The organism is Gluconobacter sp. P5B12, assembly GCF_018812035.1.
Lineage (GTDB): Bacteria > Pseudomonadota > Alphaproteobacteria > Acetobacterales > Acetobacteraceae > Gluconobacter.
The window spans coordinates 463872-579214 of the sequence record NZ_JACRVV010000001.1 but is presented as its reverse complement, the minus strand read 5'-3'; the positions used below and the strand labels follow the sequence as shown (position 1 = coordinate 579214).

Here is a 115343-nt window from a genome sequence, read left to right as displayed (position 1 = left end):
CGGCAGTTCGTGGCGGATGTGGTTCTCGTAAGCCAGTTCGCCCGAAATACGGACTGTGTGGCTGAGAATCACGTTCTCGTAACGCTCGTAAGCGTCCGGGTCCTTGATGAGGCTCATGAACGGCGCAAGGCCTGTGCCTGTGGACAGGAAGTACAGGTTACGACCCGGCTTCAGGTTATCAAGAAGCAGCGTCCCCACCGGCTTACGACCGATCAGAACCGTATCGCCCACCTTCACATGACGCAGACGGGACGTCAGCGGCCCCTCCGGCACGGCGATGGAGAGGAACTCCATGTGGTCTTCATAATTGGCAGACGCGATGGAATAAGCACGCAGAAGCGGCTTGCCCTCGACTTCAATGCCAATCATCGCGAACTGGCCGTTCTCGAACCGTAGGCCCGGATCACGCGTTGTGGTGAAGCTGAAAAGACGGTCCGTCCAGTGATGAACGGTCAGAACCTTTGCAGGATACAGATGAGCGTATTCCTTGCTGGGTTCAGCCAGACGATACTGTTTCGGATGGCCTTCATACGGCGTCAGGCCCGTAATGGGTTCGTCGATCTCAGGAGTCGGGGCGGCAAAACTCGGGGTGGACATATCGGTTTCTGTCTCCGGTGTGGCACGGATAACAGGTCTCGGACCTGATAAGAGCCGGACCTTTTAGCGCAATCATCACGTTTCGGAAAACCCATGCGCGTTGAACCTGCTAGCCGAATGACGCAAAAGTCTTTTCATGACAGACGACTCCGTGAGCGACGCCCCCCTCTCTCCCGCCGAACGTGCCCTGAACCAGGCTGTAGCCGATTTCGGGACACCTCTGGATATTACCCCTCGTGAGCGGCCAGCCCTGCTCCGACAGGTCGCCCGGCGGCTTGAAGGCAATGAGGCGACCCTCCCCCACGACGCCTTGATCGACGCGCTGTGCGTCGTTCGGCGTAAGACATGGGCGTCCCAGCTCATGAATGTCGCCCGCCGTGCCGGTGAAGTCTGGGTCACGAAGGCCGACACACAGGAAGCTGCAGCCCGCACGCATGACCCTCGTGCCGACATTGCAGCCCTGCGCCTCACACTGGACGATGTTCTGGTTTCGCGCTGGCAGGATCTGGGAGACTCGCCACGCAGTGTTCTGGAAGAAGTTCGGGCTGATCTGGCAGATGCCGGATTAATCCTCTCTGGCGGTCAGCTTGAAAAACTGTCCCGCAGCATTGCAGGCGCTTTCGGAAGCGTTGATCTCGGCTTCGAGGATGACCTGCGCCTGGCCGAAGAGCGCCGCGCCCGTGAACAGGCTGATATTCAGGCCCGCGCAGAACGTCGCCGGGAGCGCGAACTCGAACGCCTGAAAGAATGGGAAGCCAATCTTGCCGGGTTTGAAGAAGTCCCGGGCATTCTCCATTGTTCCCGGCGTGAAGCGTTGCGATGGGTGGCGGAAAACCGTCTTCCCATTGCCAAACGCGAAACACGTGACGACGGCATCGAGCTGTTTTTCTTCGATCCAGACGAACTGAAGAAGCTTCGTGCACGCCTTCCCGAGTGGCGCAGCGGCACACCGGATCGTCCGGAGAAGCTGGAACGTGGCACCAAAGTCGGCAATGCCGCCATTGCCCGCGTTGCAGCGCTGGATCGTTTTGCGGCTCATTTCCGCACGGCGCGTTCTCTCAAGCGCCGCATTACGCTCGTTACGGGCCCGACCAATTCGGGGAAGTCCTACACAGCGCTCAATGCTCTCGCCAATGCGGAGAGCGGCCTGGCGCTCGCTCCCCTCCGCCTTTTGGCGCATGAATTCCGGGAAGCTCTGCTGACCCGTGGCGTCCCCGCATCTCTGGCCACGGGCGAGGAGCGCATTGAAATGCCCGGTGCCCGCCACTTGGCAGCAACGGTCGAAATGTGCCCGTTTCACAAGCCGGTGGACGTTGCCATCATTGATGAGGCCCAGATGCTGGCGGACCCGGATCGGGGTGCAGCATGGACAGCCGCAATCATGGGTGTACCGGCTCGGCACGTGTACATTCTTGGCGCTGCGGATTGTATCCCGCTCGTCAAACGGATTGCCGAACTCTGTGACGATCCGGTGGACGAGATCCATCTCGAACGAAAAAGTCCGCTCAAAGCTGGCGGAACGGTTCATCTCAGCGAATTGACGGTCGGCGATGCCGTCATTGCGTTCTCACGGCGTGAAGTTCTGGACATGCGAGCCGAGCTTATGGCCCGTGGACGCCGGGTGGCCGTTGTTTATGGCGCCCTCAGCCCGGAAGTGCGCCGCGCAGAAGCCGCCCGTTTCAACAATGGCGATGCAGACATTCTGATTGCGACAGACGCTATCGGAATGGGATTGAACCTCTCCATCCGCCGCGTTGTCTTTAGCGCCCTGCGCAAGTTTGACGGGCGCCAGACCCGCGATCTGATCTCGCAAGAGGTCAAACAGATCGGTGGTCGTGCTGGCCGCTACGGCAAGCACGAGGAAGGCCTTGTCTGCGTTCTTGCAGAATCTGGAAGCCCGACTTTCGTTCGCCACATGCTGGCTGCTCCTCCAGAACCTGTGACGGAGCTGCGGCCACTGGTCCAGCCAGACTCAGACATCGTGCGTGCCGTTGCTGAAGAAATCGGCAGCGACAGCCTCTATGGTGTTCTGACGCGCATCAAGCACGCTGTTCTGCGGCCGGATGATCCAAACTACCGCTTGGCGGACATGGAACAGTCTCTCGAGATTGCGGCAGCCCTGGAAGGCGTGGAAAACCTCGATCTGACCACACGCTGGACCTACGCCATGTGCCCGATTGATGAGCGGGACAATGGGATTCAGCGACTGGTGAGCTGGGCAGCGGATCACGCTGCTGGTCGCCCGGTTCCGCCCCCGGGAACGGGTCGCCTGCCCCATCCGGAACAGGCAGGCCGTGAGGAGCTGGAACGGGCCGAAAAGCGCCATAAGCGCCTCGTCGCCTGGCGCTGGCTCGCATTGCGCTTCCCGGAAGCCTATCCCGCGCAGCAGAACGCTGAGATCAATACGTCGATCCTGAATGACTGGATTGAGCAGGTTCTTCGCACCCAGAGCCGGATGCGCGAAAGCCAGAAGCAGCAGCGCGGCGGGTTCACGCCGAGAGGCCGCAGTGACAAGCCTTTTGCCGGAAAATCAGGCCATCCTGCCAAGCCGGGCTTCAAGAAAAAAGGGAAGCCTGGCGGCTTCCCTCGGAAACGAAGCTGAAAAACCGCTCCGAGGGGCACGAAACATCCTGCCCTTCGGAGTACCTTAGCCTTCGGCGGCTTCCTCAGCCTGTCGGACGCGCCGTTCTACCCATTTCTGGGCCTGCAATTTGATGAGCGGACTCAGCTGCCGATACAGGTTGAGGAACATGCTTTCATCGGGTGTCAGCGTTTCTTGGATTTCCTTGTACGCCATGCCGGTCAGGAGCACTTCAGCATCCACCCCGAGGGCCTCAGCCAGTGCGCCCAGATGCTTACCGACATGCCCGGAGCGCCCGGTCTCCCAAAAAGCTACAGCCGAGCGCGAAATTCCGACCCGATCTGCAAGCTGTTGCTGATTCAGTCCAACCATTTCCCGAAGAAGACGGATACGGCGTCCAAGCTCCAGCCCCGGGGAGACCCGCTCTGGCCCATTTTCTTCCGTAGGTTGAGTCATTTTTTTCATCCCAAGCATCACCGTACCTTCAAGCACCTGAAACGCACGCTCTTCAGATTGAGAAGGTATCAACAAGCCCGCAGCTATCGGAAAAACTTCATCAATTTGCAAATAATTTTTATCCGCCCCCGAAGTTAAAAATAATCTGACGCGTCGAATTAAAGCGCTAGATACTTAACATCCAAAAAAATAAAAATATTTTTAAAAATGCTGTTATTTTTGACTATCAATAACTGTTGCAGTCAAAACAACCATGGCGTTTCCACTCTGTGAATTCAGAGACAGTTCTCCCCGTTGCCCAATAGACCAGGATCGAACATCCTCCAAATTTTTCACGAAATGACTTTCAACATCCATGCCTGAACCAATACAGGCCATTCGGGTCATAGCCATAGGCGCAAACCGTATTGCATTGCCCTTAATCACGGCATGGCCCATCAGTCTGTTACAGCCCCCAAACCCTGAAACGCGACCATTTTGATCCAGCGTTAATATAGGCTTTCTAACTGCCTGTTCTAATGGCTTGCCATCCAGAACCTGTACACTCCAGCTTCCATAAAGGGATGGCGCTACACTAGAAGAGACGCGCCGGACGAGAATATTCGGCTGATCAGGCCCATGAAAATCTTCAGTGGTGAAAAGCAGCGTATTCCCTACGCGAATTTCTGCACGCAAAGCATATCGGAACCCACTTTTCAGCACGGGATAACGCAACGTGTAAGCAATCGGGCCCGGATGAAGAATATCCTGACGACTCTCCGCCAGAATAATTGCCGGAGCATCTGCGCGGGAAATATCTTCCAGTTGAACTGTTAGTACAGCCCCAGCGGGAAGCGCCATACGCTCCCGATACGTCACCGTCCCGCTCAAGGTTTCCAGAGGATCAGCCTTTGCCACCTGCACAAAGGCGCTTCCTGCCATAAGGGAAAGAGCGAAACGGCGTGTCATCATGTTAGAAACGGTCCTCAGCCAATACGAGTTAATCCACCCATATAGGAACGCAGCACTTCAGGAATGGTTATGCTGCCATCTTCATTCTGATACGTTTCCATGACAGCAATCATGGTCCGGCCCACGGCAAGCCCGGAACCATTCAGCGTATTCACGAAGGCCGGACCGTTCTCGGACCGATACCGCGCCTTCATACGACGCGCCTGAAAGGCCCGGGTGTTGGAGCAGGATGAAATCTCGCGCCAGGCCTGTTGCCCAGGGATCCACGCTTCCAGATCGAACGTCTTGGCCGCACCAAAACCCGTATCGCCAGCACACAGCAGAATACGACGGAACGTGATGCCCAAACGCTCCAAAATAGTCTCCGCAGCCTGCGTCATGCGCTCATGTTCGGCATCGCTGTCTTCGGGCTTCACGATGGAAACGAGTTCGCACTTCGTGAACTGATGCTGACGCAACATCCCGCGCACATCACGGCCCGCAGAGCCTGCTTCGGAACGAAAACACTGGGACAGTGCCGTCAAACGGATCGGCAGCGCATCGGCGGGCAGAATATCGCCCATGACAGAGGCTGTCAGCGGAACTTCTGCTGTAGGGATCAGCCAGCGACCATCTTCCGTACGGAAAGAATCTTCCGCAAACTTCGGCAGCTTATCGGTGCCATACATCGCTGCATCGTTCACCAGAAGCGGAACGCTGGTTTCACTGTAACCAAACTCGGTCGTATGTGTATCCAGCATGAACTGACCCAGTGCGCGCTCCAGACGGGCCAGCGCACCACGCAGAACGACAAAGCGCGTCCCGGACAGCTTGGCCGCCGTCGGGAAGTCCATCAGACCAAGAGCTTCACCCAGCTCGAAATGCTGCTTCGGCTCAAATGTGAATTCGCGCTTCTCACCACGATAATGAACGACGACGTTCTCATCCTCGCTTTTCCCATCCGGCACGGACGGGTCAAGCTGGTTCGGCAGAGAGGCCAGAACATCGTCGATGCTCTTTTCGATGATGGCCGCACGCTCTTCCAGACCCACAATCCGGTCACGCAGTTCGACTGCCTGCGCTTCCAGAGCCGACGTATCGGCGCCAGTGCGCTTGCCCTGCCCAATTTCCTTGGCCAGCGTTTTGCGGGTCGCCTGAGCCTCTTGCAACGCCGCCAGAGCGGCGCGGCGCTCTTCATCTTCCGAGACGATTTTCTGCCCCACAGGTGACAGGCCCCGACGCTCAAGAGCAGCGTCAAATACGGCCGGATCGGCGCGCAGGGCTTTCAGGTCATGCATGGTTCAGGGCTCCGTCAGTCTTCTTCGTCAGTCACGGGCTTCGGCTCAACCAGCCGCGCCACAAGAATGGATACCTCGTACAGCGCCACAAGCGGAATGGCGAGGCTCAGCATGGTAATGGCATCAGGCGGGGCAATCACGGCCGCCACGGCGAAGGATGCCACCACCGCATAACGGCGGAATTTCTTGAGCTGCGCCGTCCCGATCAGCCCCACACGCACCAGCAAGGTCAGGATCACCGGAAGCTCGAAGCAGATCCCAAATGCGAGGATCATCTTCGTCACGAGCGTCAGATATTCAGACACCTTGGCCTGAAGCTCAATGTCCATTCCGCCATTACCCGATGTCTGGAACGACAGGAAGAACTTCCAGGCAAACGGGAACACGACGTAATAGGCCAACGCGGCGCCAACGGTGAACATGACAGGCGTTGCGACGAGGAACGGTGCAAACGCCTTCTTCTCACTGCGATACAGACCCGGCGCGATGAAGATCCACGCCTGAATGGCAATCATCGGAAAAGACAGGCATGTCGCGCCAAACACCGCCACACGGATGTAGGTGAAGAACGCTTCATAAAGCGCCGTATAGATCAGGTGTGGCTGCTCTCCCTTCTCTCGCATGATGTTGCCAAGAGGAGCCGCCAGAAACCGGTAAATATCGCCTGCAAAATGATAGCAGATCGCAAAGGCGATCACGAACGTGGCAATGGACCAGATCAGTCGACGTCGAAGCTCGACAATATGGTCGAGCAGCGGCATCGGGGTGTCCTGGATCGTATCGGAGTCCGTCATGCGTCTTTCTCCGTGCTCGAAATGGCAACGCGCCGGCCATGATGAAGTGCACGGACAGGCGGCAGAATATCGGGCGCCCGCCACCGGGGGCGCTCATGCATCAGGCGCCGTGCTGTTGCGGGTGGAAGAATGGATGGCGCGTCCACAATGTCATCATTGAGCTCTTCTTCCGCCTGATCCTGCACCATCGCGTTGTAGGGGCGGCTCTCACCACCGCCAAAAGAAGATGGAGGCATCGGTGGAGGAGCCGGGACCCGTGGCAGATCGTTGACACTGGAGGACGAAACGGCTGCGCCGCTGGTATCAATGTCCAGGCTACGGCGAATGGAATTATCGCTATCGATCGCCTTCGTGACCCGGTCCCGCAGATTGAAGTTCTTCAGATCCCGAAACTGATCCCGCGCTTCAGACAGGTCCGCTTCCCGTACCATATCGTCAATATGAGACTGGAATTCACCAGCCATCCGGCGCATCGCCTTGATACCGTTCGAGAGTGTCCGAATGGCAACCGGCAGATCTTTCGGCCGAATGAAAACCATTGCCACGACGACAAAAAGGGCAATTTCAGAGAAACTGAAGTCAAACATGCAACAATCCTAGCCCTTCCCGTCAGTCTCGCCTACGGGTGAAGACGCATCCGGTGCTGCTTCAGTGGGAGCCCTGTCCAGCAGGAAGTCTTCACGCTTCGGCAATGACCCGATATCGGGCAGTCCGAAACTCTCCAGAAAGATGGGTGTCGTTCCCCAAAGAACGGGACGCCCGGGCACTTCCTTTCGGCCTTTCGGCGCAATCAGACTATCTTCCAGCAGCGCATCCAGAATAGCCTGCCCCAGGGATACACCACGGATCGCTTCAATTTCTGCCCGTGTGCACGGCTGGTGATACGCAATAATTGCCAGCGTTTCCATCGCCCCCCGGCTGAGCCGACGGGGTTTCTCCACGATCTTGGTCAGCGCAGACGCATATTCAGCGCGCGTCCGAAACTGCCAGCCTCCGGCCACTTCAACAAGCTCGATAGCGTGGGTCGCATAACGCTCCCCAACGGCTACCAGAGCTTCCGCGGCCGCGATTTTCAGACCCTGTGTCCTCAGAAGGTCCGCAATGATGGAAAGGCGCACCGGCTCAGGGCTTGCAAAAACAAGCGCCTCCACCAGCAGGCAGGCGCGCTCCATATCGGACGACATCACGAGACTGCCCGCCATTCAATTTCAGCAAAAGCCTCTGGCTGTCGGAGTTCCACCGCACCACCCTTAGCCATTTCCAGTCCTGCGAGGAGCGTTCCCGCAAGAGCGGCGTTGCGATCATACGGACCAGCTTCCAGCCCTTCCCCCAGATGTTCGGGCAGAAGGGACGTCAGCGTCTGCCAGTCAGCCACGGCATCTGTGCCCAGCATGCGGCGCAGACGGGCTAACGCATCCTGCACGCTCCAGTACCGGCGGGTGCGTGGCGCATAGACACGTTTGCGGTTCGTGCGCCTGCGGGCAGAGAGATAAGCCGTGATCAGCGCTGACAAGTCCACTCGCAGACCCGAACGGTCAATCTCGGTGTGGTCTTCCCCTTCACCGCGACGGAACACATCCATACCAAGCCTGGGTTGTTTCATGAGCCAGGCTGCGGCCGCCCGCATACGTTCCAGTTCGAACAGACGCTCCTGAAGCTGCTCCACCGCTTCTTCGGCATCTTCCCCATTATTTTCTGCAGGAAGAAGCAGTTTGGACTTCAACCAGGCCAGCCACGCTGCCATCACCAACCAGTCTGCTGCCAGTTCAAGCCGCAATGCCCTCGCCTCCACGCGAGCCTGCTCCACAACGGACAGATACTGCTCGACAAGCTGAAGAATCGAGATTTTTGCGAGGTCCACCTTCTGGGACCGGGCGAGGTCAAGGAGCAGATCCAGCGGCCCCTCAAACCCGTCCAGCGTCAGATGCAGAACCTCGCTCAAGCCCGGTCTCTCAGAACTGTGCCGGAGTGCAGGCGATGGACTGTGCATGCAGCTTCACGCAATACGCCCGGGCAGCCTTCAGATCCGCGAAGCCACCAATACGCAGCCGCACAAACGTCTTGTCCCCATGAGCAGTCTTCTCAAAGAGCGGTGAGTGACCTGCGAACAGTCCGGGTGCCTGATGGCGCAGTGTGTCCCACTCCTTGCGCGCTGCGGCTTCGCTGTCGAGCGCGGCAAGCTGAACTTCGCGTGCACCACCAGCCTCAGCCTTCGGAGCAGCAGCCGTTTTCGGCTGAGGAACAGCATTTTCTGGCTCAGCCACAGGGGCTGGGAGGGGCTTCTGCACAGGCTTGGGCGGAACAGCCTTGTGAACAGGCGCATCAGGGGCCTTAGGCTGCGGCTTGAGGGCTGGAACCGGCTTGGGCGCTGGAGCCTCTTCAGGCGTCTCGGCGTCCGCAGGCGCTGAAGCGGCGTCTTTGTTTTCAGGAGCCGCGGGAGGCACAGCCGACGGTTCAGCGGCAGTCTTATCCTTGCCTGTTGCAGCATCTGGAGCAGCAGGAGCCGCACCGTCAGGAGGCGTAGCGTCAGCGGGCGCTGCTGGCTTGTCCGGTTGAGCCGCAGGAGGCGTCCCGGGCTGCACACCATACTGACGAGCCAGCGCCTTCGCGTCCGGCTGCTCCGGTCCCGGAGCCAGATGCGCTTCCCCGTTGCCTGTCAGATCCGTATCGCCACTATCACTCCCCATGATCTGCATTCCTCCCGGATCGGTTGGAACGTCTTTCACAGGGCCTGGCGGTGGGCCAATAATGGGAATTCCGCCGTGATGGCCTCCCGTCAGAGACCATCCCCCGACAGCGAGCAGCAACACGGCGCCGATGCCGATGGCGCCACCGACAAGCTTTCGCGTCGCCGGATCACTGCCAAGAAGGGACGCAAGGCCACCGGCGCGGCTCGCAGTCTCCGGCACTGCCGCCGCACGACGACGCGGTGGGGCGTCATCATCGTAGTCGTTGCTCAGGCGCTCACGCTCCGCACGCGGGGCAGACGACGGGCGGGGAGAAGAAGGTCCCGCGCCGTAATCACCCGGATCCCGGAAATCGCGATTATTCTCGCTGTCAGGGCTCATCGCATTTCCTCCACTGGCACAACGCCAAGAATGGTCAGTGCGCAACGCAGGGTGCCGGCAATCGCAGAAACAAGCGCCAGTTTTGCCAAGCTCGTCTCACGATCGTTCTCATGCAGAAAGCGCAGGGTCGTGTCTTCGCGTCCACGATTCCACAGTGTGTGGAAATCAGACGCCAGATCAATGCAATACGTTGCAATCCGATGCGGTTCACGCGCTGCAGCAGCCGCTTCGACAGAACGTGGGAAAGACGCGATACGATGCAGAACGGCCAGTTCCACGTCTGACAACAGACCGGAAAGATCAACAATTGCCAGCGCTTCAGGCGTCACGGATGCAGCACCAAACATCGCTTCTGCCGAACGCAGAACCGAGCGGCAGCGGGCGTGAGCATACTGAACGTAAAACACCGGATTATCACGCGTCTGTGCGACAACAGCGTCCAGATCGAATTCCATCTGCGCATCGGCCTTACGGGTCAGCATCGTGAAGCGCACGGCATCACGTCCAACTTCATCCAGCAGATCGCGCAGCGTCACGAACGTGCCCGCACGCTTGGACATACGGACGGGCTCGCCGTTCTTCACAACGCGCACGATCTGGCACATCACGACTTCAAAGCCGGTCTTGCCATCCGTCAGCGCCGAAATTGCAGCGCGCATGCGGGAGACGTAACCACCGTGATCCGCACCGAGCACGTCAATCAGAACGTCTGAGTTCTCAGCCTTCTGAGCGTGATATCCGATATCATTGGCGAAATAGGTGTTGGTGCCGTCAGATTTGCGAAGTGCACGATCCTGATCGTCCCCGAAATCGGTAGAACGGAACAAGGTTTGCGGGCGCGGTTCCCAGTCTTCGGGGGTCTTGCCCTTGGGTGGCTCAAGCACGCCCTCGTAAAGCAGGCCCTTGTTTTCCAGCTTGGCAATCGCAGCATCAACCCGTCCACTCGCCAGCGTTTCCGCTTCACTGGCGAAGACTTCATGGGAGATGCCCAACCCTTCCAGATCCTCGCGAATTGCGGCCATCATCTGCACCAGCGTTTCAGCGCGGATGATATCGAACCAGACAGACGGATCAGCCGGGCTGCCATCATCGTTGGCTAGAGCGCGACCATGCTTTTCAGCAATACTCTCTGCAACCGGGATCAGATAGTCACCCTGATACTGCAAACCATTCGGCGTCAGCGGGCTAAACGTGTCTGCATCGATGTCCGTGCCAATAACCTGCAGGTAACGCCAGTAAGTTGCCCATGTCAGTGCAACAACCTGCGTGCCGGCGTCATTGATGTAATATTCGCGCGTGACCTTGTAGCCTGCCGCCTGCATCAGGTTTGCAAGCGCATCCCCCACCACAGCGCCACGACAATGACCCACGTGCATTGGGCCAGTCGGGTTGGCGGAGACATATTCAACATTGACGCGCGTTCCCTGCCCGATCGAGGAACGACCGAAGGCTTCACCGGCCTCCAGAACAGCTTTCGCCACGCCCTGCAAGACATATGGCTTCAGCGTCATGTTCACGAAACCAGGACCGGCGGCTTCAGCATGATCTATGTCTGGCAGGTCGGCGAGCTTCTGTACCAGTTCTGCCGCAATCTCCGCTGGCTTGCGCTTGGCAGGCTTTGCGGCCAGCAAAGCAGCATTGGTCGCCATATGGCCATGGGACGGGTCACGCGGCGGCGTCACTTCAACGCGCTGCACCACCTCTTCCGGCAGGCCGGGGACAACGGACCGCAGCGCCTCGCACACCTGGTCTCTGGCGCGGGCAAAAAGGCAGTCAGTCGTATGGGCAGTGGGTGCAGCGACCATTTCAGCTCGATTCCTGTAACCTGTATCGTCTTGGAGGGGCTTTATCAGCCCAGCACGGAGAGGTCCGTCAACCGTCGATGTTCTTCCATCGCGAAACGATCGGTCATTCCGGCGATATAATTGGCCACCAGACGCCGACGTTCCATATCATCTGCGGCCTTGGCACGATCCTTGAGCGGGTCTGGCAGAAGGCCCGGCTCTTCTGAAAGGATCGTAAAGATTTCAGCCAGCGCGATCTTCGCTTTACGCGCCATGCGATTAACCCGCCAGTGGCGATACATGCGGGCATAAAGAAATTTGCGGATAGCCTTGTTCTTTTCCCGCATCTCGGGACTGAACGCCACAACCGCATGATCGGCATGGCGAATATCATCCGCGGACTGCGGATCACGAGCCTCAAGATTGCGGCGCGTCTGATCCGTCAAATCCGTCGCGAGGGCATTGATTACCACGCGGATTGTCTCATGACGGACACGCTGTGCCTGATCCATCGCTTCGCGACCCGTGCGACGCTCCATCTCACGCGACGCCCGAAGCGCATCACCCACCAGGGGAAGATCTTCAATGTCTTCGAATGTCAGAAGACCGGCTCTTAGCCCGTCATCCAGATCGTGGCCGTGATAGGCAATATCATCCGACATGGCTGCGACCTGTGCTTCGGCTGACGCGTAGCTGCTGAGATCAAGATGATGGCGCGCATCATATTCAGCCAGATACGGCGTTGGGCGCTTTACCGGGCCGTTGTGCTTCGCCAGCCCTTCCAGCGTTTCCCATGTCAGGTTCAGGCCATCGAAAGCGTGATAGCGCGTTTCAAGCGACGTCACGAGGCGAAGGGACTGCGTGTTATGATCGAAGCCACCCCAATCCTGCATGGCAAGGGCCAGAGCATCTTCTCCAGCATGACCAAACGGCGTGTGACCCATGTCATGGGCTAGCGCGAGCGCTTCTGTCAGATCCTCATTCAGGTCGAGGCTTCGGGCAATCGAACGGGCAATCTGAGCAACTTCCAGGGAATGGGTCAGACGAGTGCGAAAGAAGTCACCTTCATGATTGATAAACACCTGCGTCTTGTACTGAAGCGTCCGGAAGCCGGCGGAATGCAGGACGCGATCCCGGTCCCGCTGCCATGGAGAACGGACAGGGCTTTCTGTCTCCGGGTAGAGTCGGCCTCGCGCACCTTCTTCCTGAACCGCATAGATGGCAGGCATCAACACACTCCCCTGATGATCCTTAGGCGCGGAAAGCACTCTAATTGCTGGATCAAACGCGTCATTCTACGACAGGCTCCCTTCAGCGCAACTCTACCCCTTTGCCCCTGACCCCAGTCTGACCATATAATCAGGACCAGAACCGTCCTGCCTTTCAGCAGACCTCCAGAAACCGGGAACGAGCAATGTCCGAAACCCCTTCCTTCACCATGTCTGCCAGTGCGGCGGCACGGATCATGGAAATCATTTCCGCCCAGCCGGAACCCGAGGGGCTGGCTTTGCGCGTCGCTGTTCTGGCAGGAGGCTGCAATGGCTTCCAATACCAGTTCAAGCTGGATCGCACGAAGAACGATGATGACGTTCTGATCCAACGCGATGGCGCGACTGTCTATGTCGATGAAACCAGCCTCGATCTGCTTGAAGGCGCCGAGCTGGAATTCGTGGACAAGCTGATGGGGGCGCACTTCACGGTCACGAACCCCAACGCAGCCTCAGCCTGCGGCTGCGGTACAAGCTTCTCGCTGGCCTGATAGAATGTCCTTCACCTTCGCAAGCTGGAACATCAATTCCATCCGCGCCCGCTCGCATCTCGTTCAGGACTGGCTGGAGCGTCATCCGGAGTGCGACCTTCTCTGCCTTCAGGAAATCAAATGTGAGGACAGCCAGTTCCCGGCGGTTTTCAAGGACGCAGGCTATCACGTCGCCACGACAGGCCAGAAAGCTTATAACGGCGTAGCGTTCATTGGCCGCCGCCCATTTGACGTTACAACGCACACCCTGCCCGGCTTCGATGACCCCACGGCTCGTTATATTGAATGTGAGCTAGATGGTCTGACGATTGGTAACCTCTACCTTCCCAACGGAAACTCCGGTGGAGAAGACGGGTACAGCAAAAAACTCGCGTTCTTTGAGGCGCTGGCAGTTCGAGGAAAAGAATTTCTGGAGAGCGAAAAGTCATTCGCCTTCATCGGAGATTATAACGTCTGCCCCACAGATGAAGATCTCGCGCCCAAGGCTCTATCGCCTACTGATGCGCTGGTGCGACCGGAAACCCGCGCAGCCTTCCACCGCCTGCAATGGCTGGGTCTGACAGACGCTCTACGCGCTGTTCATCCTACTGGTCGTCACTACACATTCTGGGACTATCAGGCCGCCGCATTCCAACGGAACTCCGGCCTGCGCATTGACCACGCCCTGCTCTCCCCGCGCGTCACCGAACAGCTTGTTTCGTTCACGATCGACCGTGACGAGCGTTCGGCTGAAAAAGCTTCAGACCATGTTCCGGTGATTGTGACACTCCGCTAGATAAAAAAAGCCGTACCCTGAGGAGCGGCTTTTCCATTTCAACCCCGCGGCAGATATGGCGGCGGCCTGTGAGCTTGCACTCGGGCCAGATGGCCTGGCATCCACTGATAGCCATTTCCAACCCATTTCCACTGCCCCGGGACCCACTGCATGGTCCGTGCATGCGGCGGAATCCTTTCATTGGGAGGATGTGGCGGTGGGGGCGGCGTCTGGCGATACGGGCCCTGATAGGGAACGAACTGAGCTTGGGCCGTTCCGCTGATAGGTGGCAGAGCCATGGCTCCGACAAAAAGCGCCGACACGGCGAGCAAGCCCGACAGATGTTTCAACATAGCGTCTCACTCCTCTTACAAAAGGCGCTGCGTAGGAGTGCTACATTGCTGCCCTCACAAGGCAGTGATCAGGCGGAGTTGTGGCGGAAAAAAGATTCTCTGCTGCAATATGCAACAGCCGTTTCAATACTTTAGCCATGATGCCAGGCAGCGCCGGTGTAGAAAAACCGTCCCAGCCCGACCGTAAAAATCAGACACCCGTAAAGACTGTGCTCCAGACAGACCAGCTTCAATGACCGGTGCCGCCCGTAATCCCGGGCAAAGATCAGACCACCCAGCGTGGTCATGACAACAGCGATCCAGTTCAGGAAGATCACATGTGCAAACCCGAAGGCCAGAGCACTCGCAAGAACCGTTCGTTCTGTTGATCCGAAGACAACGCTGTAACGCCGAAAAAGAAATGCCCGGTACAGAACTTCCTGAGGCCAGACGGACAACAGAGGATACAACCCCATGATCATCAGCCAGAAAAATGGCTTTTGCCGTGGCAGGCTGAGAAAAGTGTCCGGCCACAGACACCATGCCAGCAACACAACAAGCGGCGCGAGAACCGCAAATCTTACGAGAATACCCCGCACCTCAAATGGAAACTGATGCGGTTCAGGCCGATCTTGCCGCATCCAGACAAATGCCAGCAAAGCAGCGATCCAGATCAGCCCGAACAAAAGCCCGGCTCGCCGCTCCATCAAAATCAGAAGAGGGCCACCTCCGTAAAGGGCCAGAAATTCCGTCCCTAAACGAAGTCGATTTAGGATAGAGGGACCATGAGAAGAGGACATACCGGGATCTTCCAAAAGACTCTGTCACACCTCACGATCTCACAGGATCCCTCCCCATGACAGCACAACCCAAAAACCGAAACCACGATGGCCGATCATGCAGACAGTGACTCTGCCTCCTACCAGTTCGCAGGAGAGGCCTTCTCGGGACGACTTGGCTGACCAATTTCCCGCAAGGGCATTCCCGCTTCGACCCGCTGCTCGATATCTTCCAACGAGCAGTCTTTGGTTTCTGGCACAAACACATAGCCAATCACGAAGAAAACCGCATTGAAGCCTGCCAGCAGCCAGAACACGCCATAGTCGTTAATCGCCCCCATGACAGACAGAAAGACGTTGCTGATCAGCCAGTTCGTGATCCAGTTGGCGAATGTGGAACAGGCGATTGCGAGAGTCCGTCCCTGCAGCGGCTGAATTTCCGTGCACATTGTCCAGGGAATGGGACCTTCCCCAAACGCATATCCAAGAATGAACAGGACAAGCAGACTGACAATAGCGATCTGTCCGAACATCCCGCCAACATGCAGGTAAAGCAGAGTTCCAAACACGCCGAGACTTAGAGAGGCCACGACAGTGCTGACAAGCAGCAAAGGGCGCCGCCCCCAACGGTCAATCAGAACAATAGCGGCAAACGTTGACACCATATTGGCCAGTCCAAGCAGCGTTGTGCACCAGACGGCAGCCGATGTGGAGAAACCCAGATGCTCCAGAATATGCGGTGCGTAGTACATCAGGATATTGATGCCCGCGAGTTGCTGAAAAATCTGTAAACCAATTCCTAGAGCAAAAGTCTTTCGGAACCCCGAAGAAGACTTCAGCAGAGCAAACCCGTTCCCCTCTGTTTTGCGCAGGTTTTCTTCAATGCGGTTGAGTTCTTCCGTCGCCCTTTTCTTGGAACCACGCACCTTCTGCAGAACCGTATGGGCTTCCTGTCGACGCCCACGCATGGCTAGCCAGCGCGGAGAATAGGGAACCTGTAAGGTTGCGAGAATGAAAACGACTGTTGGAACAGCCAGAATTCCGAGCATCCACCGCCAATGGCCGCCATAAGACAGCAGACTGTCTGATAGCAGTGCCAGCAGCATGCCTGCTGTAATGACAAGCTGATACATCGAGATCATCTTGCCGCGTCGGCTTTTTTCCGTGATTTCAGCGATGTAAAGCGGGGCCGAAAAAGAGGCAAAACCAACCCCCAGCCCCAGACAGACACGCCCTGCAATCATGACGGGGATGGAAGACGTCAGCGAACATAGGGCCGTGCCGAGCAGGAAGAGTAATCCTGCATAAAACATCGCTCCGCGGCGCCCTCGATGATGAGACAGCGGAATGGCGAGTAACGAGCCAGCCGCAGCTCCAAGCATCAGGGAAGAGACGATCCATTCCAGCGCGCGTTCGTTGGCCTGAAGGTCTGCCCCCATAAATTTCAGGGCCCCAGCAATGACACCGGTATCTAGCCCGAACATCAAACCGGCCAGGCCGGCTGCACCAGCAAAAAGAAAAGCATTTCGCCGCCCCTGTTGCACCCGACCCTGCACAGTGACGCCATCTCGTTCCGGAAGGGAGCTACTCACCGAAAAACCTTTCTTGATCGCTACAGATAGCTACAGAAACGGTCGTTCCATGGAAAAGTTTTCCATCAATGAAATCATATTCCACCCTTCTTCAGAGATACATTCCTTACACAAATACAGTTCAAAAACTCTACCAAATCAGGTTGGTTTGATACTGATAAAATTCTTGATTAGTGATTTTTATACCGACCCACCGCAATCTTATCTCCAATAAAAAGCCGACACTCCATCAGGAGCATCGGCTTTTCCGTTCCGAAAGCTGGAAGGCTTACTTTGTGACGGCAGGCTTCGGCTTTGGCAGATCCAGTGCCAGATGCAGTTCCTTCAGACGCGCTGGCTCAACCGGGGCCGGTGCTTCCATCATCAGGTCTTCGCCGCTCTGGTTCAGCGGGAAAAGAATGACTTCACGGATATTCGGCTCATCAGCCAGCAGCATCACGATACGGTCCACCCCCGGAGCAGCACCACCATGCGGCGGAGCGCCGTAGCGGAAGGCATTCAGCATGCCGCCAAAGCGCTCTTCCACAACTTCCGGGCCGTAGCCTGCGATCTCGAACGCGCGCAGCATGACTTCCGGCAGATGGTTCCGGATTGCGCCGGACGACAGTTCCACGCCGTTGCAGACGATGTCGTACTGATAGGCGTTGATCGTCAGCGGGTCCTGCGTGTTCAGCGCGTCCAGGCCACCCTGCGGCATGGAGAACGGGTTGTGGGAGAAGTCCACCTTACCCGTCTCTTCGTTGAGCTCGAACATCGGGAAGTCCACAACCCAGCAGAAGCGGAACGCGTTCTTCTCGATCAGGTCCAGCTCCGTTGCCACCTTGGTGCGGACAACGCCGGAGAACTTGGCAACTTCGTCACCCTTGCCCGCAGCAAAGAACACGGCATCGCCAGCCTTCAGGCCACAGATCTCACGGATGCTCTCGACGCGCTCAGCCTCAAGGTTTTTGGCAATCGGGCCCTTACCGCCTTCTGCCTCGAAAATGATGTAGCCCAGACCACCCGCACCGCTCTCACGGGCCCAGGTGTTCAGCTTGTCAAAGAAACCACGCGGACGATCACCCGCACCCGGTGCCGGGATCGCACGGATCTGACCGCCGGAAGCCGCAATCTTGGCGAACAGACCAAAACCGGAATCCCGGAAAGCATCTGTCACGTCCTTGATGATCAACGGGTTACGCAGATCCGGCTTGTCAGAGCCGTAATCGCGCATGGCGTCAGCATACGGAATGCGCGGGAATGCGCCGTCCGTGATCTTCCAGCCTTCCGGCGTGAACTCATTGAACACGCCAGCCAGAACCGGCTCCAGAACCGTAAAGACATCTTCCTGAGTGACGAAGGACATCTCGAAGTCGAGCTGATAAAACTCACCCGGGCTACGGTCGGCGCGTGAGGCTTCATCGCGGAAGCACGGAGCAATCTGGAAGTAGCGGTCGAAACCCGCCACCATCGCAAGCTGCTTGAACTGCTGGGGAGCCTGCGGAAGCGCGTAGAACTTGCCCGGATGCAGACGCGCCGGCACGAGGAAGTCACGAGCTCCTTCAGGGGAAGACGCCGTCAGGATAGGGGTCTGGAACTCGGTGAAGCCCTGCGCGATCATCCGCTGGCGCAGGCTGGTGATGACCCGGCTGCGCAGCAGGATGTTCTGATGCATCTTCTCGCGACGGAGATCGATGTAGCGGTACTTCAGGCGCAGTTCTTCAGGATAGTTTTCCTGACCGGCCACCTGAAATGGCAGAACAGCCGCGTTGGACCGCACTTCGAGTTCTTCTGCAAGAACTTCGATGTCACCCGTCGGCAGGTTCGGGTTCCGCCGGGAACCCTGACGGACCACAACCTTACCGGTGACGGTAATGACGCTCTCAACGCGAAGGCGCTCGGCCTTTTCCAGCAGGTCCGTGCCAGCCGGGATAACAACCTGGGTCACGCCATAATGGTCACGCAGATCGATGAACAGCAGGCCACCATGGTCGCGCTTGCTGTGCACCCAGCCGGACAGGCGGACGGTCTGTCCGGCGTCCTGTTCACGCAGGGCGCTACAGTCATGGGTGCGGTATGGATGCATGTCGGGCCTCTTCAACGTCCTGGCGGATAAGTGGGCGCAGGAAGCCGGGACGGCCCGCTCATGTCAAGCTTCGTGCGCGGTTCAGAGCTTTTCCTGCACAAAACCTTCGAAATCGACGGCGGCTCTGGCCATGTCGTACGCATGACCCGCGCCCGCCAGCGCAACGAGCTTTCCATCCTTAAGATAGGTCGCAAGGAAGCTGAAGCCCTTGATATCCCCTTCAAGGCTGACGTTATCGAAGCTCTCGCCCCAGCCAAGCAACTCAATTTTCTTTCCGAATTGCTGCGTCCAGAACCAGGGCGTTGGCAGATGGGTTGTTTCATGTCCCATTATGGCCAAGGCAGCGATACGCCCCTGCACCTGCGCATGGCGCCAATGCTCGATTCGCCGAGGTTTACCTTCATGCAGGATCGCAGACGCGTCACCTGCCGCATAAACACCGGGAGCAGCCCGCATCAGATGATCTACGACGATTGCTCCGTCATCATCCCGGTCCAGCCCCTGCACAAAGTCCGTTACGGGCGTTACTCCGATGCCAGCCAGAATGAAAGAGGCTGGCAGCTTCATACCGTCCTCCAGTTCCACCCCTTCCGCCTTTTTGTCTCCGTAGATTTTCACAACCTTCGCGTCAGAGACAAACGCCACGCCATTTTCTTCATGCAACTGCCGCAAACGCGTTCCGATCTCCCGACCAAAATGCTTTTCCATCGGCACATCGGTATCGGCGATAATCGTGACCCCTACTCCCCGCTGCCGCAGGCATGAGGCGACTTCCAGCCCAATGAAACCTGCTCCGATGATGGTCACTGCCTGGTCCGGGTCAACAACACGGGCAATGTCTTCCGCATCCTGTTCCCGGTGCAGCGTGAAGACGCGCTTCAAATCTGAGCCAGGGATATCCAGACGCTTTGAACGCGCACCCGTTGCGATCAAAACATGATTGCCAGTTAGGCTCGTTCCGTCTGACAATTCCGCTGTCTTCGAGGCTGGATCAAAGGTCAGAATTGTTGCGTGCTTCACACTGATGCGATGCTGCCCATAAAAAGTCTCGCTCCGCAGCGAGGGGGCATGGGCCTTTTCCGGCTCGCTCAGCAATACAGTCTTGCTCAATGCAGTCCGATCATACGGACGGTGTTTCTCTTCCGTCACCATCGTGATTTTTCCGGCGAACCCTCCCTGACGAAGTGTCACCGCAGCCATCACTCCCGCAGCACCTGCACCAAGGATCAGGACCGTTTCATCTTCCTGATGCGCCGACGGCATATCCCTTTTCGTAGGGTTGGTTCCGACCAGCACCCGCCCATCGACAATTTCCACGGGGTAACGCGGTAACGGCTCAAGAGCGAGCGGCTCTACAAGGCTGCCATCCACTGCATCGAAAACTGCCTTATGCCAAGGACAGACCAACACACTGCCTTTTTCAGTCTTGCAGAACGCGCCCTGCTCCATCGGCGCTTCTTTATGAGGGCACTTGCCACCCAGGGCATGCACCTCCTCGCCGTCCTTCACCAGAACAACCGAAGTGCCCTCCATGGAAAAAGAGGCAATCTGTCCCTCTTCCAGATCCTTGAAGGCCACTAGGTCGCGAAAATCATTGGTGCTCATCGGACAGCCCCTGAAAATAGTGGAAAATCTCGTTACAAAAACCAACGCAGTATAGGCACCCAGGTTGGCAGACAGCAAAAAACCCGCCGGACTAAGCCCGACGGGTTTTTGTGATGCGACGTCTATTTAGGCGTAACATTGTGCGCCTTTAGAACATGTCGTCGAAGCCACCACCGTCTCCGCCACCGCCGAAGTCTCCTCCAGCGCCGCCAAAATCGGAATCCGTGAAGCCGCCGCCAGCATCCGTTCCAGCGCCACCAAAGGGATCGGAACCAGCGTCACCATAGTTGTTGTTGATAATGGTTTCGCCACCACCGCCGAAAGCACCGGCATCACCACCACCGTGATGATCGCTGAACAGACCTTCAAGCGCATTCGCTGCCATCATGCCGCCAGCCACGCCGGCAGCCGTGGTGAGAGCGGAACCCAGAAAGCCTGACCCGCCGCGCTGGAACATGCCCGGCTGATATCCTGGCGGATAACCATACTGCTGCTGCGGCTGGAAGTTTGGCGGAGGCATGGCGCCGCCTTGCGCTCCCCAGCCCGGAGGCGGAGCAGAAGCCTGCTGGCGGTTGTTGTTGCCACCGCCGAACAGACCACCAAATAGCCCGCCACTTCCGGATGGACGGCTTTGCTGAGCCTGCTGGAGCTGCTGCTGCGCCTGCTGAAGCTGAAATTCCAGCTGGCGGATACGGTTCTGTGCCTGAGCAAGCGCTGCTTCCTGCACAACCGCCATCTGCGTCACGCGATAACGGGCTTCCGGATATTTCTGGAAGTTATCAGCAATGAAGCGATCAGCCTCAGGGTCGATCGGCGGAAGAGCTGGCATCTGCTGCTGGCTGAAGCCCCCCCCCTGCTGCGCACCACCAACACGGCCGATAAAGCGGGAAATGACTTCGCGTTCTTCGTTGTTCATCGTCTTTGATCCTTCCAGACGAAGAAGTTACGTTCTCCCCCATCATATGAGGCACCAGCGCTCAATCGACAAGGGATCGACCTGCAGCTCCATCACGCCTGCTACTAAATTAGACGTAACGCACCTGACTGCTTTCAAGGCTCACGACGACCTGCATATCATGCAGTCAAACACAGTGTCTGATCTTTAGTTTCATGCTTGGGCTACCCGGGCCTTTCCAGCCATTCCCGTATCATAGCGATTCGTCCATTTGACGAGGACATCCGCGATGTCACGGCCGCATCCAAGGCGATAGCAAGCCACGTCGAATCATGTGATGGCCGGAGCTTCGCCCTGAACGAAATTGCTGCAGATGTGTATTCGACCTTCTCCCCCCCCTTGCGGCTCAGACAGAAGACATACCCACGTGCTGAAAGTAACAGCCTGGATAAGCACCAGCTCTGGCGGTAAAGCGGCGTTTGATAAGGCTAGCAGCGAATTTTCAACGATCTAACAGTCCAATAACCCCGCTCACTTCCGGTTCTGGACCTCAGGCTGTAAGGTAACGGCCAATTTTGCCAACCGGAGCCTATTGAATTGTCTGCGACCCGGCCGCTCAGCTTTCAGGACCTGATCCTGCGCCTTCATCAATTCTGGTCTGAAAAGGGCTGCGCCATTTTGCAGCCCTATGACACAGAAGTCGGAGCCGGAACGCTCTCCCCTCATACGACCCTGCGCGCCCTGGGCTCGAAGCCATGGGCTGCGGCCTATGTGCAGCCCTGCCGGCGCCCGTCGGACGGTCGTTATGGCCAGAACCCGAACCGCCTCCAGCACTATTACCAGTATCAGGTCCTGCTGAAGCCAACACCGGAAGAGAGTCAAAACCTGCTTCTGGAGAGCTATCGCGCCATCGGGATCGATCCCGAAAAGCACGATATCCGATTCGTAGAAGACGACTGGGAAAATCCGACGATCGGCGCCTGGGGGCTGGGTTGGGAAGTCTGGTGTGACGGCATGGAAGTCACGCAGTTCACGTATTTCCAGCAGGTCGGCGGTATCCCGACCGTCATGCCCTCCACCGAACTGACTTACGGTCTGGAACGGCTGGCCATGTATGTTCAGGGCGTTGAGAACGTTTACGACTTGGATTTCAACGGCAAGGGCCTCAAGTACGGTGACGTCTTCCTGAGGGCCGAGCGTGACTATTCCCGTCACAACTTCGAACTGGCCGACACGCAGATGCTGCTCACGCATTTCAACAATGCGGAAAAAGAGTCCATCCGTTTGGCAGAAGCTGGCGTCGCACAGCCTGCGTTCGATCAGTGCCTGAAGGCTTCCCATTATTTCAATCTTCTGGATGCCCGCGGCGTGATTTCCGTCTCTGAACGCGCATCCTATATCGGACGCGTCCGGACGCTGGCGAAAGCCTCCTGTGAAGCGTGGCTTGCTGGCGAGGAGGAGACGTCCAATGGCTGAACTGTTGCTTGAACTGTTCTGCGAAGAAATCCCGGCAGGCATGCAGCCCAAGGCTGCGAGCGAACTCGGTGCCCTTCTGACCAAGGCTCTTGATGGCCTTAACCCGTCCGATGTTCAGACGTTTTACGGCACCCGCCGCATCGCGACCGTCCTGAACGTCGACGCCGAAATCCCGGCTCGTACCGTCTCCGAGCGTGGCCCCCGTGAAGGCGCGCCGGAAAAGGCTCTTGAAGGCTTTACCCGCAAGCATGGCGTCACAGTTGATGAACTGACGTTGGAAAACGGCTTCTGGGTTCTGAACAAGCAGCTTGATCCCGTGAGCGCGGAAAGCCGCGTGGCTGAAGTCGTGCCAGACCTTCTGTGGAAGTTCCCCTGGGCCAAGTCCATGCGCTGGGGTGCAGGCTCGAACTTCTCATGGGTGCGCCCGCTCCGTCGCATTACCTGCCTTCTTGACGGTAAGGTCGTTCCCTTCTCGCTCGCCCGCGATGGCGACGATGCCCACGGCCTGAAGTCCTCCAACCTGTCCGAAGGCCATCGCTTTCTGGCGCCCGGCGGGTTTGAAGTCCGTTCGGCGGATCATTGGCTGGAAGAGCTGGAAACACGCTCCGTCATCGTTGATGCGGACAAGCGCCGCGACATGATCCGTACCGGTGTTCACCGTCTGGCTGAACAGCAGGGCATCACGGTTGTGGAAGACGAAGGACTGGTCGATGAAGTCGCCGGTCTGGTCGAATATCCGGTTCCGCTTCTGGGCCGCATCGACGACGCATTCATGGACCTGCCCGCCGAAGTCATGCAGGTCTCGATGCGCATCAATCAGCGCTACTTTGCCCTGCGTAATGCAGATGGCAAGGCCGCGCCGTTCTTCGCTTTCGTCGCCAACCTGCCGTTCAAGGACGGCGGCAAGCTGACGATCGCTGGAAACGAGCGCGTTCTGCGTGCCCGTTTCGCCGATGCCCGTCACTTCTGGGATCTGGATCGCAAGACAAAGCTCTCGGACCGCGTGGCAGCCCTCGATGCCGTGACGTTCCATGCCAAACTGGGAACGCTGGGCGAGCGTGCCAAGCGGATTTCCGATCTTGCCGGAACTGTCGCTTCTGCCATGGGGCTAAGCGGAGAGCAGATCGAACAGGCAAAGCGCGCAGGTCTGCTGTCTAAAGCAGATCTGACGACCGGCATGGTCGGCGAATTCCCCGAGCTTCAGGGCGTCATGGGCGGCTATTACGCGGCGCATGATGGCGAAGGCGACGCCGTTTCGAAGGCTGTGGCCGAGCATTACATGCCACGCGGCCAGTCCGACGATACGGCAAAAGCTCCCGTTTCGGTTGCTGTGGCCCTTGCGGATCGTCTGGATCTGCTGGCTGGCTTCTTTGCCATTGGCGAGACACCCACCGGCTCGGGCGATCCGTACGGCCTGCGCCGCGCTGCACTGGGCGTGATCCGTACCATTCGTGACAACGGTCTGCGCTTGGATGTGACGGACCTCTTTGCCAAGGCGGCAAATGGTCGCACCGGCGGGGAACTCGCCAAACTGCCGGACTTCATGGCAGACCGTCTGCGCGTTCAACTTCGCAGCGAAGGCGAACGTCATGACGTTCTGGCCGCCACCCTGGCAGGCGGTTTGGATGGCGATCTTGTGCGTCTTCTGGCCCGCACTTCGGCGCTGTCTGACATGATCCAGACGGAAGACGGCAAAAACCTTCTCGCCGCAGCCAAGCGCGCCGCCAACATTCTGCGCATCGAAGACAAGAAGGACGGCCCTCACAAGGGAACACCGGATGCGTCTCTCTACGCACAGGATGAAGAGCGCGCTCTGGCAGATGGTCTAAACAGTGCCGTTCCTGCGATCGAGACGGCCCTGAAAAACGAGCGTTTCACCGATGCGATGCAGGCGATTGCAGCCCTGCGCCCGGCGCTGGACCGCTTCTTCGATGCTGTTACCGTCAACGCCCCGGAAGCCGACATTCGCGCCAACCGTCTGAAGCTTCTGGCGACTTTCCGCACGACCACAGCCCTGATCGCCGATTTCGGTCAGATCGAGGGCTGAACCTGATGGGAGCGTGGTGGTCCGGCCCAGTCGCCACGTTCCTCAACACGGACCCGGATCGTATTGGAGAGCGCCTCGCCCACGAAGCCGGGCGCAGGCGCTTCTCCAGTGAACCTCAACAACTCCGTGCCTGGGCCACCCAACTTGATCTTCTCCGCCCCACGCTGATTGCCCTGCCGCAAACGGCTGCTGGTAAATCCTGTTCGAATTCCCCATTCCCCGTCTGGGCGGCCGGATCGACACCGTCCTCATTTCCCCGGATGCAACGTTCGTTCTGGAATTCAAGGTTGGTGGGTCTCAATTCGACGCCGCGGCTCTCGCCCAGACCGAAGGTTACGCGCTGGACCTTCAGGACTTTCACGCAGGCAGCCGTCATCACCCGATCATCCCCATTCTAATTGCGACAGAAGCCGCACAACCCGCTCAAACATCGCCGCTCCTGTTAGGATCTGGCGTCACGCCAGTTCTGAAGTGCAATGCTACAAACCTGACGGAGCTTCTGTCGGATCTCGCGCGCCGGACATTGCACTCCGTAGCGCCCATGCGACCAGAGGACTGGGAAGAGGCCCCCTACAATCCCGTCCCAAGTATCGTTGAAGCGGCTCGCCTCATCTATTCCACGCACAGCGTTGCCGATATCCATACAGCGAGAGCAGACGCGACCAATCTGACCCTGACGTCAGACCGCATCACGGAACTCCTTGAAACCGCGCGAAAACAGCACCAGAAAACAATCATTTTTGTCTCGGGCATTCCTGGCGCCGGGAAAACGCTTTGCGGCCTCAAGGCTGCCTTCGGCACGGCGGAGCCCGATAACTCCGCCACTTTCCTCACGGGCAACCCAACGCTCGTCCATGTTCTGCGTGAAGCGCTGACCCGTGATGCCGTGGCACAGGGTCAGAAACGCGCAGCCGTAGAACAGCGCATGGAATCCACCATTCAGTCCCTGACCAAATTCCGGGATTACCATGTTGGGCGCACCTCAGAGTGCCCGCCAGAACGGATCATGGTCATCGACGAAGCCCAGCGTTCCTGGAACGCCGATCAGGCCATTCGCAAAAGCGCACAGCGGCCAGTTAAGCTAACGCAGTCTGAACCGGCGCATCTCCTCGACATCATGCACCGGCATGACGGATTTGCCGCCATCATCTGCCTTATCGGACAAGGGCAGGAAATTCATGACGGTGAAGGCGGAATGGCCTGCTGGGGAGACGCTTTGGCGAGCCGCCCTGAATGGCAGATCCACGCATCGCCGGATGTTGTCAGTTCTACCCCTGGCCTCACCACTCTGCCTCCGTCCTTACCGGTTCAAAAAGAACCCTCCCTCCACCTCACAGTGCCGGTTCGCTCCCTTCGGGACACTGCAACACCCCGATGGGTGAATGCCGTACTGGAAGGCAATGTCTCTCGCGCGCGCAATATAGCGGAGAACGCCAGTCTTCCATTCCGCCTGACACGAAGCCTGCCAGAGCTACGCAAAGCCCTGCGAGAACGAGCCCGCCTGACCTATCGCTGCGGCCTGATTGCCAGCTCTCAAGCCAAACGATTGCGTGCGGAAGGCCTCGGTGCAGAACTGGCTCACATGGACTCTAACGCGGTCGCTCAATGGTTTTTGAACCGCTGGGTTCCAGACAAAGACGTTCGGGCCTCTGATGCGCTGGAAACTGTTGCCACTCAATTTGCCATCCAGGGTCTGGAACTGGATTTTGTCGGCCTTTGCTGGGATGGAGATCTCATCCGTACAGGCTATCCAAAACGTTGGCAGCCCCGGCGCTTTAGCGGGACCACATGGCAGACCGTTAAGTCCTCGGAAAAAGCCCTTTGGTCCCTCAATACCTATCGCGTGCTGCTGACCCGTGCGCGCTATGAGACCGTCATCTGGGTGCCGGAAGGTAATCCCGATGATCCGACACGTTGCCCGGAAACACTGAATGGCATTGCTGACTTCCTACTAGCGTGTGGCATTGAACCCTTAAAAAAGTGCGGAAACTCTTCAAACAATCGACAGATGCCTTCTGGATGTATGAGGAAATAATCAGGCGACCCGCGTCTCCCAAACGTGACTGCCTTTAGCGCACAAGATCGGCCATATCTGAGTAACGTCATTCACGCTGCTCAGATGAAAGAGGCACTGCCATGCCCGGCCTTTCCGCCCCTCAGACGACCGAAGCCCTGGTTATTCATGAAAAGGGTGATCTGCGTTTAGAGACAGTAGCCGTTCCACCGCTTAAGGTGGGTCAGGTGCTGGTCCGTCCAGCCTGGGGGGGAATCTGCGGGTCGGACATGCATTACTTCCTGCATGGCGGTGCGGGAGCGTCCGTTCTGCGGGAGCCGATGATTCTTGGTCACGAGGTTTCCGGAGTTGTGGAAGCTGTCAGCCCGGACGAAACACGTTTCAAGATCGGCGACGCTGTCGCCATCCATCCGGCTCGCCCGTGTGGACACTGCCCCGAATGCGAGCGTGGGGCGAAGCACCTGTGCCGGAACATGCGCTTTTTTGGCAGTGCCGCGTTTCTTCCTCATACGGATGGCGGTTTCCGGCGCGAGATGGTCGTCGAAACATCCCAGCTTTATCCCTTGCCATCGGGGCTGGACGTGAAACGTGCCAGCCTTGCCGAGCCCTTCTCGGTCGCGCTCCATGCCATCTCTCGCGCTGGCGATGTTAAGGACAAACGCATCCTGGTTCAGGGGGCGGGTCCCATTGGCGCCCTGATTGTCGCGGGCCTTAAGGTCGCAGGAGCTTCAGAGATCGTGGCAACCGATCTTCAGGACTTTGCACTCGATGTTGCTCGTAAACTGGGCGCGACCACGACCGTCAACACCGGCCGTAACAGTCATGATGAAGAGTACGAAATCGTCTTTGAGGCCACCGGAGTCATACCCGCCCTACCAACCGCAATTGCCAAGACGCAGAAGGGCGGAATCCTCGTACAGGTCGGGATTTTCCCACCGGGCGACGTGCCTGCTCCCTTAGGGCAGATTATTGCGCGCGAAATCGACTATCGAGGGACATTCCGCTTCGATGAAGAGTTCGCAGAGGCACTGAAAATCCTTGCGGATAATCCATGGATTGCGGACGGTCTCATCACCCACAGCTTTCCGCTGGCTCAGTACAGAGACGCTTTCGACGCCTCGCTGGACCGCAAAAGCTCCTCCAAGGTTCTCCTGGAGCTCTAAGGGATCAGTCGTCTTCGTCCTCAAACCCTGGGTCACGCTCATTACGATGGACCCAGGCTGACATCAGAAGCCCAAAGCCGAACATCATCGTCAGCATGGCTGAGCCGCCATAGGAAATCAGCGGGAGCGGCACACCACCGACCGGAATAGCGCCCATCACCATCGACAAATTGACGGCACAGTACAGGAAGAAATCCATCGCGATGCCCAGCCCAAGCAGTCGCCCGAACTGATTGCGGCTCCGCATAGCAATCAACGTGGCGCCTAGCGTTAGAACCGTCAGCAGACCAATGACGGCTATGCCGCCTGCAAAACCCCACTCCTCACCAATCATGGTGAAGATGAAGTCCGTCTGCTTTTCTGGCAGGAAGTTCAACTGCCCCTGACTGCCATGCAGGTATCCCTCGCCCCACATGCCACCAGAGCCCAAGGCAATCTTGGACTGGATGATGTTATAACCTGCCCCCAGCGGATCATGCTCGGGGTGCAGGAAGGTATCGATCCGGGCCTTCTGATAATCGTGCAGATGGCCGTAAATGAACTTTCCCAGAAACGGGATGGGCGCCACAAGAATAACAATCTGCCAAAGCCGCATTCCAGCCGCGAAAAACAGCGTAGCCCCGATCACGCCAATAATGGTCGCCGTCCCGAGATTGGGCTCCTTCAGAACCAGAACGACAGGCAATAGCGTCAGGATGGCGGGGATAACGAGACGTAGCGGATTGCCCATCCGCTCGTTTCCAATTCTGTGAAACCATGTTGCCAACATCAGGACCAGGCCGATCTTGGCAAATTCAGACGGCTGAAACTGCATCCCCGCCAGGTTAATCCAGCGCTCCGCCCCTTTACCCACATGCCCCATTCGCAACACGAGGGCGAGCAGGGCAATGGAGAACAGATAGACGGGAACAGACATGAGACGCAGAATGCGTGGGCTGACCAGCGCCACGGCAATCATCATGACCAATCCAAAACCGAACCGAACCATTTGCGGCCCAGCGAAAGGTTTGGCTGATCCGCCACCTGCCGAATACAGCGCCACATACCCAACACCCGCCAGCAAACAGACCAGCAGCACATACAGCCAGTTGACCTGAAGCAGCCGGGCCATAGGGCGGAAATCAGGCTCAGCACGCAGAAGCCGCTTGTCAGATTTCAGAAAGCCAAATGTATTCATGACACCGCCCCTCACCCTTGCTCCGGTTCTGCCTGCGCCACAGTCTGCCCGGGAGGCCTGGATTGATTGGATGGATCACGAAGCAAAGTATCTGTCATGATCTGCTTGGCCAGTGGAGCGGCTTCATCTGCGCCTGCATTGCCGTGTTCAACCACAACCGAGACTGCATATCGGGGGTCATCATATGGGGCGAAACAAATGAACAGCGCATGAGGACGATACTCCCACGGCAAGCTCATGGAATTAAAATGCCCTGACTCACGCAAAGCCCGGGACACACGCCGCACCTGAGCTGACCCGGTTTTCCCCGCCATCTGGACATCGGGCAGATCCAAACGGGCTTTTGGGGCCGTACCATGCTGCTCATTCACGACCGCGAACATACCTGCGCGGACAACATTCAAATGTTCCTGCGGGATATCCACTGCCGGAGCGGCATCCAAAGAAGCCAGTCCGGAAATCTGGTCATTCGTTGCGCGGATCAGATGCGGTTGAACATTTCGACCTGAAGCAATCCGGGATACGTAGGTTGCAAGCGCCAAGGGCGTGACCTGCACAAAACCCTGACCAATACCCGCATTCACCGTATCACCGCCATTCCAGTGAAAGCCGTGCTGCTGTCGCCATTCCGGCGTCGGGATGACACCAGCGCGGACATGCGGCAGCTCAATGTCGAGTTTCACACCTAGCCCCATAGCGTTCCCGACGGCCTTGATCGGGTCCATGCCACAGCGGCGGGCTACTTCGTAAAAATAAACGTCACAGGAAAATTTGAGGGCTTCACGCATGTTGATCATGCCGTGTCCCCATTTGTTCCAGCAGTGGAACCGCACGCCACCCATGTCGAAATAGCCGGGGCAATTGAAACGGTCTTGCGGTGTGACCGAGCCGGCCTTTAGCGCGCCCATCGCCACGGCTGGCTTGAAGGTGGACCCGGGCGGATACAGCCCGGAAACAGCCTTGTCTACGAGTGGCGTCCGCGGGTCATTCGCCCACTCATTCCACTGCGCATGGCTAACGCCGGAATCAAACAGGGAGGGATCGAAAGACGGCGTACTGACCATCGCCAGCACTTCACCATTCCGGCAATCCATGACCACGGAGCTGGCGACGCGATCACCAAGACGTTCTAAGACCTTTGACTGGAGCCCGACATCCAGAGTCAGGCGAACGTCCTCCCCCTGCTGGCCTTCCACCCGGTCAATTTCGCCAATCACTCTCCCAAGAGCGTTGACTTCCATTTCCACAGATCCCGGCTCTCCTCGAAGAACCGATTCCTGCGTCTGCTCTATGCCAGCCCGCCCCACGCGCATCCCAGGCAGAGACAACGTCGTGTCCTTGGCCACATCGTCTTCATTCGGCGGAGCGACATAACCGACAATATGTGCCGTCAGGTCCTGAAATGGATAGAGCCGGGTGGACCCGACATCGACGAGAACACCCGGCAATGAAGGCGCATTCAGCTCAATCCGCGCCATGTCATCCCATGACAGGAACTCATGGAGCGTGACCGGGACATATTTATGAACATGCTTCAGATCGCGCTCAATGCGTGCCCGATCATGCTCATCCAGCGGCACAATCTGTGCAAACCGTTCGATGACAGAAGCGATATCAGTCGTTTCTTCTGGCATCAGGAGCGCGCGCCAGCTGACCTTGTTATCAGCAAGGGCCACACCAAAGCGGTCATGGACGGTTCCGCGTGCGGGGGCCAGCAGACGCTTGCTGGTACGGTTACGCTCCGCAAGCTGGCGGAGATGGTCGCCCTCAACTGTCTGAATATTATAAAGTCGTCGCCCCAGAGCCCCCAGAACACCAGCCTGGACCGCCATCACTACAAGGGCACGACGCGTGAAGACGCCACGCCCGGAGCGAACAGGCACGTCCTGGCTTCGCGAGCGTAGCAGGGTCCGAAAAGGGCGTTTTCTGGAAAACATCAGGTCAGGCGTTCAAGTCCGGAAAAGAAAGCGGCGATTTGCGCGGAGAGCGCGAAAATGCGCCGTCAGGCCTGATCGGGATTGGCAAACGTGCGGCGGCCCCAGACAAACAGCGCGGTAAGACTGGGATAGATACCGATTGTTAGCGCAGCCTGAAAGAGGCCCGGTGCGGGCGATAATAGCGCAAATGCATGCAGACAGACGAGAGCCCACTGAAAAAAGGATGCCAGCGCCGCCAGAAAGCTGAAAATCAGCCAGCAGGCTACGAATCCCAAGCGGGACAACCCATAGCGCCAGTGATGGGCCACTCCGTAAATCACGAGCAATGACAGAAGGATGGCACCCGGCGGACCAAAACTGAACAGCTCCAGAACGAGTCCACACACAAAGACTGCCAGAGCAGGCATGGAGCGTGGGCGACTAAAGGCCCAGAACCAGACTGTACACATGGCGATGCCAAACTGAAGTTCTGCCTGCCCGGGAATTCCAAACGGTGCAGACAGCAGAACCGCAACCAGAATGATGAACAGAGACGGCATCGCCGCGCGAACAAACATGTCCAGCCGGCGGCGGAGCGTCTGTTTCGGCTCAACGGCAGAATGCAAATGGGGGGTGGAGTTTTCGGCAACCATCTGATTATTGCCCTCCCTTCCCCAGAGGTTCAGACATTCCCGGTAATTTGGGGAACGACAATCCACCCGGCAACGCAGGTTCTGAAGGAGGACGCCGGATCTTGACGCGCCCTGGCGCATCAGGGGCTTGGCCGCCGTCGTCTCCGTAGTCAAAGACGCGCACGATATCCAGACGGCGCAAGTCAGCGTCCGGCATCACAACCGGCCGGTTGGGAGCCAGGTAATGAACTGTTCCAATTGGAAGGCCCGCAGGCATCGCGCTCTGCCCACGCGTCTCCACACGTTCCCCTTCAATGGGATGATGGTCCTGCGGGTAATAAATCAGTCGGGGTGTATCTGTGTCATCCCCGGCCATAATGGCATCTCCATGAGATGCCGCCAGCGTGACAGGAATTCGGCTGGCATCATCATTGATGAGCAGAACACGGACCGTATGAGGCCCGACCTCTGTGACACGCCCTAACAGCCCAGACGAATCCAACGCCACATCGCCCATATGAACCTGATGCCCACTGCCAACATCCAGCAGAACAGCGCGTGAATAGGGCCCACCATCATCACGCGTAACACGGCCGGTCACATACTGGGGGATACTTTCCGGAATCCAGTGAAGACTATTCTTCAGGCGGCCATTTTCGGCTGCCAGAGCCACAGCCACATCATACCAGTGCCGCAGAGCACGGTTCTCATCTCGCAGACGGGAATTCTCCCGCGCAAGATCCGTCGCACCCCGTAGATCCACAAGCCAGTCCCGCAATTTCGTCTGCGGCAGAACAAGAGCCTGATAAGCAGGCGCCAGAATATCGGTAGCCTGCAGACGTGCCCCATCCACTACCGGCCGCCGGACCAGCCCAAGCAGGACCAGTGCCACGGCGAAGAGGATCAGGATCGGCAGAGTTGCTCTTGCGAACACCTGCCGAGTGTGGATGGAGAACACTGGACTGTGTCCGGGTTCAGTACATGCTGCTCAGAACACTGCGCAGACGGCGCATTTCTTCGAGCGCACGACCCGTTCCCAGCGCCACGCATGACAGCGCATTCTCAGCCACGGTCACAGGGAGCCCCGTGTAAAGACGCAGAACCTCATCGAGGCGGTACAGGAGCGCACCACCGCCGGAGAGGACAATCCCTTTGTCCACGATATCGGCAGCCAGTTCAGGTGGCGTATTTTCCAGTGCTGTCGTCACGGCATCCACGATCTGCATGACCGGCTCTGCCAGACTTTCTGCAATCTGGGCCTGGCTGACCATCACTTCACGCGGCACGCCGTTGATCAGATCCCTGCCTTTGATTTCCGTGATGGGGCCATCCGGATTGGATGGATCATCCGGCATCATGGCGGCACCAAGCTCGATCTTGATACGCTCGGCAGAGCTTTCGCCCACGAGAAGATTATAGGTCTTCCGGATGTAGGAGATGATGGCCTCGTCCATCTTGTCTCCACCAACACGGGCAGAACGGGCGTAGACGATGCCACCGAGCGAGATCACGGCCACTTCCGTGGTTCCGCCACCGATATCCACAATCATGCTGCCAGACGGTTCAGTGACCGGGAGGCCTGCACCGATTGCGGCTGCCATCGGCTCTTCGATCAGCATGACCTTGCGGGCACCCGCGCTCTCGGCACTTTCCTGAATGGCCCGACGTTCAACAGCCGTCGCACCAGAAGGAACACAGATGATGATCTGCGGACTCGCGAAGGCCCGGCGATTATGCACTTTACGGATGAAGTGCTTGATCATCTCTTCCGCGACTTCGAAGTCCGCAATAACGCCGTCTCGCAGCGGACGGATGGCGGTGATGTTGCCAGGCGTACGCCCGACCATCTGCTTGGCTTCGTTACCAACAGCCAGAACCTGCTTTTTGCCGCGCACTTCAGCGATGGCAACCACAGATGGCTCATCGAGCACAATACCGCGGCCTTTAACGTAAACGAGCGTGTTGGCAGTGCCGAGGTCGATCGCCATGTCAGCAGACATGAGACCCAGCAGACGAGAAAACATCCAAAACTCCTGGCGCGGCTCTGTGCGGCAGACAGATTATATATCGTTAAGGTGGGGCGGGCTCCCCGCGGGTGGACTTAACGATGCAAAGGCCGTTCAGCAAGGGTAACAGTCCCGATAATGTCATTAGCGACGAACAACTTTTCATCACGGGAGATCAGGACATGGAAAAAAATCTTTCCGCGCCTCAATCTTGCCACCCTTCAGTCACGTTCTCCACGTTACCACTATATGGTCTTATCCGACATTCCTTTCCGAAAGCAGGGGAAGCGTCGGAGAAACCAAAACAGAACAGGACATAAAAAATGAATATGACCAAGACTCCCCGCCTGATCGCCGTCCTGACCCTCTGTGGCGCTGCTCTTGCGGGCTGCGGTAGCCCGTACGACAGTGGAGCTCGTGCAGGCTCTGGCGCCCTTGTCGGTGCAGGTGCCGGCGCTGCAATCGGCGCCTTGGCTGGCGGCGGTCGCGGCGCGGCTATCGGTGCACTCGCAGGTGGTGGTACAGGCGCTGCTGTTGGTGCAGCAACCACGCCAAGCCAGCGTTCACGGAACGGTTACTGAGCCTGTTATCGGGCTAGCGACCATGAATTCTAAGGATTTGTGACATGAGGTCCGTTATCGACCGCTCTGCTTTTCGGGGCGTAGCTCTGATTGGCGCTTTTGCGACCGTTCTTTCCCTAGGCGGTTGCCAGGGAAACTATGACCCGGGATCGCGCGCCCTTGGCGGCGGTCTTCTGGGAGGCGGCGCAGGTGCGGCCATCGGCGCACTGGCCGGCGGCGGTCGCGGAGCTGCCATTGGTGCGCTTGCTGGTGGCGCACTTGGGGCAACGACGGGCGCCGTTACAGCGCCCAATCGCCCGAGCTACCAGCAGGGCGGGTACCAGAACGGTTACCCCCAGCAAGGTGGCTACCCTCAGGGATATCAGCAGCAGAACGGTCAGTATCCGACCTATCCGCAGCAGCAATATCAGTGCCCACCCAACACGAACTGCCAGAACCCCTACCCTCAGCAGCAGGGCTACAACAACGGCGGTTACCCTCAGCAGAGCAACTACGGCTACTAAGCTTTACGGTTTCCGGATGTCAGATCATCCGGAAACCAATAACGGCCAGAAGAATACCCAGCACCCAGCGCTGGGTATCTTCATGCAATTTCCCTGCACATAACGTCCCCAGAATAATACCTGGGATGGATCCCATCAGAAGCGCCAGAAGGACGGCGGTATCCACCGCGCCCTCCAGCCAGTGACCTCCCCCTGCAATCAGCGTGAGCGGAACTGCATGGGCGATATCCGTTGCAACGAGCGTTCGTGTTGTCAGGCGCGGATAAAGCATCGTCAAGGCGGCCATGCCGACAGCTCCAGCTCCCACGGAAGACAGCGTCACCAACGTCCCAAGTAAAACACCAAGCAGAACCGTTAAAATCGTTTCAGCCCGGTCGCTCAGGGGTTTACGCCCTTCAGCCCACTTTCTCAGCCTTGGCTTCAGCAAAATTGCTGGCGCCGTAAGAAGCAGTGCCACACCGAGAACAACCTGAATGAGACGGGACGCGGCGTCGGACATGCCCGCATGGTGCAGGAAAATCAGGCACAACAGACCTGCCGGGAGACTCCCCGCCATCTGCCAGCCAACAATCTTCCAGCTCACCACGCCCATATGGCGGTTGAGGCCAGTACCAACAATTTTCGTAACGGCTGCGTAAAGCAGGTCTGTTCCGACGGCTGACTGAGGCTTTGCCCCGAACAGCAGGATCAGCAGTGGCGTCATGAGGGACCCTCCCCCCACTCCGGTCATGCCTACCAGAAAGCCTACAAATAGACCCGACGCCGTATAAAGCCACGAATGCGGCATAGCTGCCCCTTCCAAATTCAGAAGGAGACAATATCAATCGTGTTATTTTTGTCTAGATCACCAATAAACTATATTAATTAGTTTATTGGTGATCTCTCATGGTTCGAAGCTTAGAGTGCTTCAGGCTCAGTCCGCTCGCGCTTGGTGAGCAGCTTATTCAGGGCATGGATATAGGCACGAACAGCAGACACAACCGTATCGGCATCGGCACCCTGACCGTCTACGAGCTTACCATTCTCCTGCAGACGAACCGTCGTGCGGGCCTGAGCGTCTGTCCCTTCCGTGACGTTAGCCACCGAGAACAGCGCCAGTTCTGCTGAATGAGGGAATGCCTCACCGATGGCACGGAATGCCGCATCAACCGGGCCATTTCCACTGACAGCCGCATACTGGGTGGCGCCATCAACGCTGATTTCCAGCTTGACCTGAGACTTCTGCTTGGTGCCGGAAGCAACTTCCAGAGAAATCAGATGAACGCGCTCGTGGTCGCGGCTCTCATCATCGACCAGTGCGCAGATATCGTCATCGAACACGACCTTCTTGCTGTCAGCCAGATCCTTGAACCGGGCAAAAGCAGCGTTCAGAGCCTCGTCTTCCAGCGGCGGGTAGCCAAGCTGAGCCAGCTTGTCGCGGAATGCCGCACGGCCGGAATGCTTGCCCATCACCAGCGAGCTCTTGTTCCAACCCACGCTTTCCGGCGTCATGATCTCATAAGTGGCAGCGTTCTTCAGAACACCGTCCTGATGGATGCCACTTTCATGCGCGAAAGCGTTCCGGCCAACGATGGCCTTGTTCGGCTGCACGTCGAAGCCCGTGATCGTCGCCAGCATACGGGACATGCCCAGCAGCTTCGGCGTCTCGATGCCCGTTACCTTGCCGTACTGGTCATGACGCGTCCGCAGCGCCATGACGATTTCTTCCAGCGCAGCATTACCGGCACGCTCACCGATGCCATTGATCGTGCATTCGATCTGACGGGCACCGCCTTCGACAGCGGCCAGCGTATTTGCAACACCCAAGCCCAGATCATTGTGGTTATGGGTGGAGAAGATCACCTGATCCGCACCCGGCACCCGTTCACGCAGCATATCAAAAATGCGTCGCATTTCTTCCGGCGTTGCGAAGCCTACGGTATCAGGAATGTTGATGGTGTTCGCACCATTCTTGATGGCGACTTCGACACAACGGCACAGGAAGTCAGGGTCCGTACGAGAACCGTCTTCAGCAGACCATTCCACGTCATCCGTGTACTGACGGGCCTTCTGGTTGCCAGACGCAATAATGTCCAGAACCGTTTCAGGCTCCATCCGCAGCTTATACTTCATGTGCAGTGGAGATGTGGAAATAAAGTTATGAATACGGGAGCGTTCAGCACCCTTCAGAGCTTCGCCGCAGGACTCAATGTCGCGCTTGCCACCACTGCGAGCCAGACCGCAGATAACAGAGCCACGCACCTGCTCCGCAATGCTGCGAACACTCTCGAAGTCATCTTTGGATGCGACCGGAAAGCCAGCCTCAATAACGTCCACGCCCAGAGCGCTCAACGCATGAGCCATGCGGAGCTTCTCTTCGAGGTTCATGGAGAAACCGGGGGACTGTTCACCGTCACGCAGCGTCGTATCAAAAATGATAACGCGGTCGTCGGAAATCGTACCGAAGGACGGATGTTGGAAAGTCATGTCTTGATCATCTCGCTGGTCAGGAAATTTTCTGGTCTGTCATCCCCTGAACGCAACGGAACGCTGCCCGCCTTGATGTGGCGTTCAGGGGCCGATAAGTCGAAGCGAGAGGATCGAAAGAAATGTCATGGGCACGGAAAATGTCCGATTCTTTCGTCATGCGCAACCCACATGACTAAAAACTCTGCCCTGCGTTCTTATGGGGTCAGCCCGTCATCACCCCGGGCCGAGTTGAAAAGTACCGATCAACAGCGGTTTTCATAGCGCTCGCAACCTGTGTGCGGTGCACAGCCTGCCGCAGGGCGGCTTCATCCAGCCGGTTAGACATGAAACCCATTTCCACCAGAACTGACGGTATCTCTGCGGACTTCAGCACCACAAAAGCCGCATGGCGCGACGGATGCGTCAGCAGCCCAATGCGACTACGAAATGCGCCTACAACACTTGATGCCATGTGCGCAGACCCGCGCCGCGTTTCTTCAGAAACCAGACTGGAAAGGATCTGCTGGACGTCGGGAGACATGCCATGAAACGCAGGGCCGCCAAAGCGGTCTGCACTATTCTCCCGCTGTGCCAGAGCCGCTGTTTGAGCGTCCGACGCTCCGCTGGAAAGCGTATAGACACTCGCCCCGCGAACATCACGGTCATGCAGTGCATCGGCGTGCATAGAGATAAAGAGATGCGCCTGATGCTGCTGGGCCATTTCCACGCGCCCTTCCAGGGGAATGAAATGGTCCTCTGAACGGGTCATAGCCACGCGGTACTGTCCGGATGCCAGAAGCTGGCGCCGCAGTTCTGTCGCCGCAGCTTCGGCAATATGTTTCTCATACGTACCGGAAATACCGATTGCGCCAGGATCTTTTCCACCATGTCCGGGATCCAGCATGACCAGCGGTTTGGGTGGCGGCGCATTTCGGTGAACGGCCGGGGCCTGAAGCGGTTTGGCAGAGGGAGAATGCGCTGTCAGATGCTTAGTTCGGGCGACGGCTCCCAAGGGAGCCACCGTGGAGAGGCAGGCAAGACCTTCCATTACCATGCGTCGCGTCAGCATCCGTTTACCCTGCGTCTTTTCGATCATCTGGACCTTCAGTCATAACAGACACAGGACAATGTCTGAAACAAGGCAAAGCACCTTTTGGAGAGCCGGAAAAAGCCCTGCTTGCCAGCGGCCCTTCTTTAAGTCATCCTGTGCGCCAAGGACCTGAAGAGAGCGGTCCGATCGTTTGTGGGCTTTTATCCTTTTCCCACAACGCTCCCGCCTCGATCGTCCGAGCCGCGACGCCCCATCGTTTGACATGTGCCGGACATTTTCTGCGCCATGTCCTGATCGGGCTGCTCCGGCAGGATTAGTTCAGTCCGGCACAGGCTCACAACCTGACCGGAGTGCGTTTTCATCCGGCACCAGACCACGGGCCGGACGTCTGTCAGGGGTCGAATGTCACGCGACGTGATCACAGCCAGGAGCCTAACCGAAACGGGACCAGATGCGTCCCGCGGTCTGGCATTCCGGCTGATCCGCCCCCTCCACCCCGTACAATCAGGTGTTCCCTCTGGCCCAAAGCGCCACACTGGAGCATCGTGGAGTTCAGTTTTCCATGACCAAGCGTATGCTTATCGACACCACACACGCGGAAGAAACGCGTGTTGTGGTCATGGACGGTGACCGCGTTGAAGATTACGACGTCGAGACATCGTCCAAGAAACAGCTCAAAGGCAACATCTACCTTGCCAAAGTCATCCGTGTTGAGCCGAGCCTTCAGGCCGCTTTCGTAGAATACGGCGGAAACCGTCACGGCTTCCTCGCCTTCAGCGAAATTCACCCGGATTACTTCCAGATCCCCGTCGCAGATCGCGAGAAGCTTCTGGCCATCCAGGAAGAAGAAGTTGCGTCTGAACAACGCGCTGAACTTCCGGACAGTGAGGAAGAGCCCGCCTCTGACGAGACGGAAGAGAACGACAACCAGGATCGTCGCGCGCCAGAAACCGTTGGTGGCGAGCACGACACAGGTGAGGAAAGCGCGGCTTCGCGTCGTACGGCCCGCTTCCTACGCAACTACAAGATCCAGGAAGTCATCCGCCGCCGTCAGGTCCTGCTCGTTCAGGTCGTGAAAGAAGAGCGTGGCAACAAGGGCGCGGCCCTTACCACCTACGTCTCTCTCGCTGGCCGTTATTGCGTCCTGATGCCGAACGCCCTGCGTGGTGGTGGTGTCTCTCGCAAGATTACGTCTGACACGGATCGTCGCCGTCTGCGCGACATCATCGCAGAACTGAACCTGCCCAAGACGATGGCCATGATCGTCCGGACCGCAGGTGCAGGCCGTCCAGGACCGGAAATCGTTCGGGACTGTGAATACCTGCTTCAGCTTTGGGACGACATTCGCTCACACGCGCTGTCATCCGTTGCTCCAACGCTGGTTTATGAGGAAGCGAGCCTCATCAAGCGCGCCATTCGCGACCTGTTCTCCAAAGACATCGAAGACATCATGGTCGACGGTGAGTCTGCGTGGAGAAGTGCGCGTGAGTTCATGCGCCTGCTGATGCCGCACAACGCTGGCAAGGTGAAGCTCTGGCAGAACCGTGGACAGAGCCTCTTCGCGCGTTACAACGTCGAAGGGCATCTGGATGCGATGTTCTCCCCAACTGCACGCCTGAAGTCTGGTGGCTATCTGGTCATCAACCAGACGGAAGCACTCGTCGCCATCGACGTGAACTCTGGTAAATCCACGTCACAGCGCAACATTGAGGAAACGGCACTCCGCACGAACCTTGAAGCTGCTGAAGAAGTTGCGCGCCAGCTGCGCCTGCGTGATCTGGCTGGCCTTGTCGTCATTGACTTCATCGACATGGAAAGCCGCCGCCATAACGCTCAGGTCGAGAAGCGCCTCAAGGAATCTCTGCGTACCGATCGCGCACGCATTCAGGTGGGACATATCTCTCATTTCGGCCTGCTCGAAATGTCCCGCCAGCGTCTGCGTCCGTCCATCGCTGAATCACTGCTGACGCCTTGCCCGCACTGTCAGGGCACTGGCTTCATTCGCGGTACGGAAAGCTCCGCTCTTCATGTGCTGCGTGCCATCGATGAAGAAGGCACCCGCCAGCGTGCTGCCGAGATCGATGTTCACATAGGATCGGACATTGCCCTCTACATTCTGAACAACAAGCGCGACTGGCTGTCTGACATTGAGCAGCGTCACCGCATGCGCGTGATCTTCCGCACGGAAGAAGATCTGCCCGCAGCAGACATGCGTATCGAGCGTATCCGTCCGCAGACGGCTGCACCGGCACCAGAGCCAGTACCGGCTCAGATTGCTGCGCCTCACAACGTCCGCACGATCGAAATCATTGAGGACGAGGCACCTGTCGTTCCTCAGGCTGCTGCGGTTGAAGCGCGGGCTGAGTTGCCTGCCCGGAGTGAAGACGTCGAAGTCAACACGGGTGACGAGGAAGAGGGCAACAACGGCAACCGTCGTCGTCGTCGCCGCCGTCGTCGTGGTCGTCGTGATCAGAACGGCGAGAACGAGACCGTTCAGGGCAATGCTGCCGAACCAAACGGCGAACAGCCTTCCGTCCACCGGTCTGACGATGAAACCGAAGAAGTCGGTCTTATCCCGGGTCGTCGTCGGACGCGCTTCAAGCGTGTTCAGAAGGAAGACGAAGTCGCAGCAGAGGCCCCGGTGCAGGAAAAGGTGTCCTTTCAGGAAGAAGCACCTAAGCCAGTACGCCACGCTCCGGCTCAGCAGCCTTCCCAGCGCCGCCGGGAAGAACGCCAGCCTGTTTCGCGTGGATATGCAGGCCCGACGCCGGCTGATCCGTTCGGTGGAAGCTTCGATATTTTCGATGTGATCGAACAGGCTGAAATGGAGCAGGCTTCCCGCCCGCTTCAGACATCTACAGCAACCCCTGCCCGCCTTTCTGTCGAGAGCGCTCCGGTAGTTGACGTTGCCGAGATCGCTGCCGAGCCGATTGCTGCAGAACAGGAAAAACCAAAGCGCACCAGAGGCCGCCGCAGCACCAAGGCTGTGAAGGCTGAAGCAGTGGCACCGGTAGTCGCAGAAGAAGTCGTCGTGGCTGCTCTGACTGCTCCGACGGAAGAGGAAGCTCCGGCCAAGCCTAAGCGTCCACGCACCCGTCGCACGACCAAGGCTACAGAAGCCAAGGCAGACGACGTTGTTGTGGAAGCAATGGCTTCGGAGGCCTCAGCTCCTGTCGCCGAGGAAGAGGCAACCGCCAAGCCGAAGCGTACTCGCGCCCGTCGCGCAACCAAGGCTGTCAAAGCCGACGATGCCGCAGCGGATGATGGAAACACGCTACAGCCCATCAACATTGACGAGTTGCCACCGGTGACGCGTCGCATGGGCTGGTGGAAGCGGTAACATCCGCTTCTCACCCCAACAAAAAGCCGACCGGATATTTCCGGTCGGCTTTTTTTATGCCCGGTTTATGCGTAACGCTTCAGGCAAGCTTCAAGGCTTGTGGAGCCCCGCACGGGGTCTGCAGGGCGGTCATAATGTTGATGAATAAAGAGCCCGGTCATGTTCGCATAAGACTGCGCGGCTTCTTTCGAGAAACCATTTCCGCGATAGGCCTCATACCACCTCTCTTGGGGAATGACCTGCACTTGGACGGCGCGCCCTAATATTCTGGAAAGGGCGGCAGCAACGTCTGAAGGCGTATAGCTCTCCGGCCCCTCGATATTGTGGATGCCCGTCTGTTCAACATCAGACATCAGTAACTTACCTGCCAGACCTCCAACATCTTCTGGAGCGACCATGGGAAACGCCTGTGTTGCCGGCAGAAATGTCTGTAGCACTCCTGTAGCTTTCGCAGCGCTCGTCGCCCCTGCCCAGTTGCTTATGTAATAGGCCGCGCGGACAATACACACCGGAACGTTCAGGGCCTGCGCACCCTGTTCCAGCTCATACAAAACGCCGAGATCACCACAGTGCTCACCAGGCTGCGCGCCATAGGTGGATTGCACGACGACCTTTTCCAGAGCAACGCCCCGCAATGCTTTCAAAATGGAGCACACAGTCTTGCGTTCTTCCACATCCGTATTGCCAGACACTGCCGCAGGGGGATTGAGAACGAACACGCGTTGCGCCCTCTGAAAAAGCACCCTCAGAGTATCAGTGTCATTCACATCCACTGCCGCATAATCTACGCCGGCGTGGCGTTGTTCAGAGGCCGCAACAACCTGCCGGGTTACTACCGTGACATCATGCCCAGCCGCCAGAACAGTTTGTGCAACAGCGCGGCCGACATGGCCCGTCCCGCCAAGAATGACATACATGCCTACATCCCCTGTATTGCCGAAAGGCGTATGCCCCAGAACGGCATCAGCCTTCGCAAGGAGACCTCACGAAGGCTGATGAAAGCACACACGATGTAACTAAATGGCGTAACCCGTTAGGATTTTTTTACGAATTCAGACTTCAGGTTCATTGCGCCAATTCCCGCGATCTTACAGGCAATATTATGTCCGTCCGTCGCATCAACAAGACGAATGTTCTTGACCTTGGTGCCGCTTTTCACAACCAACGAAGATCCTTTGACCTTCAGGTCCTTCACAACCGTAACGCTGTCACCATCTACAAGGACATTGCCATTGGCATCTTTGATTTCCGCAGATGCGTCGCCAGCGTCGGCCTGACCGCCCTCTTCCGGGTTCCATTCATTGCCGCAGTCCGGACAGACCCACAGAGTCCCATCCGGATAAACATGCTCCGACCCACATTTGGGACATTTCAGCTCATCAGTCATGTCAAACCTCACTCTTTCGTGAGATCCACTTTAAAGCACTGAAGATGATAGGGAAATGCGCCAGCTCAATCTGCCCGGAAAACTTTTACCGGCAGACGCTCTTGTTACCGTTTGCCGCAATGAACGTTCCCGTCAAAGGTTCAAAACACGCATTCTGCGGGCAGGACGACGTTGTGGTGGCCAAACCCTGCGCATAGAGCGCTGATCCTGCCAGATTGGCTTCACGCTGCGCTGTCCCGCAAAGCGGCGTATTTGACGCCGCAGACGGGTCATTCAGAAGCACCTTATGACCATCCGCCGGAGCTTCTTCGGCCAATCCCGGAGCAAAATCCTGCGGGGGAATCTTCTGGGCGGGAGCCTGCACGGCCGCGCTGGAAGATGGGGCGGAAGGCTGCTCCGCACAAGCTGCCAGAAGAGGCAGGACAACAAGGCTCAACCAGAACGAACGCATGTGAACTCCGGATCACAAACCGGGCCACGCCCGGACACTTCACCATTAAAGACCCAGATCGGCCTGGGACGTAAGAAGGGTATCGAGTTTTGCCCCACGTTGGCCGTCAGCGAAAGACAGAACCACACGTCCGTTCAAAGGTTCCGCGTCGGAATGGGTCACGGGGCGCCCCTTGCTATCCTGAACGAGCACATATCCCCGGCTGAGGATCGCCCTCGGGGAGACCGCTTCCAGATGACTTCCCAACCCATCAAGACGCGCTTTCTGAAGCCTGATGGCGCTATTAAGAGTCTCAGGAGACAGTCTCTGTCGTTCTACCCGAAGGTGGAACCGTTGGGACGCGCGCTGCCATGCCGTGACAAGAGCGGTCTCTGACGCACGAAGAGCGCTCTGTCGCCGTTCGATCATTAAACGTGGTGACGGAAGCTGCCTTGAGGGCGCAGTCAGGGCGGCCCTCGCCCGGCTGACAATCAGTTCCGGCGATGGCAGTTGCCGTACCGGAGCATCCAGACGGCTTCTTGCGCGCATGACAAAGGCTGGAAGAGCAAGATCAAGGCGCTGGCTCCGGTCATCCAAACGCATGCGTGCAGTCTCAAGAAGAGACGGCAGATCTGGCAGTCGCGATGTAGCCTGCTCCAGCCTTGCCCGGGATGTCTGCATGATGCGGCTCAAACCACCTGCCAGACGGGCCGTCCGATGTGCCAGATCCGCGACCAGTTCAGAGCGCAAGGGCACAGCCATTTCTGCCGCAGCCGTTGGCGTCGGTGCACGCCGATCTGAAACAAGATCGATCAGTGTGGTGTCTGTCTCGTGACCCACAGCAGAAATAACCGGGATGGGACATGCTGCAACGGCACGCAAAACACGCTCATCATTGAATGCCATAAGATCTTCAAGAGAGCCACCGCCACGGGCCACAATCAGAACATCCGGGCGACGAGACCTCTGTGCCATGCCGTCAATGGCCGCAGCGATCTGGGCCGCAGCCCCCTCTCCCTGTACGGCAACAGGCCACAACAACACATCCCGGGGAAAGCGACGTTCAATGGTCGTACGAATATCATGAAGAACCGCCCCGGATCGTGATGTCACGACACCGACAAGCGATGGCAGAAACGGAATGGGTTTTTTGCGATCGGCTTCGAACAGTCCCTCATCAAGCAGTTTGCGACGCAGGCGCTCAATATTGGCGAGCAGAGCTCCCTCGCCTGCGAATTCCATCCGATCAATGATGAGCTGATAGCTGGAGCGCTCGCCGTAGGACGAGACCTTCCCTGTCGCGATGACTTCATTGCCGTTCTCGGGCGCCATACCCAGACGCGAGACTGTTCCGCGCCAGATGACGCCGGAGATCTTTCCGCCCTCATCCTTCAAGGACAGATAGATATGCCCGGAGGGGTAACGCTTGAGTTCCGTCAGCTCACCACGCACACGAACACGCCCGAATCCGGTCTCAAGCGTGCGCTTGATGGCTCCGGAAATCTCGGAAACTGAATATTGCGGCACATTCCCGCGTGCAGACGCGGCATCACTCTCCATCATGGAGCCAGTCTATGCTACGCACGCCGTCAGACGAAGCCCTGATCTCAGGGACCCGCAGATGAAAAAGGGAGAGCGGAATGCGCGTTTTGCTGGTCGGTTCCGGAGGGCGCGAACACGCCCTGGCAACATGTCTGGCGCGCTCGCCCAGTCTTACGGCCCTTTATGCGGCGCCTGGCAATCCCGGCATGGCCTCTCTAGCAACGCTTGTTCCGCTAAAAGCCGATGACGTTGCAGGGCTTGTCGCCTTTGCCAAAGAGCAGAACATCGACCTGATCGTTCCCGGCCCTGAAGCGCCTCTGGTGGTCGGTCTGGCGGATGCCTGCGCCGAAGCTGGCATCCCCTGCGCTGGCCCGACCAAGGCAGCGGCCCTTTTGGAAGGCAGTAAAGCGTTTACCAAGGACGTTGCGGATGCCGCTGGCATTCCAACAGCAAAATGGGAACGCTTCGAAGACGAGGCACCAGCCCTTGAATTCGTTCGACGTCGCGGTGCGCCGATCGTCGTAAAAGCGGACGGTCTGGCGGCCGGTAAGGGCGTGGTCGTCGCCCAGAGTGTCGAAGAAGCGGAAGACGCCATTCGCAAGCTCGGCATGCCGCTCGTCATTGAAGAATGTCTGGTGGGCGAAGAAGTCTCGCTGTTCGCGTTCTGCTCGGACGAAAAGGCCGTTCTGATCGGTGCAGCCCGCGACCACAAGCGTCTGGGCGATGGTGATACGGGGCCAAACACCGGCGGTATGGGTGCCATTTCCCCACCACCCGGCTTTGATCGCGCGGCTCAGGAAAAGGCGCTGGACCTCAGCGTGCGCCCGATGCTGGCGGAAATGGTGCGTCGCGGGACGCCTTTCCGTGGCGTGATTTTCGCTGGCCTGATGCTGACGAATGAAGGCCCAAAGCTGATTGAATACAATGTCCGCTTTGGTGATCCGGAAGCGCAGGCACTCCTGATCCGCCTCAAGTCAGACCTGCTTCCTATTCTTGCAGCTCTCGCAGACGGCAATCTCGATCATGCCGCTGCCGACTTCTCCGACGAAGCGTCTATCTCACTGGTGCTGGCTGCTAATGGCTACCCGGATGCCGCGAAAAAGGGCGGTCGCATTTCGGGCATCGAACGCGCCGAAGCCGTCCCGGGCGTTTCGGTTTTCCATGCTGGGACAAAGCTGGTCGATGGCGTTCTTGTCGCGGATGGTGGACGTGTTCTGACAGTCTGCGCCAAGGCTGCTACGCCAGAAGATGCACGTCGTCTTGCTTATGAAGGCGCGTCAGCCATCCAGTGGGAAGACAAGATTTTCCGTACGGATATTGGCCTGTAATTGAAATATTTCATTAGTCTGGCCTTAATAGGCCAGACTAAATTTTGTCATAAATAAACGATGAAAAAATATTTACAAATATAGAAAGAAAAATCCCTACAAATACTAAAGACATAATTGAAATATATCGAGAACATTTATTTTTTTTATTTTCTATATAATCTTGATCCCCTAATGTAAAAACCAAATCCAACCGTGGAATTATTTTATATAGAAATTCGTAAAATATAGAAACCAACTTATCCGTTATAATTTCACCAAGAAAGGACATGAATATACAGAACAAAACTAAAGATAACGCTTTATTCATAGGAAAATTTTTTTCGTAAATTAAATAAGATCCCGAAGAAAGAGGTAGTATTTTTGCAAATTTATCCAAATAAAATGTGGAAAATTTTTCCAGACTTAAGAAAAATTTTATTTGAGTTGGTATTTTTTTATTCGGTAAAGAGTCAACCCATCCAGATATAACACTTTCCAGAGCCTGAGCTACCGCATAATCAGAGTATTCGAGAGACATTCTTATGGTAGATTCACCACGAAATCCTCTCAAGAAAAAAGGAGCACTATAATCATCATCGTCTATTTCATTTCTAGTGGCATTAATATCTATCTTATATCGTTGAGCTATATCATCTAATGTAGAAATTTCTGTAGGAATTATAACTAAAAAATCAAACTGGTAATTTATAGAAGATGTAATGTCTCTTGTCTGAAAATTATGCCTTGTGAATTTTTCTATAGAGGAAAAAGAGTTCGATGCGCTTTTTTTTGCGACATGGGTTATCTCACATCGGACTCCTTGAACTTTATACTGAACAAGCAATTGTTCTATTTTTTGATTTAGAGCGATAATATCGCTCGCCCCTATGTTATAATTTCCTTTAAATTTTTTCTCTGTCTTTTCTACTTTTTTTGTTAATTTGTGGTAAATTGCTTGGTATGCCCCATGGGGTACTCTTCCCTCACTAATAACAAGGGTTCCAGGATTGTCTTCACTAAGAATTTTCATAACCACTAATGTACCCAAAGGTGAGAAAATATTACATGACTTAGCAACGTAGAGAAATAATTTCCAACTCTTTTCGAAACGAAATCAATAGTCTTCATCTGAATCATCGGAGCACCCGGCATTTGCCGCATAATTTCATGCCCCGCCTCCTGCCAGATTGGTGCGGCTTTGGCTGGATCGGTCTGTGCCTTGGCCTGCTCGAACAGGCTCTGAATACGCTGGTCACAAAAGCCGGTAAAGTTCGGAGAAATGGCTGAATTCGGATGGTAATTATCGCATCCAAACAGATCATCGAGAAACGTCGATGCTGAGGGATAATCTGCAAACCAGTAAGACAGACTAATCTGCACATGGTTGGCTGTATTCTGTTCGTAGGACTCTGCCAGTCCAGCTGTTATGGGACGGAGTTGTGCCTTGAAACCGATCTGCTGAAGTACATTTCGCAGATATGTTCCCATCCCAAGCTCAACGGCCCGGTTGGGAACCACCAGCGTTACGGTCGCCCCCTCTTCACCGGCCTCACGCACAAGCTTTCTGGCTCTCTCCAGGTCCTGTGGGCATGAAAGGCCAAGATCAGCGCCTGGAATGCCGTGTGGAACCATCTGGCAGAGAGGTTCGGAAATCGCGCCACCACCGAACAAAATGGTCATGGCATGTCGATTAACAGCCATACTGACAGCCTGACGAACCCGCTGATCTGTGAACGGCTTTTCGTGCACATTCATGGCCAGATAATACAGCCCCAGCAACGGCTCGATATGAACCTGCGAGGTGTATTTCGCGCCGAGCTCACCCAATCGGTCAGAGGGCTTGGCATCGAGCATCCAGTCATATTGGCCCTGTTCGACCGCAGTGATCTGCGCCTCGTCAGAGAGGCCAAAATTATACTCGATCCGGTCAGCAAACCCGTCTGTCTGGGCCTGTGGGTTCCAAACATGAAAGTAGGAGTTTCGCTCTAACACAATGCCATGCTCGGGATCGTAATGCGTGATCCGATAAGGCCCTGTGCCCGGCACGGTCTCATTCCCCACATCGTGCACAGACACTGACGCAGGCAGAATAACTGCGTGAGGGAACGCAAGCTTGTAGAGAAACTCTCCATCCGGATGAGCCAGATGAAACACGATCGTTCCATCTGGGCGCCCTTCCACACCCGGCAACGTGCAGTGATCCGGCGCATTCAGGCATTCTTTCGCCCCGACAATCCCGCCGTAAAATGAGGCCGCCGTCGGGCTACCAACCCTATAGATCCGACGAAAAGACGCCACGACGTCTTCAACACGAACCGGCGACCCATTCGAAAACTTCAGACCGGACCGTAAATGAAGTGTCCATGTCAGCCCATCAGGGCTGATAGTCGGCATGGCGTCCGCAAGATCGGGAACGACCTCCAGCCCGGTGGGGCCACGCGCCTCTCTAAACGTCAGCAGGGGATCGTACATATTGACGAACACCTGCATGTACTGCGTGCCGTAATTAACCTGCGGGTCCAACGTCCCGCCGGGACCATCAGCGGTAAGCCGAAGCGTTCCACCTCTGTGCGGGCTGCCCAGCGTCTGCCCGTCCCAGTCAGGAGGTGTCTGCTCCTGAGCAAACGCCGTCCCGACCACGCCAAGTGAAAGAGCGAGGAGAAAAGCCGGGACACGCATTGCCATTTAGCGCTTTGACAGCTGACGAAGGCGGGCAATCAACGCATCTGCATCGCCGGTCGCATCGATCGTGCCAGCATAACGGGCACTTGGATCCATGACAACGATCCGCGGAGCCGGAACGTAATGATCACCCTCTTTCTGATCCGGAGCATGATACTCAGCCGTCATGGCCTTGATCATGTTCGGCGTACCCGTGAACGGCATCACATGGGGAGCAACCGGAATGACATAGTTTCTGAGGGCTTCGTTTTCATCAAACGGGTCCAGAGACACAGCAAGCGGAGAGACACGGACGCCTTGTGCGTGAAGTGCCTGATACGCCTGCTCCATGCTTTTCAGCACCGGCTGGCAGCGATCTTCCGGGCAGTTGGTGTCAAAGAACCATACCAGAACCCAGGTCCCGTGGAAGTCTCCTTCCGTGACCGTGCTTTCCCCAAGGGAATCAAGACGGAAGCTGCCTCCAACTTCATTTCCGTTGGACTGTACCAGCAGCCCCGGTCCACCATGAGAGGCTAACTGGAAGCCGACCCCGGCCAGAACTGCCGCAACTGCCAGCACCCCCCAGATGATGCGATTGCTGATCCGCTTGCGGCGTTCGTGTTGGGTTTCCATGGTCGTTCAGTCTCTCAGTGTGCGTCAGCCCAACTCGGGCCAATACCGGTTTCAACTTCAAGTGCCACATCCAGCTTGGCAGCACTTCCCATTTCCTGACGGACGAAATCCGCCAATGCCTGCGCATCCTGCTCCTGAACTTCGAAGAGCAGTTCGTCATGCACCTGAAGCAGCATCTGCGCTTTCAGGCCCGTCTCAGGCAGCTTTCTCGCCAGACGCACCATGGCGCGTTTGATAATGTCAGCGGCACCGCCCTGAAGCGGCGCATTGATCGCCTGACGCTCAGCATAAGATCGACGAGCGCCGTTCTTGTCCTTGATTCCCGGCACATAACAGCGACGACCAAACGGCGTCAGAACGTAGCCATGTTCCTTCGCCTCTTCCTTGGTGCGCTCCATGTAGGCGCGAATACCGGGATAGCGGGCAAAATACGCATCAATATAAGAACGTGCTTCACCCGGCGAAATCTGAAGTTGACGCCCCAGACCGAAAGCTGAAATCCCGTAAATAATGCCGAAGTTGATGGCCTTGGCCCGACGACGGGTCAAAGGGTCCATGCCTTCAATGGGAATACCAAACACTTCGGAGGCCGTGCGGGCATGAATGTCCTGCCCCAGATGGAACGCCTCCAGCAAAGGCTCGATCTTCGCCACATGGGCCAGAAGTCGCAGTTCGATCTGGCTGTAATCCGCAGACACCAGAACATGCCCCGGAGCTGCCACGAAAGCCTTACGGATCAGCGCGCCTTCTTCCGTCCGGATCGGGATGTTCTGAAGGTTCGGCTCATTGGAAGACAGACGCCCAGTGGTCGTAATGGCCATCTGGAAGGACGTGTGAACGCGCTGCGTTCCCTGGTCCATCTGCTCAACCAGCGCATCGGCATACGTGGATTTCAGCTTGGCTAACTGACGCCATGACAGGATTTTCTGCGGCAGGTCATGCCCCTGCTCCGCCAGTCCCTCAAGGACAGAGGAATCCGTCCCCCAAGAGCCGCTTTTGGTCCGCTTCCCACCCGGAAGCTCCATTTCATCGAACAGGATCTCACCAAGCTGCTTGGGAGAACCAACATTGAAACTGCGCCCAACCTGCTCGTGAATATCCTTCTCTATCACTGCCATACGCGTTTCAAAATCGGCCGACATACGCCGCAGTTCGACGGCATCCACCTTGATCCCGACGTCTTCCATATCCGTCAGAACTTCAATCAGAGGCCGCTCGATTTCCTCATACAGAGCCAGTGACTGACGAAGACGTAACTGAGGACGCAGAACCTGCCACAACCGCAGCGTGACATCGGCATCTTCCGCTGCATAAGCCGTCGCCTGATCCAGCGGCACTTCAGCGAACGGAATGCGCTTACGCCCCGTTCCCGTTACGGAATCATACGTGATCGGCGTATGGCCAAGGTGAAGCTGCGACAGCTCATCCATGCCCTGCCCGTGCTCTCCCGCAGACTGTGCATAGGAAATGAGCATCGTATCGTCGATCGGCGTTATTTCAGGCAGACCAGCTTTGCGGAACACCGTCAGATCATATTTGGCGTTCTGGAAGATCTTCAGGACAGACGCATCCCGCATCAGCGGGGCAAGACGCTCCAGCGTTGCAGCACGATCAAGCTGCTGATCGATCGGCTGATCGTCCCGCCCATCCTGCAACAGATCCCACTTGCCTTCATGCAGGAACGGCACATAACAGGCCTTGCCCGGCGCAACAGAGAGCGACAGCCCGACCATATTGGCCTGACGCGCATTGAGGCTATCCGTCTCCGTATCAACGGCGACAACCCCAGCCGTTCGCGCCTCGGCAATCCACCGATCCAGCGTCTCGAAATCTGTAACCGTTTCATACGGTCCATAAGACGCTTCAGAGAGCGTCACTGTCGGCGCCTCACCCTCCGCTGGCGCTGCCTTGGGACGAGGCGTGGGCCTTGGCTTTGCCGCCAACCCCAAACCCATACGCTGGATCGTGGAATGGAAGCCCATCGTGTCGAGCCAGTCCCGGAGCGTTTCCTGAACCGGCTCGCGGCACCCCAGTTCCTCAATCGGCTGAGGCAACGGCACATCGTCGGCCAGCAGAACCAGCTTGCGAGACATCCGGGCGGCATCCGCAAATTCAATCAGGTTCTGGCGGCGCTTGGAGGCCTTCATGCCCTCCGCAGCATCCAGAACCTTTTCCAGCGTGCCATATTCATTAATGAGCTGGGCCGCGCCCTTCGCACCAATGCCCGGCACACCCGGCACGTTATCAGTAGAGTCCCCCATCAGGGCCTGAACATCGACAACCTGATCTGGCCGCACACCGAACTTGGCCTCAACCTCAGCTTCCCGAATCGGCTTCTGCTTCATCGGGTCCATCAGTTCGACACCAGGGCAGATCAACTGCATCAGATCCTTGTCCGATGAGATGATCGTGCAACGCCCACCCTGCGCCACTACAGCCTTGGCATAACTGGCGATCAGATCATCCGCTTCCCAGCCAGCCAGTTCAATCGACGGCACATTGAATGCCGCTGTCGCATCCCGGATCAGACCAAACTGCGGGCGCAGGTCTTCTGGCGGCTCCGGACGATGCGCCTTGTATTGCGGGTAAATTTCATTACGGAACGTGTGACGACCAGCATCAAAAATAACGGCCAGATGCGTGCCGACATGATCGCGCAGCAGCCGTGTCAGCATATTCGTGAAGCCGTAAACCGCATTGACCGGCACACCATCCGGGCTGCTCATAGGCGGGAGGGCATGGAATGCACGGAAAATGAACCCAGACCCGTCAACCAGAACCAGATGAGGCGTTTCAGACGGCACGAATATCTCCTTCTCGCCCGGAAGGGCCGGACGTTCTAAAATCTTCGCGATGATAGGCTCATTCCCATCCGTTTCAAACCGCCTGTGGCGTCTTTCCTGCACCTTGGCCTGCTTTGCGGCCTGCACGCTGCTTCTCGGTGCCTGCACGCACCGGCCAATGCCCGACCTGCATCCGACAGCGAAAGAAACAGCCCTCATCCCCCCGGATGTGACGCTTAGCATGGCGGATGGTGCTCACATTCCTTCAAGAACTTATCCCGCAGCACACCCCTTGAAGGCCGTTATTCTGGCGCTTCATGGCTTCGGAGACAGCCGGGATGCCTGGGAATTCTTTGCACCGCCCCTGAGCGCTGCCGGTATCGAAATAGTCGCACCAGACCAGCGCGGGTTCGGCGCAACACAGGACGCAGGTGGCTGGAGCAGCACGACGCGCATGGTTCAGGACACGCGGGAAGAGCTTACGTGGCTCCGCAGGCGTTATCCCGGCGTGCCTCTCTATGTCATGGGCGAAAGCATGGGCGGAGCCGTCGCCCTGCTCCTTGCGACCGACCCGCCACCAGAACTGTCCGGAACCATTCTTCTCGCACCAGCCATCATGAAACTCGGTGAGCTCTGGCAGACCGTTCTGGATGGCATCGATACAGTCGCGCCCCACTGGAAACTGGATGGATCAGCCGTCCCCGGAGAGCGCGTTGCGAGCGATAACATCCATGCTCTGCGACGCATGTATTTTGACCCGCTGACCCAGCATAGTTCGACCATTCATCCGCTTTTTGGCCTGACCCACCTCATGGCAACAGCTTTTGACGACGCACCACGGGTCAGAACGCCCATGCTTATGATTTTCGGTGGTCGGGACCAGTTCGTTCTTCCGCCTTACACCGCACGTCTGTTGAAACGCCTTCCCAACTCAGTACGACTAGATGAATTTCCGACGGCCCATCATCTGCTGAGCCGCGATAAACGAATCACAGCACAGGACGTCACCTCATGGATTTTGACGCCCGACCACGCCCTTCCATCCGGAGGAGACGTCGCTGCCGCCCTCTGGAAAGCCACCGCGCAACCTTGAACAAACAAAATTCTACTAAGGGCTTGGCAAGCCTGTCCTGAACCGTCTATTGGAAACCCGACGGACCCGTAGCTCAGCTGGATAGAGCGTTGCCCTCCGAAGGCAAAGGTCACGCGTTCGAATCGCGTCGGGTCCACCATCAATCTCAAAAATTGCTGTTTTAATTGATTTGGTTTTTCTTGCGGAAACCAACGATGCTGCGTTTTTTAATTGGGTAAACTTAAAAACTGAAACGCGGCCAGCCCAGCATAGTCCTAGACAGGCCGCACCAAGATCAGGCTGCAGTACGGGCCGTAACACCCAGACGGAAGCCTTCTTTCTTCAGCGCCTGAATGGATGCTTCAGAATACTTCGCAACCAGCGGCGTTACATTGCCCGGAGCACACCAGAAGCCCAGCGTAACGGCGACATTGGCCGGACGAGGCAGAAACGAAACGGATGGCGCGGGCGTCTTGAGAACCAGAGCATCATTTTCAAACAGCCCCAGAAGCAGGGCACGAGCCTTGTCAATATCGTCATTATAATCAATCAGCAGGCTGACCGATGCCAGCAGTCGCTCAGACTGGGAGCTGTTGATGACGACATTGTTCGAAAGCGTTCCGTTGGGCACGTAAACGATGTCATTCGTGGAATCCTGTAGCACAGTCCGGAACATCTCGATCGAGACAACCGTGCCGGTATTGCCCGCGGCCGTAATTGAATCCCCCACTTTAAACGGACGGAACAGCAGGATCAGCACGCCACCCGCAAAGTTGGCAAGACTGCCCTGAAGCGCCATGCCAACAGCCAGGCCAGCCGCACCCAGAACTGCGACGAAGGACGTCGTTGCAATGCCAACCATCGAAGCAACGCTGATCAGCAGAAGCGCCTTCAGCAGCAGCCCGACGACGCTGAGCAGGAAGCCCCTCAGGGTTGGCTCAATGTTGCTGGCGGCCATCATGCGGCCCATGCCGCGCGTGATCATGTTGATGATGGACCAGCCCACCAGCAGCACAATAATCGCCAGAACAAGCTGTCCGACATAGCTCAGTAGCGTGGGCAGCCAGCCATAAAACTGGCCCCATAACGTATTGACGTGATTTTCCATGAACCCCTCGGTTGATCGTGCAGTTGGCACCATCGTGCCTACAGATGGACCACAGGTTAAGGGGGTTATATGGCCAGCTTCAAGTCTGCCCTGAAAAGTCGGTTATATCCCGGTTCACAAACCACCCTCGAAAGAGGACGGCAAGCAACAGACATGTTTCCCATCACTTTCAGGCGAGAGGCGCGTCTGTAGCCCTATGTCACGGTTCCAGAACACGCGGCGAACGTTGAGGCCTCTGTACGACAACATTTCGTCGTGCCGGGCGACCCCGGCCGCAAGGGATGGCCGCTGCCCGAACCTGGAGAGAAGCCATGTCTGACGAAAACAGAGGGGTCGTTTATCTCGGCCCTAATCATGTTGAAGTCCAGCGGATCGACGACCCCCGAATGGAAACACCCGATGGCCGGAAGATTGACCACGGCGTCATTCTCAAAGTCGTCTCCACCAATATCTGCGGCTCCGACCAGCATATGGTCCGAGGCCGCACGACCGCCCCATCGGGGTTGGTCCTGGGCCACGAAATCACCGGCGAAGTCATCGAAACCGGATCGGATGTCGAGATGGTTCGGAAGGGCGATCTGGTCTCCGTTCCCTTCAACGTCGCCTGTGGCCGATGCCGATGCTGCCGGGAACAACACACGGGCGTATGTCTGACAGTCAATGCGAGCCGCGCAGGCGGCGCGTATGGCTATGTTGATATGGGCGGATGGATCGGCGGACAGGCCCGCTACGTCATGGTCCCTTATGCCGATTTCAATCTGCTGCGCTTCCCTGACAAGGCTCAGGCACTTGAGCGCATCAAAGACCTCACAATGCTGACCGATATTCTCCCCACCGGCTTCCATGGCGCCATCAATGCCAAGGTGGGTGTGGGATCAACGGTCTATATCGCGGGCGCCGGGCCAGTCGGTATGGCCGCAGCCGCGTCGGCGCGCATTCTAGGGGCCGCAGTCGTCATGATCGGCGATTTCAATCCTGAGCGCCTCGCCCACGCGAAGGCGGTCGGGTTTGAACCTATCAACCTCCAGAACCATGACCGGCTCGGAGACCTCATCGAACAGGTCATCGGGACACCGGAAGTCGACAGCTTCATTGATGCCGTCGGTTTTGAAGCCAAAGGATATGACGGAAAGGAGCAGCCAGCCGTCATTCTCAATCAGGCCATGGAAGTCACCCGCCCGGCCGGAGCCATCGGTATTCCGGGCCTGTATGTGACGGAAGATCCGGGCGCCCATGAAGCTGCGGCGCAGAAAGGCAATCTGACACTCCGGCTGGGTCAGGGCTGGGCTAAAAGCCAGTCGTTCCATACCGGGCAAACACCCGTTCTGAGATATAACCGGCAACTGATGCAGGCCATTTTGCATGGGCGCCTGCCCATCGCAGATATCGTCAACGCCACCGTGATTTCACTCGAAGACGCACCACGCGGCTACCATGACTTCGACAACGGCGCGCCGCGCAAATTCGTTCTCGATCCTCACGGAATGCTGAAAACCGCAGCCTGACTCACTCTGACGTCATGTCATGGTTGCCCTAGCTTTTGGCCATGACATGACCGGCACTTCGATGGAGACCTGTCCATGCCCAACGATACGCCCCTGCATTTCGTCACCCTGCTCGGAAGCCTGCGCAAAGCGTCCTTCAACGCGGCAGTTGCTCGTGCTTTGCCGGAGCTTGCGCCCGAAGGAATTTCCATTACCGCGCTCGGATCGATCGGGGATTTTCCCCATTATGACCAGGATGTTCAGGACGCAGGCTTCCCGGCCCCTGTTCTGGCCATGGCCGAGCAGATCCAGGCCGCAGACGGCGTCATCATCGTGACCCCGGAATACAATTATTCCATTCCTGGCGCATTGAAAAATGCAATCGACTGGCTCTCCCGCGTATCGCCCCAACCTTTCAGCGGAAAACCCCTCGCCATCCAGACGGCCTCTCCCGGCATGATCGGAGGTGCCAGAGCGCAATACAACCTCCGGCAGAACATGGTCTTTCTGGACGCATATGTTCTCAATCGCCCTGAAGTCATGATTAGCATGGTGACGGGTAAAGTAGATCCGGAAACGCTGAAACTGACGGACGAACCAACCTGCAAATTTCTGACCGGCCAGATTGACGCACTTGCAAAACTGACACGGAAACTCATGTTCTGATCACTAAAACATCCGCCATGAGCAGAGACAAAACTCGGCCTCCGAGCCTCCGCTCACCGGCAAATGCCCGCTTCTTTCATCTCGGAAATTTTCTGTTCGATTGTTCCAATGCCAAGTGCATGCCTGCGCTGGTTTACGTCAGTGGGCTGCTCAATGGGCAAAGGAATAAGACGCCCTTTGGTGCAGGACATCTGTGATCCATAAATTTGATGCCCTGTCAGGGCAATCGATACGCGATCTGTCAGCAGGGCATAATTGGATTGGTTCACTTCGCCTTTCTTCGCCAGTTGGGTCATGAGCTTTAGCGCCCTGGCCTGAAAGGCAATATCGTCATCAGCATGCTGCACCAGCAACCACGCAGCCTTCGAGGTGACAGAACCAGCCTGTGTCAGAGTGGGCCAGCTCTTGGATGCTACAATTTTCTGCAGCCAACGGGTGTTGGCGTGGTCAATCTCTTCCATCCGCTCTGCGAGAAACATCGTACGAAATTCATTCACCTGAACTGAAGCAGGATGACCCTCCCCTGTTAGATCCAGACCATTCATCAAAGGACGACGAATTGTCTGATCCGTTACCCCACGAATTAGCAATCTCTCAGATTCATGCTCTTTACCGTCTACATCAATAAGATTTTCAGCTTTTTGCGTTTCTTCAACTGCCGTCAGATAAGCACGAATTACGGGACTCTCTTCTGTCACAAGAGTTTTGAATTCAGGCCATGTCTTGACGTTCTGAGGTGAGGAGGACCAGAACCAGAGCCCCGAACACTTCTCATCCGCATATGGGATATAAGGCCGTTCTTCCAAAGACACGCTTACCTTTTCACCCTCTCTCAGCAGCGCCTCAGTTTCCTGCTTCGTAGCCTCCTTAAGGCAAGCGGTAGAATAAGCCTGCAAGTGTTCCCAGCGCTTTTTCTGTTCATCATTGGCTCCGGGAAATGCGCCGCGCATCCACGCAAAATCCCCGACTTCAAAATGGCCGTCATGAACATACGACTGAAGTTCGGAAGGAAATGAAACGCTCCCTGCTTTTGCGAGAGAGAAGGTCATCAGCAGACCAGCCGCAGCCGAAACAACACTCCATCTCTTCATTATTTTCCCCACAAATATCGTTTTTATATCGATATTGTTAGAAGCAGGAAACGGTAGGTCTTCAAACAAAAAAAAGCCTGCACCGGATTTCCGGTACAGACTTTTCCATGAGACCTGAAACTCTCAGGCTGAAAGCTTGGACAAATCTTCCTGCACATAGCCAATGACTTTGGCATATTCGCGGGGAACGATGTGCCAGAACTGCTCCAGCGTGTGTTCCCAACAATGCAGCAGGTCCGCGGCGTAAGTGCTGCCTGTTTCTTCCACATGCTGCTCGACCAGCGTGCGCAGTTCCACGTCCCAGCGGCTGCCAGGCTGCACGCGGTTCCACATCACCGTGTCCGGATTGATGCGGGATTCAAAGCGGTCCTTCGGATCGAGCACATAGGCCATGCCGCCCGTAAAGCCAGCACCGAAGTTATCGCCAGTTTCACCGAGGATCACGACCTTACCGCCGGTCATGTACTCGCAACCATTCGAGCCACAGCCTTCAACAACAGCCGTCGCACCGGAGTTACGAACCGCGAAACGCTCACCAGCCTGACCGGCCGCAAAGAGCTTGCCACTCGTTGCGCCGTACAGAACCGTGTTGCCGATGATCGCATTTTCTTCCGAACGCCACGTGGACGCCGGAGACTGACGGACAACGATCGTCGCACCCGAAAGCCCCTTACCGACGTAATCGTTGGAATCGCCTTCCACGATCATCTTCAGCCCCTGCACCGCGAAGGCACCCAGGGACTGACCAGCCGACCCACGGAGCGACAGCGTAAGCTGGCCTTCCGGCAGTTCGTGCATCCCGAACTGACGGGTGATCATACCGGAAATACGCGTCCCGATCGCACGATGCGTGTTCTGCACGTTGTAGTGCAGGTGCAGCTTCTCACGACGCTCGAACAGCGGGATCGCATCGGCCACGATCTGTGCGTCCAGCGTTTCCGGAACCTCGTTACGGCCCTCGCGGGTGCAGTAACGGGCATGTTCACCCGGATCGGCCTGCACCAGCAGGGAGTTCAGATCCAGATCATCCAGATAGTCCGCACCGCGGGACACCTGACGCAGCATATCCGTCCGTCCAATGACGTCCTTCAGGGAGCGAACGCCTAGATCGGCAAGGATATGGCGGATGTCTTCAGCAATCAGCGTGAAAAGGTTGATGACCTTCTCCGGGGAGCCCTCGAACTTCGCACGCAGCTTTTCGTCCTGAACGCAGACGCCAACCGGGCAGGTGTTGGAATGGCACTGACGCACCATGATGCAGCCCATGGCGACCAGCGCGGCCGTACCAATACCGAACTCTTCCGCACCCAGCATCGCCGCCATGACAACGTCACGGCCCGTCTTGATGCCGCCATCTGTCCGCAGCACCAAACGATGACGCAGACGGTTGAGCATCAGAACCTGATGCGCTTCGGACAGACCCATTTCCCACGGCAGACCCGCATAATGGATCGAAGACTGCGGGCTGGCACCCGTACCGCCGGAATGACCGGAGATCAGAATGGCATCAGCCTTCGCCTTCGCCACACCTGCCGCAATCGTGCCGATACCCGTCCGGGCAACCAGCTTCACGGTGACGGTTGCCGTTGGGTTGACCTGCTTCAGATCGTAAATGAGCTGGGCCAGATCCTCGATCGAATAGATGTCATGATGCGGCGGCGGGGAGATCAGCGTCACACCCGGCGTCGCATGACGCAGGCGACCGATCAGCTCCGTGACCTTGAAGCCCGGAAGCTGTCCGCCCTCGCCCGGCTTCGCACCCTGGGCCATCTTGATTTCGATCTCGCGGCAGTCATTCAGATACTGCGCGGTCACACCGAACCGGCCAGACGCCACCTGCTTGATCGCGGAAGACGCATTGTCCCCGTTCGGGCGCGGCTTGGAACGCTCGGCGTCCTCGCCACCTTCACCGGAATCAGACTTCGCGCCAATCCGGTTCATGGCAATCGCCAGCGTCTCATGCGCTTCCGGGCTCAGGGCACCCAGTGAGATGCCGGGCGCGACAAGACGACGACGGATCTGCGTGATGCTCTCAACCTCGTCCACCGGGATCGGTGCATGAGGAGCTTTGAAGTCCAGCAGGTCACGCAGGGCGACCGGCGGCATCTGACGCACGGCATCCGCGTAACGGCGATACAGCGTGTAGCTGTTGGCCGAAACAGCGCTTTGCAGCATATGCACAAGCTGGCCGGAGAACGCATGCGTCTCGCCCTGACGGCGCAGCTTATAGCGGCCACCGACCGGAAGCGCTTCAACCTTCTGATCCCATGCAGCCGCATGAGCCTTCAGGATATTGCGGGCGATACCCGGCAGGCCAATGCCGGAAATACGCGACGGCATGCCTGGGAAGAACTCAGCCACCAACGCACGGGACAGACCAATGGCTTCAAAGTTGTAACCGCCGCGGTAAGCCGAGATGATGGAAATCCCGAACTTGGACATGATCTTGAGCAGACCCTTATCCACCGCTTTGCGGTAACGCTCCATCGCCTCACGCATCGTCATCTGGCCAAACAGGCCACGACGCAGACGGTCCGCGATGCTGTGCTGGGCCAGAGCCGGGTTCACCGTCGTCGCACCAACACCGATCGTCACGGCAATGGCGTGAACGTCGATGGCGCTGGACGTCCGCACGTTCAGGGACGTGAACGTACGCAGGGAATGACGCACAAGGTGAACATGCACGGCAGCCGTCGCAAGGATCATCGGCACGGCCACACGATCCGGCCCAGTGTTCTCATCCGTCAGGAACAGATGGGTGCAACCGCCACGGACATGATCCTCCGCCTGAACGCGGATGGACGCGATCGCCGCACGCAGACCTTCCTCGCCGTCCCCAACTGGGAAAGTACAGTCGATCGAGGCTGCATTCTCACCGCAGACTTTCCGCAGTTCATCAAACTCACCAACCGTCAGAACCGGGCTGGGAAGCTGAAGCAGATCGCACTGTTCCGGGCGCTCGTCGAGAATGTTCCCCAGATTGCCCAGACGCGTGATCAGGCTCATCACCCGCGTTTCACGCAGGGAGTCGATCGGCGGGTTCGTAACCTGACTGAAGCCCTGACGGAAATAATGCGACAGACCACGGTAGATCTTGGACAGAACCTGAAGCGGCGTGTCGTCACCCATGGACCCTAGGGCTTCAGCAGCCGTCTCGACCATCGGGTGAAGAATGGTTTCGAGCTCTTCATGCGTCAGGCTGACGGCCATCTGCTGGCGACGCAGCACGTCCGCAGCCATACCTTCCGGCTCGACCACATCACGCACGATCGGCTCGATATTGCGGATGCGCTTGACCCAGGACTGGAAATCCTGACGAGAGGCCAGCATTTCAAGCAGTTCATCCGGCTGGTAGAGGCGACCTTCCTTGAGGTCGAGCGCCAGTGTCTGCCCCGGACCAAGGCGCCCGCGACGCTGAATGCGCGCTTCCGGCACACGGACCATGCCCGCTTCCGACCCCACGATCAGCAGGTTGTCATTCGTGATGGAGTACCGCAGCGGACGCAGACCCGCACGATCCAGCCCAGCGATGACCCAGCGACCATCCGTCGCACAGACTGCGGCCGGGCCATCCCAAGGTTCGATCACCGCATTGCAGTAGCGGAACATAGCCCGAGCTGCCGGAGAAATCGCAGAGTTCGCACCGCTGGATGCTGGAATCAGCATCATCTTGGCCATCGGAGCACTGCGGCCACCGAAGGTCATGAGTTCGAAGACGTTATCCAGCGCAGCCGTATCCGAGCCGGCAGCCTGCACGACCGGCTTCAGATCCTCCATGTAAGGATCGAGTGCCGCGTGTGACAGGCGCGTTTCGTGCGACCGCATCCAATTAGTGTTGCCGGAGATCGTGTTGATCTCGCCGTTATGCGCCACCTTGCGGAACGGCTGGGCCAGCTTCCAGGTCGGGAACGTATTGGTCGAGTAACGCTGATGGTAGATCGCGAACCGTGAGACGAAGCGCTCGTCCAGAAGATCCGGAAAGAAGTCCGTCAGGTTCTCGGCAAGGAACATGCCCTTGTAGATGACAGAGCGGCAGGACAGCGAACAGATATACAGATCCACCTGCTGGCTTGTCGCCTGCTTCTCGATGCGACGACGCAGCACATACAGGTCACGCTCGAACTCATCTTCCGAGCGAGCCAGCGTATTGCGGATCATGATCTGTTCGATCTCGGGGCGCGTCTGGTTGGCCTTCTCGCCAATGCAGGCCGTGTCGATCGGCACCTGACGCCAACCATAAATTCCATAGCCGAAGTTCAGAACCTCGGTTTCGATGATCTGACGACCGGCTTCCTGCGACGCCAGATCCGTCTTCGGCAGGAACACCATGCCAACGGCAATGCGACCGTCGATCGTGTCATCGCTGGAACTGTTATGGATGGCTTCGGCGAAGAAATCCTGCGGGATTTCGACATGGATACCTGCGCCATCGCCCGTCTTGCCATCAGCATCGACAGCACCACGATGCCAGATGTTGCCCAGCGCTTCGATACCGGCCTTCACAACAGCGCGGGACGGCTTGCCATCCAGAGCTGCCACAAGGCCCACACCACAGGAATCGCGCTCCTGCGTCGGGTCATACAGACCTTTCAGGCGCTCGACGTTCTCAGTGTATTCGCGGATGAAATCGGTGTTCTGTGTCATTCCGCGGCCTCCAGCGCCAGGGTCTCGGTCAGAGAAAGGTGAATTGCATCAGCCGCATCACGGCCGTCCTTGATGGCCCAGACAACGAGGCTGGCACCGCGTACAATATCGCCGCCAGCGAACACGCCCGGCAGGCTGGTCTGGAAGCCGCCCGGCGGAACCGTCAGCGTGCCCCAACGCGTCACGGCAAGTTCCGGCTGCTGCCACTGGCCCGGCAGGTCTTCCGGATCGAAACCCAGCGCGCGGATCACAAGGTCGCCTTCAATAATGGAATGCTGGCCCGTGCCTTCGATAGAGCGGCGGCCTGTGGCATCCGGTGCACCAAGACGCATTTTCAGCACCTTCACACCTTCAACGGTGCTTTCGCCCAAGAATTCTTCCGGTGCAGCCAGCCACTCGAAGTTCGCGCCTTCTTCTTCAGCGTTGTAAACTTCCTGACGAGAGCCCGGCATGTTCGCACGGTCACGACGATAGACACAGGTGACCTTTTCGGCGTCCTGACGGATAGACGTCCGAACGCAGTCCATGGCCGTATCACCACCACCAATGACAACAACACGACGGCCCTTGGCATGCAGCGCTGCATCTTCGCCGGGGTCTTCGTCATATCCGCGACGGTTCGAGGCCGTCAGGAAGTCAATCGCATCCACAACGCCGTTCAGGTCTGCACCCGGAACATCCACGGAGCGCGAACGATACACGCCCGTTCCAAGGAACACTGCGTTATGACGCGTCCGTAAATCATCCAGCGAGGTCTCCCCCTCACCCGCACCGATTGGTGTGGAAAGGTGGAAGATGATGCCCTGCTCTTCCAGCAGCTTGTGACGACGGGCCACGACATGCTTTTCCAGCTTGAAGCTCGGAATACCGTACGTCAGCAGGCCGCCCACACGGTCCTGACGTTCATAAACATGAACCTCATACCCGCGTGCCCGCAGACGCTCTGCACAGGCAAGACCGGCGGGGCCGGAACCCACGACGCCAACACTGACTTTGAGTTCACGATCCGGCAGACGCGGCTGCACCCAGCCCTGCTCAAAAGCATTTTCCGTAATAAAGCGTTCGACAGCACCGATCGTGACGCTCTCGAAGCCCTTCTGGATCACGCAGTTGCCTTCACACAGGCGATCCTGCGGGCAGATGCGGCCGCAAATCTCCGGAAAGGTGTTGGTAGCCGAAGACATCTCATAGGCCTCCTGTAAACGGTCTTCCGCCGTCAGCTTCAGCCAGTCCGGGATGTTGTTGCCCAGCGGGCAATGCACGGAGCAGAACGGAATTCCACACTGAGAGCAGCGAGAGGCCTGCTCTTCAGCGCGGCTCATCGCAAACCCACGGTAAATCTCTCCAAAGTCTGCACGACGCTCGGCAGCGTCACGCTTCTCCGGAAGGATCTGTGGGTGATTGACGAACTGCAACATCCGTTCGGCCATGCGCCGTGTCTCCTAAAAACAGAACGCACGCCAAGCGTACGAAATTTGTGGAATACCAGCTATTCCGTCAGTTTACGCGATAATAGTCAGCAACACTTACCAATATAAAAAAACCAGCCTCATAGCGTCACTTTTCTTGCGTCAGTGTCACATTTTATAGGTCCGATACGGACCAATCAGGCTTTTAGCTGGCGATAAAGCTTACAGACGCTTCCATTCAGATACCCCGGAACCACCATTCCCATTGATGCCGGATGGATTCCGAGTGTCTGCAAGGTCTCAGCTCCCGGCTGCACGACATTATCGACAGACATCATGGCCACTTGGTCCCGTGTCAGCAGATGGCCGGGCAACTTCTCTAGAACAGTCGCTTCAAGGCGGGCTACCACTTGCGGGATCGGAAGCAGGATTCTTTTACGACCCGACGCTTCGAGTACGAACGCCATAAGCTCACGCATACTCAGGATATCGGGACCACCGGCCTCAACCGTTAGACCTGCATTCTCCGGTTGCAGAAGTCGTAGCGCTGCTTCTGCAACATCTTCCACAAATACCGGCTGATAATATGTGCGACCAGCAAAAACTGGCAGGACGGGTGACAGCGCTCCAATCAAGGCGAACAGATTAAAGAAACTGTCGTCCGTCCCGAACACCACAGACGGGCGAAGCAGACGCGCATCAGGAAAAACGTCCCGTACGACACGTTCTGCAGCTGCTTTACTCCGACCATATGCCCCTGGAGACGTCAAAGAAGCACCGATGGCAGACATATGAACGTAGTGCTTCACACCTGCCAGATGCGCCCGCACAGCTGCGAGCCGAGCGCCCTCAACATTAATGCGATGCAGAGTCTGCACATCTGGCGTCATGACAGACACAAGATTGATGACAGCGTCCACACCATCAAACAGACAATCAAGCTGCGGTGCATCATTGACTGACGTTTTCAGGAACTCGACACGCCCTGTTCCACGCGCCTTTCCAAGCCCCTGAATTTTTTCGGGATCCTGACTCCCCACACGAACGACATGCCCTGTAGCAACCAGCTTTCTCACCAGGCTGCGCCCGATAAAACCACCACCACCAATGACAGCGACCTTCTGCTGCCCGGCACCCGAAAAAAGTTTTTCCATTTCCCTGTTTTCTTTCATTCCAACTGTTGACGCTCTCATTCAGTCGATGTAAACGCCTCTTCACCAACCCGGGATGCCTCAGGAAACTGAAAAAACCCGGTGCTTTCTGAGCCCAGATGGCGGAATTGGTAGACGCGCAGGTTTCAGGTACCTGTGTCCGAAAGGACGTGGAAGTTCGAGTCTTCTTCTGGGCACCACAGACGGTCAGGTTCATTAAGAACCTTCCCCTCTGAGTTCATAAAAATTCGGTGACAACAAAATGAGCCAGCAGAACGCCATCCATCTTCATGACGGCGACCTGCCGGAAGATTTTGATATTGGCCCTGTTGTCGCCATAGATACCGAGACCATGGGTCTCAATCCCTACAGAGATCGCCTCTGCCTTGTGCAGCTTTCCGCCGGTGACGGTGAAGCACATCTCGTGCAGATCAAGCCTGTCTCCATGGGTGGCCGTGGCTATGATTGCCCTAATCTCAAAGCCTTCCTTTCGGATGACTCGATCACCAAGCTGATGCACTTCGCCCGCTTTGACGTGGCCGTGCTCCAGAAAGCCTTTGGCATCACGATCTCTTCCGTCATCTGCACCAAGATCGCTGCCCGCCTCGTCTATACGTTCACGGACCGTCATGGACTGGCCTATCTGTGCCGCGACCTGCTTGGCGTCGAAATCAGCAAGCACCAGCAGAGCTCGGACTGGGGCGCTGAAACCCTGACGGACGACCAGAAGCGCTATGCTGCATCTGACGTGCTCTATCTCCATGCCCTGTGGGACAAGCTTGAGGCCATGCTGATCCGGGAAGAGCGCCGGGAGCTGGCTCAGGCCTGCTTCGACTTCCTTTCAGCGCGCACCCGTCTGGATCTTCTGGGCTACGACGAGCCCGACATCTTCGCACACCGCGCGTAATCGCCTACACTGCGCCCCGACATGATAAACCCGGCTACCTCGCCCCTTCCCTCGGCCCTGCACACTCTTGCTGTCGAGCGACAGGGGCTTGAAGCGCTCGAAAGCGCCCTCGGCGGCTCTCTGGGTCAAGCTTTCAGCCACGCCATTGAGCGGATCCTTCTCTGTTCTGGCCGGCTGATTGTCACGGGGATCGGGAAGTCCGGTCATATTGGCCGCAAGATCCAAGCCACCCTTGCCTCTACCGGAACTCCCTCTCTTTTCGTTCACCCCGCAGAAGCCGCGCATGGTGATCTGGGCATGGTGGCGGCAGGGGATGTCATCCTTGCTCTCTCGAATTCCGGCGAAACCACAGAACTTGCCGCAATTCTGTCGTATGCGTCGCACAGACAGCTGGATGTGATTGCCATAACATCCGTCGAAACCTCGGCTCTGGCCCGCGCCGCCAAGATTACTCTGGTTCTCCCTCCCGCCAGAGAAGCCTGCCCCATGGGGCTGGCACCAACCACGAGCACGCTTCTTCAGCTTGCCCTTGGAGACGCGCTGGCCATAGCTCTTCTGGAAAAACGCGGCTTCACAGCTAACGACTTCAGCGTGTTTCACCCAGGCGGCCGTCTGGGAGCGCGTTTGCGCCCGGTGCGGGAACTCATGCACACCGGAGAGGCTCTTCCACTCGGGGAAAAATCTCTCTCGCTTCGTTCGGTCATTCTGGAAATGACGCACAAAGCCTTTGGCTGCATGGGCGTGACAGACGAAAATGGCGTGCTGTGCGGTCTCATCACGGATGCGGATCTCCGACGGGCCCTCCACAGCGATCTTGACACGACCACGGCGGAAGAGGTCATGAATCTCTCTCCAACCACGACAGCCCCCTCGACCCTGGCACAGGACGTCCTTCTCCTTATGAATGCACGCTCCAAACCGATCACGAGTCTTTTCGTCGTTGGAGAGGACAGACGCCCACAGGGCATCATTCACCTGCACGATCTCCTGAGGGCGGGCCTGGCATGACCGACTCGTCCAAGGATGACAAACGCCCCAAACGGGACGACTTTTCAGGAAACCGGAGCGAAAGCCTCGCCAAGCTTGACGCCCTGCGCCGTGCAGCATTCCAGAAGGTACGGACCGCCCCAAATCCGGAAGAGCTGGCCCGCCGCCGTTCTCTTCTGGGGTTCGCCAAATGGGCACTCCCGGGGCTTGCACTTGTTTTGCTGAGCTCAATTGCGGCGTGGCCCGAGATCTCTCATCTCGTCAATCAGAACCGCGCCGCTCTGAAAGAAATGGCCCGCCTGCGCGTTGAGAGCGGCAATATGGAAAATGCCGTCTATCGCGGTCTGGACGCCCATAACCACCTGTACATGATCACGGCACGCGTTACGCATCAGGAAGGCCCGGACCGTGTAGATCTGGTTGATCCGGTGGCGGATATCGAGCTGGCAGGTAATTCCTGGGCGCATATCAAGGCGGACCGTGGCGTCTACATGCAGCACGAGCAGACCTTGAATCTGGACGACAACGTGGTGCTTTACCGCGATGACGGGACGCTCATGAACGGCCCTTCCGCCGATATGGACCTGAAGCAGGACGTTATTGCATCCCGCGACTGGGTCCATGCCGAAGGCCCATTTGGCAAGCAGGACGCGCAGGGCTATTTCCTGGACCAGCATGCAGGTATCATGCAGTTTACAGGGCCGGGTCTGACGGTCCGCAACGACGATAACGGCCCCCCTTCCATGGCGGCCCGCCTCCGCCAGGAAGGAGCCAAGACAGAGAAATGATGAGCCGCATCGCCAGACTGCTTCCCGTTGCAGGACTTCTCCTCGCCACTACCGCCACACCTGCCGCTTATGCGGATGGGCTGGATATGTCTCATGGCGAGGCCGTTAAGCTGTTCTGGAAAAGCGAGGAAATCTACGACCGGAACGCCCAGACAGTTACCTTGACTGGCGGTGCCCGCGCCGTACGAGGGGATGTAACGGTCGATGCCGATACGCTGATTGGCTATCTGCGCAAGAAAGCGGCTCCACAGGGGCAGCCAGCCACACCGCCGCCGTCGGCAAATGGACAGACGGGTGAAGCCGACCCGATGGGTGGCTCCCTTGAGCTGTACCGCATCGAAGCTCGCGGTCACGTCCATATCTATAACCAGACGGACCAGGGCTGGGGCGACCGTGCCCTGTATGACATGGATCAGGCCGTCATGGTCATGACTGGCAAGAACCTGAAACTTACGACGCCGCAGGATGTGCTCACTGCGCGTGACGTCATGGAATATCACTCCAAAACCCGCATGTCGGTCGGTCGTGGAAACGCAACTGTCACCACCAATGACGGGCGCCAGATCAAGGCTGACGTGCTGGTCTCCTTCAGTGCACCGGACTCCCCTGCACCAGCAGGACAGACCCAGCCTGCAAAAAGCGACGGCAGCCCTCTTGGGGGCGGTTCTTCCAAACTGGATCGTGCTTATGGCTGGGGCCATGTCGTGTTGCGAACCCCTACCCAGACAGCAACCGGGGACAGAGGCGTTTATGTCTTTGCCAGCCAGATTGCCCGCCTAATCGGCCACGTGCATGTGACGCAGGGCCAGAACCAGAACAACGGGTCTCAGGCTATCGTCAACATGAAGACCGGCATTGCCACGATGCTGCCAGGATCTGACTCTCCTATTCAGGGACTAGTCGTTCCAAACGAAGCCAACAGCAGCCAGGCACCAAAGTGACAGACACATCCCCCTCATTTCCCGTGCTCCAGACCGGTCTGGTCGCCAGCGGGATCGGCAAGACCTACAAAAAGCGGGCTGTCGTCAAGAACGTGTCCATTCAGGTTCAACGCGGTGAGGCTGTTGGCCTGCTCGGACCGAACGGCGCAGGCAAGACGACAAGCTTCTACATGATCGTCGGGCTGGTCCAGCCAGACACGGGCACCATTACGCTGGATGGCGCAGACATCACCCAGTTGCCGATGTATCGACGGGCGCGTCTGGGCGTTGGTTATCTGCCACAGGAAGCCAGCATTTTCCGCGGCCTAAACGTCGAACAGAACATCATGGCCGCGCTGGAAGTGATCGAATCCGATCCGGAAAAGCGCGAAACCATGCTGAACGGCCTTCTTGCCGAGTTCGGCATTACGCATCTGCGTCACTCGCCGTCCCTGGCCCTGTCCGGCGGTGAGCGCCGTCGTCTGGAAATTGCCCGCGCCCTGGCCAGTCAGCCGAACTATATCCTGCTGGATGAGCCTCTGGCCGGTATTGATCCAATTGCCGTGGGCGAAATTCGCGATCTTGTGTCTCACCTCAAGGATCGTGGCATCGGCGTGCTGATTACGGACCATAACGTCCGCGAAACGCTTGAGGTCATTGACCGCGCCTACATCATGCATGGCGGTCAGGTTCTGATGGAAGGTACACCGGAAGCCATCGTCGCCAATGAAGATGTGCGCCGGGTCTATCTTGGAGAGAACTTCTCGCTCTAATCTGACGGGATGCTCAGTCCCGGTCTGATTCAGCGCCAGTCACAGTCGCTCGTCATGACGCCACAGTTGCGTCAGGCGATTGCGATGCTGCAACTGGGCCATCAGGAGCTGACGCAATCACTTCAGCAGATTGCGGAACTGAACCCCCTTCTCGTTCTGGAATCCACGGACACTGCTCCCAACACAGAGCCCGCAGATCCTGCATCTGACTTGCACGATGATGACCCTGAACGGTTTACTTCGGGTTCGGAACGACCAGAGCCTGCGGCCCCCGGCCCCACACTTCATGATGATCTGATTGCCCAGATCCATCTCCGGTTTCCCGTCCAGCAGGACTGTGCTGCCGCTCTTTATCTTCTGGCGTGCCTCGATGAGGCCGGACGATTACCGGAAGCAGTTTCAGGCCTTGCGGTCGAACTCGGCGTCGAACCCGCTGCTCTTGAGACTATCCGCCAAGTTCTGATGCGACTGGAGCCTGCTGGTCTTTTTACACGTTCTTTAGAAGAGTGTCTGGCAGTCCAGCTGGAACAGAAAAATCGGCTAGATCCTGCCATGAAAATTCTTCTGGCTAATCTCGATCTTTTAGCCCGAAGGGACTGGCGGCTGCTCCGCCAGAAGTGTCAGCTCGAACAGGACGACCTGCTCGATATGCTCGCGGAAATTCAGGTCCTCAACCCCAGGCCGGGCTTTGATCCGCGCCAGCCAGTCTCCCCCATTCAGCCAGACCTGATCCTCCGCAAAAATGGTCCAGGGTTCCGCCTGACATTTAATCACCGTCTGCTGCCGCACTGTCACGTGGATCTGGAGATGCAAAGCGCGCTCGACAGTTCAACAGACGCTGGGCGACAGCTTCTTGCTTATGCAAGCGAGGCCAATGCTGTCATCCGCGCGCTGGAAATGCGTCGCCAGACTATTCTGAAGATCGGAGCCGAGATCGTCCGTCAGCAGGCGGCGTTTTTTGAAGACGGCCTCTCTGCTCTCCGCCCCCTCACCATGCGCGACCTCGCCACCGGCGCAGATGTCCATGAAAGCACGGTCAGCCGGGTTGTGAACGGGAAGTACATAGACACACCCCGCGGCATCCTTCCGCTTCGTATGTTTTTCTCTACGGCTCTTCAGGCCAGCGACGGCTCTACGCAAAGTGCCAGCGCCATTCAGCACCGCATCAAAACGCTGATCGCTTCGGAAGACGATGACATCCTGTCAGATGATGCCCTGACGACCCAACTTCAAAAAGAAGGGTTCGCCATCCAGCGCCGGACAGTGGCAAAATATCGGGAAGGCATGGGGATCGCAAAATCCAGCCAGAGGCGACGCCTGAGGAAAACCTCCTGACGTCTCAAGCCAGCTTAATGCAGACCCGGCGCTTCCTGACCTGTACGCGCCACATATTCCGTATATCCGCCACCATACTGGTGCACACCTTCCGGCGTGACTTCCAGAACGCGATTAGACAGGGCTGCCAGGAAGTGACGATCATGGGAGACGAACAGCATGGTTCCGTCATAGTCTGCAAGGGCCGTGATCAGCATTTCCTTCGTGGCCATGTCCAGATGGTTGGTTGGCTCATCGAGTACAAGGAAGTTCGGTGGATCAAAGAGCATCAGAGCCATGACAAGGCGCGCCTTTTCGCCACCAGAGAGAACCCGGCAGCTCTTTTCCACTTCGTCACCCGAAAATCCGAAACCACCAGCGAGCGAACGTAGAGCGCCCTGATTGGCCTGGGGGAACGTATATTCCAGCATCCCGAAGACTGTTCGGTCGCCATCAAGAAGATCCATGGCGTGCTGGGCAAAATACCCGATCTTTACATTACTGCCGACGGTTACGGTTCCGGAATCAGGCTCTGTCGTACCGGTCACAAGTTTTAGCAATGTGGACTTGCCGGCACCGTTCACACCCATGATGCAGCAACGCTCACGCCGACGGATCATCAAATCCAGTCCATCATAAATTGTGCGGCTTCCATACCGCTTGTCCACGCCCTGAATATTCACGACCACATCGCCCGAACGCGGAGCGGGGGCGAATTCGAAGCTCATGGCCTGACGACGCTTCGGCGGCTCCACACGATCGATCTTGTCCAGCTTCTTCACACGGCTCTGAACCTGCGCGGCATGAGACGCACGGGCCTTGAAGCGCTCGATGAAGTTGATTTCCTTGGCCAGCATGGCTTGTTGGCGCTCAAACTGTGCCTGCTGGTGCTTCTCGTTCAAGGCCCGTTGTTCTTCATAGAATTCGTAGTTTCCAGAGAACGTCGTCAGGTTACCGCCATCAATTTCGATCACTTTGTTGATGATACGGTTCATGAAGGCGCGGTCATGAGACGTCATGAGCAATGCGCCATCGTAACCAGCAAGAAACTGCTCAAGCCAGATCAGACTTTCCAGATCAAGATGGTTGCTCGGCTCATCGAGCAGCATGACATCAGGTTTCATCAGAAGAATACGGCCCAGCGCCACGCGCATCTTCCAACCACCAGACAACAGACTGACGTCTCCGTCCATCATTTCCTGACTGAACCCGAGGCCGTGTAGAACCTCACGCGCCTTGCCATCCAGCGCATAGCCACCAAGATCCTCAAAGCGGCTCTGCACTTCACCAAAGCGCTCAATGATGCTGTCCAGTTCATCCATCCGCTCTGGGTCCGCCATGGCGGCTTCCAACTCGGCCAGTTCAGCCGCCACTTCCGAAACGGCACCTGCCCCGTTCATGACTTCCGCCACAGCACTATGGCCGGACATTTCACCCACATCCTGGCTGAAGAAGCCAATAGTGACGCCACGATCCGTCAGGACATTCCCTTCATCCGGCTCTTCCTGCTTTGTGATCATGCGGAACAGCGTGGATTTTCCCGCACCGTTGGGACCGACAAGACCCACCTTCTCGCCCTTCAGAAGAGCGGCCGAGGCCTCAATAAAAATGACGCGCTGGCCGTTATGCTTGCTGATATTGTCGAGACGAATCATGGGTCCTCAGAGGCACTGGAAGCTGGAAATAAAGGGCTGTCGGGACTTACCCTTATCCCCGCATGGGCGAAACCCCAGAAAAAGCTTACTCAGGCACGCCTTCGTTCATGGCGTCATAGGCCTGCGGTGACAGGTCATGTGCGGAATTGTCCCGAATGACAGGAATGACTTTCTTCAGCCAGTCGGCATCCCGAATAACAAAATGCTGGAGCGTACGATTGTTACCAATGTTCCACGGCGCCCAAATATCCGATGTCCCAAGCATCTGGACATCGTTCGCCCCTGTATCAAAGAAATATGTGACTTCCTCCCAGGCTTTACCCATCGCCCGGAAATAGGTTGCACCGACGATCGTGGACGGAAAATGATCCTTGTTCTGGCTGATGGCTCTTTCCCCAATCAACAAAGGGAGCGGAGCCTTATCCAGATCCCAATCCGAGTAGGCAAAAGCGACCCTGTTGATGAACCAGCACTCTTCCTGCCCATCCTCCGGCTCCTGCAAAACACCCCGCGCATAACGCCGCACGTAGGCACAGTTTGAATTTGACTGAAGAGGTGTCAGACTTTCTCCTGACCTTACCAGCACATAGCCAGTAGGTTCATGACCATCCATACGCGCGAGAAAAGCACCGCGCCTTACCGTTCCATCGGCCGCAGGCCTCTCCAGAACGGTTGCAAGTGTCGTCCAATCCCCGGGAGGCAACGGGATGGAATACGCGCCAAAGTTCAGGTCATGGCGAAAGACACGCCGTCTGTGGTTCTGTTCAGCCGCCGCAGCTTCAAGTCCATTCAGTGAAAAGTCATTGTAACCAATAGCATAGTAAGGGACGTCCGAAGCGTAAAACTCATCACTCCTCAGTTCGACAGACATTCGCTTGGGGGGCTGGGGAGGAATAGGGTAGGGAAAAACCTCCAGATCCTTCCGCAGCGCCTGTTCATCCTGCCTGACATCAGAACCCGTCTCTGCCTCTGGTCGAACGGGAACATTCAACCCGTTATCCAGAACGGAAGGCGTGTTGGCAGCTTGAGATGTGCCGAAAAGTCCTGATTTCTGAAGGCTTGGCGTGATCAACACACACCCCAAAGCACCGAGAGACGCCATCAGCAATAGACTCAGCAACTTCTCCCGGCGTGTCATCATCTACCCTTGCATGTTACTTTTAGAAACAAAGAGTGCCGATGCGGGGTGAGGCTGTAAAGGTCAAGAAGACAGTGTGAATGTGACATCTCCAGTCAATGTGATCTTTTGCCTTTGCAAGAACATTTGAAATGATAAAAATATCGTTTTATAACGTTATTTATGTGATATGCGCGACAAACATAACGCCGAGGAAGATCCTCTCTCCCCCTTCAGCCAACATGAGACCTCTTTCTTGTCTTTAGCGCTAAATCCAATTCCATGAGGCAATCCGTGGCCAAGTCTGACCCTATCGTCCAACTCCCGGACGGCTTTTACCTGAACCGCACGCCCCTTTTGGCCTTCGGGCTTCTGTGTTGCCTGTTTTCCCTCTGGGGCTGCGCGATGAGCCTCAATGATGTGCTGATCGGGCAGTTCCGCAAGGCATTCATGCTGTCGGATTTTCAGTCCGCGCTCGTGCAATTTTCGTTCTACATCAGCTATTTTGTGCTCGGTATTCCTGCGGGCATGATCATCAAGCGCTTTAGCTACAAATGGTCGATCCAACTCGGGCTGTTCCTGTATCTGATCGGCTGCTGCCTGTTCTTCCCTGCTGCCCATTTCGCGACATACCAGATCTTTTTCGTCGCCCTTTTTGTTGTCGCGGCGGGATTGGTCTTCATCGAAACTGCGGCCGATACCTATTGCACCCTGCTCGGCCCTCCGGGGCGCGGAACGCACCGCCTGAACTTTGCCAGTGCATTTCAACCGATTGGCGCCATTCTCGGCTCCAGCATGGGGGCCTACCTGATTTTCAAGGATGGCGACCTGTCACGCGAGCAGCTTTCCGCCATGCCTGCCGCTCAGGCCTGGCAGCATCAGCTCGGCATGATCCACGCCACTCTTGAGCCGTATGTCTACATTCTCGGGGTTCTGCTGGTCGTCATGATCGCGATTGGCGTCACGCGTTATCCGGCCTGCAAAGGGCGCGATCAGCAGCGTAGTCACGAACTGGATACGGCCGGCGCCCTCAAACGGCTGTTCGCAAATAAGCGCTTTGTCCTCGGTATCCTGACACAGTTTCTGTATGTCGGCGCTCAGGTTGGCGTCTGGAGCTTCATTATCCGCCTCTCCATGCGACTAGGGCACATCAACGAACGGCAGGCCTCCGTATACCTGATCGCCTCATTCTGTGCCTTCTTCGTCGGCAAGCTGGTTGCCAATTTCTTTATGCGGCACGCCCGTCCGGCGCGGGTTCTGTTCGTTTACAGCCTGCTTTGCATCGTGGCGCTGGGTTATGCGGTGATGGTGCATGACTTCACGGCTGTGTACGCGGCCATCCTCGTCAGTGGACTGCTCGGCCCCTGCTGGCCAACCATCTATGGCCTGACCGTCGATGAACTCGGCCATGACCGCGCTTATGGCGGCTCAATTCTGGTCATGAGCATCAGCGGCGGTGGTATCCTTCCGCTTCTGCAAGGCTACATCTCGGACGCTACAGGGGGAAACATGCAGCTTGCCTATATTGTGCCGATGGGATGCTTCGTCGTGATTGCGATGTTCGCAGCGTACTGCATGAAAAGCGGCGACGAAACGGCCGAGCATGTGGTCTTCGATGCAATGCTTTAGGCCGGATGGGCCCCACTTTAAGGCTTGTACGAACCTATCTTCGCACAAGCTTTGCCGAACGGTTCTTTAGATAAGGCCAGCAGCCCTACAAGTCGGAAGATACAAAAAAAGCGGTATGGCCACTAAAGCCATACCGCTTTTTTATGGAACTCTGTTGAGATCAGCGCAGGGCGGCAATCGCCGTAATTTCTACCCGCCAGTCCGGATCGGCCAGCTTGGCCTCAACCGTGGCACGAGCGGGCTTATGGCCCGTATCCAGCCAAACATCCCAAGCCTTGTTCATGTTCCCGATCTCGTTGATGTCGGTCAGGAAGATCTGCACAGACAGAATACGGGTCTTGTCCGTCCCCACATCAGCCAAAAGCGCGTCGATCTGGCGCAAGATGTCAGCCGTCTGGCCTTCGGTATCCAGCGTGGCATCGTCCGCAACCTGTCCGGCAAGATAAGCCAAACCGTTATGTGTCACCACGCCGGCCAAGCGGTTCTCTTCGAGGTGACGGGTAATATCTGTATTGATGCTCACGCCAGAACCTTACTGAAGAAGAGTAGGAATCAATTCATGTTCGAGGATTGCGTCCATGGCGCTCTCCTCATCTTCGGCAACTGCCATGGGCGTGCCGTCAGCGGCGTGAATTGCCACCATCAGCTCGCCGTCATGCAGCACTGATTTGACATAGGCCAGCTGGGACATCCCCAGCGTCCGAAGCTGCGGCCCCGTGATCCGCCTCAGATCTGCGGGGAGTACGTCTTCGTGCCCATCACTGTTTTCGAACGGGTTGTTCAATTCATAATCCTTACTGACACCTGAGGGCCTTTTCAGCCGCAGTCAGGTTGGAACATTCATACTGTCGATACGTGACTTACTCGTCGTCGAGTTCCCGCACAGGCCGGGTGCGCCGGGCTGTCTTGACCACAGGCGGGACCACTTCGTGCTGAACCGTCTGCGGGGTTCCGCCAGTCCGCCGTCCTTGCGTGATAGCAATCCGTTTGACACGAACTTCAGGCTCCGGACGCAGAAGATCGATATGAAGCAGGCCATTATCAAGCCATGCCCCGCCAATCTCTATGCCTTCAGCCAGAACAAACGCCTTATGGAACTGCCGTGCAGCAATACCACGATGCAGAAAGATCCGTCCCTGGCTATCATCGGTCTGACGTCCACGGATCACCAGCTGGTTGTCTTCCTGCGTGATCTGAAGGTCATCCATCACGAACCCGGCTACAGCCAGGGTAATCCGGAGCGCCGTCTGACTTAGCTGCTCGATGTTGTAAGGTGGGTAACCGTCTGACGTAGACTTGGAGGCACGCTCGAGCATCTGCTCAAGATGATCAAAACCAAGGAACATCGGGGATGTAAACAAGCGACCGGACATAGGGCTAGAGCCTCCTCCATGAGCGAGACAGCGGGAACCAGACCCTCCATGAGGCATCTGACGTGACCCTAGGATATGGTGGAGCAGGCTTTCTATGCAAGTTCTGCCTCGGGAAATGCTTGCTCGGGACTGGCATAAACAGTCGTCGCTCGCTACATCGCAAGGCATGAGCGAATTCGATTTCCTGTCCGGCATCGACGCGGTGCCGCCGACCCCGATCCTGATTGCCCCTGCGCCCGTGCTGCGTCAGGTCACCCGTGACGTCCGCGCAGAGGACATGGCGTTCCTGCGTGAGCAGCTTCCAGGCATGTTTTCCGCCATGTACAAGGCTCCCGGCATTGGCCTAGCGGCCCCGCAGGTTGGCCTTGATATGCGCTTCGCCCTCGTGGACGTCGCTGAAGAAGATGCCCCCCGCGAACCCATGGTTCTCATCAATCCGGAGATCGTCACGGATTCCGAACAGATGGCCGTACGGGAAGAAGGCTGCCTCTCGCTGCCGAACCAGTATGCGGAAGTCATCCGCCCCGAATCGATTCGCGTGCGTTACCGCGACCTTGCGGGTGAGATCATCGAGCGTGATGCTGATGGCCTGCTGGCGACATGCATCCAGCATGAAATGGATCATTTGGAGGGTATCCTGTTCGTGGATCACCTCTCCACACTCAAGCGCAACATGATCATGCGCCGTCTGGCCAAAGAGCAGAAGCTGAGAAGGCGTTAATCTCTGATGCGTCTGATCTTCATGGGTACGCCGGATTTCGCGGTTCCGGCCCTGCATGCTCTCATGGCTGCAGGACACGAAATCGTTGCCGTTTATACGCAGCCCCCTCGTCCGGCAGGACGTGGCAAGGCCGTACGGCGCTCCCCTGTCCATGAAGCAGCGGAAGCGGCAGGCATTGAAGTGCGTACGCCTGCCCGCGTTCGCCGGGACGAAGCGGAGCATAAAGCCTTTGCCGCGCTCAATGCAGACGCCGCAGTAGTCGCCGCTTACGGGTTGATCCTACCGAAAGCCATGCTGGATGCCCCTCGTATGGGATGCCTGAATATTCACGCAAGCCTGCTTCCCCGCTGGCGCGGAGCTTCGCCTATCCAGTCCTCCATCGTGGCCGGAGACACCAGAAGCGGCGTTTCCATCATGCAGATGGACGAGGGTCTCGATACGGGCGCGGTCCTGCTGGAGGAAGCCACGCCAATCAGCCTGTCAGACACCGCCAGCACGCTCCACGATCGTCTGGCAGAAATTGGCGGCAGGCTGATTGTTCGAGCACTGAGTGAGCAGCCTCAGCCTGTGCCACAGCCTGAAGACGGCGTGACATACGCGCATATGTTGAAGCGCGAAAACGGGCGTATCGACTGGTCACAGTCCTGCGAAGAAATCGATCGCCAAATTCGGGGGCTGACACCATGGCCCGGCGCATTCACGATGCTAAACGGTGTCATCCTTAAAATTGGCGCCGCTACGCCACGTCCCGAAATTGAAGGGCCCGCTGCCGGTAGCGCATTGGATGATGCTCTGACCATTGTCTGCGGCACCGGCGCACTGCGCATTGACCGTATTCAGAAGCCAGGACGCAGCATGATGGACGCTGCAGATTTCGTACGCGGACAAGAAATTCCGGCAGGCACACGCTTTGACTGAAATGGATATCTCCCGCTGGGCGTTACGTCTCGAATATGACGGGACGGGCTTTGTGGGATGGCAGAAACAGCAAGACGGCGTCTCTATCCAGAGCCTCATTGAGGCGGCAGCGTCTCGACTTGTTGGAAATCGTCCGGTCTCCAGCATCACCGCAGGCCGTACCGATGCCGGTGTCCATGCCTCCGGCATGGTCATTCACATCGATTTCCCGGGAGACGCCAAGATCAACGGGCGCCAGATCCGCGATGGCATGGGTTATTACCTCAAGCCTCACAGGGTTGTAGTTCTGGAGGCCGCACAGGTCAGCCTGGACTGGAGCGCACGTTTCTCCGCCATCTGGCGCAGCTACCAGTTCAAGATCCTGAACCGTCAGGCGCGCCCAGCCTTGCAGGAGACACACGTCTGGCACGTCAAGCGCGTGCTGGATGTAGACCTGATGCAGGAAGGCGCGAACTACCTTCTGGGCTCGCACGACTTCACATCATTCCGGGCGATCGCCTGTCAGGCCCGAAGTGCTGTGCGCACCCTTGATGTTCTGACCATTCACCGGGAAGGCGAACTGGTGATCGTGAACACCAAGGCACGCTCGTTCCTGCACCATCAGGTCCGGAATATGGTAGGCTCTCTGGTCATGGTGGGCTCTCGCCAGTGGCCACCGGAAAAGATGCGCGAAGTGTTGGAAGCCCGGAACCGCTGCGCTGCGGGACCGACTTCTCCACCAGATGGCCTCTGCCTTACAGGCGTCGGCTATCCGGAAGATCCGTTCGCCTAAGTTCAGGGTGCCCCAAACAGATCCGCTATTGCGTTGTAATGCGGTGGGACCAGCAACAGCAGGCCGATCAGAAGGAATACGCTGACAGTCTGCAACACCGTCATGATGACAGACTGCCATGCCGTCATCACAAGCCCAACACGCGTGACATACCAGGTCAGCCACAGGCTATAGAGCCACACGCCCACTGCGACGCCAGCCAGCGCTGCAGAAGACGAGGCAGCAGCAGGCATGATGATCCTCATGATGCCTTCGGCCATGATCATCATGATCACCGGTAGCCACGCACACCAGAGCGAGGCCGTCGCATAGCGGGTCCACAAGCCTTTCCGGCCTACAAACACGGCATAGCGTTCCGAGACGACGAGCTGAAGCAAGGGACAAACCAGCTGAACCAATGCTCGTATGGCCTGCAATTCCCGTTGATCCGCGGGCAACAGGAAGACACTGACCAGTTCGATGAGAGTTATGGCAATGGTGGGCGCCAGAGCCGCCATCAGCGGCTGAACCCCGGGGGAGAAACAGTTGATCCCCACCGCACGTCCGCGCCCCAGCAGCCAGACGCCCAGTGGGATACTCATTCCTCCAATCGGGGGAATACCGGTTGGACGGTCTGGAGTCACAGGCCAAATCTTTCCATGAACGTCAGATAAATCTGCGTCAGATCTTCAAGCGTCGAGACATCAACATGCTCGTCCCGCTTATGCATTGTCGCTCCGACCAGACCGAACTCTGCTACAGCACAGTATTGCGAAATGAAGCGCGCATCAGACGTTCCTCCGCCCGTATCGAGTTTCGGCTGCCGCCCTGTCACATCCTGAACAGCCCGCTCAAGACATTGAACTGCCGGTCCCGGCTGCGTCAGAAACGCCTCCCCACTGATGGAAACCGTAACTTCGCTGTCAGGTGCATGACGAGAGATAACTTCGCGGATCCACTCAGACAGGGCCGCACCAGTATGACAGTCATTGAACCGGATGTTCAGGCGCGCCTTGGCCTCGGCAGGAATGACGTTCGTCGCAGGATTGCCGACGTCAACGCTCGTGACCTGCAATGACGACGGGGAGAACCATTCCGTTCCCTCATCTAGGCAGCGTCCGGTCAGTTCACCGAGTGCCGGAAGGAGACGGTGGATGGGGTTATCGGCCAGATGCGGATAGGCAACGTGCCCCTGCACGCCCCGAACCACGATCTCTGCATTCATGCTGCCCCGACGACCAATCTTGATCGTATCCCCCAGAGCCGAAGGATTTGTGGGCTCTCCGAGAAGGCAGAAATCCGGCACATCATTTCGCGCTGCCAGCCATTCAATGACAGGCTTTGTGCCGAAATGAGCCGGGCCTTCCTCATCACCCGTAATGAGCAGGGAAATTGACCCTTTGAGGGTATTGTTCTGAAGAAAACGTGCGATGGCTGCCACGGAACAGGCCACGCCGCCTTTCATGTCCGCGATCCCACGGCCATACAGCCGACCATCCTGGATCTGCGCTGCGAAAGGATCGTGTGCCCATCCTTCACCGGGAGGAACCACATCCGTATGGCCCGCAAAGCAGAGAACCGGACGCCCGATACCAATTTTAGCGTAAAAATTCGGCGTAGGAGCGTCCGCTGGCCCGAATGGCAGGTGGACCACCTCGAACCCCATCCCTTCCAGAACCGATACCAGAAGAGCCTGCGCTCCATCATCGGCTGGAGTAACGGACTGGCAACGGATCAGATCCTGCGCAAGGGCAACAGGATCAGTCGGAAAAGATGGGGACGGCATGGATCAGTCGCGCAGAAGTTCGTTGATGGACGTCTTGGAGCGCGTACGCTCGTCAACGCGCTTTACGATTACAGCACATGCGAGGGACGGCTGACCTGGCTCCTTAGGCGGCAGCGTGCCTGGGATAACCACAGAATAGGCTGGCACACGTCCCATGAAGATTTCACCCGTCGCACGGTCCACAATCTTCGTGGAGGCACCGATAAACACGCCCATGGACAGGACGGAGCCCTTCTCCACGATCACGCCTTCAGCAACTTCCGAACGGGCACCGATGAAGCAGTCATCTTCAATGATGACGGGAGCAGCCTGAAGCGGTTCAAGAACGCCACCGATGCCAGCACCGCCGCTGATATGGCAGTTCTTGCCAATCTGGGCGCAGGAACCGACTGTCGCCCAAGTATCGACCATCGTGCCGCTGTCTACACGGGCACCGACGTTCACGAAGCTCGGCATCAGAACAACATTCGGCGCAATGAACGCGGAGCGACGAACAATGGCACCTGGAACGGCACGGAAACCGGCTTCAGCAAACCGGAACTGATCCCAGCCTTCAAACTTCAGCGGGACCTTATCAAAAGCAGGTTGACCGCCACATCCACCCACCATCACGCGGCTGTCGTACAGACGGAATGAGAGCAGAACAGCCTTCTTCAGCCATTCATGAACAACCCAGCCATCTTCGCTCGGCTCGGCAACACGCAGCGTACCAGCGTCCAGCCCTTTGAGAGCGGTTTCGACGACCTCGCGGTCCTCTCCCTCTGTCTGGGCGTTCAGAGTAGCGCGACGCTCCCAAAGAGCGTCAATAGCGGTGCGGAGCGTATCGTGAGGCATCAGGACCAATCCGGAAAAGGAGCAGAAAACCGCCGGACCATGCGGTCCCCGGTCCCGACTGTCAACGGCTCTTTCCCTGTGAGCATCATCCAGACCAACGTTAAGGCTTTGTTTACCTTTTGATCCTATGAAAAATCCAAGCTCTTTCGTCTCCGGAAAAGATCCGGAAAGCCAAAGGCGCCAGACCGTGTTCTCACATCGATTCACGACGCAGCACATTTATCGCTTCAACGATGCGGCACGTTCAGCCGCAAAATCATGGATCCTTTGCGGCAATGCATGACATTGGCCTGAAAAGCCCTCCCCCTCCGGTGCCGGAGCCGACTTCCCATCAAACCTTTCAGCTCCTGAGAGAGAGTCTGGCCTGCATGCGCAGCGCCATTCTTCCCCGACTTGGCATCGCAGCAGCCCTCACCAAGGTACAGGAAGCGCTTGAAGCGGACTGCCTGCTCTTCAGCGCCTTTACACCTTCCGATCATAGCGTGGCCTTGCATCAGTCCGCCCCGCTTCCCGAGGGGTTTCAAGGCGAATTACAGAAATGTGGGCTCATGCTCGAGCAACACGTCATCCAGTTTTCCTCAGGGGTCCATCATGCGCTCCTGATCTGCGAACCCATCAGAAGCCAGGCTCCTTTTGGCCTTCTATGCTGGAAAAAAACATCATGGTCAGCAGATGAAACTGATCTTCTTCGCACTCTGCTGACAGTCATTGCAACGTTGCAGGATGCTGAAGGGCTTCACAGAAACGTCCTAAAGGGCGCTCACTATGATCTCTCGTCCAACCTTCTGAACTGGGAAGGCTTGAAACAGGAAATGGAGCGGCGCATTCCGCGCCTGGATCGAGACTGCCTCGCGGCGACCCTTATGATCGCGCACGTTCCCGGCCTGAGCGAAACAACCCAAACGCATGGATTTCAGGCAGGAGAAGAGGCGCTCACACAATGCATTGCTTTACTCCGCAAGGCCGTGCGTCCAACCGACGCTATTGCGCGGCTTAGCGGCAACATGTTTGCGCTTTGGCTGGATGGAGGGGATCGTTTTGCCATGGCTGAGCGTGCCGAACGGATGACGGCGCATGGCATTCCGATCCTGATAAACCCACCGGTGCACCTTCCACTACACATCGGACTGATGTGCCGAGAAGCGAACGATCCGGAAAACACGGCAGACAATCTTCTGGAAAGAGCCAGTCAGGCTCTCCAGACCGGAGAAGAAGAGCAAAAAAAATGGCGCTTCTCACACGAAGCGCCATAAGCCGGATCAGGCTTTGATAAGAGTGCCGGGGCCTGCTCTGGTAAAGAGTTCCAGAAGGCAGGTGTGAGGAACACGACCGTCAAGAATAACTGCAGCCTTGGCGCCGCTCTGCACAGCATCCAGACAGGTTTCGACCTTCGGGATCATCCCTCCGGAGATCGTGCCATCCTTGATGAGATTGCGTGCTTCTTCCGCACTCAGCTCTTCAATCAGCTTGCCGTCACGATCCAGCACGCCCGGAACGTCCGTCAGCATCAGCAGGCGAGATGCATGAACTGCACCGGCAATGGCACCTGCTGCCGTATCGGCATTGATATTGTAGGTTTCGCCATTTTCGCCCGCACCCACAGGCGCAATGACAGGAATAAGGCCTGATCCGAGCAAAGCATAAAGAACGCGCGGATCAATCTTCTCCGGCTGTCCCACGAAACCAAGATCGATAATACTCTCGATCTGGCTATCCGGATCACGCCGCGTGCGGGTCAGTTTACGAGCCTGAATAAGACTTCCATCCTTACCCGAAATTCCAACAGCCATAGCACCAGCACTGTTGATGAGCTGCGCAACCTGCTTGTTCACACTTCCAGCCAGAACCATCTCGATCACATCGACCATGGCACTATCCGTAACGCGCAGACCATCCACGAACTGTGACCGGATGTGGAGACGATCCAGCATGGAGCTGATCTGCGGGCCACCGCCATGCACAACGATCGGATTAATCCCTACGAGCTTCAGAAGCGCAATGTCATATCCAAATGCACTGGCCAGCTTGCCCTCACCCATTGCATGACCGCCGTATTTCACAACGATCGTGTCCCCGGCATAACGGCGCAGAAATGGCAGTGCACTCGCAAGAATAGCAGCCTGCTGCTGGGCATCATCCATATTAACGGCCGGGGGAATTTCCGGCAATTTTTCACTGTGGGTCTTTTTGCTCATGGCCGGACATCTCCTTCCCCTGAGGTCTGAACAGGATCTGCGAAACGGGCAATCTCTGCCCGAAGATCTTCAATGCCTTCCCCGGTCTGACTGCTGGTGCAGACAATCCGCGGGTAGGCCGCAGCCTGTTTGAGCGCGAGCGCTTCAACTTCCGCAATTTTGGCTTTCAGTGCCGTCGGCCGAACCTGATCGCATTTGGTCAGAACAATCTGGAACACCACAGCCGCACGCCCCAACAGATCCATAACGTCCCTGTCGGACTGCTTGATCTCAATCCGCGCATCCAGAAGCAGAATGACGCGGGCCAGCGTGGTTCGCCCACGAAGATAGGCGAACATCATGTTCTGCCAGTCTTCCTTGACGGATTTCGCAGCTTTAGCGAACCCGTAACCAGGCATATCCACAAGAGAAATACGGTCAGCGAGATTGAAAAAGTTGAGTTGCTTGGTGCGCCCCGGTTCTGAAGATGCTCTCGCCAGCGCACGACGCCCGGTCAAAGCGTTGATGATGCTGGACTTGCCAACATTGGAACGCCCGGCAAAAGCAACTTCCGGTCGACCAACCGGCGGAAGCTGATCGATCTTCTGCGAGCCGAAGAAGAACTCGCACTCCCCTGCGAAGAGCAGGCGACCGTCTTCGATTTGTTCAGGGGTAGGAGGGCCAGCGGCTTCTTTCATGGTGTCTCAGCGTCCACTTTTAGTGACAGGAACCGGCAGCTTGGCACGGCTCTGAATGAAGGACTGCTGGGCGAACGTCAGCAGGTTGTTCCACGTATAGTAAACCAGAAGGCTGGCCGGGAAGTTGGACATCACGAACACGTAGACCAGCGGCATGAACTGCATGATGCGGGCCTGAGCCGGGTCCATGCTGACCATCGTCTGCCGCTGAAGCAACCAGAAGGTCACGCCTAGCGCAGCACCCCAGATGCTGACATGCAGGAAGGAAAAATACACGGTCGGGTCAAAGGGGATCAGACCAAACAGGTTAAAAATGTTCGTCGGATCTGGGACAGACAGATCATGAATCCAGCCGAAGAACGGTGCATGACGCTCGTCAATGCTGATGTTCAGCATCTTGTAGAGGCAGAAGAAGATCGGAGCCTGGATCAGAACAGGAAGGCACCCACTGGCAGGGCTAACACCCTCTTCGCGGTAGAGCGCCATGACCTTCTGGTTCATCACCATCGGGTCGTCCTTGTTCTTCTCACGGATCTCCTTGATCTTCGGAGCTAGCAGACGCATGCGCGCTGAAGATCCTGCCGCCTTGGACGCAAGCGGGAAGAGCACAATCTTGACGATCAGCGTCAGCGCCATCAGCGCCAGACCGAAATTGCCCAGATGCAGATACAGCCAGTGCAGCAGATACAGGATCGGACGCGTCAGAAAGCTGAACCACCCAAAGTCGATGGCTTTGTCGAGGTCCGTAATGTGCAGGTTGCTGCTGTAAGCCTGCAGAAGGCTTGGCACCTTTGCACCAGCAAAAAGATGGCTCGTCTGCGTAACAGTGCCATTCGGCATGATCTGCTGCGGAGCCTGAGACACGAAGCTGATACGATAGGACCCTGCATGTTCCGGAACGTAAGCAAAGCTCGCCGTCACAGAAGACGTGGCGTCAGGTGCAACGGCCGTCAACCAGTACTTGTCGCTGATACCGCCCCAGCCACCTGTACCACCCTTGGCCCAGAACGTGTGGTCAGGATGCTCAGCGCCCTTACGAACATTTTTGTAGGTCTCGTCGTTCAGGCGACCGTCCATGACAGCAATAGGGCCTTCATGTGCCGTCCAGAAACCTTCCGGAGCCTGATAGTCACGCTGCACACGCTGGAACGGAAGCAGCGCAACAGGCTGGGAGGAATGATTCTCCACCGACTGCACAGCCGAGAACATATAATGCTCATCAACTGAAAGGTAGATCGAGAAAATCAGACCTTCGCCGTTATCCCATGTCAGCGTGACCGGATGACCAGGAGAGAGTGCCTCGTCCGCACTGGTCCAGACCGTGTTCAGATCCGGAACCTTCGCATTGGACCCCGGAGCGTTGCTCCAGCCAATTACGAAGAAGTTCGGATGCTCGCTGCCGGGCTTGTCCAGCAGACGGACAAGCGGACTGTCCTTTGCAAGAGTGGCACGGTACTTCGTCAGCACCGCATCATCCAGAAGCGCACCCTTGAGGTTCAGGGAGCCCTGCACGTCGTCGCTGGTAATCGCAATGCGACGAGCGACCACTTCCGGTTCAGGCGAGGCCGGAGCCGGACCAGCAACAGCCGGAGTGGACGGAGACTGTGTCGCAGTGGTTTGCGTCACAGCCGGATGACTGTCCGGACGGGGTTTCGGCATGAAATAGTCGAAACCGATCAGGATGAGGGCCGAGAGGATAATGGCCGCAATGATGCGCTTGATTTCCATCGGGCTGATGCCGGTCTTTCGTCTCTAACGGAGGAATGCTGAGCCTCAAGTGGCCGAAAACCGTTACCAAAACAATAGGCGCACGCGTTTTTAATGCCGATGAGCCTCGGGCGGGAGGTCACATCCCCCTTTTGACCAGGGGTGACAGCGGAGGATTCTCTTCAATGCCAGCCAGCCGCCCCGAACAGGCCCATGCCCTTTGATTGCCATGATGGCATAGGTGCTGCACCCCGGTTCGAAACGACAGTTTCGACCCAGATAGGGACTGATGAACAGCTTGTAAGCGTCGATCAACGCAAGCAGGAAGACAGTGACAGCCTTATTGAAAAGGCGTGTCATTTTTCCAAGCCCTTGCGGAGCGCTTTACGAAGATCATCCTGAAGAAGGGAAAATTCTCGTCGGCGCGTACCATCACGGCCGATCAGGACAAAGTCTCCCGAAGGAAGACCGTCCTCACGCGCTACAAGACGCAACGCCTCTCGGAGGCGGCGTTTTGTGCGGTTGCGGATGACAGAGTTTCCAACCTTTTTCGTGACGGTAAAGCCGACACGGCTATCAGGCTGGCTATCATCCTGCAGCATCTGCACAACCATTCCCGGGGTAGCGACCTTATGTCCCTTCCCGGCAACACGCAGAAACTGCGGCCGCTTTTTCAGGCGGCCAGCTGTGTGGTTCTGGCTCAGGCGGAGAGCTTCGAGCGGCCCTTGGTGCGACGGTTTGCCAGCACGCGGCGGCCACCGACTGTAGCAGTGCGTGCACGGAAACCGTGACGACGCTTACGAACCAGCTTGGAGGGTTGATACGTGCGCTTCATGACATCGATCCTTTAAAACCATGCAGACGCCTCTCTGGACATCCGCGTCGATCGGGCGCACGAAACGCCCGGTGAATGAGACCCGGGCTTGTACTCACCCGACCCTTCCCTGTCAATGCTACACTCTCAGGAACTTAAGGATATGAGCCAAAATCCCGCTCCGCCACCGTCATCAACTGACGACTCCAAGGCATTTCGACATGATCTGCGAAATGCCCTGTCCCCGGCGATGCTGTGTGCGGACATCTTGACATCCCATTCAGACGAATCCGTCAGAAAACATGCAGGAACAATTGTCGAGGCGCTGGAAAAAGCACTGCGCCTCCTGAAGAAACCTACTTCTTCTCAATAAGCTCAATCTTGTAGCCGTCTGGATCTTCCACGAAGGCAATGATGATCGTGCCGAACTTCAGTGGCCCGGCTTCACGGGTCACTTTGCCGCCACCAATCCGGACAGCCTCTACAAGCGCGGCCACATCCGAGACGCCAATCGCAAAATGGCCGAATCCCGTGCCGACGTCGTAATCCGTTTCCTGATCCCAGTTATAGGTCAGCTCAATTTCAGCCTGTCCGTTCTCATTATCAGCGAATCCAATGAAAACGAGTGTGTAACGGCCTTCACGAACTTCCTTGCGGCGCAGTTCTTTCATGCCAAGAAGGCTGTAGAACGCCAGACTGCGATCAATGTCTCGAATACGAACCATCGTGTGCAGAAATGTGCTCATTTTTCTTCTTTCAGATCTTCGCTTGTCAGCCCGTAAAGGAATAGCCCGTATCGGTCAGCCAAGGCGACGCAGCGGTCAGGGTCTGTCAACAACGTGACACCAGGCTGAAACGCAACGCCCCTCAATCCGTTCCGGGCCGCATTTTCCAGCGTCTCAGGACCTATTGTCGGCATATCTGCCCTCAGGTCCTGTCCGCTTTTGGGCATTTTGATAAGAACGCCGCCACTGCCAGCCTGCATCAGTTTGCCGCAGCGTCCCAGCATGGCATCCGTGCCCTCAAGAGCTTCGACAGCCAGAACCAGACCGCTCTGAACGACACACCCCTGCCCAATATCCAGCGCAGCCATGGCCCGCAGCACCTGAACACCACGTGCGATGTCCTGACGCGCCTGTTCGTCTGGCACAACGCGACCAAGCGTCCCGCTCTTACCGGTCGCATGATCAAGGAATTCGTGGGCGCCGCGAACAATGAACCCTTCTTCCCCGAGCACGCGCACAACTGCTCCGAGAAGCCCGTCATCGCCAAGGAAGATCGCACGTCCCAAACGTGCAAGAACACGCGCCCCTTCCGCATCAGGGCGAAGGTCACGCCACGCAGGGCGTCGAACCGGTCCGATCAGAACCAGTTCCCGGCATCCATGCTTTTTAAGGGCTGCCAAGATTTCTCCTACAGCAGCAAGGCGGATGATTTCATGTGGATAAGGTGCCAGACGGGCCATGTCCGCAAAATCACGAAAGCCGACCACAAAAACCGACTTTCCCTTTTCCAGGGCAGCCGCAGCGACCTTTGCAGGCAAGGGGCCCGCCCCGGCCAGAATACCGACGCAACCTGCCCCCATCACGCTCAGGCCCCTTCGGTTTCGGAAAGCCCCTCATTACGGGCCACACGTGTCAGCCCGCGGCGGCTTGGCGCTTCCATAAAGTCCAGCATCTCAGCAATACGCGGCAAATGACCATACTCCCGCCGTACATCTGCAATGCGGGCTTCCAGCACAACCTCCGTGCTGCCATGCCGAGGGTAGAGTGTCCGAAAGGCGCGACGCATGGCCTGCATTTCTTCCGGGCCGACGCCAGAGCGCTTCAGCCCGATCCAGTTCAGTCCGACCAGACGGGCACGATTCCCGAGAACACTTCCGTAGGGGATGACATCCATTTCGACGCCACAGACGCCACCTACGACAGCGCCGCGACCAATGCGCACGAACTGATGGAGCGCTGCTGATCCCATCACCTTTGCATCGTCAGCAATCTCGACATGGCCGCCCATGACAACATTGTTCACGATGATCACACGATCACCGAGAACACAGTCATGCGCCACATGAGCATTTGCCATGATCAGGCAGGACGCGCCAATTTTCGTCAGTGCATGTCCCTGCGCCGTTCCACGATGAATGGTAACGTTTTCACGGATGATCGTTCTCGCACCGATCTCGCAGAGCGTCGGCTCTCCAGCGTATTTGAGATCCTGCGGTGCCATGCCGATCGTGACGAAGGGATAGACTTCTACTTCCTCACGAAGGGTCGTGTGCCCATCGACAATCACCGAAGCATGCAGGTGCACACCGTCGCCAAGTGTCACGTGAGGCCCGACGATGCACCACGGGCCAATGCGAACATTTTCCCCAATTCGGGCACGTTCATCGACAAGAGCAGTCGCGTGAATCTCAGCGCTATCGGATCGTTTTCCTGCAATCTGCATCAGTTCAGCCCATGATCATGGCACTGAAGGTTGCCTCTGCAACGGCAACGCCGTCAACACGTGCAATGCCCTTGAATTTCCAGACATTCGCCCGCGACCGCTCTTTGACCACTTCAATACGAAGCTGATCACCCGGCCCAACCGGACGGCGGAACTTGGCGCCTTCAATGGTCATGAAATATACCAGCTTCCCTTCGAAGGCCTTGCCAAGCGTCAGGACAACAAGCGTCGCAGCTGTCTGAGCCATGGCTTCGATGATCAGAACGCCAGGCATCACCGGATGGGAAGGAAAATGCCCCTGAAAGAAGGGCTCGTTCACTGTGACGTTCTTGATGCCAACAGCGGACTCACCAGCCTTGATTTCCTGCATCTTGTCGATCAGCAGGAACGGATAGCGATGAGGGATCGCCTGCATGATCTGCAGAATGTCGATGCTCTCAGGAACCTGATGCGTTCCCGAAGCCCCTTCTGCCGGGGTCGTCTTTTCAGCCGGAGCGTCCACTCGATCCATTTTGTTCACCATGCCCTTCTAAGGGAAAATTTTGTCAGTTTTCTGCTCTCCGAGCAGTGCGGATGGCCTCCCTTAGCAAAACTGGCTACGGGATACCATCCGTCACCGGAAAGGTCAGTCGCCGCTTTTGCGGGAGAGCTTCCGCAAAGTGGCTACGTTCCGGAAGAATTCCCGGAAGGGCATGGCGGGGCTACCGATAACATCCGCTCCCGCATCCACGTCAGACATGACACCGCACTGAGCCCCAACACGGGCCTTGTCACCAATCTTGATGTGACCGATCAGGCCGGCCTGAGCAGCGATCGTGACGAAATCGCCAAGCTCGGTCGAGCCGGAAATACCAGCCTGCGAAACAACAATGCAGCATTTTCCGAGCTGGGCATTGTGTCCGATCTGAACCAGATTATCGATCCGCGTGCCTGCCCCAATGATCGTATCGCGCATGGAGCCACGATCAATCGTTGAGTTAGCACCGATCTCAACGTCGTCCTCAATGACAACCAGACCAAGCTGCGGCACGGTCTCGAAACCAGCAGGACCGACAGCAAAACCAAATCCGTCCTGACCAATGCGCGCGCCGGGATACAATGTTACCCGGTTCCCGACACGGGCGTGCGTCAGACTGACATGGCTGCCAATGCGGCAACGCTCACCGATCTCGACACTCCGACCAATCACGGCATGCGCACCAATCAGTGTGCCCGAGCCAATTTTCGCGCCGTCTTCGACAACAGCGAAAGCCCCAATCTCGACATTCTCACCGATCTCAGCTGTCTCACTGACATAAGCCGAAGGATGACGAACACCCGTCGATGACGGTGCAGGATGAAAGAGCGCTGCAATGCGTGCCCATGCAAGGTAGGGCGTTTTGCAGACAAGGCCCGCCGTATGTGCTGGCAGCTTGTCGGCAAAAGCCGGCGCAAGAATGACCACCCCTGCACGCGTTTTTTCCAGAAGAGGCAGGTAGCGGCGATTATCCAGAAAACTCACGTCTTCCGGTCCCGCAACGTGCAATGGGGCAACCCCGCGGAAACTGACTGGATCCTCCTGCCCTTCAGCAGCAGGACGAACCTCGCTTCCCGATACTTCCGCAAGATGAGCCAGACCAAAAGGTCCAGCTCTCAGGAAGAAGCGCTCATCACCAGGTCGGTTTTCGGTGAGTACCTTATCAGCCACGGGATCAGGCCTCAGCGATGCTGCCGGAGAACGGACTCAGGCTGCGCGGGAGCCGAAGCTGGCGCTGCCTGTTCAGGACCCTGCGGCGCACGCTGTTCGTCTGCCGTCGTTGGCATCTTGCCAGACTTGGCGAGTTGCTCAGGATCCACGCCTTCGTCAGGAATAAACACGTGCGGCAGCGTCTTGTTCAGCTGGTTTGCCACTTCTTCCGTGATGTCCTGCTCGCCCACATGCAGCACAACCTGCTCGGCATGCAGAACCAGGTTCATGTTATGCGCACCGGCAACCGCGGCAATGATGCCGTTACCCTGTTCAAGCTCACGCTCGATCTGGTGGAAGGCAACCTGCGCAGCTTCCTGAACAATACGAGCCTGATTACCAAAATCTCGCTGATCCTTGGCGCGACGCTCCTGAAGATGGCGCTCACGAAGCTGGATCTGGTCAGCTGTAAGACTGCGGGCTTCGGATTGCAGCTTCTGCTGCTCACCACGCCACGCACCCTCTTCACGCTGCACAGCCTGTGCCAGCTTGTCACGACGTGCGCCAAGAACCTGCTGGATCTCCTGCGCAGCAGACGACATCTGCATGACAGCCTGAACATTGATCACACCAATGACTGCAGCTGGTGGCGCAGCGCCCTTCGCAACAGTTGGCGGATTAGGGATCGGCGGCAACGGCAGAACCGGGGGAGCCTGCTGTGCATTCGGAGCAGCCTGCTCGTCTTCAACAGGCGCCTCAGCCATGGGCACACTGCGGCGAGGTGCCGGACGTGCAGCAGCCGGTGCATCCGGATGTGCGGCCTTGGGAACAAACCATCCACCGTTGTTGGCGGCCTGGGCGTGAGCAGCGGGTGCAACAGCAAGAACCGTCGCAGCCAGAAGCGCACCGACCGAGGCCGGGCGCATCAGGGAAATAAAGGTCATAACCACCTCTGGGAAAGGGGATGGAAGTGCTTGGAGCTCGAAGTCAGACACGCAGTTCTTAGAACTGCTGCCCAAAGCCAAAGCGCAGCGGGTAAAGACGATCGCCCTTCTCCTTACGCAGCGGTATGGCACCATCAATATTCACAAGGCCGAATGGGCTCTTCCAGGAGATACCGAGGCCCGTGGAAACACGCGGGATCATGGTGTCACCCGTGATCGGGGTGTATTCGTAGCCCGACTGGTCGCGGCGTGAGTAATCCGTATATTTCTGCTTTACGCGAACACTGGAAAGACTACCCGCGTCCACAAAGTAACGACCGGAAATTCCAAGATCGTCACCCATTGGCATCGGAAAGTTAAGCTGTGCAGAAGCCGTATACATGAAACGGCCACCCAACAGATCTTCCTGACCTGCCCGTGGGAGATAGGCGAGTGTCGGGCAAGATCCGCTCGAAGTCCGCTGTGCGGTGGTGCAGATATGCCCCGAACGCGGGCCAACACCACCCTGCAAGAAGCCTCGCAGGTTTTCACCACCCAGGTAGAAGTTATCGATGATGTTACGGCGCCCGGAGTCACTCCAGTCGCCCATGTAACCGACGCCACCCTTGAACTGAAGGGTCCAGTCGTGGCTACCTGTAAGCTGGTCGAGCGGCAGATAATATGCACCGTCAGCCTTGACGCGATAGTACTTCGCATCGCCGCCCAGACCAGCAAAATCACCACCGACTTTCATCATGTACCCGTCATGAGGGTTCATGCGTCGATCACGGCGATCATACGTCAGAGAGGTGCTGAGCTGCGAGAGGACGGACCAGCCGGCTGAGTCACGAACATACTTGGATGGAACCCATTCAATGTAATCCGGGTTCTCAGCCACGGTCTTCGCATCATAGAAGTTGCCAACCTGACGATCGACCAGCGTGTAGCTAAAGGACTGCGACAGATAGCGGTTATACGCATACCCCAGACGCAGGCTCATACCGTACTGGGATTCTTTATAGCTCTGATACGTCTGGTAGTTATTCTGGATGAAGTAGAAATCAGCGCCAGCAACCAGGTTACGGTTCAGGAAGTACGGATCCGTAATGGAGATGTCAGCCTGCTTCTCATAGTACGCAACCGTACCCGAGATACCGGCGTCGATACCCGTGCCAAGCATGTTGTGCTGCTTGATGGACGCATTACCCAGCACACCAACGTCTGTGGAGTAACCACCACCCAGTGAGAACTCACCAGTCGGCTTCTCGACCACGTTGGCAGACACGTTCACACGGTCAGGAGCGGAGCCCTGCGTCTGATCAACAGACACCGTGCTGAAATATCCGAGGTCCTGAAGGGCCAGCTTGGAATACTTCTTGTCAAACGGGGTATACGGGTCGCCCTCTGCCATGGGCAGATTGCGTCGGATCACATTATCCCGGGTGATCGTGTTGCCGTTGATGTCGATACGCTCGACATAAACATGCGGCCCTTCAGTCACATCGAACAGAAGGTCAACAATCCGCTTTTCCGGATTACGGGCAATTTCAGAGCGCACCATCGCAAACGGATGCCCCTGAGCCTGCAACCACTCCTGCATGTTCGTGGTGTTATGCTGGATGGCAGTTCCATCATAGATCTGATGCTTGAACAGCTCGATGTGCTTGCGCATCATTTCCGGCGTGACGCGACGCACCGTGGAACGAACGTCCATCTTGCCGATGCGATACTGCTCACCTTCATGGATGGTGAACGTCACGTAGAAAGACTTGTGATCGGGAGAAAGCTCGCCCGTCGCGTCGATCATGTGGAAATCGACAAATCCGTTGTGAAGGTAGAAGCGGCGCAGCAACTCTGCGTCATACTTGATACGCTCAGGATTATACTCATCAGAAGATGAGAAGAAGCGATACCAGGTGTTCTCTTTGGACGAAATCACCTGAGCCAGACGGGCTTCACTGAACGCATGATTGCCAACAAAGACGATCTTATGGATCAGCGTCTGCTGAGCCTCGTTGATCTTGAAGACAACATCCACGCGATTATGAGAAAGCTTGATGATCTGCGGCGTTACAGTCGCCCCGAAACGCGCCTTGCCCGCATACTGGTTCAGGATCTTCTGACGATCAGCAGCCGTGGTCTGTGAGGAAAACACTGCACGGGGACGAAGACTGATTTCCTTGCGGAGATCTTCATCCTTCAGGGCGTGATTCCCTTCAAAGACAATGCGATTGACGATCGGGTTCTCAACCAGATTCACCAGGAGAGTATTGCCCTCACGGTGAAGGGTAACGTCCTTGAAAAGGCCCGTTGCATAGAGCGTCTTCAGGGAGCGATCCAGATCGTCCTGGTTGAACGAGTCACCTGGCTGGGCAACCATGTACGACAGGACCGTGCTGGTCTCGATACGCGTGTTACCAGTGACCGAAATGGCCTGGATCACGTTGTTGCCTGAGGTTGCACCTGATGTCTGGTGCTGACGAGCAGAACGGGCCTCCGCCACACCGAGAGCGGTCGGGAGAAGACATGCAGATGCCAGCAGCATCAAGCGCATGTTCGGGGACCGGGAACCTCTTGACCGTGATCCTGACAAACCGGTTTTCCTTGTAACAGATTTTTTGCAGGCGCCTGACACGCTACGCCATTGGCGGAGGTATCCGAAAATCCCCCCACCATGCAAGATCTCCCTTCACTCACGAAGAGTTACCGGGCGTATCTCACATTAGCTTCCTGCGTGAAACATCCAGTGAAACAGACCCAGATTCGTGAGGTCATTCACTGTTGAAAAGAGGAAAAGCGCGCCGATAAGCGCCATTCCGACCTGCATGCTGACTTCCTGCACACGGCGTGAAACCGGGCGCCCCTTAATGGCTTCGACGGCATAAAAGATCAGTCGTCCACCATCGAGAACAGGGATCGGGAAGAGGTTGATCAGCCCCAGATTGATAGACAGAAGCGCCATGAAAGACACAATGCTGGCCATACCATAGCTGGCGACCTGTCCAGAGATCTGTGCGATTCGGATTGTTCCGCCCAGCTCCCGTGCACTGCGCTGCCCAGAAATGATCTGCCAGACGCCCTGCAACGTCCGCACTGACATGGTCCAGGTTTCCTGAACACCCATTATCGCCGCCTTGATCGGCGAAACCGGTTTCCCCGGAGAGGCCGCAAAACCAACGCCCAGAACACCAGTCGGATGGGCGCCAGCCTTTACGCTGCCAATTGTCACGGGCAACGTCAGATCCTGGCCATTCCGGCGCACTTCAAGTGTGGTCTCAGCGCCTGGTCGTGCCGATACCGTCCCCATGACATCTTCAGGACCGGAAATGGAAAGCGAGCCAATCCGGGTAATGACATCACCCGTTTTTACGCCCGCCTTCTCTGCGGCACTCCCTGCCACAACCTGGGAAATATCCCCGCGAAGCTGCGGCTTGCCCACCGTTGCGAACAACAGGGTAAACGCCACAATCGCAAACAGAAAATTGAAAACAGGTCCCATCACGATCACCAGCGCGCGGGAACCGACAGGCTTGTCATGAAAGGTACGCCCGGGAATCCAGGCCGCTTTCTGCTCATCCGTGGCATCGTCAGGGCCTTCAAACCCGTGCGGTTTGACATACCCACCAAGTGGAATTGCACTCAGCCGCCATTCAGTACCGGATTTGTCATGCCACCGGCGAAGAGCCGGCCCAAAACCGATGGAGAATGTCTCAACCTTTACCCCGCGCCACCGGGCAGCAAGGTAATGGCCCAGCTCGTGGATAAACACGAGAACGCCAAGAATCAGAACATAGGCAAGAATGGTACGCAGAAAATCATGCATGCAGGGCAGTCTCGCTTACTGTGTTCCGCAGTCGGCCGCTTTCGCGAAGAATATGCTCTTCTGCCAATGCCCGGCCGCGCGCATCCCATTCCAGGACTTCATCCAGCGTCGTCAGTTCAGGATTTTCCGTCATGGCCTGAAGAGCGCTATCGATGGTTTCACCAATACCAAGGAATCCTATCCGACGGTTCAGAAAAGCGTCCACGGCAACTTCGTTGGCTGCTGAGAAAACTGCGGGAGCAGCCCCTCCTGCCCTGAGAACCTGACGGGCAAGTCGCAGGGGAATAAAACGCGTCTCATCTGGGGCCTCGAAATCGAGGCGCCCGAAAGCTGTCAGATCCAGACGCTGGCATGGTGTTTCCATGCGGTCAGGCCACGCAAGTGTGTGAGCAATAGGGATACGCATGTCTGCTGACCCCATCTGCGCGACCAGACTGCCATCCCGGAACTGAACGAGCCCATGCACCACAGACTGAGGGTGCACCAAAACATCAATGCGGTCTTCTGTCAGACCAAACAGACGCGCCGCCTCAATAACCTCAAGACCCTTATTGGCCATGGAAGCCGAATCAATCGTGATTTTCGCACCCATCGTCCAGGTAGGATGCTTCAGCGCCTTTTCAAGCGTCGCATCACGCATCTCTTCCAGAGTGGACTGACGGAAGGGGCCACCTGAAGCTGTCAGCACGATCTTTTCGACCGTGCTCATGTCACAACCACCCAAGGCCTGGGCAATCGCATTATGCTCTGAGTCAACAGGAAGCAGCGTCGCACCAGCTTCGCCAACAACTCGAAGCATCACATCGCCCGCACAGACGAGAGCTTCCTTGTTGGCGAGCGCGATTGCATGACCATTACGCGCGGCAGCAAGTGTCGGCTCCAGACCGGCTGCGCCTGTGATGGCAGCCATGGTCCAGTCCGCTTCCATCGCACCGGCCTCGATAACGGCCTGACGCCCGGCTGCGGTGCGGATACCGCTCCCTGCCAACCGTGCTTTCAGATCGTCATGCAGGCTCTCATCGTGAATGACCGCAATTTCAGCGCGAAGTTCACGAGCCTGCTCCGCAAGAAGGGCAACATTACGCCCCCCGACCAGTGCCCGCACTTCAATATCGCCGCCCATCTGCTTGAGTAGATCGACCGTCGAAGTCCCGATGCTACCTGTACTGCCCAGAACGCTGATCCGCCGAGGCGTGGCCACAGAACCGTCAATCATGAGAAGATTCCCCCTGAGGAATGATACGATGCGCAGACCCGCCTATCAGATCCGCAGGAGTGGCAGACCAGAACACCTGCCCCGCAACTGCCAGTGACAAAAGCGCGGCAAGCGGTGCCGCAGCCAGTAGGCCATCAAAACGATCCAGCAGACCGCCATGACCTGGAATCAGACGGCCAGAATCCTTGACGTTCAGTCTACGCTTGGCCGCACTTTCAAGCAGATCACCACTCTGGGAGAAAACACCCAGAACCGCTCCCCACAGGAGACCACCACCCACAAAGCCCGCTCCAGACAGCCAGGCCACCATTCCCCCGGCAAAAGACGCACCGATCAGGCCGCCAATTGCGCCCGAGCGGGTTTTTCCGGGAGAGATTGAAGGGGCCAGTTTAGGGCCACCAAAGATGCGGCCTGTCAGATAAGCAAAACTGTCGCTAGCGATCACAACGCACAGCACGAACAGAACGCTCTCTAAACCATAGGGCAAATGTCGAAGCCAGAGGAGCGAGAGACCGCCCAGAATGGAGACGACAACAGGAATACAGGCTGGAATACCAAAAATGAGGCTTGGCCAAACCATCCAGAATGCGCCGCTCCATTCACCGCGAAGGGCCGCAACCCCTGACACCATCGGCCAGAGAAGAAGGAGGACGCCGCGCCAGGTGTGTAATGGCTGCTTGATGAGGGTAAGCCCTTCCCAAACCAGCCCGAACATGGCCAGCAGGATGAGAGCGTTATAGATCATGCCGCCTTGCCAGAGGCATCCCCCGGCAACGACAACGAGAATGACAGCTGACGTCAGACGCAGCTTCAGATCAGACCACCGGGAAGATCCGCTCATGCTGGTCGACCGCCAAAACGGCGCTGACGCCCGGCAAAATGCGAGAGAGCCTGAACGAACTCGGCTTCCCCGAAATCCGGCCACAGGACGTCCATGAACACCAGTTCCGCGTAAGCACTCTGCCAGAGCAGAAAGTTGGAGAGACGGCATTCTCCACTTGTCCGAATAACGAGATCCGGATCTGGCATATCGGACGTCTGAAGCGCCTGATCCAGACGTTCCTCAGTAATATCGGACGATGCCAATGTTCCACTGGCAACCTGATCCGCAAGACGTCGTGCCGCCTGAACAATATCGGCTCGCCCGCCATAGGACAGGGCGAGCGTCAGAGTCAGCGTCGTGTTGGAAGCAGTCTTTGCTTCCGCACGGCGCAATTCCTCGCGCAATGCTCCTTCGAACCGCTCAGGCTCTCCAATAACGCGCAAACGCACCCCTTGCTCATGCAATTCATTGAGCTTGTGGCGCAGATAGAAACGCAGGAGCGATGTCAGGTCACCGACTTCCTCAGCAGACCGCCGCCAGTTTTCCGAAGAGAAAGCGTAAAGCGTCAGATAGCGTACGCCCTGGCGAATGGCCGAACGAACGCAATCCTGCACAGCCTCGGCACCTTTCCGGTGCCCGGCTGCAACTGGCAGATTGCGCGAACGGGCCCAACGCCCATTCCCATCCATGATCATGGCGACATGGACGGGAACAGTGGCGCCTTCCCCCTCTCTTGATGAAAGAGAAGGTGTGCTGGCCTGAGGAAGAGATCCCATTGTCAACGAAGGTATCAGACCTGTTTGATCTCGCGTTCTTTCTCCGCGAGAATATCGTCAACTTTCTTGACGTACTGATCTGTCAGCTTCTGCACGGAATCCGTCCAGGACTTCATGTCGTCCTGACTGATGTCACCCTTCTTTTCGAGCGACTTCGTCTGTTCCATGCCGTCACGACGAACACCACGTACAGCGATCTTACCGTTTTCGGCGTAACGATTGGCTGCACGCGCCAGTTCGTTACGACGCTCTTCCGTCAGCACCGGAATGGGAACGCGGATCGTCTGACCGTCAGCAGCAGGGTTAAGACCCAGGCCACCATCACGGATGGCACGTTCCACTGCACCAACCAGCGTACGATCCCAGACGGAAACCGTCAGCATCCGGGCTTCCGGTACAGCGATAGATCCCACCTGAGAAAGCGGCACTTCGGAGCCATAGGCTTCAACCCGGATCGGCTCCAGCAGGTTCGGGCTGGCACGACCAGACCGCAGGCCAGAGAGGTCACGACGCAGACTCTCAATCGCACCATCCATACGGCGCGTGAGGTCAGCCATCAGGTCTTTCAGGTCAGCAGACATTAAGCTGTTCCTTTCTGAATCAACGTAAGTTCAGGAGAATATCCTGAAAGGTTCGTTAAAAATGAGGCGATCAGCCTGCTTCGATAACCCGTGTAAAGCGACCTTCGCCACGCACAACGGCTGCAAACGCGCCCGGAGCATGCATGTTGAAGACCACGATGGGCAATTTATTTTCACGAGCAAGACTGATTGCCGCAGCATCCATGACATTCAACTGACGTGCCAGAACATCCATGTACGTCAGCTGATCGTAACGCACGGCATCTGGATTACGACGTGGGTCATCGGAATAAATGCCGTCGACCTGCGTTCCCTTGAACACGGCGTCGCATTCCATTTCGTTAGCACGCAGGGCAGCAGCTGTATCCGTCGTGAAGTACGGGTTACCCGTTCCTGCGGCGAAAATGACAACGCGTCCCTTCTCCATGTGACGAACTGCCCGACGGCGGATATAGGGCTCAGCAATAGCGGCCATCTGGATAGCCGTCATAACGCGTGTCTCAAGCCCCTGACGTTCAAGACCGTTCTGGAGCATCAGTGCGTTGATGACCGTTGCCAGCATACCGGCATAGTCACCCTGCGCACGATCCATGCCACGTGCCGCCGCGGACAGGCCACGGAAAATGTTGCCACCACCGACAACGAGGCAGACCTGCACACCAGACGCCACAACTGCGGCGATATCGGCAGCAACCATGTCTACCATTTCTGGGTCCACTCCACCCGAACCCTTACCCATCAGGGCTTCGCCTGACACCTTGAGCAGAACACGTTTGTAGGAGGGGCTTTTGTCTCGTTGTTCGGTCATCGTGCCCGTCTCTTGCTGGATTTGTGGTGACTTTGCGCCTGTCATACAGACGCAGAGGGCTGGGAACAAGCGATGTCAGACACGAGGCTTCTTATGAAAAGCCCCGTTGACAGCGTTTCCACCCTGTTACTCTTCGAGGCCAATCGCCCTCAGGCGTGCCTTCTCTTCATCCCAGCCTGCTCGCTCCTTGACGTTCAGGAAAAGATGGCAGGTTCGCTCAAGCAGGCCCTGAAGCTCCATTCGCGCTCGTGCACCAATGGATTTGATTTTATGGCCGCCTTCGCCAATCAGGATCGCCTTATGACCAGGGCGTGACACGTAGATTGTAACTTCCACGCGCACTGATCCATCTGGACGCTCCTTGAAGCTCTCTGTCTCGACTGTCGCCTGATAGGGAATCTCTTCATGCGTCTGCATGAAGATCTGTTCGCGCACCAGCTCAGCCGCGAGAAGACGATCCGGAAGATCCGTCAAATCGTCTTCCGGATAGAGATACGGACCTTCCGGCAGTTCACGTGCTAGATGATCCATCAGGTCATCAACGCCGTCTCCGGAACGGGCGCTCAGCATAAACACATATTCAACGCTGATCAGGCTGCTGACATCCTTCGTCAGCGGCAGCAATTCTTCAGCGCCAACAAGATCCGTCTTGTTTAGAACAAGCCAGACCCTCTTGCCGCTACCCGCAAGCTTGCCAATGATCTCACGAACATCATCCCGTAAACCAGCCTTGGCGTCGATCAGGAGAAGCGTCAGATCCGCATCCTGGGATCCCGTCCAAGCCGCGTTGACCATGGCCCGGTCAAGCCGACGGCGCGGCTTGAAAATACCGGGCAGATCCACAAGGATGATCTGAGCATTGTTGCGAACCACAATTCCCAGCGTGCGAAAGCGTGTCGTCTGAGCTTTAGGGCTCACAATCGACAGTTTGGCACCGGCAATCCGGTTCAGAAGTGTTGATTTTCCAGCATTCGGGGACCCAACAAGGGCCACGAAACCGCAGCGTGTGGTCATGTACCAATCCTTTTCCACATGCGCCTCACGACGCTACGTTCTGACCAAGACGTTTCAGAAGATCTATTGCCGCCGCACTTTCGGCCACTCTCTTACTGCCTGCTTCTCCATGCCCCGTCAGGCCAAATGCCTGAACGGCCACACGAAACACGGGCGCATGAGACGGCCCCTCTGCGGCGAGGAGTTCATATTTCGGGAGCGGGAGCCCCTTGGACAGGAGATATTCCTGCAAAAGGGTCTTGGGCTCCTTGTGAGGACGGGCATGACTGTCGATCCGCCCTTCCCACTGTTGACGGACAACACGCCGTGCAGGCTCCAGCCCGGCATCCAGATAAAGTGCACCTAACAGCGCTTCCATGGCATCTGCCCGGATGCTGGACAGGCGGCGAATACCGGCAGCCTCTTCATGCGGCGAAATCGTCAGAGCCGAAGACAAATGGATGTTATCCGCGATTTCGGCCAGAACCGGCCGGGAAACAAGATGGGCATGCCTTGGACCCAGCGCGCCTTCCTGCTCCAGCGGATAGTGTTCGAACAGCCACTCCGCCATCAGAAGGCCCAGCACCCGGTCTCCAATGAATTCCAGTCGCTCGTTCGAACCGGTTCCCTTAGGGCCCTGCGTGCGTTTGCCACGACGAGGATCACGCCCGCTAACCGCAGAACGATGGGTCAGAGCTTCCACGAGCAGATCCCGGTTCGCAAAGCGATGACCGAGCGCCTGCTCCATGGCCTCCATGGCCTCTTCCTGTGAAAGTTTCATGTGACAGGATGCAGAAAACGGTTCCAGCGAATTTCGACCGGCCAGTACCAGAACTGCCATGCCGGATGCCGCAAATCCATGGAGAACAGAACAAGCGGCGCCCGCCCTACAAGATTCTGCATCGGGACATAGCCGAGATCATCCGGACCATCGCCCTGGAAACGACTGTCAGCGCTATCGTCCCGGTCGTCACCCATCGCGAAGAAATAACCCTGCGGCACGACGTATTCTGGCGTGTCGTTGGCAAAGCCTTCGTCCGTCAGCTTGAGAATATCGTGCTCGACAGGTGGGCGCCCGGCACTGCCAGGCAGCGCTTCCCGATATCGGTCGCCGCTCAACAGACGGTTATTTTCGTCCACAACTTCGTAATGCCCCAGAGACGTCCGCGGCACCTCAATTCCGTTAAGGAAGAGCTTTCCGCCCGTCATCTGGATATGATCACCCGGCAGTCCGACAATCCGCTTGATGTAATCAACGGAAGTGTTCTGGGTGAACCGGAAAACAGCCACATCGCCACGATGCGGCTCAGAGCCCATGATCCGTCCGTTAAAGAGATTGGGCGAAAACGGAAACGAAAACCGTGAATAGCCGTAGCTGGATTTCGATACCAGAACGAAATCACCGATCTGCAACGTCGGGATCATCGAGCCTGAGGGGATATTGAACGGCTCAAACACCAGAGAACGCACGGCGACGACAGCCAGCACCATAAGGGCAAGCCAGCGCACGCTCTCTCCCAGAGATTCTTCACGGGCCGCCGGCTTTGCACCAGCCTTCTCTGAACCCTTCACGGGGCTTTTCTCCTGAGTCATGGGACGCTCTTAACGCAGCTTGCCCGCAATGGCGAGCGCTTCAAACCCTAACAGACTGAATGATGACCTGCGCCAATGCAAAGGGAGGGTCATCCGTCAGGCTCACAAGGACGTCTGCCCGACATCCTGATGGCGTCAGACGCTCCAGGGCGAGCTGAGCTCCGCCGGAAAGAACGAGCCTTGGAGCGCCCTTTTTATCGTTCAGAACCCCAATGTCCTGAAGTTGCACACCGTCAGCAACTCCCGTCCCCAAGGCTTTGACGCACGCTTCTTTGGCCGCCCAACGCTTGGCATAACTTCCCGTTCGCGCCGGACCAGACAGACGCTCAGCGTGACTACGCTCAGCTTCGGTAAATACCCGGTCAAGAAAGCGATCTCCAAACCGTTCAATGCTGCGTTCGATGCGGGAAATCATGCACAGGTCTGTTCCCATGCCAAGAATCACGCCGTCATCCCTTCGCGCGCTCCACCTGCATCACACCCACGGCAGTCCGGAACGCGGCAATAAGTGACGAGAGATGCCTTAGATCGCGAACTTCAAGATCAACCAAGATTTCCATGAAATCGAGCTGACGGTTCACAATCTTGAGGTTGATGACGCTGCCATTGTATTTGGCTGCCGTATTGGTCAGGGTTGCCAGCACTTCGGGCTCATTCGCCGCGACAACTGAAAGGCGCGCCGTGTAAGGAACTGCATCCTTACGTCTTCCGAGCGCCTCATAATCCCAGTCCACCTCAATGAAGCGCTCTGGCGTATCTGCAAAACTCGACAGATTCTGGCACCCACGACGATGGATCGTCACCCCCTTGCTCTGCGCTATGATGCCGACAATCGGGTCGCCTGGCAGCGGGCGGCAGCATCCGGCAAAACTCGTCGCAATCCCCGTTCCAATACCCTTGAGAATATTGGTGGACTGAACAACAGGCGCCGGACGCGCAGACGCGCTCCCCGCCCCCAAAAGAAGCGACTGACCAAAGCGCGGTGACAGCCCCGGCACCATCCGAGGCGCCCGACCATTCTGCCGCAGATCCGGATATGCGGTATTGACCACATCCTTCGGACCCAACTGTCCGTTCCCGACAGCCACATAGAGATCTTCGATAGAGCTCTGCCGAAGCTCCTTGAGGATTCCGTCAAGAACCTTTTCAGAGCCATCGACACCTTCCTGACGGAAGGCCTTGGCAATGGCTGCACGCCCATTGTCCAGATGTACCTGACGCTGCTGTGCGGCCACAAACCGGCGCACGCGCGCACGAGCTTTACCCGTAACAACAAACCGCTCCCATGACGGCGACGGTGTACCGCCACGAGCCGTCATGATCTCGACCTGATCACCGTTCTGGAGCTCATGACGCAACGGCAGAAGCCGCCCGTTTACCTTAGCTCCGACACAGGTATCGCCCACCTGACTATGAACGGCATAGGCAAAGTCGACAGGTGTCGCGCCCCGGGGAAGCGAGATCAACTGCCCTTTGGGCGTAAAGCAGAAAACCTGGTCCTGATAGAGTTCAAGCTTGGTATTTTCCAGGAACTCGTCCGGGGCCTGGCTGTCTTCCAGAATATCCAGAAGATCCTGTACCCAACGCAGCTTCCTGCTACCCGCACCAAAAGCCGAAGATAGCGCTGCGGCTTCACGCTCGCTTGGCGTCGCATCTTCTTTATAGGCCCAATGCGAGGCTACGCCGTTTTCAGCAAGATCGTGCATTTCCGCCGTGCGAATCTGCACTTCAATCTTCTGGTTACGCGGGTGACGGAGTGTCACCCCCGTATGCAGGCTCTGGTAACCGTTGGCCTTTGGGGTGGAAATATAATCTTTGAAGCGGCCCGCAATCATCGGATAGGCGCCATGAATGGCACCCAAAGCCATGTAACAGGCATCACGAGTTGGAACGAGCAGACGGAACGCCATGATGTCTGAAAGCTGTTCGAACGCCACATTGCGTCGCTGCATCTTCTCCCAGATTGAAAAGGGAGATTTTTCGCGCCCGGTCACTTCGACCTTGTCGAGACCCGCCTCCGCACAAAGAGCAATCAGCTCCTTGCGAATGTGTTCAATAATGTCTGCGCCCTGCCCGCGAAGGAAGTTCAAACGCGCACGGATCGTGGCGTCTGCTTCCGGCTCAAGCTGGGCGAAGGAAAGATTCTGAAGCTCCGTCTTGACCCGGTCCATACCAATGCGCTCGGCGAGCGGCGCATAGATATCCATGGTCTCACGGGCAATACGCTGCCGCCGGTCCAGGCGCTGCACATAATGCAGCGTCCTCATATTGTGCAGACGATCGGCGAGCTTAACGATCAACACGCGGATATCGCGTGACATGGCCAGCACAAGCTTACGGAAGTTTTCCGCCTGCTTCGTCCGGTCAGACTGCAACTCAAGCCGCGTCAGCTTCGTAACACCATCGACGAGGGATGCAACGTCTTCGCCAAATCGATTTTTCAGAGAGGCACAGGAAACGCCTGTATCCTCAACCGTATCATGCAGCAGCCCCACGATGATGGACGTCGTGTCCATCCTGAAACCTGCCAGAATATTGGCAACAGCAATCGGGTGAGTAATGTAAGCGTCGCCGTTATCCCGCCGCTGCTCGTTATGAGCATCGGCTGCCAGATCATAGGCAGCCTCGACGCGGGATAGATCGGCAGTCGGATCGTAACTCTCGATCCGACGGAGCAGCCCGCTGATGGAAGGTTTGAAGTCTCCCGTCGCGACAGCGGTGCGCTCAACAGGAGGAGATGCGTCAGGCATGAAGCATACCCCCCTCAGTCAGGATAAAGCAGAGAAAATCAGCGGCGGCCCCGGCCACCCAGCTCTGCCTCAATGGCAGCAGCTTCATCAGCGGACATGTTGTCTGCCATGTGAGCATGCTCTTCTTCAGCCGAAACGTCCTGCAGACCGAAAATGTTCTGGTCCGTCGGGATGATGTCCATGACTTCTTCGTCCACAGGCTCCGGCTCGGGAGCGCGGGCGAGCGAACGGATGATGCCGTCACGCAGGCTACCAAGGTTCAGCTTGTCTTCAGCGATCTCACGAAGTGCAACGACCGGGTTCTTGTCGTTGTCACGATCGAGCAGCATCTCTTCGCCACGGGAGAGTGCGCGGGCACGCTGGGCAGCCAGCAGAACCAGCTCGAAACGGTTTGGAACCTTCTCGATGCAATCTTCGACGGTTACACGCGCCATGCGACTGGCCCCCTTCGGGTAAAACTATAGAAAATGAATACAGAAGAGGCTGGCATTAGCATGCTGTTCATGCCAATGCAACGCAGCCCCGCTTTTCTGCCATAATCCTGACCAAACTTAAACGCTGGCTGAATCGTTTCATGTTCTATCGTTGGGGCCTGTCTCTGTCAGGCGAGACAACACATTTTACAACCAGGAATATCATATGATTTTGCGTCAAAACGAACGCACCGCTCTCTTCATCGATGGGGCGAGCCTTCATCACGCCGCACGCAACCTTGGATTTGAAGTAGATTTCCGTAGCCTTCGCAGTCTGTTTGAAAGCCAGAGTCAGTTTCAGCGCGCCTTCTATTATGCCGCCATGCCTGAGACGGACGACTATTCTCCACTTCGCCCACTGACAGACTGGCTGGCCTACAACGGCTACCACCTTGTGTTGAAAAATGCCCGAGAGTTTACGGATCATTCAGGAAGACGCCGTATCAAGGGAAATATGGATGTCGAACTCACCGTAGATCTGCTTGAGCAGTCCTCCAGACTGGATCATGCCGTCATCATCAGTGGCGACTCGGATCTGCGCCGAGCTGTTGAGGCTGCACAGAACCGTGGCGTACGCGTGACTGTCATTTCTTCCATGCGCTCGACCCCGCCCATGATCGGCGATGACCTGCGCAGACAGGCTGACCGCTTCGTGGAGTTGGCTGACATTGCTCCGTCCTTCACACGGCGCCAGTCAGAAACGAGGCCGCGTCAGGCTCCTCCGGTTCGTCATCCAGCAGACATTAACAGTGACGAGAGCAGCGATACATGACGCCCCAGGCTTCTTCCGGTTCAACACCATCAGACGGTCACTCACCTGTTCGTTCAGTGGTCCAGCCATCCTTGTCCCCAAAGGAAGGCCTTGGGCCTCTTACCGCTGAGCTGTTGATTGTCTGTCTCGATCCGGAAAAAGCCATCAAGACCCTTGTGCCGTTTCTGGAAGCACAGGGAATTTGTTTCACTGACGACAATCGTGATCCGCTTCTCATTCAGGCGCGGATCACGCCCGTTACCCGCCACCTTCCGCCAGAACAGGTTCCCCTCCCCACCGACATGGAATTCTGTAGTGCCGCGCTGTGCGAGGAATTGCAGGACATGAGTGGGCTACGCCTCGTATTGGTTCTGGGCATCAGCGCTCATATCGCCGTTCTTGGAGCCTGTGGCATTCCTCTGACGCGGCTGGATTTCCGACCTGGCGACATTACATGCCTGCCAGACGGGCTCCTGCTTGCCGATGCATGCCACCCTCTCTCTGAAGAAGCTGCACCTGACCTTCTAACTCAGCGCAAAAATGCTTTGATAAAGCTTATTCCGCAGATCAGGAGCGCCTTGCGCCCGAGCGCATGAACACGCTCCTGCCAGCGCTCACGAGCGCTGGCACTCTTGTCATCAGCACCAGCCCCATTACCGTCAGATAAAAGGCAGTCGTGCTGTTCAGTGTTTTGAACGAGAGAAAGAAATGTATGCCTGCCAGAACGGCAGCGACATAGACCAGTCGATGCAACCGCTTCCAGTTTCGCTTGAGCCCTCGCATTGAGATGCGGTTTGATGTCACGGCGAGCGGCAAAAGCAACACCAGCGCCACCATTCCCAAAATGATGAATGGGCGGCGCGTTACATCTCGCCAGAAAATCGAAATATCAAACTGGAGATCCAGCACGAGATAAGAGGCCAGATGCATTACAGCATAGAAAAACGCTAGCAATCCGGTCAACCGCCTGAACCTTAGCAGATTGATGCCGATAATTTTTTGCATCGGAGCAAGCGCAAGACAGATCAGCAGAAACCGGAAAGCCCAAAGACCTAAGCTGCGCTCAAAGACATTGACTGGATCAGCACCAAGCTCTCCGTTTTGTCCCTGCCAGACCAGCCAGGCAGCCGGAACGAGACCAAGGGGATAAAGCACGACGTGCCAGTATCTCCGTAAAAAAGCAGTGCTTTTCCCTGATACTCTAGAAGCTTTCATGCAGGTTCATGCCTTTATAGAGACTGGCGACCTGCTCGGCATAGCCGTTGAACATCAGTGTTGGCTGACGCTTCGTGCCAAAGAGAGTCTTGGAGCCAATGACACGTTCACTCGCCTGGCTCCATCGCGGATGGTCAACCTGCGGATTGACGTTGGCGTAAAAGCCATATTCGTCTGGCGCCAATCGGTTCCATGTCGTAGGAGGCTGCCGGTCCAGCAGACGGATACGCTGGATGGATTTAATTCCCTTGAAACCATATTTCCACGGCACAACAAGCCGGATGGGAGCACCGTTCTGGTTGGGCAGGCTTTCGCCATAAATACCGACGGCGAGCAATGTGAGCGGGTTCATGGCCTCATCCAGCCTCAAACCCTCAACATAGGGCCACGAAATTCCTGAAAAGGCACTGCTCTGCCCCGGCATTTCAGAGGGCCTGACAACACTTTCAAAAGCGACATAGCGAGCATTACTGTCAGGCTCAGCCAAGGCTAGAAGCTTCGCCAGCGGAATGCCATCCCACGGGATAACCATGGACCATGCCTCGACACAGCGCATGCGGTAAATGCGCTCTTCAATGTCAGAGGATTTTAACAGTGCTCCAACATCAATGCGTTGAGGCTTCTTCACCATCCCTGAGATTTCGAGTGTCCACGGCAGTGGGTGGAAATCACCTGCATGAGAAACAGGATCATCCTTCTCCATCCCGAATTCATAAAAATTATTGTACCCGGTTACGAATTCTTCCGGCGTGGGCGTGAGGCCGCCCGAATAAGGGCCAGGATGTGCTTTGAGAGCATCCGCTTCAGCCGTCCCGGCAAGAGCAGCCATGAGACTCATGGCACTCCCTCCCAGCATTCCCCGGCGAGAAAGATAAACCTCTTTTGGGGTAATCTCCGATGGTGCAGGACGTGGATAGCGAAAAATCGCCATGATCAATTTCCGATCTGAATGAAACTCTGGCAGCCATAGTGCGTGAACTGAAGCAACGCATCGTAAGGAGCCTGTTTGCATGCCCGATATGAAAATCGGTTTTATCGGCTACGGCGCCATGGCCCAGCGGATGGGCGCCAACCTCCGACGCGCCGGATATTCCGTCGTGGCCTTTGCGCCCTCCGGCGGCAAAGACGAAACGGAGATGCTTTCCTCCCCGCGCGCCATTGCCGAGGCTGCTGACGTCATCATCCTTTGCGTTCCCAATGATGCTGCTGAGAACCAGTCCCTTCAGGGAGAAAACGGAATGCTCGCGGGCATATCCGCTGGAAAACTGGTGCTCGACACGTCAACCGTGTCTCCGGAACAGGCTCTGGCTCTCGCCAAACTCGCTGCCGAAAACGGGTTTGTCGTTCTGGACGCCCCGATGTCAGGCAGTACACCCGAAGCCGAAACCGGCGACCTGGTCATGCTGGTCGGTGGGGATGCCGAGACTGTCGAACGCGCCAAACCGATTCTGGATGTCATTGGCAAGCTGACAATCCACGCCGGGCCTGCTGGCTCTGCCGCGCGGCTTAAACTCGTCGTGAATGGCGTCATGGGTGCCACACTCAATGTCATTGCCGAAGGTGTGAGCTACGGCCTGAAAGCGGGTATCGACCGCGATGTTCTGTTCGATACACTCCAGCAGGTCGCTGTTGTCAGCCCTCATCACAAGCGCAAACTGAAAATGGGCCAGGACAAGTCCTTCCCATCCCAATTCCCGACGCGCCTGATGTCCAAGGACATGGGCCTTCTGATGGATGCGGGACGTAAAGTGGGTGCCTTCATGCCCGCCATGGCCATAGCCGATCAGGCTCTGGGCCTTTCCAACCGCCAGCACGCTGACGAGGACTACTCAGCTCTCATCGGCGCGATGGAACACAGCGTTGCCAACACGCCTCATAAATGAGATCGATTATGACAGTGGTCCCCCCTCATCCCTGAGGGAGTGACTTCTCCATTTTGCCAAGGAGTAACATCATGGCCTTCGAACTGCCCTCACTGCCCTACGCCGCCAACGCGCTCGCAGGCGCTGGCATGTGCCAGGAGACCCTGGAACTTCACCACGGCAAGCATCATCAGGCCTATGTCACAGCCCTGAACGGCTTCGTCGAAAGCAAGCCGGAACTGGCTGGCAAGTCCCTTGAAGAGATCATCGCATTCTCTCATGGCAAGTCTGACATTGCCCCGGTTTTCAACAATGCCGGCCAGCACTGGAACCATATCCTGTTCTGGAAGAACCTGTCCCCGACAGGTGGCAAGCTGCCGACCTCGCTTGAAAAGAAGATCACGGAAGACTTCGGCTCCGTGGATGCTTTCAAGACCGCATTCAAGCAGGCTGCCACAACGCAGTTCGGTTCTGGCTGGGCCTGGCTCGTTCTCGACAAGTCCGGCAAGCTTGCCGTGACGAAGACGGCCAACGGTTCCAACCCGCTCGCCGAAGGTCAGGGCAAGGCTCTTCTCGGCCTCGACGTCTGGGAGCACGCCTACTACCTCGACTTCCGCAACCGCCGTCCGGATTACATCACGAACTATCTGGACAAGCTGGCGAACTACGAGTTCGCAGAAGCCGAACTGAAGTCTGCCTGAGCTTTTCAGGCAGCCTGAAAACGGAAAACGCCCCGACCGGTCTCCCGGCGGGGCGTTTTTCTTGGTGCCTTACGATCCGATCAGGAGTCGTTTGCAGCCTTGTCGCGGGACACGATGTTCGTGATCGTGGTGCGAACGATCTTCACACGGACACCCTGAGCGATTTCGACATCAACTTCGTCGCTGCCATCACGGGTTGCCTGCACGATGCCAACGATACCGCCGGCCGTCACAACCTTGTCACCACGGCGCAGACCGCCCTGCTCTTCACGGAGCTTGCGCTGACGCTGCTGCTGCGGACGGATCAGCAGGAAGTAGAAAACAACGAAGATGAAAATCATCGGGGCGAACTGAAGCACCGTCGGGTTCGCGAGGAGCCCGCCGCCATCGGCGGCCTGTGCGGAAGAAATGAACAGACTGCTCATGGAATATTGGTCCAGTCTTGAGTGAAACGTGCGGGGACCATATCGTCCGGAGTTTCCCCGTCAAGGACGGGCGCTTCCTTCATCACTGGCACAAAGCGAATTCCATGACCGATCACGCCCTGCTCAACGTCCTTGAACGTATTGCAGACAGCCTCGAACGCATGAGCCCCAAACCGCCAAGTGCTGATATTCTGAAGCACCATGATGCCTTTATCTGGCAGGCCGCGATGGGAACGCTTGCTCCAGTTGAGAAGGTTTCCGGCGTTACCCTTTCACTGCTTCGGGGGATTGAGCGACAGATTTCACAGGTCATGACGAACACACGTCATTTCGCAGAAGGCTTCACGGCCAATAACGTGATGCTCTGGGGCGCTCGCGGCATGGGCAAATCCTCGCTGGTGAAGGCTGCGATTGCCACAGTGAACGCCGAGCAGCGCGCCAAGGGACAGCCGACGCTCGCGCTCATCGAAATCCAGCGTGACGAGCTTTCCACCCTGCCGAAACTTCTGGCCGTTCTTCGCACAACCGATCGCCGCTGCATCCTCTTCTGCGATGATCTGTCGTTCGAAAGCCAGGACGCCGACTACAAGTCTCTCAAATCCGTTCTGGATGGCGGTATCGGCGGACGTCCGGACAATGTTCTGGTCTATGCAACCTCGAACCGCCGCCATCTTATGCCGCGTGACATGATCGAGAACGAAACCGGAAGCGCCATTAATCCATCGGAGGCTATTGAAGAAAAAGTCTCCCTGTCAGACCGTTTTGGTCTCTGGATCGGCCTGTATGGTGCCAGCCAGGACGAATATCTGGATATCGTTCAGACCTATGCCGCAGCCCGCAAGCTTCCCGTTTCGCCAGAAGACCTTCGCCGCAAAGCGCTTCAGTGGGCTCTCACGCGTGGCAGTCGTTCTGGACGTGTCGCGGCGCAGTTCATTGATGACCTGAGCGCAGACCTCGGCATTCCAAACTCATGAAACGCCGTTCTTTTCTCGCAGGGGCCACCTGCGCCTTCACTACGTTCCCACACATTGCGTCAGCAGAACCCCGCGAGCAGGAGCAATCCGGATGGTGGGCACTGGATCTGGAAACGAACAGAACACTCGGTGAAAACCCAGACATGCACCTGCCCATGTGCTCGACATTCAAATGGCTGCTGACTGCCGCCACCTTGTCACGAACGGACTATGGCCGTGAACACCTGGGTCGAGAAATTGCCTTCAGCCGCAAGGATCTCATTGCCGCGTCCCCGGCGGTCAAAGACGCTCTCGCGGCTTCAAAAACAGCGCACGCCAGTCTGTCTGTTGGAGAGCTTTGCGCTGCAACGGTTTCACTGAGCGACAGCACCGCCGCAAACCTCCTTCTGAAGAGGCTTGGCGGCCCGGCGGCCCTCACACACTGGCTGCGCGATCATCATGACCCAGTGACAAGAGTGGATCGTTATGAAACGGCGCTGAACCGTGTTCCGATGGGGGATCTGCGAGACACCACCACGCCACGCGCCATGGTCTCGAACCTTCAGAACACGCTCTATGGCAATAATTTGAGTTCGGCCTCTCAGGCTCAGCTTCTCAAATGGCTCCTGGCCACCACAACCGGTCCAAAACGTATGCCTGCCGGATTGAGAGAAGGATGGCGCATCGGTCACAAGACCGGAACATGGACGGTTAAGCCCGGCTACAATCCAGCTGTGGAACGGGCAGCGTCCGGCGATGTGGCGATCCTGCTTCCTCCTACAGGCAAGCCCGTTCTCGTAGCCGCCTATGCAGCAGGATATTCCATTCCTCAATCAGAGAAAGAGGGCTGGTTTGCCGATATCGCTCATCGTGCAACAGACCCCAACTGGCTACGGCGGCATTAAAAAAGCTGGGAGATCTGTGTCTCCCAGCCTCTGAACATACTTAGAACGATGCGCTGACCGTTCCAAAGAACTCACGAACGGCTCCGCGTTCCATGGACTGATAATCGCCCGTCGCAGGATTATCGTTCTGGCCCATCATGGCGATGTATTTCGTGTTGAACAGATTATAGACGTTGAAGCTCGCCGTGACGTCTTTCAGCACACTCAGCTTGCCGAAGCGGTACTGCATCCCGGCATTCGCCAGCCAGTAGCCGCCCACAGACGTATCATTCATGAAGCTGTAGTAGCGGCGGCTATAGTAGTTGGCGTCGAAATGCGCCGTCGCACCCTTCCAGGTGTATGAGACGGACGTTTTGTACATCCACGCCGGGTAATTGACGATATTCTTGCCCGCCAGCGCGTAGAAACCACCCGCCGTATCGACGTCCCGGTCGTAGGTCCCCTTGTTGTAGCTCAGGTTGTTGCTGATGCTCAGACCTTCAATCGGCGTCAACGTGATATCGCCATTGGCACCCGTCATGGAAATATGACCGAAGTCGATTACCTGAGACACCGGATTGGTCAGGGACCCAACAGCCGCCGCAAGGATCGGATGGATCAGGCTGGCATGATAAACGGTCGCATTCGCCTGGAGATACTTGGACGTGTAGCGGTATCCGCCTAGATAGACCCAGGCTTTGGAAGGCTCGAGGGACTTTTTCTGCGCCTGAAAGGTCGCCTGATCTTCAACCGAATAAACCGAGTTCGCCACGCCATAGGCCGAGACCTCATAGGCGCGCATATTCTCGGCCACATCCACATACAGCTCATGGTGGTTGTTGATGTGCCAGTCCAAATTCAGATGCGGCAGGAAGGCCTGAGACGCCGTTAGCGAGCCATTCGGCAGTTCATCCGAGCCGGTCCAGTCAGCGTTGTTGTAGTTTGCGCCGCCCGCTGTCGTTGCCACCATGGATTTAAATCCGGCATGCAGCGTCAAACCTTCGGTCAGGCGGATGCTGTCCTGAAGGTGAAACTGCATGACATTCGTCGTCCAGTCGAAATTGTAACCCTGCAGAAAAGCACGACCGTAAACATCATACGGACCAACAGCCTTGAGCGGCGCGCCCTCCCCCAGCAACGGCTGCTGGTAATTGAACAGGCCCGCCTGCTGGTTGTTGTTCTCGTACCAGACACCGCCCTCGATCGTGTGGCGTCCCCACTTGTAGCGAAGGCTCGTATCAAGACCGTAGCGCTCCTGACGGTTCTGCCAGACTTCTTCTGAAAACGGCGCACCATTTGGGGATGGGTCTTCGGAGTCCGTGTAGCTGTAATAGCCGGTCTGGCTGTGACCGTAGACCGTTGTGTTCCAGGTCAGGTTATCCGTGAGAGCCAGATCGAAGTGCAGGCCACCCATGTAGTTGGTTTCAGCCTGACCACCATCATACATAGCGATTTCGGAGCCATCGATACCCGGCACGCCACCATACCCAGCCGGAAGCGCTGCCGTGCCTTTTGCAATGCCGTAGGCCAGACCATAATTCGGATAGAGATGCGGCGTCCGCCATCCAAGATTCTTCAAAATCCCAACGGACGTATCCGGGTAGTTCCACTGAGCAAGGCTGGACCAGTTAAAGAAGGCAGACATGCGGCTGCGCTGCCCGATGGGCTGTACGAGCTTGGCATCAACCTGCTGCATGAACTGGTCACCACTGCCCATCCACATGCCCTCGTCGGTACGGGCATAGGACGTGTAGAACTTCGTGCCAGAGCTGTTCAGCTTGCCGGAATCCAGCCGAACATAGGTGCGATAAGAATTATAGCTGCCGAAAGACTGACTGATCTTGCCATCACGCTTGTCGTTCGGATCAGACGAGCCAATCTGGATTGTTCCACCTAGCGTGTTTGTGGATGGTAGCTCGACGGACCCCGCACCCTGAGACATCCGCATGGACTGGATATCATCCGGGATAATGGCCGAGGCGAGGCTCATGCCACTCACAGACTGATAGGTCTGATCATTCAGAGGCACGCCATCAACCGTCACACCCATCTGATTCATGAAGAACCCGCGGACGTAAAGATTGGCGCCAAAGCTGTCGATTCCGAATGGATCCGTGGACGTGAAGCTGACCCCCGGCATCCGGTCCAGCATGCGGTAAGGACTGGTTCCCGGCACAAACTGTCGCATGACGGCTTTCGAAACAGCCTGTTCCGCATCGCGACCGGTCAACTGGCGCGCCGTGACCGAAACGCTTTCTGTCGACCGGGATTCCAGATTTGTCCGCTGTGGGTGCTTCGCTGGAACAGCTGTTTTCTGAGCAGGCACCTTCGAGGGTGCTACCGGTGTCGTCACGCCATGACGGGATGGCGCATGCCGATGACCCGGCGCAACCTGCTTTGTCGTCTCAGCAGCGTGTGCCTGCGATTGAATAGCCAACAGTGCAATGGAAGACAGAAGCAGGGGTTTGGTGCGCACTGAGGCCAATACTCCGGGAACTAAGGGTAAGAAGAAAGGAAGCGGTGTCCTAGCCAAGCAATACTCATAGGCAAAGCCTCTGATCCCCGGGATGATGTTTCCATGACATCTAGTCTGTGCTTTTCCCGCCTCATGTTGCTCAAATGACGCGACTTCCCTTGATACATCCTGCCCCCTTCCTGCGAGAACCCTTTGCCTGTTAGGCTCGTTTAGAAAACATGCCTTTTGAAGGCCCGTCTTTACTCAGGATCGGGATATCCATGTCGCAGAGTACCTTAGAAGAAGCTGATATTGTCAGCAGCGTCTCTCCAGAACCCCAAGGA

109 protein-coding genes and 2 tRNA genes (2 of these 111 cut by a window edge) are annotated in these 115343 nt (G+C 57.0%); 34 read left to right on the top strand and 77 right to left on the bottom strand.

Annotation, left to right across the window (positions count from 1 at the left end):
- Positions 1-597 carry the 5' portion of a ferredoxin--NADP reductase gene (locus KP702_RS02635; RefSeq protein ID WP_202206541.1) on the bottom strand. 291 nt of this gene lie to the left of the window's left edge, so 597 of the gene's 888 nt are visible here — the first part of the coding sequence; its start codon is at positions 595-597; its stop codon lies off the left edge, out of view.
- Positions 598-733: 136 nt separating this feature from the next.
- Here KP702_RS02635 and KP702_RS02630 point away from each other — a divergent pair, with 136 nt between their 5' ends.
- On the top strand, positions 734-3199 hold the full coding sequence (locus tag KP702_RS02630; protein WP_202206540.1) for a helicase-related protein: 2466 nt from the start codon (positions 734-736) through the stop codon (positions 3197-3199).
- Between the two features lie 45 nt (positions 3200-3244).
- Here the strand turns inward: KP702_RS02630 and KP702_RS02625 are convergent, their stop codons facing one another.
- The 10 genes from KP702_RS02625 to KP702_RS02580 form a co-directional block, all read right to left on the bottom strand.
- Complete coding sequence (locus KP702_RS02625) at positions 3245-3634, bottom strand: helix-turn-helix domain-containing protein (RefSeq protein ID WP_237389836.1); 390 nt, start codon at positions 3632-3634, stop codon at positions 3245-3247.
- Positions 3635-3847: 213 nt separating this feature from the next.
- On the bottom strand, positions 3848-4585 hold the full coding sequence (locus KP702_RS02620; RefSeq protein ID WP_202206539.1) for an META domain-containing protein: 738 nt from the start codon (positions 4583-4585) through the stop codon (positions 3848-3850).
- A gap of 14 nt (positions 4586-4599) precedes the next feature.
- Positions 4600-5862 (bottom strand): serine--tRNA ligase, encoded by a 1263-nt coding sequence (gene serS / locus KP702_RS02615; RefSeq protein ID WP_202206538.1) that lies wholly within the window; start codon positions 5860-5862, stop codon positions 4600-4602.
- A gap of 14 nt (positions 5863-5876) precedes the next feature.
- Positions 5877-6656: a twin-arginine translocase subunit TatC gene (gene tatC, locus KP702_RS02610; RefSeq protein ID WP_202206537.1), complete on the bottom strand. Its 780-nt coding sequence runs from the start codon at positions 6654-6656 to the stop codon at positions 5877-5879.
- Positions 6653-7243: a Sec-independent protein translocase protein TatB gene (gene tatB / locus KP702_RS02605; RefSeq protein ID WP_202206536.1), complete on the bottom strand. Its 591-nt coding sequence runs from the start codon at positions 7241-7243 to the stop codon at positions 6653-6655. Before tatB ends, tatC begins: the two co-directional genes overlap by 4 nt.
- 9 nt (positions 7244-7252) lie before the next feature.
- The gene (gene scpB, locus KP702_RS02600; protein WP_202206535.1) at positions 7253-7858 is read right to left on the bottom strand and encodes an SMC-Scp complex subunit ScpB; all 606 of its coding nucleotides are present in this window, start codon (positions 7856-7858) and stop codon (positions 7253-7255) included.
- Positions 7840-8598: a ScpA family protein gene (locus tag KP702_RS02595; protein WP_086634581.1), complete on the bottom strand. Its 759-nt coding sequence runs from the start codon at positions 8596-8598 to the stop codon at positions 7840-7842. Before KP702_RS02595 ends, scpB begins: the two co-directional genes overlap by 19 nt.
- Before the next feature lie 10 nt (positions 8599-8608).
- Positions 8609-9724 carry an SPOR domain-containing protein gene (locus tag KP702_RS02590; protein WP_202206534.1) on the bottom strand — a complete coding sequence of 372 codons (1116 nt, stop codon included), beginning with the start codon at positions 9722-9724 and terminating at the stop codon, positions 8609-8611.
- Positions 9721-11529: an arginine--tRNA ligase gene (argS, locus tag KP702_RS02585; RefSeq protein WP_215768459.1), complete on the bottom strand. Its 1809-nt coding sequence runs from the start codon at positions 11527-11529 to the stop codon at positions 9721-9723. The genes KP702_RS02590 and argS overlap by 4 nt, the downstream gene beginning before the upstream one ends.
- 44 nt (positions 11530-11573) lie before the next feature.
- A complete protein-coding gene (locus KP702_RS02580; RefSeq protein WP_215768458.1) occupies positions 11574-12737 on the bottom strand; it encodes a deoxyguanosinetriphosphate triphosphohydrolase in 1164 nt (387 codons plus the stop codon).
- Positions 12738-12922: 185 nt separating this feature from the next.
- Here KP702_RS02580 and KP702_RS02575 point away from each other — a divergent pair, with 185 nt between their 5' ends.
- The gene (locus KP702_RS02575) at positions 12923-13267 is read left to right on the top strand and encodes an iron-sulfur cluster assembly accessory protein (protein ID WP_215768457.1); all 345 of its coding nucleotides are present in this window, start codon (positions 12923-12925) and stop codon (positions 13265-13267) included.
- Between the two features lie 4 nt (positions 13268-13271).
- Positions 13272-14042, top strand: coding sequence for an exodeoxyribonuclease III (locus tag KP702_RS02570; RefSeq protein ID WP_215768456.1), 771 nt, complete (start codon positions 13272-13274; stop codon positions 14040-14042).
- 38 nt (positions 14043-14080) lie between these two features.
- On the opposite strand, the gene KP702_RS02565 is transcribed toward KP702_RS02570, so the two are convergent.
- From KP702_RS02565 to KP702_RS02540, 6 genes are all read right to left on the bottom strand, one after another.
- Positions 14081-14374, bottom strand: a complete 294-nt coding sequence (locus tag KP702_RS02565; RefSeq protein WP_215748914.1) for a hypothetical protein — start codon at positions 14372-14374, stop codon at positions 14081-14083.
- A 131-nt stretch (positions 14375-14505) separates the two neighbouring features.
- The gene (locus tag KP702_RS02560; RefSeq protein WP_215768455.1) at positions 14506-15153 is read right to left on the bottom strand and encodes a CPBP family intramembrane glutamic endopeptidase; all 648 of its coding nucleotides are present in this window, start codon (positions 15151-15153) and stop codon (positions 14506-14508) included.
- A gap of 119 nt (positions 15154-15272) precedes the next feature.
- The gene (locus KP702_RS02555) at positions 15273-16724 is read right to left on the bottom strand and encodes a sugar porter family MFS transporter (RefSeq protein ID WP_202206527.1); all 1452 of its coding nucleotides are present in this window, start codon (positions 16722-16724) and stop codon (positions 15273-15275) included.
- Positions 16725-16992: 268 nt separating this feature from the next.
- Positions 16993-18789: an aspartate--tRNA ligase gene (aspS, locus tag KP702_RS02550; RefSeq protein WP_215768454.1), complete on the bottom strand. Its 1797-nt coding sequence runs from the start codon at positions 18787-18789 to the stop codon at positions 16993-16995.
- A gap of 81 nt (positions 18790-18870) precedes the next feature.
- Positions 18871-20394, bottom strand: coding sequence for an FAD-dependent oxidoreductase (locus KP702_RS02545; protein WP_215768453.1), 1524 nt, complete (start codon positions 20392-20394; stop codon positions 18871-18873).
- A 148-nt stretch (positions 20395-20542) separates the two neighbouring features.
- Positions 20543-21310, bottom strand: a complete 768-nt coding sequence (locus KP702_RS02540; protein ID WP_202206524.1) for a DUF2076 domain-containing protein — start codon at positions 21308-21310, stop codon at positions 20543-20545.
- Positions 21311-21886: 576 nt separating this feature from the next.
- Between KP702_RS02540 and KP702_RS02535 the strand changes: the two genes are divergently transcribed.
- Together KP702_RS02535 and glyS are read left to right on the top strand one after the other, a co-directional pair.
- Positions 21887-22765: a glycine--tRNA ligase subunit alpha gene (locus KP702_RS02535; RefSeq protein WP_202206523.1), complete on the top strand. Its 879-nt coding sequence runs from the start codon at positions 21887-21889 to the stop codon at positions 22763-22765.
- Positions 22758-24812, top strand: a complete 2055-nt coding sequence (glyS, locus tag KP702_RS02530; protein ID WP_215768452.1) for a glycine--tRNA ligase subunit beta — start codon at positions 22758-22760, stop codon at positions 24810-24812. The genes KP702_RS02535 and glyS overlap by 8 nt, the downstream gene beginning before the upstream one ends.
- Here glyS and KP702_RS16090 read toward each other — a convergent pair.
- Entirely contained in the window at positions 24797-24994 is a 198-nt protein-coding gene (locus KP702_RS16090) for a hypothetical protein (protein WP_252348490.1), read from the bottom strand. The genes glyS and KP702_RS16090 overlap by 16 nt on opposite strands.
- Before the next feature lie 359 nt (positions 24995-25353).
- Here KP702_RS16090 and KP702_RS02525 point away from each other — a divergent pair, with 359 nt between their 5' ends.
- Positions 25354-26847, top strand: a complete 1494-nt coding sequence (locus KP702_RS02525) for a DUF2075 domain-containing protein (protein ID WP_252348489.1) — start codon at positions 25354-25356, stop codon at positions 26845-26847.
- 101 nt (positions 26848-26948) lie between these two features.
- Entirely contained in the window at positions 26949-27989 is a 1041-nt protein-coding gene (locus KP702_RS02520; protein WP_215768451.1) for an L-idonate 5-dehydrogenase, read from the top strand.
- A 4-nt stretch (positions 27990-27993) separates the two neighbouring features.
- On the opposite strand, the gene rodA is transcribed toward KP702_RS02520, so the two are convergent.
- The 5 genes from rodA to KP702_RS02495 form a co-directional block, all read right to left on the bottom strand.
- Positions 27994-29166, bottom strand: coding sequence for a rod shape-determining protein RodA (gene rodA, locus KP702_RS02515; RefSeq protein ID WP_215768450.1), 1173 nt, complete (start codon positions 29164-29166; stop codon positions 27994-27996).
- Between the two features lie 11 nt (positions 29167-29177).
- The gene (gene mrdA / locus KP702_RS02510) at positions 29178-31103 is read right to left on the bottom strand and encodes a penicillin-binding protein 2 (RefSeq protein ID WP_202206518.1); all 1926 of its coding nucleotides are present in this window, start codon (positions 31101-31103) and stop codon (positions 29178-29180) included.
- A gap of 65 nt (positions 31104-31168) precedes the next feature.
- Positions 31169-31735 (bottom strand): hypothetical protein, encoded by a 567-nt coding sequence (locus KP702_RS02505; RefSeq protein WP_046899733.1) that lies wholly within the window; start codon positions 31733-31735, stop codon positions 31169-31171.
- A 4-nt stretch (positions 31736-31739) separates the two neighbouring features.
- Positions 31740-32672, bottom strand: a complete 933-nt coding sequence (gene mreC / locus KP702_RS02500) for a rod shape-determining protein MreC (RefSeq protein WP_202206517.1) — start codon at positions 32670-32672, stop codon at positions 31740-31742.
- 16 nt (positions 32673-32688) lie between these two features.
- Positions 32689-33738, bottom strand: a complete 1050-nt coding sequence (locus KP702_RS02495) for a rod shape-determining protein (RefSeq protein WP_007283695.1) — start codon at positions 33736-33738, stop codon at positions 32689-32691.
- A 305-nt stretch (positions 33739-34043) separates the two neighbouring features.
- Between KP702_RS02495 and KP702_RS02490 the strand changes: the two genes are divergently transcribed.
- Entirely contained in the window at positions 34044-34301 is a 258-nt protein-coding gene (locus tag KP702_RS02490; RefSeq protein ID WP_202206516.1) for a hypothetical protein, read from the top strand.
- Between the two features lie 44 nt (positions 34302-34345).
- Entirely contained in the window at positions 34346-34804 is a 459-nt protein-coding gene (locus KP702_RS02485) for a hypothetical protein (protein ID WP_202206515.1), read from the top strand.
- A gap of 19 nt (positions 34805-34823) precedes the next feature.
- On the opposite strand, the gene KP702_RS02480 is transcribed toward KP702_RS02485, so the two are convergent.
- The 4 genes from KP702_RS02480 to KP702_RS02465 all read right to left on the bottom strand — a co-directional run bounded on the left by KP702_RS02480 (position 34824) and on the right by KP702_RS02465 (position 38725).
- Complete coding sequence (locus tag KP702_RS02480; protein ID WP_215768449.1) at positions 34824-35591, bottom strand: sulfite exporter TauE/SafE family protein; 768 nt, start codon at positions 35589-35591, stop codon at positions 34824-34826.
- 110 nt (positions 35592-35701) lie between these two features.
- Complete coding sequence (locus tag KP702_RS02475) at positions 35702-37270, bottom strand: 2-isopropylmalate synthase (protein WP_202206513.1); 1569 nt, start codon at positions 37268-37270, stop codon at positions 35702-35704.
- Positions 37271-37475: 205 nt separating this feature from the next.
- Positions 37476-38321, bottom strand: a complete 846-nt coding sequence (locus KP702_RS02470; RefSeq protein ID WP_237389859.1) for an N-acetylmuramoyl-L-alanine amidase — start codon at positions 38319-38321, stop codon at positions 37476-37478.
- A gap of 182 nt (positions 38322-38503) precedes the next feature.
- Positions 38504-38725: a hypothetical protein gene (locus tag KP702_RS02465; protein ID WP_215768552.1), complete on the bottom strand. Its 222-nt coding sequence runs from the start codon at positions 38723-38725 to the stop codon at positions 38504-38506.
- A gap of 140 nt (positions 38726-38865) precedes the next feature.
- Here KP702_RS02465 and KP702_RS02460 point away from each other — a divergent pair, with 140 nt between their 5' ends.
- Complete coding sequence (locus KP702_RS02460) at positions 38866-41643, top strand: Rne/Rng family ribonuclease (RefSeq protein ID WP_202206511.1); 2778 nt, start codon at positions 38866-38868, stop codon at positions 41641-41643.
- A gap of 65 nt (positions 41644-41708) precedes the next feature.
- On the opposite strand, the gene KP702_RS02455 is transcribed toward KP702_RS02460, so the two are convergent.
- From KP702_RS02455 to xseA, 4 genes are all read right to left on the bottom strand, one after another.
- Positions 41709-42560: an NmrA family NAD(P)-binding protein gene (locus KP702_RS02455; RefSeq protein ID WP_202206510.1), complete on the bottom strand. Its 852-nt coding sequence runs from the start codon at positions 42558-42560 to the stop codon at positions 41709-41711.
- A gap of 116 nt (positions 42561-42676) precedes the next feature.
- Positions 42677-43030 carry a zinc ribbon domain-containing protein YjdM gene (locus KP702_RS02450; RefSeq protein WP_046899740.1) on the bottom strand — a complete coding sequence of 118 codons (354 nt, stop codon included), beginning with the start codon at positions 43028-43030 and terminating at the stop codon, positions 42677-42679.
- Positions 43031-43115: 85 nt separating this feature from the next.
- Positions 43116-43481, bottom strand: a complete 366-nt coding sequence (locus KP702_RS02445) for a hypothetical protein (RefSeq protein WP_211496566.1) — start codon at positions 43479-43481, stop codon at positions 43116-43118.
- 45 nt (positions 43482-43526) lie between these two features.
- Positions 43527-45023 carry an exodeoxyribonuclease VII large subunit gene (gene xseA, locus KP702_RS02440; RefSeq protein ID WP_215768448.1) on the bottom strand — a complete coding sequence of 499 codons (1497 nt, stop codon included), beginning with the start codon at positions 45021-45023 and terminating at the stop codon, positions 43527-43529.
- Positions 45024-45100: 77 nt separating this feature from the next.
- Between xseA and purD the strand changes: the two genes are divergently transcribed.
- Complete coding sequence (gene purD, locus KP702_RS02435; protein WP_215768447.1) at positions 45101-46330, top strand: phosphoribosylamine--glycine ligase; 1230 nt, start codon at positions 45101-45103, stop codon at positions 46328-46330.
- A 37-nt stretch (positions 46331-46367) separates the two neighbouring features.
- On the opposite strand, the gene KP702_RS02430 is transcribed toward purD, so the two are convergent.
- Genes KP702_RS02430 through polA form a run of 4 tightly spaced genes read right to left on the bottom strand, consistent with a single transcriptional unit; the run spans position 46368 to position 52410 of the window.
- Positions 46368-47342, bottom strand: a complete 975-nt coding sequence (locus KP702_RS02430) for a hypothetical protein (protein ID WP_202206506.1) — start codon at positions 47340-47342, stop codon at positions 46368-46370.
- A 5-nt stretch (positions 47343-47347) separates the two neighbouring features.
- Entirely contained in the window at positions 47348-48991 is a 1644-nt protein-coding gene (locus tag KP702_RS02425; RefSeq protein ID WP_215768543.1) for an ABC transporter substrate-binding protein, read from the bottom strand.
- Positions 48992-48997: 6 nt separating this feature from the next.
- Positions 48998-49606, bottom strand: coding sequence for an SCO family protein (locus KP702_RS02420; RefSeq protein WP_202206505.1), 609 nt, complete (start codon positions 49604-49606; stop codon positions 48998-49000).
- Between the two features lie 14 nt (positions 49607-49620).
- The gene (polA, locus tag KP702_RS02415) at positions 49621-52410 is read right to left on the bottom strand and encodes a DNA polymerase I (protein ID WP_215768446.1); all 2790 of its coding nucleotides are present in this window, start codon (positions 52408-52410) and stop codon (positions 49621-49623) included.
- A 49-nt stretch (positions 52411-52459) separates the two neighbouring features.
- Between polA and KP702_RS02410 the strand changes: the two genes are divergently transcribed.
- Together KP702_RS02410 and KP702_RS02405 are read left to right on the top strand one after the other, a co-directional pair.
- Positions 52460-53482 (top strand): alpha/beta fold hydrolase, encoded by a 1023-nt coding sequence (locus tag KP702_RS02410; RefSeq protein WP_237389833.1) that lies wholly within the window; start codon positions 52460-52462, stop codon positions 53480-53482.
- Between the two features lie 62 nt (positions 53483-53544).
- A tRNA-Arg gene (locus tag KP702_RS02405) sits at positions 53545-53621 on the top strand.
- A 135-nt stretch (positions 53622-53756) separates the two neighbouring features.
- On the opposite strand, the gene KP702_RS02400 is transcribed toward KP702_RS02405, so the two are convergent.
- Positions 53757-54569 (bottom strand): mechanosensitive ion channel family protein, encoded by an 813-nt coding sequence (locus KP702_RS02400; RefSeq protein ID WP_202206503.1) that lies wholly within the window; start codon positions 54567-54569, stop codon positions 53757-53759.
- A 311-nt stretch (positions 54570-54880) separates the two neighbouring features.
- On the opposite strand from KP702_RS02400, the gene fdhA reads away from it, so the two are divergent.
- Positions 54881-56074, top strand: a complete 1194-nt coding sequence (fdhA, locus tag KP702_RS02395; RefSeq protein WP_202206502.1) for a formaldehyde dehydrogenase, glutathione-independent — start codon at positions 54881-54883, stop codon at positions 56072-56074.
- 75 nt (positions 56075-56149) lie between these two features.
- A complete protein-coding gene (locus KP702_RS02390) occupies positions 56150-56719 on the top strand; it encodes an NADPH-dependent FMN reductase (protein WP_202206501.1) in 570 nt (189 codons plus the stop codon).
- A gap of 53 nt (positions 56720-56772) precedes the next feature.
- On the opposite strand, the gene KP702_RS02385 is transcribed toward KP702_RS02390, so the two are convergent.
- The 4 genes from KP702_RS02385 to KP702_RS02370 all read right to left on the bottom strand — a co-directional run bounded on the left by KP702_RS02385 (position 56773) and on the right by KP702_RS02370 (position 65017).
- Positions 56773-57810 carry a DUF6624 domain-containing protein gene (locus KP702_RS02385; protein WP_202206500.1) on the bottom strand — a complete coding sequence of 346 codons (1038 nt, stop codon included), beginning with the start codon at positions 57808-57810 and terminating at the stop codon, positions 56773-56775.
- Between the two features lie 123 nt (positions 57811-57933).
- Positions 57934-62454: a glutamate synthase large subunit gene (gltB, locus tag KP702_RS02380; RefSeq protein WP_202206499.1), complete on the bottom strand. Its 4521-nt coding sequence runs from the start codon at positions 62452-62454 to the stop codon at positions 57934-57936.
- Positions 62451-63884, bottom strand: coding sequence for an NAD(P)-dependent oxidoreductase (locus tag KP702_RS02375; RefSeq protein WP_202206498.1), 1434 nt, complete (start codon positions 63882-63884; stop codon positions 62451-62453). Before KP702_RS02375 ends, gltB begins: the two co-directional genes overlap by 4 nt.
- Positions 63885-64060: 176 nt before the next feature.
- A complete protein-coding gene (locus KP702_RS02370; protein ID WP_237389832.1) occupies positions 64061-65017 on the bottom strand; it encodes a complex I NDUFA9 subunit family protein in 957 nt (318 codons plus the stop codon).
- Between the two features lie 110 nt (positions 65018-65127).
- Between KP702_RS02370 and KP702_RS02365 the strand changes: the two genes are divergently transcribed.
- The 7 genes from KP702_RS02365 (at position 65128) to rpoN (ending at position 70724) form a co-directional block, all read left to right on the top strand.
- Positions 65128-65214, top strand: a tRNA-Leu gene (locus KP702_RS02365).
- Between the two features lie 62 nt (positions 65215-65276).
- Positions 65277-65921 (top strand): ribonuclease D, encoded by a 645-nt coding sequence (locus tag KP702_RS02360; RefSeq protein WP_202206496.1) that lies wholly within the window; start codon positions 65277-65279, stop codon positions 65919-65921.
- 21 nt (positions 65922-65942) lie between these two features.
- Positions 65943-66929: an SIS domain-containing protein gene (locus KP702_RS02355; RefSeq protein WP_202206495.1), complete on the top strand. Its 987-nt coding sequence runs from the start codon at positions 65943-65945 to the stop codon at positions 66927-66929.
- Complete coding sequence (gene lptC / locus KP702_RS02350; RefSeq protein ID WP_202206494.1) at positions 66926-67696, top strand: LPS export ABC transporter periplasmic protein LptC; 771 nt, start codon at positions 66926-66928, stop codon at positions 67694-67696. The genes KP702_RS02355 and lptC overlap by 4 nt, the downstream gene beginning before the upstream one ends.
- Positions 67693-68637: an LptA/OstA family protein gene (locus tag KP702_RS02345; protein ID WP_215768445.1), complete on the top strand. Its 945-nt coding sequence runs from the start codon at positions 67693-67695 to the stop codon at positions 68635-68637. The genes lptC and KP702_RS02345 overlap by 4 nt, the downstream gene beginning before the upstream one ends.
- The gene (gene lptB / locus KP702_RS02340) at positions 68634-69389 is read left to right on the top strand and encodes an LPS export ABC transporter ATP-binding protein (protein ID WP_046899759.1); all 756 of its coding nucleotides are present in this window, start codon (positions 68634-68636) and stop codon (positions 69387-69389) included. The genes KP702_RS02345 and lptB overlap by 4 nt, the downstream gene beginning before the upstream one ends.
- A 9-nt stretch (positions 69390-69398) precedes the next feature.
- Positions 69399-70724 carry an RNA polymerase factor sigma-54 gene (gene rpoN / locus KP702_RS02335; RefSeq protein WP_215768444.1) on the top strand — a complete coding sequence of 442 codons (1326 nt, stop codon included), beginning with the start codon at positions 69399-69401 and terminating at the stop codon, positions 70722-70724.
- 14 nt (positions 70725-70738) lie between these two features.
- On the opposite strand, the gene KP702_RS02330 is transcribed toward rpoN, so the two are convergent.
- Together KP702_RS02330 and KP702_RS02325 are read right to left on the bottom strand one after the other, a co-directional pair.
- On the bottom strand, positions 70739-72358 hold the full coding sequence (locus KP702_RS02330) for an ABC-F family ATP-binding cassette domain-containing protein (RefSeq protein WP_202206491.1): 1620 nt from the start codon (positions 72356-72358) through the stop codon (positions 70739-70741).
- A gap of 85 nt (positions 72359-72443) precedes the next feature.
- Positions 72444-73499: a hypothetical protein gene (locus tag KP702_RS02325; protein WP_215768443.1), complete on the bottom strand. Its 1056-nt coding sequence runs from the start codon at positions 73497-73499 to the stop codon at positions 72444-72446.
- A gap of 270 nt (positions 73500-73769) precedes the next feature.
- Here KP702_RS02325 and fucP point away from each other — a divergent pair, with 270 nt between their 5' ends.
- On the top strand, positions 73770-75104 hold the full coding sequence (gene fucP, locus KP702_RS02320; protein ID WP_202206489.1) for an L-fucose:H+ symporter permease: 1335 nt from the start codon (positions 73770-73772) through the stop codon (positions 75102-75104).
- A 160-nt stretch (positions 75105-75264) separates the two neighbouring features.
- Here fucP and KP702_RS02315 read toward each other — a convergent pair whose 3' ends face one another.
- From KP702_RS02315 to KP702_RS02305, 3 genes are all read right to left on the bottom strand, one after another.
- Positions 75265-75627, bottom strand: coding sequence for a RidA family protein (locus KP702_RS02315; protein WP_202206488.1), 363 nt, complete (start codon positions 75625-75627; stop codon positions 75265-75267).
- 9 nt (positions 75628-75636) lie between these two features.
- Positions 75637-75888: a DUF1150 family protein gene (locus KP702_RS02310; RefSeq protein WP_202206487.1), complete on the bottom strand. Its 252-nt coding sequence runs from the start codon at positions 75886-75888 to the stop codon at positions 75637-75639.
- Between the two features lie 76 nt (positions 75889-75964).
- Positions 75965-76477 (bottom strand): Hsp20 family protein, encoded by a 513-nt coding sequence (locus KP702_RS02305; RefSeq protein WP_202206486.1) that lies wholly within the window; start codon positions 76475-76477, stop codon positions 75965-75967.
- Positions 76478-76643: 166 nt separating this feature from the next.
- Here KP702_RS02305 and def point away from each other — a divergent pair, with 166 nt between their 5' ends.
- The 3 genes from def to truA are packed head-to-tail and all read left to right on the top strand — an operon-like array spanning position 76644 to position 78888.
- Positions 76644-77198, top strand: coding sequence for a peptide deformylase (def, locus tag KP702_RS02300; protein ID WP_046899880.1), 555 nt, complete (start codon positions 76644-76646; stop codon positions 77196-77198).
- Between the two features lie 6 nt (positions 77199-77204).
- Positions 77205-78116 (top strand): methionyl-tRNA formyltransferase, encoded by a 912-nt coding sequence (gene fmt / locus KP702_RS02295; protein WP_202206485.1) that lies wholly within the window; start codon positions 77205-77207, stop codon positions 78114-78116.
- Position 78117: 1 nt separating this feature from the next.
- Positions 78118-78888 carry a tRNA pseudouridine(38-40) synthase TruA gene (truA, locus tag KP702_RS02290; RefSeq protein WP_046899768.1) on the top strand — a complete coding sequence of 257 codons (771 nt, stop codon included), beginning with the start codon at positions 78118-78120 and terminating at the stop codon, positions 78886-78888.
- Positions 78889-78890: 2 nt separating this feature from the next.
- Here truA and KP702_RS02285 read toward each other — a convergent pair whose 3' ends face one another.
- The 3 genes from KP702_RS02285 to dapD are packed head-to-tail and all read right to left on the bottom strand — an operon-like array spanning position 78891 to position 81487.
- Positions 78891-79469: a hypothetical protein gene (locus KP702_RS02285; RefSeq protein ID WP_202206484.1), complete on the bottom strand. Its 579-nt coding sequence runs from the start codon at positions 79467-79469 to the stop codon at positions 78891-78893.
- A gap of 38 nt (positions 79470-79507) precedes the next feature.
- Positions 79508-80653: a succinyl-diaminopimelate desuccinylase gene (dapE, locus tag KP702_RS02280; RefSeq protein ID WP_202206483.1), complete on the bottom strand. Its 1146-nt coding sequence runs from the start codon at positions 80651-80653 to the stop codon at positions 79508-79510.
- Between the two features lie 3 nt (positions 80654-80656).
- Complete coding sequence (dapD, locus tag KP702_RS02275; protein WP_099211095.1) at positions 80657-81487, bottom strand: 2,3,4,5-tetrahydropyridine-2,6-dicarboxylate N-succinyltransferase; 831 nt, start codon at positions 81485-81487, stop codon at positions 80657-80659.
- Between the two features lie 368 nt (positions 81488-81855).
- On the opposite strand from dapD, the gene KP702_RS02270 reads away from it, so the two are divergent.
- Positions 81856-82740: a diguanylate cyclase domain-containing protein gene (locus tag KP702_RS02270; RefSeq protein WP_237389831.1), complete on the top strand. Its 885-nt coding sequence runs from the start codon at positions 81856-81858 to the stop codon at positions 82738-82740.
- Positions 82741-82746: 6 nt separating this feature from the next.
- Here the strand turns inward: KP702_RS02270 and argB are convergent, their stop codons facing one another.
- From argB to rpoZ, 25 genes are all read right to left on the bottom strand, one after another.
- On the bottom strand, positions 82747-83682 hold the full coding sequence (gene argB, locus KP702_RS02265; protein WP_202206481.1) for an acetylglutamate kinase: 936 nt from the start codon (positions 83680-83682) through the stop codon (positions 82747-82749).
- Positions 83679-84359, bottom strand: coding sequence for a ribosome biogenesis GTP-binding protein YihA/YsxC (gene yihA, locus KP702_RS02260; RefSeq protein WP_064273916.1), 681 nt, complete (start codon positions 84357-84359; stop codon positions 83679-83681). The genes argB and yihA overlap by 4 nt, the downstream gene beginning before the upstream one ends.
- 6 nt (positions 84360-84365) lie before the next feature.
- Positions 84366-86087 carry a membrane protein insertase YidC gene (yidC, locus tag KP702_RS02255; RefSeq protein ID WP_202206480.1) on the bottom strand — a complete coding sequence of 574 codons (1722 nt, stop codon included), beginning with the start codon at positions 86085-86087 and terminating at the stop codon, positions 84366-84368.
- Between the two features lie 90 nt (positions 86088-86177).
- Positions 86178-86426, bottom strand: coding sequence for a membrane protein insertion efficiency factor YidD (gene yidD / locus KP702_RS02250; RefSeq protein WP_086634463.1), 249 nt, complete (start codon positions 86424-86426; stop codon positions 86178-86180).
- Positions 86423-86770 carry a ribonuclease P protein component gene (gene rnpA / locus KP702_RS02245; protein WP_202206787.1) on the bottom strand — a complete coding sequence of 116 codons (348 nt, stop codon included), beginning with the start codon at positions 86768-86770 and terminating at the stop codon, positions 86423-86425. The genes yidD and rnpA overlap by 4 nt, the downstream gene beginning before the upstream one ends.
- On the bottom strand, positions 86767-86901 hold the full coding sequence (gene rpmH, locus KP702_RS02240) for a 50S ribosomal protein L34 (protein ID WP_202206479.1): 135 nt from the start codon (positions 86899-86901) through the stop codon (positions 86767-86769). The genes rnpA and rpmH overlap by 4 nt, the downstream gene beginning before the upstream one ends.
- Before the next feature lie 335 nt (positions 86902-87236).
- Positions 87237-87626: a lactoylglutathione lyase gene (gloA, locus tag KP702_RS02235; RefSeq protein ID WP_202206478.1), complete on the bottom strand. Its 390-nt coding sequence runs from the start codon at positions 87624-87626 to the stop codon at positions 87237-87239.
- The gene (locus KP702_RS02230; protein WP_211497801.1) at positions 87623-88468 is read right to left on the bottom strand and encodes an LpxI family protein; all 846 of its coding nucleotides are present in this window, start codon (positions 88466-88468) and stop codon (positions 87623-87625) included. Before KP702_RS02230 ends, gloA begins: the two co-directional genes overlap by 4 nt.
- A gap of 2 nt (positions 88469-88470) precedes the next feature.
- Entirely contained in the window at positions 88471-89328 is an 858-nt protein-coding gene (gene lpxA / locus KP702_RS02225) for an acyl-ACP--UDP-N-acetylglucosamine O-acyltransferase (protein ID WP_202206477.1), read from the bottom strand.
- A 4-nt stretch (positions 89329-89332) separates the two neighbouring features.
- The gene (gene fabZ / locus KP702_RS02220) at positions 89333-89851 is read right to left on the bottom strand and encodes a 3-hydroxyacyl-ACP dehydratase FabZ (RefSeq protein ID WP_202206476.1); all 519 of its coding nucleotides are present in this window, start codon (positions 89849-89851) and stop codon (positions 89333-89335) included.
- 102 nt (positions 89852-89953) lie between these two features.
- The gene (gene lpxD, locus KP702_RS02215) at positions 89954-91015 is read right to left on the bottom strand and encodes a UDP-3-O-(3-hydroxymyristoyl)glucosamine N-acyltransferase (protein ID WP_202206475.1); all 1062 of its coding nucleotides are present in this window, start codon (positions 91013-91015) and stop codon (positions 89954-89956) included.
- 11 nt (positions 91016-91026) lie between these two features.
- Positions 91027-91938 carry an OmpH family outer membrane protein gene (locus KP702_RS02210; protein ID WP_202206474.1) on the bottom strand — a complete coding sequence of 304 codons (912 nt, stop codon included), beginning with the start codon at positions 91936-91938 and terminating at the stop codon, positions 91027-91029.
- A gap of 58 nt (positions 91939-91996) precedes the next feature.
- Complete coding sequence (gene bamA / locus KP702_RS02205) at positions 91997-94471, bottom strand: outer membrane protein assembly factor BamA (protein ID WP_202206473.1); 2475 nt, start codon at positions 94469-94471, stop codon at positions 91997-91999.
- Between the two features lie 168 nt (positions 94472-94639).
- Positions 94640-95740 carry an RIP metalloprotease RseP gene (gene rseP, locus KP702_RS02200; protein WP_202206472.1) on the bottom strand — a complete coding sequence of 367 codons (1101 nt, stop codon included), beginning with the start codon at positions 95738-95740 and terminating at the stop codon, positions 94640-94642.
- Positions 95733-96956: a 1-deoxy-D-xylulose-5-phosphate reductoisomerase gene (gene dxr / locus KP702_RS02195; RefSeq protein ID WP_202206471.1), complete on the bottom strand. Its 1224-nt coding sequence runs from the start codon at positions 96954-96956 to the stop codon at positions 95733-95735. The genes rseP and dxr overlap by 8 nt, the downstream gene beginning before the upstream one ends.
- A complete protein-coding gene (locus KP702_RS02190) occupies positions 96949-97797 on the bottom strand; it encodes a phosphatidate cytidylyltransferase (RefSeq protein WP_086634457.1) in 849 nt (282 codons plus the stop codon). Before KP702_RS02190 ends, dxr begins: the two co-directional genes overlap by 8 nt.
- On the bottom strand, positions 97794-98474 hold the full coding sequence (gene uppS, locus KP702_RS02185) for a polyprenyl diphosphate synthase (RefSeq protein WP_237389858.1): 681 nt from the start codon (positions 98472-98474) through the stop codon (positions 97794-97796). Before uppS ends, KP702_RS02190 begins: the two co-directional genes overlap by 4 nt.
- 95 nt (positions 98475-98569) lie before the next feature.
- Positions 98570-99136, bottom strand: a complete 567-nt coding sequence (gene frr / locus KP702_RS02180) for a ribosome recycling factor (protein ID WP_046899786.1) — start codon at positions 99134-99136, stop codon at positions 98570-98572.
- A gap of 70 nt (positions 99137-99206) precedes the next feature.
- Positions 99207-99944: a UMP kinase gene (pyrH, locus tag KP702_RS02175; protein ID WP_046899787.1), complete on the bottom strand. Its 738-nt coding sequence runs from the start codon at positions 99942-99944 to the stop codon at positions 99207-99209.
- A 126-nt stretch (positions 99945-100070) separates the two neighbouring features.
- On the bottom strand, positions 100071-100958 hold the full coding sequence (gene era / locus KP702_RS02170) for a GTPase Era (protein ID WP_046899788.1): 888 nt from the start codon (positions 100956-100958) through the stop codon (positions 100071-100073).
- A 25-nt stretch (positions 100959-100983) separates the two neighbouring features.
- Positions 100984-101718, bottom strand: a complete 735-nt coding sequence (gene rnc / locus KP702_RS02165) for a ribonuclease III (RefSeq protein WP_046899789.1) — start codon at positions 101716-101718, stop codon at positions 100984-100986.
- Positions 101715-102509, bottom strand: a complete 795-nt coding sequence (gene lepB, locus KP702_RS02160) for a signal peptidase I (RefSeq protein ID WP_083956265.1) — start codon at positions 102507-102509, stop codon at positions 101715-101717. Before lepB ends, rnc begins: the two co-directional genes overlap by 4 nt.
- A 61-nt stretch (positions 102510-102570) precedes the next feature.
- Entirely contained in the window at positions 102571-102975 is a 405-nt protein-coding gene (acpS, locus tag KP702_RS02155) for a holo-ACP synthase (RefSeq protein ID WP_046899791.1), read from the bottom strand.
- A gap of 4 nt (positions 102976-102979) precedes the next feature.
- Positions 102980-105280: a bifunctional (p)ppGpp synthetase/guanosine-3',5'-bis(diphosphate) 3'-pyrophosphohydrolase gene (locus KP702_RS02150; RefSeq protein ID WP_215768441.1), complete on the bottom strand. Its 2301-nt coding sequence runs from the start codon at positions 105278-105280 to the stop codon at positions 102980-102982.
- Between the two features lie 38 nt (positions 105281-105318).
- Positions 105319-105714, bottom strand: coding sequence for a DNA-directed RNA polymerase subunit omega (rpoZ, locus tag KP702_RS02145; protein ID WP_202206467.1), 396 nt, complete (start codon positions 105712-105714; stop codon positions 105319-105321).
- 205 nt (positions 105715-105919) lie between these two features.
- On the opposite strand from rpoZ, the gene KP702_RS02140 reads away from it, so the two are divergent.
- Both KP702_RS02140 and KP702_RS02135 read left to right on the top strand, forming a co-directional pair.
- On the top strand, positions 105920-106525 hold the full coding sequence (locus KP702_RS02140; RefSeq protein WP_215768440.1) for an NYN domain-containing protein: 606 nt from the start codon (positions 105920-105922) through the stop codon (positions 106523-106525).
- Positions 106522-107100, top strand: coding sequence for a hypothetical protein (locus KP702_RS02135; RefSeq protein ID WP_215768439.1), 579 nt, complete (start codon positions 106522-106524; stop codon positions 107098-107100). Before KP702_RS02140 ends, KP702_RS02135 begins: the two co-directional genes overlap by 4 nt.
- On the opposite strand, the gene msrQ is transcribed toward KP702_RS02135, so the two are convergent.
- A complete protein-coding gene (gene msrQ, locus KP702_RS02130; protein WP_215768438.1) occupies positions 107072-107719 on the bottom strand; it encodes a protein-methionine-sulfoxide reductase heme-binding subunit MsrQ in 648 nt (215 codons plus the stop codon). The two genes, KP702_RS02135 and msrQ, sit on opposite strands and share 29 nt — an antisense overlap.
- Complete coding sequence (msrP, locus tag KP702_RS02125; protein ID WP_211497792.1) at positions 107706-108650, bottom strand: protein-methionine-sulfoxide reductase catalytic subunit MsrP; 945 nt, start codon at positions 108648-108650, stop codon at positions 107706-107708. Before msrP ends, msrQ begins: the two co-directional genes overlap by 14 nt.
- 79 nt (positions 108651-108729) lie before the next feature.
- Between msrP and KP702_RS02120 the strand changes: the two genes are divergently transcribed.
- Both KP702_RS02120 and KP702_RS02115 read left to right on the top strand, forming a co-directional pair.
- Positions 108730-109602, top strand: a complete 873-nt coding sequence (locus KP702_RS02120) for an NAD(P)-dependent oxidoreductase (protein WP_215768437.1) — start codon at positions 108730-108732, stop codon at positions 109600-109602.
- Positions 109603-109673: 71 nt separating this feature from the next.
- Positions 109674-110282, top strand: coding sequence for a superoxide dismutase (locus KP702_RS02115; protein WP_046899798.1), 609 nt, complete (start codon positions 109674-109676; stop codon positions 110280-110282).
- A gap of 80 nt (positions 110283-110362) precedes the next feature.
- On the opposite strand, the gene yajC is transcribed toward KP702_RS02115, so the two are convergent.
- On the bottom strand, positions 110363-110707 hold the full coding sequence (gene yajC / locus KP702_RS02110) for a preprotein translocase subunit YajC (RefSeq protein ID WP_086634449.1): 345 nt from the start codon (positions 110705-110707) through the stop codon (positions 110363-110365).
- 17 nt (positions 110708-110724) lie between these two features.
- Here yajC and KP702_RS02105 point away from each other — a divergent pair, with 17 nt between their 5' ends.
- Complete coding sequence (locus tag KP702_RS02105; protein WP_202206461.1) at positions 110725-111681, top strand: ATP-binding protein; 957 nt, start codon at positions 110725-110727, stop codon at positions 111679-111681.
- Positions 111678-112565 carry a class A beta-lactamase gene (gene bla, locus KP702_RS02100; RefSeq protein WP_202206460.1) on the top strand — a complete coding sequence of 296 codons (888 nt, stop codon included), beginning with the start codon at positions 111678-111680 and terminating at the stop codon, positions 112563-112565. The genes KP702_RS02105 and bla overlap by 4 nt, the downstream gene beginning before the upstream one ends.
- 40 nt (positions 112566-112605) lie before the next feature.
- Here the strand turns inward: bla and KP702_RS02095 are convergent, their stop codons facing one another.
- Positions 112606-115020, bottom strand: a complete 2415-nt coding sequence (locus KP702_RS02095; RefSeq protein WP_215768436.1) for a TonB-dependent receptor domain-containing protein — start codon at positions 115018-115020, stop codon at positions 112606-112608.
- A 260-nt stretch (positions 115021-115280) separates the two neighbouring features.
- Here KP702_RS02095 and KP702_RS02090 point away from each other — a divergent pair, with 260 nt between their 5' ends.
- On the top strand, positions 115281-115343 hold the start of the coding sequence (locus KP702_RS02090) for a Rieske 2Fe-2S domain-containing protein (protein WP_215768435.1). 1050 nt of this gene lie beyond the right edge of the window; only the first 63 of its 1113 coding nucleotides appear in the window; it begins with the start codon at positions 115281-115283; its stop codon lies off the right edge, out of view.

Bases quoted from the DNA above. Each gene is read 5' to 3' on its own strand.
- KP702_RS02630 (WP_202206540.1), top strand. From the start codon at position 734: ATGACAGACGACTCCGTGAGCGACGCCCCCCTCTCTCCCGCCGAACGT.
- KP702_RS02625 (WP_237389836.1), bottom strand. From the start codon at position 3,634: ATGACTCAACCTACGGAAGAAAATGGGCCAGAGCGGGTCTCCCCGGGG.
- KP702_RS02620 (WP_202206539.1), bottom strand. From the start codon at position 4,585: ATGATGACACGCCGTTTCGCTCTTTCCCTTATGGCAGGAAGCGCCTTT.
- serS (WP_202206538.1), bottom strand. From the start codon at position 5,862: ATGCATGACCTGAAAGCCCTGCGCGCCGATCCGGCCGTATTTGACGCT.
- tatC (WP_202206537.1), bottom strand. From the start codon at position 6,656: ATGACGGACTCCGATACGATCCAGGACACCCCGATGCCGCTGCTCGAC.
- tatB (WP_202206536.1), bottom strand. From the start codon at position 7,243: ATGTTTGACTTCAGTTTCTCTGAAATTGCCCTTTTTGTCGTCGTGGCA.
- scpB (WP_202206535.1), bottom strand. From the start codon at position 7,858: ATGGCGGGCAGTCTCGTGATGTCGTCCGATATGGAGCGCGCCTGCCTG.
- KP702_RS02590 (WP_202206534.1), bottom strand. From the start codon at position 9,724: ATGAGCCCTGACAGCGAGAATAATCGCGATTTCCGGGATCCGGGTGAT.
- argS (WP_215768459.1), bottom strand. From the start codon at position 11,529: ATGGTCGCTGCACCCACTGCCCATACGACTGACTGCCTTTTTGCCCGC.
- KP702_RS02580 (WP_215768458.1), bottom strand. From the start codon at position 12,737: ATGCCTGCCATCTATGCGGTTCAGGAAGAAGGTGCGCGAGGCCGACTC.
- KP702_RS02575 (WP_215768457.1), top strand. From the start codon at position 12,923: ATGTCCGAAACCCCTTCCTTCACCATGTCTGCCAGTGCGGCGGCACGG.
- KP702_RS02570 (WP_215768456.1), top strand. From the start codon at position 13,272: ATGTCCTTCACCTTCGCAAGCTGGAACATCAATTCCATCCGCGCCCGC.
- KP702_RS02565 (WP_215748914.1), bottom strand. From the start codon at position 14,374: ATGTTGAAACATCTGTCGGGCTTGCTCGCCGTGTCGGCGCTTTTTGTC.
- KP702_RS02560 (WP_215768455.1), bottom strand. From the start codon at position 15,153: ATGTCCTCTTCTCATGGTCCCTCTATCCTAAATCGACTTCGTTTAGGG.
- aspS (WP_215768454.1), bottom strand. From the start codon at position 18,789: ATGCATCCATACCGCACCCATGACTGTAGCGCCCTGCGTGAACAGGAC.
- KP702_RS02545 (WP_215768453.1), bottom strand. From the start codon at position 20,394: ATGAGCACCAATGATTTTCGCGACCTAGTGGCCTTCAAGGATCTGGAA.
- KP702_RS02540 (WP_202206524.1), bottom strand. From the start codon at position 21,310: ATGAACAACGAAGAACGCGAAGTCATTTCCCGCTTTATCGGCCGTGTT.
- glyS (WP_215768452.1), top strand. From the start codon at position 22,758: ATGGCTGAACTGTTGCTTGAACTGTTCTGCGAAGAAATCCCGGCAGGC.
- KP702_RS02525 (WP_252348489.1), top strand. From the start codon at position 25,354: ATGCGACCAGAGGACTGGGAAGAGGCCCCCTACAATCCCGTCCCAAGT.
- KP702_RS02520 (WP_215768451.1), top strand. From the start codon at position 26,949: ATGCCCGGCCTTTCCGCCCCTCAGACGACCGAAGCCCTGGTTATTCAT.
- rodA (WP_215768450.1), bottom strand. From the start codon at position 29,166: ATGAATACATTTGGCTTTCTGAAATCTGACAAGCGGCTTCTGCGTGCT.
- mrdA (WP_202206518.1), bottom strand. From the start codon at position 31,103: ATGTTTTCCAGAAAACGCCCTTTTCGGACCCTGCTACGCTCGCGAAGC.
- KP702_RS02505 (WP_046899733.1), bottom strand. From the start codon at position 31,735: ATGGTTGCCGAAAACTCCACCCCCCATTTGCATTCTGCCGTTGAGCCG.
- KP702_RS02495 (WP_007283695.1), bottom strand. From the start codon at position 33,738: ATGTTTTCTCGTCTGCTGGGTCTCATGTCTGCTGACATGGCGATCGAC.
- KP702_RS02490 (WP_202206516.1), top strand. From the start codon at position 34,044: ATGAATATGACCAAGACTCCCCGCCTGATCGCCGTCCTGACCCTCTGT.
- KP702_RS02485 (WP_202206515.1), top strand. From the start codon at position 34,346: ATGAGGTCCGTTATCGACCGCTCTGCTTTTCGGGGCGTAGCTCTGATT.
- KP702_RS02480 (WP_215768449.1), bottom strand. From the start codon at position 35,591: ATGCCGCATTCGTGGCTTTATACGGCGTCGGGTCTATTTGTAGGCTTT.
- KP702_RS02475 (WP_202206513.1), bottom strand. From the start codon at position 37,270: ATGACTTTCCAACATCCGTCCTTCGGTACGATTTCCGACGACCGCGTT.
- KP702_RS02470 (WP_237389859.1), bottom strand. From the start codon at position 38,321: ATGCTGACGCGACGCATGGTAATGGAAGGTCTTGCCTGCCTCTCCACG.
- KP702_RS02460 (WP_202206511.1), top strand. From the start codon at position 38,866: ATGACCAAGCGTATGCTTATCGACACCACACACGCGGAAGAAACGCGT.
- KP702_RS02455 (WP_202206510.1), bottom strand. From the start codon at position 42,560: ATGTATGTCATTCTTGGCGGGACGGGCCATGTCGGCCGCGCTGTTGCA.
- KP702_RS02450 (WP_046899740.1), bottom strand. From the start codon at position 43,030: ATGACTGATGAGCTGAAATGTCCCAAATGTGGGTCGGAGCATGTTTAT.
- KP702_RS02445 (WP_211496566.1), bottom strand. From the start codon at position 43,481: ATGCGTTCGTTCTGGTTGAGCCTTGTTGTCCTGCCTCTTCTGGCAGCT.
- xseA (WP_215768448.1), bottom strand. From the start codon at position 45,023: ATGATGGAGAGTGATGCCGCGTCTGCACGCGGGAATGTGCCGCAATAT.
- purD (WP_215768447.1), top strand. From the start codon at position 45,101: ATGCGCGTTTTGCTGGTCGGTTCCGGAGGGCGCGAACACGCCCTGGCA.
- KP702_RS02430 (WP_202206506.1), bottom strand. From the start codon at position 47,342: ATGAAAATTCTTAGTGAAGACAATCCTGGAACCCTTGTTATTAGTGAG.
- KP702_RS02425 (WP_215768543.1), bottom strand. From the start codon at position 48,991: ATGCGTGTCCCGGCTTTTCTCCTCGCTCTTTCACTTGGCGTGGTCGGG.
- KP702_RS02420 (WP_202206505.1), bottom strand. From the start codon at position 49,606: ATGGAAACCCAACACGAACGCCGCAAGCGGATCAGCAATCGCATCATC.
- KP702_RS02410 (WP_237389833.1), top strand. From the start codon at position 52,460: ATGATAGGCTCATTCCCATCCGTTTCAAACCGCCTGTGGCGTCTTTCC.
- KP702_RS02400 (WP_202206503.1), bottom strand. From the start codon at position 54,569: ATGGAAAATCACGTCAATACGTTATGGGGCCAGTTTTATGGCTGGCTG.
- fdhA (WP_202206502.1), top strand. From the start codon at position 54,881: ATGTCTGACGAAAACAGAGGGGTCGTTTATCTCGGCCCTAATCATGTT.
- KP702_RS02390 (WP_202206501.1), top strand. From the start codon at position 56,150: ATGCCCAACGATACGCCCCTGCATTTCGTCACCCTGCTCGGAAGCCTG.
- KP702_RS02385 (WP_202206500.1), bottom strand. From the start codon at position 57,810: ATGAAGAGATGGAGTGTTGTTTCGGCTGCGGCTGGTCTGCTGATGACC.
- gltB (WP_202206499.1), bottom strand. From the start codon at position 62,454: ATGACACAGAACACCGATTTCATCCGCGAATACACTGAGAACGTCGAG.
- KP702_RS02375 (WP_202206498.1), bottom strand. From the start codon at position 63,884: ATGGCCGAACGGATGTTGCAGTTCGTCAATCACCCACAGATCCTTCCG.
- KP702_RS02370 (WP_237389832.1), bottom strand. From the start codon at position 65,017: ATGGAAAAACTTTTTTCGGGTGCCGGGCAGCAGAAGGTCGCTGTCATT.
- KP702_RS02360 (WP_202206496.1), top strand. From the start codon at position 65,277: ATGAGCCAGCAGAACGCCATCCATCTTCATGACGGCGACCTGCCGGAA.
- KP702_RS02355 (WP_202206495.1), top strand. From the start codon at position 65,943: ATGATAAACCCGGCTACCTCGCCCCTTCCCTCGGCCCTGCACACTCTT.
- lptC (WP_202206494.1), top strand. From the start codon at position 66,926: ATGACCGACTCGTCCAAGGATGACAAACGCCCCAAACGGGACGACTTT.
- KP702_RS02345 (WP_215768445.1), top strand. From the start codon at position 67,693: ATGATGAGCCGCATCGCCAGACTGCTTCCCGTTGCAGGACTTCTCCTC.
- rpoN (WP_215768444.1), top strand. From the start codon at position 69,399: ATGCTCAGTCCCGGTCTGATTCAGCGCCAGTCACAGTCGCTCGTCATG.
- KP702_RS02330 (WP_202206491.1), bottom strand. From the start codon at position 72,358: ATGATTCGTCTCGACAATATCAGCAAGCATAACGGCCAGCGCGTCATT.
- KP702_RS02325 (WP_215768443.1), bottom strand. From the start codon at position 73,499: ATGATGACACGCCGGGAGAAGTTGCTGAGTCTATTGCTGATGGCGTCT.
- KP702_RS02305 (WP_202206486.1), bottom strand. From the start codon at position 76,477: ATGTCCGGTCGCTTGTTTACATCCCCGATGTTCCTTGGTTTTGATCAT.
- def (WP_046899880.1), top strand. From the start codon at position 76,644: ATGAGCGAATTCGATTTCCTGTCCGGCATCGACGCGGTGCCGCCGACC.
- fmt (WP_202206485.1), top strand. From the start codon at position 77,205: ATGCGTCTGATCTTCATGGGTACGCCGGATTTCGCGGTTCCGGCCCTG.
- truA (WP_046899768.1), top strand. From the start codon at position 78,118: ATGGATATCTCCCGCTGGGCGTTACGTCTCGAATATGACGGGACGGGC.
- KP702_RS02285 (WP_202206484.1), bottom strand. From the start codon at position 79,469: ATGAGTATCCCACTGGGCGTCTGGCTGCTGGGGCGCGGACGTGCGGTG.
- dapE (WP_202206483.1), bottom strand. From the start codon at position 80,653: ATGCCGTCCCCATCTTTTCCGACTGATCCTGTTGCCCTTGCGCAGGAT.
- dapD (WP_099211095.1), bottom strand. From the start codon at position 81,487: ATGCCTCACGATACGCTCCGCACCGCTATTGACGCTCTTTGGGAGCGT.
- KP702_RS02270 (WP_237389831.1), top strand. From the start codon at position 81,856: ATGCGCAGCGCCATTCTTCCCCGACTTGGCATCGCAGCAGCCCTCACC.
- argB (WP_202206481.1), bottom strand. From the start codon at position 83,682: ATGAGCAAAAAGACCCACAGTGAAAAATTGCCGGAAATTCCCCCGGCC.
- yihA (WP_064273916.1), bottom strand. From the start codon at position 84,359: ATGAAAGAAGCCGCTGGCCCTCCTACCCCTGAACAAATCGAAGACGGT.
- yidC (WP_202206480.1), bottom strand. From the start codon at position 86,087: ATGGAAATCAAGCGCATCATTGCGGCCATTATCCTCTCGGCCCTCATC.
- yidD (WP_086634463.1), bottom strand. From the start codon at position 86,426: ATGACACGCCTTTTCAATAAGGCTGTCACTGTCTTCCTGCTTGCGTTG.
- rpmH (WP_202206479.1), bottom strand. From the start codon at position 86,901: ATGAAGCGCACGTATCAACCCTCCAAGCTGGTTCGTAAGCGTCGTCAC.
- gloA (WP_202206478.1), bottom strand. From the start codon at position 87,626: ATGAGCACATTTCTGCACACGATGGTTCGTATTCGAGACATTGATCGC.
- lpxA (WP_202206477.1), bottom strand. From the start codon at position 89,328: ATGCAGATTGCAGGAAAACGATCCGATAGCGCTGAGATTCACGCGACT.
- fabZ (WP_202206476.1), bottom strand. From the start codon at position 89,851: ATGGTGAACAAAATGGATCGAGTGGACGCTCCGGCTGAAAAGACGACC.
- KP702_RS02210 (WP_202206474.1), bottom strand. From the start codon at position 91,938: ATGACCTTTATTTCCCTGATGCGCCCGGCCTCGGTCGGTGCGCTTCTG.
- bamA (WP_202206473.1), bottom strand. From the start codon at position 94,471: ATGCGCTTGATGCTGCTGGCATCTGCATGTCTTCTCCCGACCGCTCTC.
- rseP (WP_202206472.1), bottom strand. From the start codon at position 95,740: ATGCATGATTTTCTGCGTACCATTCTTGCCTATGTTCTGATTCTTGGC.
- dxr (WP_202206471.1), bottom strand. From the start codon at position 96,956: ATGATTGACGGTTCTGTGGCCACGCCTCGGCGGATCAGCGTTCTGGGC.
- KP702_RS02190 (WP_086634457.1), bottom strand. From the start codon at position 97,797: ATGAGCGGATCTTCCCGGTGGTCTGATCTGAAGCTGCGTCTGACGTCA.
- uppS (WP_237389858.1), bottom strand. From the start codon at position 98,474: ATGATCATGGATGGGAATGGGCGTTGGGCCCGTTCGCGCAATCTGCCA.
- frr (WP_046899786.1), bottom strand. From the start codon at position 99,136: ATGTCTGCTGACCTGAAAGACCTGATGGCTGACCTCACGCGCCGTATG.
- pyrH (WP_046899787.1), bottom strand. From the start codon at position 99,944: ATGACCGAACAACGAGACAAAAGCCCCTCCTACAAACGTGTTCTGCTC.
- era (WP_046899788.1), bottom strand. From the start codon at position 100,958: ATGACCACACGCTGCGGTTTCGTGGCCCTTGTTGGGTCCCCGAATGCT.
- rnc (WP_046899789.1), bottom strand. From the start codon at position 101,718: ATGAAACTTTCACAGGAAGAGGCCATGGAGGCCATGGAGCAGGCGCTC.
- KP702_RS02150 (WP_215768441.1), bottom strand. From the start codon at position 105,280: ATGCCTGACGCATCTCCTCCTGTTGAGCGCACCGCTGTCGCGACGGGA.
- rpoZ (WP_202206467.1), bottom strand. From the start codon at position 105,714: ATGGCGCGTGTAACCGTCGAAGATTGCATCGAGAAGGTTCCAAACCGT.
- KP702_RS02140 (WP_215768440.1), top strand. From the start codon at position 105,920: ATGATTTTGCGTCAAAACGAACGCACCGCTCTCTTCATCGATGGGGCG.
- KP702_RS02135 (WP_215768439.1), top strand. From the start codon at position 106,522: ATGACGCCCCAGGCTTCTTCCGGTTCAACACCATCAGACGGTCACTCA.
- msrQ (WP_215768438.1), bottom strand. From the start codon at position 107,719: ATGAAAGCTTCTAGAGTATCAGGGAAAAGCACTGCTTTTTTACGGAGA.
- msrP (WP_211497792.1), bottom strand. From the start codon at position 108,650: ATGGCGATTTTTCGCTATCCACGTCCTGCACCATCGGAGATTACCCCA.
- KP702_RS02120 (WP_215768437.1), top strand. From the start codon at position 108,730: ATGCCCGATATGAAAATCGGTTTTATCGGCTACGGCGCCATGGCCCAG.
- KP702_RS02115 (WP_046899798.1), top strand. From the start codon at position 109,674: ATGGCCTTCGAACTGCCCTCACTGCCCTACGCCGCCAACGCGCTCGCA.
- yajC (WP_086634449.1), bottom strand. From the start codon at position 110,707: ATGAGCAGTCTGTTCATTTCTTCCGCACAGGCCGCCGATGGCGGCGGG.
- bla (WP_202206460.1), top strand. From the start codon at position 111,678: ATGAAACGCCGTTCTTTTCTCGCAGGGGCCACCTGCGCCTTCACTACG.